Raw genomic sequence first — 115,343 nt, forward strand, 5'->3', positions numbered from 1 at the left:
ATTCTAGTTTACAAAATTAGATTATAGCAACTAGAATATCTATATTTTAAAAGGATTTAATCTTGATTTAAATCTTGTATTAAGCTATAATAAAAACGTAAACTAAAGAACACTGTAAATAAAGGAGTTTCATTTTATGAGTAATTTAATAGAAGGATTTAAAAATGAATTTATTTTGCAAATATTTGAAAATAGATTATACGAAATTAATAGAACTTGTTTCTTTATTTGGAAGGTAGGAGTAAATTTAGCTTTAAGAGTTTCAGATGTTCTAAAAATTACTGTGACTCAAGCTGAATATTTTGTACTTCATGGAGAATATATAAGTAAAGACAAAAAGACAGGAAAAGCTAATAGAGTTAAGTTAAATAAAAATACTATGAAAGCTTTTAAAGAAGCTTTAGAATTAAGAAAAGTTATTAATGTTACTGATAATCCTTATCTTTTTGTTGGCATAGGAAATAGAGCTAAGTCTAATAAATTTTTTATAACAAGGCAAGCTGTTGATAAATATTTTAAACTAGCTGTTTCTGATGAAAATATTAAAATTAATATCGGTACTCATACAATGAGAAAAACATGGGGAAATCTCGCATATTTAAAGGGATATAAGATAGAATTAATTATGAAAAGATTAAATCATTCAAACCAAGCAACTACTTTATTATATTTAGGAATTTCTGATGAAGATATGAATAATGCTGTAGCTGAATTAAATATTTAGAATGGTTTCATAAAATCGATTTGAAAACTATGAAAATAAAAAAATTTACAAATATTAAATTTTCTATATTTTATGTTATAGGTTATTTATATTTAAAAAGACATATGTTCCTCTTGTTTTTTATAAAAATTATAGAAAAGACTACAAGTTTAAAATACACAAAAATGGCTAACTTTAAGAATGAGATAAAACTTAACAAATTAAAAAATCACTTTTAAACTAATCTGAAAAATACTAACAATTTAAATTAAATAGTAATTATATAAATTCTAAACAAATATGCATTATAAAAAACACCCATAATCTACAAAAAGTTGATAAATCAATAAAAAATTGAAGCCATCTTACTAAATCCTTTAAAACTCAAAAATAGACCGTATTCATTCTTGATGAACATTCACTAGAGACTATATTTTAAAATCGATTATAATCGAAATGATGATGTCAAATTTTTAGTACCTTCTAAAAATTCTATATTATTATAAAAAATACTGGTAAAAAATAGATTAAAGATTTACACTAACATAATGCAAATCTTTAATCTATGAATTTTAATGTAAATATTCTCAATTTAAGAAAAAGTTTCTAACTTTGTTAAGAGCTTTTTTTGTATCTTAATTAGAAATCTTATTGTTAGAACAAATAACTTGTAGATTTTCATGATATTACACACTCAATCTAGAAAATCTACAATTACTATTTATACTTCTAAAACTTTATCTCTTTTTTTGATTTTTTCTATAACAGAATACAATCGTAATTTTTTAAAGAGAAATTAAAGTTCAAAACAATGATAATTTTTATATGCTAATATTTTATTATTGAAAATTAAATAAAAAATGATGTTTTCTATTTGGAAAAAATTATGGTATTCAATAAGTGTAAATTTACTAGATTGTTCAGGAAATCGATTCTCAAAATATAGAAGATCTATTTGTGAAGTAAATAAAATATAATCTATATTATTTAAAGTATCTATAAATATCTTATTTGAACGAGTATTTAATATTTCCACTGTCGATTTTTTAAGAATGTGTTTTAAAGACAATTTCAGATTTTTACCTATCCAGTTATTAAGAGAAAAATCAATTATTAAAATATGTTTTTTCAATAATGGAATTTTCTTTTGTAAAATTTGATGGTAAAAAAATAGTGAAATTTTAAAGTAATCATCCTCTAAAAAACTTAAGTTATATTTCAATAAAAAGATTTTAAAAAAAGAAACAATATTTATCGGAATATTAAAATCATTACCAGACGTAGTATAATTACTAAAATTATAAAGTTCAAAATTTTTTTAAAATTTGAACACTCAAGAATACTTATGAAAAGATATTTGTCTACAGAGGAAAATTCAATATCAAAATAAAGTTCTAGCTCATACACTACTTGACTATAATATAAATTTTTTTTAGAGTAAAACTCTTCATGTAAAGTTAAAATTGTAAAAATAATATAGGGAAGATTATCTTTTAATATTTGATGATTTTTCAAAATATTTGTACTATCAACTTTAATACAATAACGAGTATATAATTCTTTTGTTTTAAAAGAGAATTCACTAAGGAAACTTTCAATATTTATATCCTCATTTTCTATATACAAATATATAAGTGTTACTTCAATTGCTTTAAATCCATAAAAATCTAGTTCTAAATTAAGTAATTTTGTTAATTTTTTTGTTAATAAAAATAGCTCATTTTTAAGTTTTTTAGAAATCAAATTATCTAAATATATTTTTAGAATGGGATTTAGAAAATTTTTTGATTTTAAAATATTAATTTCAGACTCAATTATTATTTTAAGTAGTAGCTGAATAAAGAATTTTCGAATATCTTCATTAGATCCAACTAAAAATGTGCCCTTCCATTTAACTTTTGATAAAGATAAATCATATTTTGAAAGTAATGCTGTAATTATTTTAAGATATAGTGATAGGTAATCATTTGAAGTAATCTTTAGATTTTCCCCCACTCCACACCGTACGTGCGACTTTCACCGCATACGGCGTTCCATCAACATAAGAAGTTGACTAAGGCCCATTCCTCCCCCACTTATTATCACAGGTTCATTGGTACTATAACCTCGCTCTCATAGAATTAAAGAAATTTCATTAAAAAATTAATTTATATTCACCAATATAAATACTGTATTCTACTTTCCACGTTCCATATTTTCTATCATAAAATTTACTTAGGTGGTTACTATAAGCCTGTGAACTTTATATTGCTATAGCAATACAGAGATTTTCATAGCGCAGATTTTTACTCATCTCCATTCACCTTAACTAAAAGTTAAGTAAAACATTTCTATTTTAACGTTAATCTAGACTTTTTAATTCGTAACTTCGCCAGCTAAAAGCATCTCACCATATAAATTTGACCTCCGGTCTATCATCATCTCAATCATCTCTGATTCGCATTTCCTCACCATTACATGTTAGGGATAATTCTCAACCGACTTCACCGAGCTTTACACCATTAAATTTAGTTAAATTTAATCGCATATCGGAGTATTAAGGAAAGCATTTCTGGGAATTATTCCATCATTCTACTTTTCGAAAATATAGTTCTCTACTACTTTGATTAATTTTTAAAATCAATTTAGCATGTTATAGCTTTTCACTATAAAACGTGTCACACCTGCACTTAACGTTAGTTTTGTTATGTTTAACGAATTGATTAAATTTGTTGAATCAATTTTTTTTTCAACCATTAGAGTCAAAAGAATATAGGTTTGTCTACATTTTGCTGATAAGTTAAAGGTAGCAAAAATTAATTCAGGATTAAATTCTTTAGAAGTTATTGTTAAAGAAAGAGAAGCTTTGTGTTTACTAATAAATCCTAGATTATTAGTAAGTAAAAAAAGATCAATTCTTTGTAATCCATTTTTAACCTGAGAAGAAGTAAGATTAAGAAAAGTTGAAATTTCTTCAGAAGTTAGAATCTTTTGCCCTAGAAAAGTTTTTAGAATGTCGATATCATTTTTATTTAAGCATGTCATGAATACCTCCTTTAATATTCTACTATTATATACTTGTATAAGATATATATCCATATTCTTTTTTTAAAAATAATAAGGTATAAAAAATAAAAATAAAAAAAATAAAATTTATACATAGAAAAAAATATATCAAACTGATATATTTTAAGGAAGTATTTAATATAAAAATAAATAATAAGACTAATAAAGACTTGGATTTTTTAAACGAAAATTATAATAAACTTTCTTTATTTTTTATAAGAAGAACTTAATAGGTCTATAGCACCAATAAAATTGATAGAAGATCTTTCTTGAAAAAAAGATAATTCATAAAAATATAAAATTGTGTGTAATAAAGATGTATTTTTTCGAACTATAAAACGATAATAAGAGTCTGAATATCTTTCTTGGAGGAAAAATGAGATTATCTTTAGAAAGTAATTATGCTTTAAGAATAGTTCTATATGTATATAAAACTAATGAAATACATTTAACAAGTCATATAGTAGAAAAATGCCAAATTCCTAGAAGTTTAGGTTTTAAAATTATTACAAAACTAGTAAATCAAAAAATTTTCAAATCATTCCCTGGTAGAAATGGTGGAATATTGGCAATAAGAAATCCTGAAAATATCAGTATTTATGATGTGATTGGAGCTGTTGAAAATTTAAGTATAAAGGAATGTTTAGATAACCCAGAAAATTGTGAATGGCGAAATGGAAAGTGTTCGGTGTGCCAAGAAATAAAAAAGGTTAGAAGTATAATGACATTAGAACTAAAAAAAATTAACTTTAAATATTTATTAGAAAAGGGGGAAATTTTATGAAAAATGAAAAAATGATCAAAGGTTGTTTAAAGAAATATGTAACAATAACTCATGGTATATTAGTACTATTTTTAATAACTGGAAACATTAGTTATGGACAGGAATGGATTAATGATAAAATTATAGTAGATGAAAATAGCATTGAAATACCAGAGGAAAGTACTGATATAAAAAATGACGGAACTATTAAAATAAAACATTTAGAAGAAACTGATGTAAGAGTTACGAATAAAGGAAATGGAATGGTTTTAGGACAAAATATAACTGATTCTAAAATAATTAATTCGGGAATTATAGCAGGGAACATAATAACAAGTATAAAAATTGAGGATTTTATAGAACCATCTGCCTCAGGAAATGGAATTTTTATAAAGGGTGAAAATAATAGCCTTGAAAACAAAGGTATTATAACAGGTGAAGGTCAAAGAAATAAAATAAATTCACGGGCATCCCAATTTGAAAGATCTGGAAATGGAGTTTATGCAAAGGTATCTACTATTAACGAATTAAAAAACAGTGGAATAATACAAGGTGATGTAACTACTGGCTATATCGACTCAACTTTGGCAACCTCAGGAAATGGAATTTTTATTGGTTTTGATCCAGTTTATGAGGATCGGGATATGCCTGACGTTAATATCAATAGTATTTATAATGAAGGAATTATTCAAGGAAAAGCAATTACTGATAGTTCAAATACACCAAGCGGAAATGGAATAACAATATCAGGAAAAGTAACAAAGATAGAAACTCTTGAAAATAAAGGTGTCATTCAAGGAGAGGTAACAACAATTGATCCTCGTGATGACTATTTTGATAATTCGGGAAATGGTATACATATTAGTGGTCTTGATGTGACTATTAATAATTTTAATAACTATGGAATTATAACAGGAATAGCAAATAATTCGAAAGGGAGGTCTGTAAATGGATCTATTGATATTAGCGGACAAAATATTTCAATAATAGGTTCTAATTTTGGAACTATAAATTCAAGGGGCGATAACCAAAAATATGCAATTGCCTTCAAATGGCTAGATATGCGGGGAGTACATTTTCCTGATCCTAACGATTTTACTGTAGATACTACCTATAGAAATTTTGGAACTATGGCTGGAGAGAAAGGAATCATTTATTTAGATCGTTATGGGAGACCAGGGGCAATAGATATAAATTTTGAAAATAATGGATTAATTGCAGGAACTGAAGTTTCAAATGATGATGCAAGGACAAATTATACAAATAATGGTGTTGCTATAACATTAGATAATATAGGAAATATAACTAATATTGAAAATGGAAGTGCTGGACTTATCGATGGAAAAACTATTCTTAATGGAAATATTGTTGGAAATGATAGTTCTACTTCTACTCTAGTAACGGGTACAAATTATGATAACTATATAATCAATGGAGCTGGAGTAGATAAAGGTGCACTTGTTGTTGATAAAAATACGGAATTAACAAGTAGTATAATTAACGGATATAATACGGCTGTATATATAGAGTCTGAAAAAACTCTAACTGCAACTGATACTACTTTTAATGGTGGAGGACTAAAAAATGCTGTTGCAGTTATAAAAGGCGACGATGGAAATAATATATTAAATTTACTAGGGAACTCAATAATAAATGGAGCAGTAGATTTAGGGGATGGAACTGATACTTTAACTATAGCAAATACAGTTCAAATAAATGGTAATTTAGATGGTGGAAATGAGCTTGATATTTTAAACTTAGGAGAAATGACTACAACTAAAATAACACCAAATTTAAATATATTACATGATATAAATGGATTTGAAGAAATAAATACAAATGGAAATATAACGTTGTTTGAAACTTCTAAAATTAATTCTGATAATACAAAAGGAGATATTAGTTTAGAAAGTGGAAACTTAACTTTAAGAATAGACCCTACAAAAAAAGACAGCACTGATAAAATAATTGGGCATGCTCTATATAACGAAACGGGAGAGTTAACTGTTAATTCAACTGGTGGAAACTTAGTGCTCGGATTAAATGGAATAGGAGAAAATACTATTGTTGCTATGAATGGTACAATAATTCAAAATTCAATGGACACTCCACACTCTGAAACAGATAAAATAATAACAAATTCATTAGTTCTTGATGCTATTTTACAAGAAGATGGAGATATCAAAATAGGAATATTAGACCGTATTCCTTTACCTCCAAAACCACCGATTAATCCACCAGTAGAACCACCTATTACTCCTCCAACAGTAATAGATTCATTACTTTATGAAAAACTAAATAAAGTATATCAGTCTACAGTAACTGCTGGAGAAATAGGCGCTTTAGCTAACACTACTCTTTTAGAAGATAAAACATACGAAGAATCTCTAGGAGGGTTATTAACGATACTTGACCAAATTTACGCTAATAATCCTTATGCGTATACTTTAAAGTCTTCTAGAGATAGTTTAAAGCTATTTGAAGACAATATGTCTTATCTAACAATCAAACCAAAAGAAAATGAGTGGATAATTCAAGGAAAAGGAATCTATACTGGTGTTAAGAATGATAATGCTTCTTCAGGAAAAAATTACTATGGATTTGACACAGGTCATAGAAACTACAAAACTACGACTAGTACTTCTGGAGGATTAGCTACATTTGAATATGGACTATCAGATAAAACTTCAATAGGTGGAGTAATCGGAGGAAATAATCAAGATATTAACTTCAAGGGATCAAGTAAAATAAAAGGAAACTCCTTATATTTGGGAACGTTTGCAAAAACAGATATTAATAACTTTAAATTAATGGCAGGATTAGGATATCAATATACAGCAGCTGACGCGGATAGATCTGTATCAAATATGTATGACTCGTTTAAGACAAGCGATAAATATGATATCAACTCACTAAATGCTTTTGCTGAAGTAAAATACTCAATCGAAGGAAATGATAACTGGACACTAGAACCAAAGGCTAGATTAAGTTACTACTACATCGAGCAAGACAATGTAAATGAAGGATATACTCCAGGACAATTATCAATAGCGGTAGATAAAGCAAATAGTAATACAGCAGATTTAGAATTAGTAATTGACTTAATCAAAAATGTGTATTTACAACAAGGTAAATTAAAAAATATATTCTCATTTGGGATAATAAATACTATCGGAGACAAATCTAAAGAATTAAATGGATACGTTCTAGGAAATTCAAAAGATGGAAACAAATTTGATATTCAAGGAGTAGAACTACCAAGAACATCAGGAAAAGTAGCATATAACTTAGAATTAGAACAAACAAGTGGAATGATATATACAGCAGGTGTAAGTATGGAATTTGCAAAAGATTATAACAGAAACGCAAGTGCAACAATAGGATTAGGATATAAATTTTAAATATATTATTCAAAAAATAATTTAAATACAAATGCTTCCAAGTGATAAAAACTAAGCTTTCAACGAATAAAATTTATTGGAAGCTGGATTTTACTACTAAATAAACAATAACTGTTTAACTATTACTATTCTTTTAAAATTTCTAACCTTATAAAATGAAACTATCTAAAAAAAGTATTAAACTTAGGAATAATATTGAAGATTATGCTGTAAGAAAGCTTAACTTCTGAGACTATTGGAATAGGATATTGAGCTACTTATAAGGTTATTGTATTTAAAAATTAATTATTAATCTAAATTAACAAAACCAGAAAATCTACTATCGTAGTTTTTCTGGTTAAAAATAAATAACTATTGAACTCTATTAAAAATAATAGCTTCCTCTAATTGATATATAAAATGATAGTAATTTTCAGGATTGAAATTTAAAACAATTGAACTAGTATCAAAATTAGAATTTGTTATTATCAATAAATGTATTTTTTCTTTATGATAACGAATTAATTCTTCTTTGGTATCAAAAATAATTGAACATATTTTAAACTTATGGCGTATTTCCTTTTCTAAAAAATAAATTAACTCTTTATTTAAACTGTCAATATAAATTAAAATATGATTATTTCTGCTCTCTTCTATCTTTCGAATTAAAATAAAATTATGTATAAAAAAAAGAAAGCAATAATTTTCAAAAGGAACACTAACATTGTATATCTCTTTTAAATTTTTTTTAATAAATAAATAAGATTTATTTTGAATATTGTTTTCTGGGTTATTGATATCTAACATATTATTTTTTAGTATTAAAAAATTTAAATTTTTAAAAAAAATTTGTTTTTCTTTCTTATTTAATTTCAGATTTTGAAGTGAATATTCATTACATAATTTAGAAATAAATAATTTATATAAAGTTTCAGAATTATTTTCAAAAGAATTAATAGAAATAAGACTTAATTCTTTGTCACAATAAGTAATCTTATTTCTATCTTCAAAAAAAACAAAATGTTTAAAAAAGTCATTATTTTTACTCGAAAAATCAACTCTTTTAATTTTTTTTATAATTTTATGCGCTATTAAAAAACTAATAATATCCTCATTTATTGTTAAATAATATTTTTTTAATAATTTAATAATTTTAAAACGAGTTTTTTCAAGATTAAAATCTTTTAATAGATTACTAATAGATTCTCTATGAAAATTTGTTAAACATATTTTTGTAAAAAATAAATATAAATTTTTTAATAATAAAAAATATCTGGCTGATAGACTTGAATCCGTAATAAAATATTTATTTTTATTATATTCAAGATTCAAATTATATTTTTTGATATATTGTTTTATAAAAATAATATCAGATTTTATTGTTGTTCTAGAAACATCTAATTTTTTTCGTTCATGTTCCATATTGAAATCATTTTCAATGAGAAGCTGAAAAATTAGATATGAACGTCTTTCCTCTTGAGTTAAACTAGAGTGGCTATTAATTAAATTGATGATTGTTTCTGGAATATTTCCTTTTAAGTCTAAGTAATAATGTTTATTTGATTTTAGTATTTGTAAATAATCTTTAAAGTACTCGTTACAAAAAGTTATGTTTTTATGAACTAAGCGTTGACTAGAAAGAAGAATAAGGCTTAATTCCTGGACTGTATATTCTTTTTCAAGTAATGAAAACAACAATTTTTTTTGACTACTATTAACCATAAAATTCCCCCAATATAAAAACTGTACATAATAGTTCTGAAAAGTCTGAACTATTATGTACATTGATAAAAAGTACCATGTAGAGTATTATATCCTGAATATAGTAACATCTGCAAATAAATAAAAGAGGAAATGGTATATGAATGAAATTATGAAACTAATAAATAGATTTTCTTTATCTGAAACCGATAAAGAAATCTTAAGCCTGAAATTAACTAATAAAAAAATTAATAACATTATAATTCTTCAAAAAAAAGCATATATAAGCTTAGATCAAAGAGAAATGATAATAATACACAATGTATCTAAGGATGCATCAGTAATTTTAGATAAAATAAAAGAAAAATCAAATAAACAATTTATATCCTTTGATACTAAAAGAAGAATCAAAAAAAAAATTAGCTGGTCTAATGAAGACTTAGAATTTTTAAAAGAAAATTATAATAAACTCTCTTTAACCCAATTAAGCGAAATACTGGACAAAAGCTATTATCAGATTCAGCATAAAAAAATATCCTTAAATTTATATCAAGTCAAACCATGGAGTAATCACGAAGTTAGCTTTTTAAAAAAAAATATTAATAAATCTCTTTATTTTTTATCAGAAGAACTTAATAGATCGATAGCAGCAATAAAAGCTAAAAAAAGAACTCTCTTAAATAGTACAGAAAATTGACATTCAATATAAAATGCTATACAATAAAGATATATTTTTTTGAACTAAAAAACGATAGTAAGAGTCTGAATATCTTTGTTGGAGGAAAAATGAAATTATCTTTAGAAAGCGATTATGCTTTAAGAATAGTTTTATATGTATATAAAACTAATGAAATACATTTAACAAGTCATATAGTAGAAAAATGCCAAATTCCTAGAAGTTTAGGTTTTAAAATTATTACAAAACTAGTAAATCAAAAAATTTTAAAATCATTCCCTGGTAGAAATGGTGGAATATTACCAACAAGAGACCCTGCAAATATTAGCATTTATGATGTGATTGGAGTCATTGAAAATCTAACTATAAAGGAATGTTTAGATACCCCAGAAAGTTGTGAATGGCGAAATGGAAAGTGCTCAGTGTGCCAAGAAATAAGGAAGGTTCGAAATACAATGATATTAGAACTAAAGAAAATTAACTTTAAATATTTATTAGAAAGGGAGGAAGTTTTATGATTAATGAAAAAACAATTAAAGGTCGTCTGAAGAAATGTACAACAATAACTCAAGGTATATTAGTATTATTTTTAATAACTGGAGGACTGAATCCAAGCTTTGGAAATGGGATTTCAATAAATAACGATAAAACCATAATGCAACAAATAGAAATACGAACAGAGACAAATATATTCAATAACGGAATAATTAAACCCTCTGATTTATCTGAAGATAGAATTAATTCAGGAAATGGATTAAGTAGATTCCAGTTATCCTCTAATCCAGGAATCGCTGTAACTTTAAAACAAGTAATAAATAATGGGCTTATCGAAGGAGACAAGTCTTTTAAAAATGAAAAAGAAAAACAAATCTTAAATACTGGAAATGCTCTAAGTATATACAATCAAGATTCTGGAAATCAATTCCTTCAAAATATTTTAAAAGTAGAAAATAACGGACAAATGAATGGGAAAGTACATATAGAAGATTATTTAGTAGTCGATAATAAATCTTTATATGGTTCTGGTAATGGAATAAGTAATTATAACAACACAAGTAAAAAAGGGATATCATCAATTGGGGAAATAGTAAATGTAGGAGATATAACAGGTGATGGATCGATTCTTCAATTGGATAACACGACTTCGAATAAAGTTAGTGCTACGGCAGTAGGAAATGGAATTTCAAATTTATCTCACAAATCAACTATTGAAAAAATAAATAATAAAGGAAATATAATAGGAAATGCATTCATAGGAAATAATTCTGGAGAAATTAACTCAGCAATAACCTCATTTGGTATTGGAAATGGAATTTTAAATTATTCACTTGAAAATGGAGATGGGATAATTAATTCTCTTATAAACAATGGAATAATTAAAGGAATTGTAGAAACAAAAGGGAAACAACTAAAATTAATTGGAAGTGGAAACGGAGTTTCGAGCTTTTTCTCAAATTTAGGAAATGTTGAAAATAAAGGTCTTATTATAGGAGATATAAAAAACCAAATATCTCCTACCAAACTGGATATAAATAACTCTGGAAATGGAATAGCTTTCAACAAAAGTGGAACTATAGAAAACTCTGGAGTCATAAGAGGAAAAGAGTATTCTATTAATGGAAATTCAGGAGAAGTCAAAAATTACGGAACATTAATTGGAAAACAAATAGTTTCAAAATCTCTTCTAGAAGAAAATTTAGGAATTCATATTGAATTAGTAGAGCTTCCTAATGGAAATACAGCTATAAATAAAATAATTAATGGAAAAGGTGGAGAAGTTAGATTAAGTGATGGAACTATCAAAACTATATTGAATGGAACCACAAATGGAGACATCTCTACAATAGAAGGAACGTTAGATAAAAATGATAGTTTTATAAATGCTTCTAAATTAACTACAACAGAAAATTTAATAATAAATGGAGCAGGAATATCACATGGGAGTTTAACTGTTGATATTAATGACTTTGAGTTAAAAAATAGTATTATTAATGCTAGTCAAGCAGCTATTACTTTAGAAAAGGATGGGAAAACTACATTGACAGATGTAGTGATTAATAGCTCAAAAACAGATTTAAATGCAATATCTGGTTTTAATACTAATAATGAGTTGAATATAAAGAACAATTCTATTATAAATGGTAATATTAATTTAGGTGCTGGAACTGATACCTTGAGCATTTCTAATACAGTTCAAATAAATGGTAATTTAGATGGTGGAAATGATCTTGATATTTTAAATTTAGGTGAAAAAACTACTTCTAAAGTAGCTTCTAATCTAAACATATTCCATGAAATTAATAATTTTGAAAATATAAGTACAAATGGGGATATAACTTTATTTGAAGTAGCAAAAGTAACTGGTGCTGATGAGATTAATTTAGAAAGTGGTAACTTAATATTAAGAGTGGATCCTACAATAACTTTAGATGGAAAAGTAACAGGACATGCCTTATACGGAAATAATGGTACACTATCTAGTACTGGAGGAAATCTAGTAATAGGTTTAAATGGAATAGGAGCTAATACTACTGTTTCAATGGGTGGAACAACAATAACTTCTGGAACAAATGACTCTTGGTGGAAGGATACAGATCATATAAAAACTAACTCACTAGTGTTAGATGGTAAGTTATCAGATGATGGTAAAGATGTAAACATAACTATAAAAGAGTTTATACCACTAGAACCACCAAAACCAATTCCTCCTATAGATCCACCAATTGATCCGCCAGTGGATCCACCGGTTAATCCACCAGTAGAACCACCAACAGTAATAGATTCGTTACTTTATGAAAAACTAAATAAAGTATATCAGTCTACAGTAACTGCTGGAGAAATAGGCGCTTTAGCTAACACTACTCTTTTAGAAGATAAAACATACGAAGAATCTCTAGGAGGGTTATTAACGATACTTGACCAAATTTACGCTAATAATCCTTATGCGTATACTTTAAAGTCTTCTAGAGATAGTTTAAAGCTATTTGAAGACAATATGTCTTATCTAACAATCAAACCAAAAGAAAATGAGTGGATAATTCAAGGAAAAGGAATCTATACTGGCGTTAAGAATGATAATGCTTCTTCAGGAAAAAATTACTACGGATTTGATACAGGTCATAGAAACTACAAAACTACGACTAGTACTTCTGGAGGATTAGCTACATTTGAATATGGACTATCAGATAAAACTTCAATAGGTGGAGTAATCGGAGGAAATAATCAAGATATTAACTTCAAGGGATCAAGTAAAATAAAAGGAAACTCATTATATTTGGGAACGTTTGCAAAAACAGATATTAATAACTTTAAATTAATGGCAGGATTAGGATATCAATATACAGCAGCTGACGCGGATAGATCTGTATCAAATATGTATGACTCGTTTAAGACAAGCGATAAATATGATATCAACTCACTAAATGCTTTTGCTGAAGTAAAATACTCAATCGAAGGAAATGATAACTGGACACTAGAGCCAAAAGCTAGATTAAGTTACTACTACATCGAGCAAGACAATGTAAATGAAGGATATACTCCAGGACAATTATCAGTAGGAGTAGATAAAGCAAATAGTAATACAGCAGATTTAGAATTAGGAATTGACTTAATCAAAAATGTGTATTTACAACAAGGTAAATTAAAAAATATATTCTCATTTGGGATAATAAATACTATCGGAGACAAATCTAAAGAATTAAATGGATACGTTCTAGGAAATTCAAAAGATGGAAACAAATTTGATATTCAAGGAGTAGAACTACCAAGAACATCAGGAAAAGTAGCATACAACTTAGAATTAGAACAAACAAGTGGAATGATATATACAGCAGGTGTAAGTATGGAATTTGCAAAAGATTATAACAGAAATGCAAGTGCAACAATAGGATTGGGATATAAATTTTAATTAATGCAAAAGGGAGAATTTCAATTGATTAAAAGATTAAAATGTGACGTAACTTTTGGAGAAAGTTTATTATTTATACTAGGATGGACGCTGTTAATTATAATAACATTTGGTTTAGCTTCACCATTTTTTATATTTTCACTGATAAAATTTCTGATTAACAAAACAACTATTGAAGAAATCTACACAACAAATAAATGAAAAAATATCAATATTAATGGTAGTAATATTATTAATTTTACTATTAAAAAGAAGTTAATAATAAAATAATTTTATAACTATCTTGTAATAAAGTTCATTAAAAAATAGATTTCATCCAACAATATTATATATAATAAATAATGTTTTAAATTTGAAAGGAAATTGATGAAAACAAAAAAATATACTTATCCTGCTGTATTCAAAGAAGATAATGGTGATTTTTATATAACTTTCCCTGACTTTCCAGATGCACATATATATGGTAAAAATTTAGAAGAAGCTTTATTTTTAGCAGAAGATTGTTTAGGGTTATACCTTTATTCCTTAAAAATAAAAGGGCTCACTATTCCGAAAGAAAGTAATCCACAAAATATAAAAATTGAATCCACAGATTTTATTCAACTACTAGAAGTATCTATTCCATCTATTATAGGTACTTCTAATAATAGGAACATTAAAAAAAGTATATCCTTATCTAAATGGCTAAACGAATTTCATAAAAAAATTAAATTAATATTTTTATTATGGTTAATTTAAAAAATAATTAAAATTGCTAAAATAATTGTAAAAAGGTATAATAATTAACCGACGATTTTATTACTTTTAAATAAAAATCGTTGGTTTTTTATTTAAAAGTAATAAAATCAGCATGTTTCAAAGGGGTGGCATTTGTGAAAAATGAAAAAATAATTAAAGGTTGTTTAAAGAAATACATAACGATAACTCAAGGTATCTTAGTATTATTTCTAATGACTGGTGGAATCACGTATTCTCTAGATATAGTAAATAATTATGAAAATAGAGAAATTGTAAACTTTAATAATAATCAAAATCAAGATCAGAACATAACTGTAACTAAAGATAATGTTACTGTAAGTAATTTAGGAAGTATAAATACTCAATATCTTGGAGATGCCAAATATAATACTACAACTCAAAGTAATAAAAGTAATACAATTCAAATTAAAGCGGGAATATTAAATTCTAAAATAATTAATAGTGGAATAATTTCTACAGAAACAATATTAGATAAAGGAAAGTATAGCTCTAAAATTGCAGATGCGAAAATAAATACAGTTGGAAATAGTATTTATGGTGATGCTACAATTAATAATGAAGGATTTATTAGTAGTAATGGGACTTTAAATGCCGGAGATGTTGATTCTTCAGAAGTTTATGCTTCTGGTTGGGCTACAAATTCATTAAATGGAGTAAGAAATAGTGTTGAAAAAATAAATAAAGGTAAAATAATAGGAAATGGAAATATTAATGGTGGAAATGCCATAAGTAAGGGTGGTTCCGGTGCTACAGCTGCAGCTGTAGCACCGGAAGAAAGTGCAAACGGAATTTATGGTAATGGAAATATTATTAATGATGGAATTATTAGTGGAAAGATTTTTCTTGTTGGTGGAAATGCATTAAGTTATGGGTCACAAGCTGTGGCACAAGCATATGCAAGAAGAAGTGGAAATGGTATTGTTGGAAATGGTGAAATTATCAATCATGGGACTATCTCAGGATACTCTAATTTAGTAGCAGGAAAATTTGATGGGAGAAATGGAACAGAAAAAGGTACCGATTATTCAAAAGTAGATTTTTCAGGAAATGGTATCTCATTTAAAGGAGATATATCAAACAATATAACAAATAGCGGAGTTATAAAGGGATCAGAAAGTGCAATAGCTGCAAACTCAATAACTGGTACGGTTAATAATTATGGAATTTTATCAGGAAGAGAAATTTTTGGAGATGGACTAGAAACAATAAAAAATGATTCAACACAAACTCAAAAAGATTTAATGGCTATATCACCAACTATAGAAAATAATTACGGTGTCTATATTAAACTAAATAACGATGAGAACAGAACAATAGCATCAATAACAAATGGAATTGGTGGGATGCAAAATGTAAATGGAATTATTAAAACTATAGTTAATGGGCAGAAATATGATAATTTAGGAAATGAAACAGATGTAGATAATTTATCAGTAGATAGTTATACAATCGCTGATAAAAATGAGTATAACAATTATATATTCAACGGTGCTGGAATTAGTCATGGATCATTACATATAAACTCTGGAAATGATGTAGTTATCACTGATAGTGTTTTAAATGGAGCATCAGCTGCTCTTTCTGTGGATGCAAATAGCACTATAACTTTAACCAACACTATTTTAAATGGTGGAGGATTAAAAGGAAATAATAAAGTTATTTCAGGATTTAATGGGGATAAAACTATTAATATTAATGGAACTTCCGTAATAAATGGAAATATTTCAATGGGAGTAGGAAACGATGCACTATCAATATCTAATGATACTTTTATCAATGGTAATTTAGATGGTGGAGTAGGAACTGATATTTTAAATTTAGGTGAAAAAACTACCTCTAAAGTAGCTTCTAATCTAAACATATTCCATGAAATTAATAATTTTGAAAATATAAGTACAAATGGGGATATAACTTTATTTGAAGTAGCAAAAGTAACTGGTGCTGATGAGATTAATTTAGAAAGTGGTAACTTAATATTAAGAGTGGATCCTACAATAACTTTAGATGGAAAAGTAACAGGACATGCCTTATACGGAAATAATGGTACACTATCTAGTACTGGAGGAAATCTAGTAATAGGTTTAAATGGAATAGGAGCTAATACTACTGTTTCAATGGGTGGAACAACAATAACTTCTGGAACAAATGACTCTTGGTGGAAGGATACAGATCATATAAAAACTAACTCACTAGTGTTAGATGGTAAGTTATCAGATGATGGTAAAGATGTAAACATAACTATAAAAGAGTTTATACCACTAGAACCACCAAAACCAATTCCTCCTATAGATCCACCAATTGATCCGCCAGTGGATCCACCGGTTAATCCACCAGTAGAACCACCAACAGTAATAGATTCGTTACTTTATGAAAAACTAAATAAAGTATATCAGTCTACAGTAACTGCTGGAGAAATAGGCGCTTTAGCTAACACTACTCTTTTAGAAGATAAAACATACGAAGAATCTCTAGGAGGGTTATTAACGATACTTGACCAAATTTACGCTAATAATCCTTATGCGTATACTTTAAAGTCTTCTAGAGATAGTTTAAAGCTATTTGAAGACAATATGTCTTATCTAACAATCAAACCAAAAGAAAATGAGTGGATAATTCAAGGAAAAGGAATCTATACTGGCGTTAAGAATGATAATGCTTCTTCAGGAAAAAATTACTACGGATTTGATACAGGTCATAGAAACTACAAAACTACGACTAGTACTTCTGGAGGATTAGCTACATTTGAATATGGACTATCAGATAAAACTTCAATAGGTGGAGTAATCGGAGGAAATAATCAAGATATTAACTTCAAGGGATCAAGTAAAATAAAAGGAAACTCATTATATTTGGGAACGTTTGCAAAAACAGATATTAATAACTTTAAATTAATGGCAGGATTAGGATACCAATATACAGCAGCTGACGCGGATAGATCTGTATCAAATATGTATGACTCGTTTAAGACAAGCGATAAATATGATATCAACTCACTAAATGCTTTTGCTGAAGTAAAATACTCAATCGAAGGAAATGATAACTGGACACTAGAACCAAAGGCTAGATTAAGTTACTACTACATCGAGCAAGACAATGTAAATGAAGGATATACTCCAGGACAATTATCAATAGCGGTAGATAAAGCAAATAGTAATACAGCAGATTTAGAATTAGTAATTGACTTAATCAAAAATGTGTATTTACAACAAGGTAAATTAAAAAATATATTCTCATTTGGGATAATAAATACTATCGGAGACAAATCTAAAGAATTAAATGGATACGTTCTAGGAAATTCAAAAGATGGAAACAAATTTGATATTCAAGGAGTAGAACTACCAAGAACATCAGGAAAAGTAGCATATAACTTAGAATTAGAACAAACAAGTGGAATGATATATACAGCAGGTGTAAGTATGGAATTTGCAAAAGATTATAACAGAAACGCAAGTGCAACAATAGGATTAGGATATAAATTTAATTCAATATCAGACTTAATTCCTAGCCAAACTCAAAAGACAAAAATAGAGAAAATTAATATAATAAAAATTGATTCTAATGTAACTTTTGATTTTGATAGTTCAAATTTAAAAGTAAATCAAAGAGAAGAATTAAAAAAAATATCAGAAAATTTAAGTAAAGAGTCTGTAAAAGGACAAATAAAAATAGTAGGACATACAGATAATATAGGTTCTAAAGATTATAACCAAAAACTTTCAGAAAAAAGAGCTAAAGTAGTAGCAACAAAGCTTAAATCTAATATGAAGCTAGAAAATATCCAGTATGACATTAAAGGGGAAGGAGAAACTAAACCTTTAAATTCAAATTCAACTAAAAAAGAAAGATCAGAAAATAGAAGAGTGGAAGTAATATTTTCTAATGAAAACTAATTAATATTATAAAAATCATTTATAATATTAGGTAACAAATCTATAATAATGTAAAAGGAGGTTTGAGTATGATTAAAAGATTAAGATGTGATGTAACTTTTGGAGATAGTCTATTATTTATATTAGGATGGACACTACTAATTATAATAACATTTGGTTTAGCTTCACCATTTTTTATATTTTCACTAATAAAATTTATGATTAATAAAACAACTATTGAAGAACTATAGGAGAGAAAAATGAAAAAAATAATAATATTAATGTTAATGGCATCATCACTTTTGTTAGCTAAAGGAAGTAATGATATTCTTGAGGATAGAATTGAAAATGAATTAGTAACTAGAAAAATAATCCAACTATCTAATTACAAAATTGATTATGATGTTGATGCATCTACTAACCAAATAAATATAGAAGTTGAGTTTGAAGGAATGAAAGAACCTAAAGTAAATTTTGATGATATTACTTCAAAATTACTTAAAGTATCAGAAGAAATAGCCCCAGAAATAAATGATATCTACATTATAATAAAATATGATCCAATGATTGGAGAGGATAAAGTTTTGTTTTCAAAATCATATAGAAGATAGAAAGATAATATAGTAATAAAAAAGAGGATTAATTAATCCTCTTTTTTATTACTATATTATCTCTTATATATTTTGTTTTGGAACAAATGAACTATGTAACTCTTGTTCTAATCCTTCAGTTATTTTTTTAAAAATTCTAAACTTAGATTTAAAGTTCCTTTTTCCACTCCACTTATTCGTGACCGGTCAGATTCTATATTTTTAGCCAACTCAATTTGTGTTAGCCTCTTTTCTGTTCTAGCTTTAATCATAGCTGAAATTATCTCATACTCAGGGGTTAATTTACCATACTCTATCTTTATTTCTGGATTTTGTATTGTTCATTAAAAAAATCATTAAATTTCATTTAAAAACCTCCCAATACAATCTTCTTTATATTTTGTTGCCTTTTCCAGTTCACTTTTTGGAGTTCTTTGAGTTTTTTACAAATCTATTTGTTAACATTATATTTTCTTTTGTAAAAAATAAAAGATTCTAGAAATATTAATTTGGATTTTTTTTACTATACTCCATCTTTCATATACTTAACATGAGGTTCTTCCAAATGTTTGTATTAAATTGCTTTTAATGATTTAGCTCTCATTTTAACATCCAGATCTGTCAAAAAATCTTTAACTGGAATTTTTCCGTTGTCTTTTATATAAAAATCAACTTGAAACACAAAATCACTTTTTTACATAAAAAAAATATCATATATAACATATAACCAAATAAAATAATATCTTTTGAAAAATTCTTCACCATCTGTGTATAATATATATGTGAACTAGATATCTAGAAAGAAAGTTGTGGGGGAAAAATTTACTAAAAGAATTTTTAATAAAAATACTAAAATTTATAGATTCAAAATTAGAAAAATGCAATCTAAAACTTGAGTTAAGAGAATTTAAAGATCTATATAAATAAATTTAGCGTTTTAAAAATAAATAAAACGTTAAATAGATGAAATGATAAAATATTTCAATCAAAATATAAAGGGAGAAAAAATGATATTTGAAGTTAAATTAAATCAAAAAAAAAAGCTAGAATTTGAAACACTAAATTTTATGGATATAAAAAGATTTGGAGAAGTAATTGGATTGAGTCACAATAATCAAGCAAATGAAAAACATCTAGAGGAAATACTCTCTTCAATGATAGGAGAAAGTATATTTCAAGACTATTTAGTTTTTGGTAGAGAAAGAAGATACCAAAAGGAAGCTGATATATTTGCAATAAACGAAGACGGAGATTTAGTAATTTTTGAGTTAAAAGTCAACGGTCAATATGACAGAAGTAAGTTATTACAAATAATGGATTACGCTGCAATTTTTTCAAAGTGGGGATATAAAGAAATACATGAACATTATCAAAAGTCTAATAAAACAACTGATGAATTTTATCAAAAATTTAAAGATAAATTTCCAGATGGAATATCAAAAAATAAATTTAATAGAAGACAAAAGATGATTATTATTTCTAACTCTTCTGAAAAATCTATATCTTCAGCTGTTGAATATTGGAAAAGACAAGGTATAGAAATTGAAGAATATTTTTATAGATTTTATAAAATTGATAACCAATTTTTATTTGAAATAACCACAGACAACTTTGCACCTGAAGATTCTCAAAATGCTTGGATTAATACCAATTTAAAATATGACAAAGATGCCTATAAAGATATGATTAAAAATCATAAGGCCTCAGCTTATGGGGATAGAGCTAATACAATTACAGATAATATGAAAAATGGATATATTTTTTTATATCATAATGGATGTGGAATAATAGGAGCAGGGATTGGTACAAATCAAATTATAAATCAAGTTACCAACGGAGAAGAAGAAAAATATATTAAATTAAAAAATTTTATACATGGATGTAATGATGATGGAAAAATAATAAAATATATTAATCCAAAAGAATTAAAAAAATTATTAGATCAAGATTTTTATTTTGCTAATACTAAAATATCATTGGACAAATTAAAATCTGAAAAATTATATGAAAAATGTCTAAATATCTTTCAATAAATAAATTATGGATAATAGAAACATCGTTTTAATCTAACCATAGTGGGATATGTGTTTTTAAACCTTAAAAACATAAAAGGTTCCTCAAAATAAAATTGAGGAGCCTTTTTATTTTATGAAAAATTACAATTATTATTTATATTCTTCCGTTAATTCTGTAAATATAAAATAACCCTAAAGCTACTATAATAAAAATTATTCTACTTACCCATGTTTCAGCCATCAATATACCTGTAACATGTTGAAAATAATCTAGTAAAGCCCAAAATACAAATACACCCAATACAAAAAAGAAATAAAGTACTATATATGCTAAGTTAAATTTTGTAAGACTGTTATAATTATACAAAAGTGTTATAATTTCTAAAATAAAAGCTAATAAAAAATATTTATAAAATATTTTTTTAAAATCAATTTTCATTAAATCCCCCTTACTTTATATCTGTATTTTTCGGCATTATTATATTATTTATTGTAGGATAGATTTTTTCTCTTTTTTCTAATTCAGATTTGAATCCCTCTTTTGTTGCATATATATCAAGCCCCATATCTTTAGTAAATTGCACTGTTGATTTCAATGGTGTTAATCCTATATATTTTGTTGGTTGCAACTCTCTACCAAAACGACTAACTTTTACATTTTTAATTTTAATCGTAAATAAAATTCCTTCTCCTTTTATATTTTTTAACGCTTTATATCCGTTTATAACTTTTCCACCTAAATCAAAAGCAGAAAACGCAAGGTTTCCAATATTATATATATCTTCTCCTAAGGTCTCGCTAATTTTTACATCTTGAATAGTATTTTCTATTGTAGTCTTTAGAAGATTTCCTAAAGGCTTATAAAACCAATCTCTGGTCATGTTAAAACTTCCCATCTTATCTGGGGTGCCTTTAGCTACAAAATAAATATCTGCTACAAACTCAGTTATCATACCTGTCGTATGTGCTATCAATATAAACGATACTGATAAAGGATTATGTTTTATAGTTTGACTAATTCCAATTGTTGCCGCTAAGTTACTGGTACTCATTAGAGTTTTACTCCAGTCCATAGGTAAAATAATTAATTCGTTAGATACATCTTTAATTTCAATATTTCCAACATAAGAACTTAAACTATCGGCTCCTGTTTCTCCTCTGCCATCTAAAGGTTGTAATTTATATTGTCTTATAACTACATAGAACATATGTTTTCCCTTATTAAAAAACTCTATATAATCAGCTACAAATCCGTTAAATACATATTCTCTAATAACATGGCCACTTCTGACAATTTTTATATTAATTCTTTTTAACCATTCTATTTTATCCCCATTCGTTCTGCACCATTTATTTAATTTTAATATATTTTCACCGTTTATATCGTCCGCATGTCGAATATATCCCTTTATAGCAAAAATTCCATGCTTTAAAAATATCTTAATATCTTCTATGTCTATTTGTTCAAATGAAATTGTATCATTTTTAAAAAGTGAATTGATTGTTATTTGTGTTTTTGCGGTCTCATCTTCATAATTATAAATTTCAATAGTCTTATTTTTCATACCGAGACTCCTAAGTTTGTTTTTCTATATTTTATCTAAAAAAATATAGAATCGGCAATATAAATTTTAACTCATAATTTTGGAATCATAAAATCGTTTTTAAGGTCTTTGTAAAAATATTTACAACCAAATATATATATAATGAAAAAAGAGGATTATTAGTCCTCTTTTTTTATTCAGTTTTCTTAATTGTTATAGCCCCTATTTCTTCATCAAAAAAATATCAAGCTCCATTTCTTCTTTGGACAATCCCATCTTACGAATCCAAGATACAGGAAGAGTAACTCTTATTGTATCGCTTCCACCACTTTTTGACCATAAAATTTTAGCTTTTCTTTCATCCATATTAACCACCTACTGACTTTTTGATATATTTTAGTATAATTAATTTAATAACAAGGATTTATCAATTCTTACAAATTTAGAGGGAAGTGTATTTCTCTATTTTTTTGTGAAAAAATTTGACTAAAAATCCACCAAAATTATTCTCTAGTGGTTGATTAGATTTTAATTTTAAAATATTTCTAACAAAGGGGCTTATTACATTTACTATCAAACATAAAACTAAAAAAAGACAATTAATAAAATATAATTCATATTTATCAACCCCGATATTTTTATAACTATATTAATAAATTAAAGTTGCTTAAATAATTAAAGTGAGATACAATAAAAAACCAACGATTTTAGCATTGACGGCTAAAATCGTTGGTTTTTTATTTAGAGTTAATAGAATTGATATGTTTCAAAGGGGTGGTATTTGTGAAAAATGAAAAAATAATTAAAGGCTGTTTAAAGAAATACATAACGATAACTCAAAGTATATTAGTTTTATTTTTAATGACTGCAAACATTGGGTATGCAATAGTCCCTCTTCAAAATGAAGGACTAATTTCAAATGAAAAAATAATAGATTCCACATCAAAACCTATTTTAGGCCAAGCTACAGGAAGTGGTATTTCAGAACTAGAAATAAGTGAAAAGCCAAACTTAAACAAAATAATAGACTCTATCACTAACGGTGGAATAATAAAAGGAGAGGTAATTACAAAACAAGAAAACGATAACTATTTTTATGCAAATGGTAACGGAATAATCACCTATGTTTATAGTAAAATGGCACAAAATCTGACTGCTTCTATTAAAGAAGTAAATAATAAAGGATTAATTAAAGGAAATGCAAGCATAATGGGTGAAAATACAAAAGAATACAAAAATTCACTTAGTGGATATGGAACAGGAAGCACAACGGGAAATGGTAATGGAATTGGAGCTATTTCAGTAAATGATTCATATGATAAAAAAGTTAATGGAGATAATATTAAAAATCTATTATCTACTATAGGGAATATAAATAACAAAGGGTTAATTGTGGGGAAAAGTCAAGTAACTGGAATTGATAGTGGCAAGGGATTTGGACATTCTTTAGGAAATGGGAACGGAATTGTCTCTCTTAGCTCTATGTATAGTTCAAATCGGACACTTCATGTAAATAGTAATATAGGAAATATAAATAATGAGGGTGTGATAAAAGGAAGTGCAGTTGCTGAAGGAAACGCAATTATTTCAATTGGACATGCCTCTGCTAGTGCAGTTTTAGATGATAGTGGAAATGGAATATCAATAACATCTTCTTATAATGGTGGAAAAACTCAAAACTTAGGGAAAGATAGCACTGGATTAAATAGTGTAGGTAATATATTTAATAAAGGAATAATAAAAGGAGCTGCAGAAGTCAAAGGAGCTGGAGCTTACACTTTTTCTCATAGATCAGGAAATGGAATAAGTCTTGGAGTCGATGTTTATGGAAATAACCTAAGAGTATCATCTACAATAAACAATATTAACAATAAAGGAATTATTGTGGGGAAATTAAAAGCAGAAGGAGATAAACCATTTATTTATGGGGGTGGAAATGGAATAAATTTAGGAACTGATCCTAATACAGATTCATCAAAATATAATATTTTAAAAATAGAAAATAGTGGAATAGTTAAGGGAATAAAAGAAAGCGAAAAAGGAAATTATTATTCCTCGGGAAATGGGATAAGTTTTGGTGATAGTAATACTTATGGAAAAATACAAGAAATCGTGAATACTGGAATAATTGGTGGAAATAAAAATGCTATCAATATCAGATTAGTTGAAATATTACAAAATGAAGGAATTTTATATGGGGAAAAAACTACTTCCTATTCACCAACTATATTTAACAAAAAAGGAATCGAAATTCTGTTATCTTCAAATGGAAGTGGTGAAATAAATAATATTATAAACGGGAATGAAGGAACTTCGCTAGATGGAAAAATAATAATCAATGGCCAAAGATACGATGAAAATGGACATGCAACCGATACAGCCAATATAGCTAAAGATAGCTATATTATATCTAACGGAAATGTCTACAGCAATAATATCATAAATGGTGCTGGAATATCTAAAGGAGCCTTAATTGTACAAGGTGGAACACATGTATCAGATAGTATAGTTAATGGATTTAATACAGCAGTATATTTAGATGATCTTTCTCAATTAACAGCAACCAATACTATTTTTAATGGCGGTGGATTAAAAAATGATGTTGCAGTTATTAAAGGAAGCGATAATGACAATGTTGCGAGCATTTTAGGTAACTCTATAATAAATGGTAACGTTGATTTAGGTAACGGAGATGATACTTTAACAATTGCTAATACAGTTCAAATAAATGGTAATTTAGATGGTGGAAATGATCTTGATATTTTAAATTTAGGTGAAAAAACTACCTCTAAAGTAGCTTCTAATCTAAACATATTCCACGAAATTAATAATTTTGAAAATATAAGTACAAATGGGGATATAACTTTATTTGAAGTAGCAAAAGTAACTGGTGCTGATGAGATTAATTTAGAAAGTGGTAACTTAATATTAAGAGTGGATCCTACAATAACTTTAGATGGAAAAGTAACAGGACATGCCTTGTACGGGAATAATGGTACACTATCTAGTACTGGAGGAAATCTAGTAATAGGTTTAAATGGAATAGGAGCTAATACTACTGTTTCAATGGGTGGAACAACAATAACTTCTGGAACAAACGACTCTTGGTGGAAGGATACAGATCATATAAAAACTAACTCACTAGTGTTAGATGGTAAGTTATCAGATGATGGTAAAGATGTAAACATAACTATAAAAGAATTTATACCACTAGAACCATCAAAACCAATTCCTCCTATAGATCCACCAATTGATCCGCCAGTGGATCCACCAACAGTAATAGATTCATTACTTTATGAAAAACTAAATAAAGTATATCAGTCTACAGTAACTGCTGGAGAAATAGGCGCTTTAGCTAACACTACTCTTTTAGAAGATAAAACATACGAAGAATCTCTAGGAGGGTTATTAACGATACTTGACCAAATTTACGCTAATAATCCTTATGCATATACTTTAAAGTCTTCTAGAGATAGTTTAAAGTTATTTGAAGACAACATGTCTTATCTAACAATCAAACCAAAAGAAAATGAATGGATAATTCAAGGAAAAGGAATCTATACTGGTGTTAAGAATGATAATGCTTCTTCAGGAAAAAATTACTACGGATTTGATACAGGTCATAGAAACTACAAAACTACGACTAGTACTTCTGGAGGATTAGCTACATTTGAATATGGACTATCAGATAAAACTTCAATAGGTGGAGTAATCGGAGGAAATAATCAAGATATTAACTTCAAGGGATCAAGTAAAATAAAAGGAAACTCATTATACTTGGGAACGTTTGCAAAAACAGATATTAATAACTTTAAATTAATGGCAGGATTAGGATACCAATACACAGCAGCTGACGCGGATAGATCTGTATCAAATATGTATGACTCGTTTAAGACAAGCGATAAATATGATATCAACTCACTAAATGCTTTTGCTGAAGTAAAATACTCAATCGAAGGAAATGATAACTGGACACTAGAGCCAAAAGCTAGATTAAGTTACTACTACATCGAGCAAGACAGTGTAAATGAAGGATATACTCCAGGACAATTATCAATAGCGGTAGATAAAGCAAATAGTAATACAGCAGATTTAGAATTAGGAATTGACTTAATCAAAAACGTGTATTTACAACAAGGGAAATTAAAAAATATATTCTCATTTGGGATAATAAATACTATCGGAGATAAATCTAAAGAATTAAATGGATACGTTCTAGGAAATTCAAAAGATGGAAACAAATTTGATATTCAAGGAATAGAACTACCAAGAACATCAGGAAAAGTAGCATATAACTTAGAATTAGAACAAACAAGTGGAATGATATATACAGCAGGTGTAAGTATGGAATTTGCAAAAGATTATAACAGAAACGCAAGTGCAACAATAGGATTGGGATATAAATTTTAGAGGTTATTTTAAAGAATAGTAAATGAAAAAAGAGGATTATTAGTCCTCTTTTTTCATTCATTAAGCTATCTATTATGTATTTTGTTTTGGAACAAATAAAATACATAACTCTTGTCCTAATCCTTCAGATATTCTTTTTACAAATTCTAAATTTGGATGTGAACTACCCAACCACTTAGAACTTTCAGTTCTTGAAGTGGGGGCTTTGTAGGAAGTATCTAATTAATTGAAAAAATCATTAAATTTTTTTATAAATATCTCCTCTATTCCCTGCTAATAAAACCTCTATTATAATTAATTCCCCATCAACTACTTTATATATAATTCTATAATCCCTTATTCTCATTCTAAATAAATCTTTATATCCCTTTAACAACTTTACATCTATATTACAATTGCCTCTTTCAATAGATATTATATTTTCTACAAATATTTCTCGAATATTTTCATTTTTAGTAAAAAATTTATCTGATTTTTTAGAATAAGCAAACTCCAATTCTTTTTTTATAGCCATTAAATTTTTATCCTTTTTCTTTTAACTATCTTTAGATCATCATCACTTAATTTAGATAGTTCTTTAACTATATCATTTGTTTCATCACTAGAGGCTTCAGAAAAATTCGTTAATCTATAATAAGGATCTGCTTTCTTTTCTTCTAAAATTTTATTTACACCCTCTCTTATCAATTCACTTACATTACTACCGAATATTTTTGACAAATGTTTTAATTCTTCTATTATTTTATCATCTAATCTTATATTTATACTTTTCATATATTTACCTCCTATATTTCTATATAGTATATACTGTATATACAAATATATCAATATATTCCTTTTAACTTTTAAATAATATAATCATAATAGTGTAGTATGATTATAAATCTTACCAATATTTCTATAATATTAAAATATTTTTATTTTAATATTGATGAGTTTCTATTCATATTAGTCTAAATATATTTTGAAATTAAATTTCATCTCATTTGACATACACATAAATAATGTGTATAATAACAATGAGGTGAACGACATGTCATACAACTCAAAAGACCTCATTCAGTTATTAAAAAATAATAATTGGATTTTGGATAGGATTAATGGGTCTCATCATATTTTTGTCAAAGGGAGTCTAACTATTTCAGTTCCACACCCTAGAAAAGATATGAAAAAAGGAACATATTTTTCTATTCTTAAGGCTGCGGGATTGAAATAATCCCGCTTTAACCTTTGTATTTTAATTTATGCGAGGTGAAACAATGAAAAAAGACAAATATATCTATCCTGCAATATTTGAAGAAGAAGATGGTGGTTTTAATATATCTTTTCCAGATTTACCTGGTGCATTAACGTATGGTGATACTCTAGAAGAGGCCTTATTTATGGCAAAAGATTGTTTAGGATTGTATCTTTATTCTTTAGAATCTAGAAATATTGATATTCCTAACGAAAGTAAGCCACAAGATATTAAAGTTGAACCTACAAGTTTTGTTCAACTAATAGAAGTCTTTATGGCTCCAATTAGAGATGATGAAAATAATAAATCTGTTAGAAGAAATGTAACCTTGCCAAAATGGTTAAATGAATTAGCAAAAAAAAATAAGATTAATGTTTCCGCTATTCTTGAAGCTAGTTTAAAAATGAAATTAGGAATATAAAAAAATGAAGGGGATTCCCTTCATTTTTTTAAACTCAGCACTCGTCTTAATTTCCATTCATTGTTTATTTTTTCAAATACTTTTACTTCTCTATTTTTGTTTAATTTGTCTATTAACTCCTCTACTATTATATCTTCATCCTGTAAAGAATTTACTATTTTTTCAAATATTATCGTACCTTTATTTTCTAGTAACAAAATTCTATATTGAATCTCTTCCATATTAATCAACCTCTTTTTTTTGTAAGTTTAACCATTTGTCTAATGTTGGTCTTGAAATATTATAAAATTTTGCTACCTTTACTTTTTTAAATTCAAAATTTATCATTGTTTCTTTTAAATCTTTTGGTATCTCTTTTTTAGGTTTTTTATATTTACCTTTCTCTTTTGCTATAGCAATTCCTTCTCGCTGTCTCTCCAAAAGAATCTCTCTCTCAAATGTAGCTATCCCACCAATCACTGTCAACATAAGTTTGCCAGCAGGTGAAGATGTATCTATACTTTCTTTCAAACTTTTAAAAGTTGCTCCTTTAGCTGTTATAGATTCTGTTATTTCTAATAAATCTTTTGTATTCCTAGCCAGTCTAGAAAATTCAGATACAATTACGACATCTCCTTTTCTTATAAAATTAAGCATTTCTTTAAGTTTTGTTCTATCTGTATTTTTTCCAGATTTTTTATCTATAAAAATTTCTTCTGCTCCATTTTCTTGAAGCGATCTAATTTGTCTTTCTTCATTTTGATCTATTGTTGAAACTCTTGCATATCCAACTTTCACATTTTCCCCTTTTTATTTTTATTTTACATTTTTTGTAATAAATAGTCAATGACTTAAGTTACAAAGAGTAAATTTATACAAATTACAAAGTTAGTTTACATAACAACTATGTTTGTTTGATATGAGCAAAATAGGGTCTACCTTGTTTTACAGTTTTCAATAAATTTAAAATTCAAAAAATAAAAAGAAGTTCTTTAGCTACAGACTAAAAAACTTCTTTTTATTCTTATTTGTCTTCCACTTTTCTTACTACATACACTAAATGTTCTTCGTTTAATTCTCTATTATTTTTATATAAATTTCTTATATATCCCAATCTTAAATGACCCTCTAATAAATGATGCGGATTCCCTAACATTTCATTATTTTTAACTAAAATACTTTTTTTATTTTTTAAAATTATTATTGGAGAAGGCCAAGTCCCATTTTTATAAATATACTTTTGCAAAAATGAAGATGGTTTATCTAAAATTTGTAAGCCTAATGGATCAATGATATGTTCCATCTTATAAGAATTTATTTCATTTATAATTTTTTTGTTATTCCATTTTTCTAAAGAAAATTTAAATTTATCAAACTGGAGAAAAAAATAATCATCTATTTGATCATTATGCCTATATAACCATTCTTCCAGTACTTCTTTTGGCCAATTTGGCAAAATGTTATGTATTCGCTCAAAATATCCTTCAAAACTCTCATTTTCATTTTTATATAAATCCATTTCTTTCATAAACTTATACACTTCTATTTTTATCATAAAGAAAACAGGTCGTAAGATGATCATTTACCACTCCTATTGCTTGCATGAAAGCATACACTATTGTTGATCCTACAAACTTAAATCCTAGTCTTTACTAATCCTATCTGAAAGTAGAGTTGTCGCAGGTAAATCTTGTACACTTTTCCAGTGTCCAATGATAGGTGTATTGTTCACATAACTCCAAATAAAAGAATCGAAACTGCCATATTCATCTTTAATATCAAGAAACAGTCTGGCGTTATTAATAGCAGATTTAATTTTCAATCTATTTCTTATTATCCCTTCATTTTGCATTAGTTCTTCAATTTTTTCATCGTTATAAAGAATTATTTTTTTGGGATCAAAATTATCAAAAGATTTTCGATATGCTTCTCTTTTTTTTAGAACTGTTATCCATGAAAGTCCTGCCTGCATAGTTTCTAAAATCAACATCTCAAATAGTATGTTATCATCATGTACTGGTCGCCCCCATTGATTATCATGATAATCAATATATATTTGTGTGTCTCCAACCCATCCACACCTTGATTTGCTACTCATTTTATTATCTCCTTTTTTAAATTTCTAACCATAGTTTACTGAATTTTTTCATATTTTTTAATTTGTTCTCAAAATCTATAAATTGTTTGTTTTAATCGGTGGTAAGGCATATATTTTGTTCGTCTTTTAGATTTTCTTAATATTCTTAATTTACTATTTTTCCAACTATAACTTCATATATCTTTTTAGTAGCAATACAATATATAACCTCTATTATGAACTACCAAATATCTGACTTATTAAGTATTGAATCTTTAAGAATTTCCTGTAGTAATTTCATACTCTGAACTTGATATTCTGTGATGAAATCTTGAATAATTTTTTTCTAGATTCAGAAATTGTTCTTTTTCTTGTCATAGAAAACTCCTAGATTTTAATGATATTACACCATTAATCTAGAAGATTTGCAATTACTATTTATATAAAATTATTTGTTTTCAATGTGGCAGTTATTAGTTTGTTTTTATTAGGAACATATAAATTTTATTATAAAGAAACCAAAAAAATATAGAAATAGTTAGAGATATTATAAGAGAAGATGAAAAATATTTATGGAATAAAAAAGATAGGTAGTTTGTATAGCAGTGTTTCAGAAATTTCTATATTTTTGATAGGATAGATAGCAAAAATGGTATAATGAAAAAGAAAAGAGAGGATTGATACAACATAATCCTCTCTTTTCTTTTTCATTGTCATAATTCTTGTTTCTTCATTCTAACTTTAGACATTTTTAGATTATCTTTTCTCCACAATAATCTTCTATTGATTTTTGATATTTTTTAGTGTAATTAAATTAATAATAAGAGTTACTACTATACCGAAGTAACTTCTTTCAAATAAATTAGTGGAGATTCATCGTCTTCTAATATAGAGCAATATTCTTTAAATTCACATGTTTTGGGAATTTTATCTAACGCTATTGATGCTGACTCCATAGAATCCCACCAAATTAACTCTATCCATTTATTTCCTATACAATCTTTTGAAAGTGAACGTTTTATAAATCCATTAACTTCTCGTTTTAATGCCTCTTCAAAAGCTTTAGATAATTTTAGTATTTTTTCCTCGGTAACTTCCTTTTTAATTTTAAATGTAAGCATTTCAATAATATTGTTATTCATTAAGATTCTCCCTCTAAAAAATGATATTTTTATAATAATGTAAAATTTTATAAACTATTGCATTATTATAAATTGTCTACAATTTAATCTGCAATATTTTTTATTAGATTTGATAGAAAGTTTTAATTTAAATTGCAGATTCATTTTTTTAAACATATAATTATTACAAGCACTAGCCTCCCCCGGCTATTATTAGCTCTATATATTAATAAAGTCATCTATATATATAGATGACTTTATTAATATATAGAGCTCTTTTTCAAGGTTATAAATAATTTTATTTTTATTAAAAATTTCCAGATAGTTTTCTCTCACAATCAACTAATAAAATTTTCAAGAGGTTACAATATGAATATCAAATATAATGACGAAAATATTGAGGTTTTACTACTTAAATTTAAACCAATATTCTTATATTTTTCGAAAAAATTTTATATTAACGGATTTACTAAAGAAGATATTTTTCAAGAAGCTCAACTAGCCTTTCTTAAAGCTATAAAATATTACGATCCAACCAGAAATATTAATTTAAATACATTTATTTTTTTCTGTATTAACAGAAAACTTGTAGTTTTAATAACTAAACATAATAATAAAACAAATTTTATTAATTCTAATTTAAAATTTTCAAGTGATTATATTCAAAATTTTAGAAGTAAAAATTTAACTTGTGAACATCAGCTTATCATTAAGGAATTCATAAATAATATTATGTTATATGCCTCGTTAAATTTTACAGATTTAGAATTTAAAGTTTTTCAATTAATGGCAAAAGAATTTCATTATTTAGAAATTGCAAAAATGTTGAAACTCGAAGTAAAATCAATAGATAATGCAATTCAAAGAATTAGAAAAAAATTAAATAAAAATTTTAATTATAACAATATTTTTTAAAGTTCTTATAAAGGACTAGGAGGTGGTATAATGAAAAAAACGATATTAATAGGAGTGGTTATTTTATTTCAAGGATGCTCATCTTTTATACGAAAAGAAAGTAAGAAAGAAGAATTAAAAAAATTAAACCACAAAATAAATATTAGTGAAAAAATAAAAAATGAAAATTTAGAATTTATAATTTTATGTTAAACTTCAAAATAAATATTAATATAAAAATATATTGTAGATTAAAGAAATTAAAATTATACTAAATGAGTTTCATAAAATAAGGAGGGGTTATGTTAATTTTTGGATTATTGTTAATTATTATTGTTTTAATATGTTTAAATGTAAGAATAGTATCTCAATCTCAAGCCTATGTAATAGAAAGACTAGGTGCATTTAAAGCTACATGGGGTGTTGGAATTAATGTTTTGATTCCGTTTGTTGATAGAATAGCGAAAAAGGTATCTTTAAAGGAACAAATATTTGATTTCCCACCACAACCTGTAATTACAAAAGATAATGTTACTATGCAAATTGATACTGTTGTTTATTTTCAAATAGTTGATCCAAAACTTTATGCATATGGAATAGAGTATCCAACAAGTGCAATAGAAAACCTAACAGCGACAACTTTGAGAAATATAATAGGTGAAATGGAATTAGATGCAACTCTAACTTCAAGAGATGTTATTAACACAAAGATGAGAGCCGTATTAGACGAAGCAACTGATCCATGGGGAATAAAGATAAATAGAGTATAACTTAAAAATATTTTACCTCCAAAAGAGATACAAATAGCTATGGAAAGACAGATGAAAGCTGAAAGAGAAAGAAGAGAAGCAATATTGATAGCAGAGGGTCAAAAAAGATCAGCGATTTTAGTTGCAGAAGGACAAAAAGAATCTGAAATATTAAGAGCCGAAGCGGAAAAGTTAGCAACTATATTAAGAGCTGATGGTCAAAAAGAGGCTACGATTAAAGGTGCTGAAGCAGAATCAGAGGCTATAGTAGCTCTTCAAAGGGCTAAAGCAGAAGGAATAAAAGCTTTAAATGAAGCTATGATAACAAAGGAAGTACTAACTTTAAAAGGAATGGAAACTTTTGAAAAAGTTGCAGATGGGCAATCAACTAAGTTAATAATCCCTTCAGAAATTCAAAATTTAGTAAATTTTAGTTCGATATTTAAAGAAACTAAATAACGAAAGAGATTTATTAAAAATTAAAGTTTAATACCCACTCGTAAAAAAATTAAAAATGAAGAGGACTCTTAATATTAAGAGTCCTCTTCATTTTTTGATTAGAAAAATTCTGTTTATCTATTACTTTTTCTCTAGTAATAAATTATATAGAACAGCAGCTATTATCGCTCCTAAAATAGGAGCTACCCAAAATATATATAATTGCGAAAGAGCTTCACCACCAGCTACTATAGCAACTGCTGTACTTCTTGCAGGGTTTACTGATGTATTTGTAACAGGAATACTTATTAAATGAATTAAAGTTAATCCCAAACCAATAGCTATTGGAGCAAATCCTTTAGGGGCTTTTTCAGATGTTGATCCAAGAATTATAAATAAAAACATCATAGACATCACTATTTCACAAACAATTCCTGATACAAAAGAGTATTTATTTGGAGAAAGATTTCCAATTGTATTTAAAGCAAACCCATTATTCAAATCAAAACTAGGAAGTCCTGATGCTATCAAAAATAAGATATAAGCACCTACGATTCCACCAATGACTTGACTAATTATATAAGGAATAACTTCATTTTTATTAAATCTACCTGCTACAGTTAACCCAATAGTAACTGCAGGATTTAAGTGACATCCTGATATATGTCCAATTGCATATGCCATCGTCAAAACAGTTAATCCAAATGCTAACGCGACACCTACAAACCCTATTCCTAATTCAGGATAAGAAGCCGCTAAAACAGCACTTCCGCATCCTCCTAACACAAGCCAAAATGTCCCTAAAAATTCTGCAAATAATTTTTTCTTCATATTTATTGTTTCTCCTCTATGTAATTTATTTTTATAACTACCACTTATTAAATTAACTTTAATATATAACATGAAATTAATAATAACCTTTATTTTTAGCATCTGCAATTTGTTTTTTATCATAATAAGTCTTTTGATAATTTATTGGTTACAAAGAATTTAAAAAAAAAACAACTAAAACTCTTTATTCAAAAAGAGAATTAGCTGTTTAAAATTTTATTATATTCAAAATCTATAAAAAATTAAATATTTGTTCAGTTACAAGAGTGGGGTTTTCTAGGTTTGAAATATGGCCTGCTTTGGGTATGATAACAAGCTTTGATCCTTTTACTAAGTTATTCATTTCTTGACTTTCAGGTATTGGACGAGGAATATCTTCCTCGCCAACCATAAATAAAGTGGGGGCCTTTATTTTGTTCAGATCTCCTAAAAGATCCTCCCTTCCAAAAATAGCTTCACCGAGTGTGACAATAGTATTTATATTAGAAGTATTTTCATTCGTTAATTTTTGCTTGAAATACTGATATAGATGACCTTTATTTTTATTCTCCTCTTTGCTAAAAAACATAGGAGTAATGGTATCTATAAGATTTTCAGGAATATATCCTAATTTTTTTATCATTTTCAACATTTCAAAGTAACTATATTTAGTTTCAGGAGCTTCAGCTCCTGAATATCCATCTAAGAGAATCATTTTTTTGATTCTTTCACTATAATTTAATCCAAGATATGCTCCTAGCATAGCACCAACTGATAGACCGATGTAATGAAATTTATCTATGTTTAGTATATCTGCAATTTCTATAATATTATCTGTAATGGTAGATAGAGAACAGTATTCATCTTCGTTTAATGGATCAGATTCACCATGACCCCATAAGTCGATAGAAATACATTGGTATTTCTTAGATAACTCTTGAACTTGTGGATTCCACATATTTTTATCCCAAAGATACGAATGAATAAAAAATATTGGTTCTCCATCTCCCTTGATTTCAATATTCATATTTTTATTATTTTTTAAAGTTATAAACATGTGGCCTCCTAATATATAAATACTCCTGATGACTTACTTTTAGTTTTAGTTTTCTCTACAGTTCTAGAGTTTGTTTGTATATTAGAGTTGGTTATAGTTGAACTACTCATTCCGTTAGTTCCATAAGGTTGTATATAGCTTTCTTTTTTTGTATTTTCTACGGTATTAGATGTTGTTGAACTTGTCTTATGAGTTTTAGTTTGAGTATTAAAGTTATTATTAAAGCTATTGAAATTATTATTGTTATTGTTTTGATTGTATAAACTAGTAGCTAAAATAGTATTAGCTACTAGATTCATATCTAGTCCACTACTTCTATTATCATATGGAGCAGAGGTACATCCTGATAAAATTAAAAGAGATATAAACATCATATTTACTTTGTTCATCTTTATTGTTCCTCCCTATTTCTTAGAATATATTTGAAATAGCATTAACTAGTTCATGTTGTAGTACTGGAGTAGCTTCTTCGAATTTTAAATTAAATTTATTGGCAGTACTCACTATACGAGTCTGATATTTATTCATATTTGTAGTATCTTTAGAAGTTGCTGCTGCTACACCACGAGTTCCTTGTTTTATTAGATTTATATTATCATTAGAAACTATTTTATTTGTTCTTTCACTAACAACTAAATCAGTTATCATAACATAATAAGTATCTTCTATAAGAGCGTCTGCTGCAATTCCTGCAAGTCCACCAACTGCTCCTAATCCAATTGCAGAATTTAAAGAGCCAGTATTGTATCCACCTAAAGCAGCTCCTACTCCAGCACCCATAAGTCCAGACTCAGCTGGTTTACTTTCTTTTAAATCTTCTTTATTTAATTTCAATACATTCACTTGTAACCAATAATTAGTGTTATCAGGATTGTTTGTTATTTTATATCCTTTTGAAAGTAGAACTTGGGCTATATCCTTTTCGATACTTAAAGTTTTTGTTGTTGTATTTTTTATTTGTAAGAACACAGTTTTATTTTTAATCAATGATGGATTTAACCATATAGTTTCGGACATTTGAGTTTGTGTTTCTAGATTTCTTTTTTTTATAACTGTATTAACACTACTGCATCCTGTTAAAAAAAGTAATGAAACAACAGTTGCTATAAATAGTTTTTTCATAATTTTCTCCCCTTTGTATATCTGTATGTTAAATTTTATTTATTATATATTGAAATCTTTGTATAAGGATAAAATTTACACTAATTATACATATTTATTCATAAAATCTTAAATTTCTTACATTAATTATTTTTTATTATTCTCTTATCAGAATTTAGATTTTAAAGTATAATTAGAAAAATACTATTTTAAGATAGGAGCAATTTTGAAAAAGAAGATAATATTTGCAATTGGAATTATTACAATTATCTTAGGTATATTTCTATTAAGTTTTTCTAAGGAGAATAAAGATTTTATATATGTGATACCTAAAATAAAAAACTTTGAAGTACTGGAAAAAAATATTGGAAAATATCAACTGATATCTTTAGATAATCCAAGTAAAGAGATTGATATTGAACAAAAAAAGTTTTTAAATGGAAGCCTTTTCTATAATGTTCCTAATGGAAGTTATCTTTTAAAGGGAGAATATGCTGGAGAGACGGAAGCAATAAGCTTTGTTAAAAATAAAGATTGGGAAAAAATTCAAATAGGACTTGAGGGAATGAAGTTCTCAAAACACCAGAAGATTTTTTTAAATATCTTAACAATTTGTCTTATACTCTTAAATCTTCTAATATTTATGAGTGTCAAAGAAAGGTTTAGGCAAAATAAAGATTTAAAGATTATCTTTATATTATTAATAAGTAAAATGTTTTTTAGCTTTAGAGGTAGTTTTCAAACAGATTTTTTTACACTCATTGAGTATATACTGACTAGAGTATTGCTCTATCTACTTATTTTTTACTTCTTAAATAATATTATTAATAAAAAATATAAAAAGTTTAGAATCTTTATTTGGATTAGCTTGGCTATAATCTACATTTATAACTTTATCTTTGTATTAATGATATATTCACCTCAGTTCTATGTATATCTAATAGAAAGCCATAGTGATTTTTTAAATGGAATAAGATTAGTTAGGAAAACAATTGATTTAACTAGAGTTATATTTATAATATCTATATTTGAGTTCTTAATTAAAAAGAGAGAAATTCCTAAAAGGCATTACTTATATTGGTTTATTATTGGAATAAGTTATTTTGTCTTAGAATTTTTCCATGAGATTTTTCCAACACAAAGAAACCTATACTACTTTATTGAGTTAATGGAAATTGTCTTTATATTTTGGTGGTTAGTATTCAATACTCTAAAATCATATACAAAACAGACAATAAGAGTTATACGGTATATTTTAGGAGTGACATTAGCTTACATATCTCTTTTTTATTTTAAATCTTTAACAGAACCAACAGTGATTTTACTTACAATAATTATCTTAGATTTTTATACTATAACTATTAATCAAATTATGTCTGTAAAAAATGAAAAGATAGAAAAGATTTATAATAGAATGTGTTTGGCTCAAAATATAAAAACTTTTGAGGTACAACTTAGAAAAGAGATACTCAAGAATATAAGTACTATTGATGTCAAAGTTAAAATCTTTATTGATTTTGATGACTATAAAAAATATATTATAGATCAATCTGATAACAACATATTCATTTCGAAAGAGTATCTTTTAATAGATAATTATGATTTGGCATTTAGGGTAGAATTTAATGAAAATAGATACATCGGAGCTATCTTTGTTAAAGAAAACGATAATTCTTTATCTTTTGAAGAGTATAACTTCCTTTTAGAACTTGCAAATAAGATATCTAGTGCTATGAGCCAAGTTAGAATTAACTCTTTATATACGGAGTTGATTTAATATGATAAAGATAGGAATTGATGTAGATAACAACTTAAAAGTTTTACTTAGTGATGTTTTGAATTATGATTTTATTGATATTAGACAAAAAGATATTTTACCTGGAGAGATAGATCTATTAGTTATTGATATTAATAGTATTGATTTAGAAGAAAAAATATCAACTTATTTTAATTTGAATATATCTATAATTATTTTACTTGGAAAAGAAAATATTCGTGAGATGAGAGAGTTTTTTCTAAAAGGAATAGTTAAGGACTGTATTTTAAGACAAGATATTTTTGAACTGGAAGAAAGTATTCAAACACAAATTAATATAACATATGGGCATACATCTTTCTATTTATCTGATACTTACAAAAGAGCTCTTGTGGAGTTTTCTGATGTTAACTATATAACTTATTCTAGCACCACTAGAAAAACAGAGTTTCATTTGAAAAGAAATGAGATATTTTCTATAAAAAGAAATTTCTCTGAAGTAGAAGAAAGACTTATGTTAACTAAGACATTTTTTAAACTTGATCGTGGAACGATTATAAATATATCGCTTATAAAATTCCTAGATTATAAAGAGGAGCAAATTGTTTTTAAAACAGGAGAATTTATATATACTAGTAAGATGAAATTAAAAGAATTAGAAGATAAGTGTAATTTAAAAGAAAGAGCTATTATTTTTTAAAAGGAGATATATAGATTATCTCCTTTTTATTTTTTAAATATACATTTTTTTAAAATTTCTAAATTATAAAGTAAAAGAGGTAAGATATCAACTTCTTTCAAAAAATTAAATCCAGATTAGAAAATATAATAGTAATAATTTTATTTTTTTCCTCTATATCACAAATTCTTTTAACTTTCTTCAAGATTTCATTATATACAAATCATGGATTGAAGTTATTTAAATATCATAGATTAATTTGGATGACTTTCAATTTTTTTTAATGACTTGGATTTCTTCGTTGCACTCATTTATAATGTATTCTGGTATTAGTTCATATTTACGTGGATTTAATTGAAATAAATAATCATTTTCTATATGAAAGGTTTCATTTATAAATTTTCTCAATATTCTATATATTTGTAATTTTTCATAGTTATTTGAAGATAGTCGCATTTTGTTTAGCGTTTTATTCAAGATTTTATTGGTATGCTATAACATACGCACTAGTTATTTAGGGATTAATAACTTTTAAATACTATGGAAAAACATTCCCTATATTTCAAATTTTCAATACAATTTGGAAAAGTTATATTAAATTTTGGTGGTCTTTATAAAGGGGGAAGTTATGATTTTAGATTAAAAGGTTTAGTAATTAAAAAAATGCTTGCAAAAAAAGATTTCTTAGATAATTTCTCAAAATGGACTATAAAAGAATTAGAATATGGATCATACATAGGATTATATGAGTGTAAATATTTTAGTAATAAAAATATCCCAGATAATTTTATAGATCAATGCTATTTAAAAAAATATAAACTATTTAAGTTCAATAAAAGAAGAACTAAGATTATTATTTTTAAAGTAAATTAAAATTAGAGGCTGCCTAACTAAAGATAGCCTCTTTTCTTATTTTAGCATTTCCTATTCTATCATAATCTAAATAAATTTATTTAATAAGCTATATTAATATCCTCATAATAATATTTGTCAAAAGTTGGAATACATAGTACTTAACACCCTCTATAATAGCATCTAAAAGGTGCTGGTACCATATAAGCAGATTCCATATAACTAATTCACTTGAAAAGCCTTAAAACAGCTAATAACTAACCATTCTCTTATTCTAAGATTCTTGTCATCTAACTTACGACTATTATATTAATTGAATGTGCAACCCTGTATTTAACAATTATAAAAATATACACTCAACTAAAAAGTAAAGCATTGCATTAAATTAAGATATCTTTATATTAAATAATCTTAACTTATTCATTTGTTTTATTAATGATAGTAGTACATACAAACGTATATAAACAAACGATAAAAACGAGTTAATAGTATATTAAAAGGCTATTTTTATACAAATAACAGGTACATGGTTTATTAGATAAGTAATAACTGTAATGAGTATCTGTGAAGATTTCATATCTGAACGAATACTCATTTAAATATATAGCTTACTTTTAAAAAGAGTAGATAATATTTATCAAGATGAAGCAATTCAATTGGTAAATATTTTAAATATCGAAAAACAAAGAAGTGGATTTAATTATGAAGTTTATATATTACAAAATATATCGAAAATCTATTGAACAATTTTCAAATTTATTAGAATACTTGTTATCTTATTTTCTGATTATGTATATTTTTCAAGTTTTTTTATAGAAATAGTTGGTATGTAATGTATCAACTATTTTTTAGAATTGTATTTAAAGCTTAATTTTTAATACTATCCAATTCACAATTTTTTATTGTAGATTTAATAAAATATAGGATACTATAAAGTATAATCTAATTTTATATTCATTATACTAAAAGGGGTATTTATGGCAAAGAAAAAAAAGATTTTAATAGGAATAATTGGAACTGCTCTTTTTGGAATAGCTTTTTCATTTATTCAAAAACCACTCAATAATAGAAAAGTATTAAATGTGATACAACAAGAAATCCCAGATGATAAATTTTATTTTATTAGAGGATTAGATAGAGATAGAAGTTTAAGTACAAATATACGATATAGGGGTATTGTATATAGTGATAAATTGAAGGCTGCTGAGTCTTTTAGTGGTATCCAAGTAGCTTTGGAGAATTTAAATAAAGCTCATTTATATGGAAGTGAATTTAAAAGGCAATATGAAGGAGCATTAGCTTATCCTTTAGCAACAGCTCCAATGAAGGAAAATGCTAAAAAAATATTTGGTAATGATATTATAGTCTATGTGGATTTTCCTATGATTTGGGATTTAAAAGGTCAAACAGAATTTGTACAAAATAATATAGGAAAAGAAACAGATCAAATAGCAAATATGACAGGATATATAGATGTATTTGTTGATGATATTACAAAAGTGGATATTGATGAATATAAAAAGAAACTTTTTGATCTTCATCAAAAGTTATATAAAACTTATAATATTGATAGCATACTTCATCTTGATGTACAAGATAAAAAATATTTAACACATGAACAAATTGAATCTAATATATTTTATATTTTTAAAGATGAACCTAAAGTAAAAGAATTATTAAAAAAACATAAGGAGAATAGAAATTTAAATGCCGATGAACTTGGATATCTTACAAGTTACTTTGTTAAATATTTTGAAGATGAACAAGCTTCTAAAATTTCTTTTGAAGCTTACTCTTATTTTGTAAAAAAATATCAAGATATTAATGTTATATTACCAAAGGAGATGAGAAAAATTGATTAAAGATATTGAATATGCTTTTTTTTCACAATTATCATACTTAAATTGGAATAAATTAGATAAAAATGATTTTAAATTTTATAAATCTTATCAAGATAAAAAATTAATAGAATTTTTAAATTTAGAATCTCAAGTTTGGAATAAAATAAGAACACCATTTTATGATAAAGAAAAGAATTTAGAAAAAGTTTAAAATGGTGTTCTTATGTATCATGAGGAAGATAAAAGACTTTTTGGCGTTTATGGAATTGAAAAAAATAAGGACAATTCTAAATTAATGAATCCCTTGTATAATTTTGATGGTTGGCAATTTATTTACAGTGCCGATGGAAAGAAAATTCAAAAAGATTATTTAGATGTAAATAGTTTAAAAGAAACTGGTTTTTTTGCTACTGCTTTTATGAAAGATGATAATATTATAATTGCATATAGAGGAACAGATGAAGGAATAGATCACCTAGGGGTTAATCTATCAATTGGAATTAATAAAGTTCACAATCAGTTAATTGAAGCTGTTTGCTTCTATGAATATGTAAAGATAGAATTTGGAAAAAATAAAACTATATCTTTTACAGGGCATAGTTTAGGTGGAGCTTTAGCTCAATCAGCTTATCTATATAGCGGTAAAAACAATACTACCGTTACATGGAATGCTTTAGGTTTTGGAGATTTTGAAAACAAATTTAAACTTGATAATCAAAGTTTCAGTTCATTTCTTAGTAAAATATATGAACTTCGATTGCCTGAGTTCTCACCAGAATCAATGATACAAGTTGATACAAATAAAATCTTACTTGAGAAATGGAAAAATTATAAGATAGAAGATGTTACAGAGGGAAAAGTTTATGAAAGTATATATTCAACTTTATCAAAGCCAGATAGCACTCAAAATTATCGAGAACTACTAAAAAAAGATACCGCAATGTTAACAATGCTTCTAAGATTATCGCATAACTATAGTCAAAATAAAGTTATTATAAATAACGATATAAAAAACTATTATATCAAATATGACTTAGTTCCTAAAATAAAAACTAGAATTGGAAAAACCGTTATAATTCCACTTCAAAAAGAAGAAAACGATAAGAAAAAAATTCCAGAATTAACAGCCTATCATAGTGTCAATCTTTTCTTATTGTATATGTCACATGATGGAAATATAGATAATACTAGAATGAACTCAGTATTCCTAGACAATGCTGTTAAAACTAATTATTTAAATTTAAGATCAAAAGATAGGCTACAAAATATTTTGAAATCTGGTACAAAAAATATAACAGAAAAAGATTCAATTAAAAACGACTTGAAAAAATATTGTTTAAGATTAGATATAACAACTAAATCTAGTAATATAGAAAACCTTTTAGATTTATTTGGTGAAGATGTAAAAAAAGATTTAAGTGATGGATTCTTTTGTAAATGCGAATACAAAGAATATTCCAAGGATGAAAAAGCTCATAGAGGTAACTTTGATGGATGCTTTACTCTAGGTCAACTTAATAATACTTCTATTGGTGGTATTATTGGTGGACAACCTGAAACTATTGAAAAAGAAAGTAAACCTCAACCAAAAGAAGAGGAGCCTGTAGCTAAGACTAAACCAAAAGGAGAAGATAAATACAGAATTAAAGAGGGCAATGCAACAGTTACCGAATACAATTTATGTTCAAATGTAAGGAGATAATATATTATGAAAGCAAGATTATATATTCTTAATGGAGATATAGGAATAGAATTACAAAACTTAGCAGCAATAGAAAAAGAGGATATACTGATATCTAGTGATGAAATTTCTTCATATGCAATAAAATATAATCCTATAGACAGTGATGCGGAGTGTAATGTTTCAAAAAATGTATCATATATTATAAAAGGAAAAATTATATCAAAAGTAAAAGACACTCAAAAAAAGAATAGTGATTTTTTACTTGATAATACAGAATTTGATAGCTCTTGGAGTAAAATTCCACAAAGGTATTATGATGATGTAAGAAAGTTAGTAACTAACACATACTCTGGTTTAAACTTATCTACAGATAGTTTAAATGATAATGTAGCTAAATTAAATTCAAGAAATTTAATAAAATTAAAGTATTGGATGAACGCCTTCTTTAAAGTTCCGGAAAGAACAGCAATATTAGAACTTATTAAGAATGGTTATACTGAGCTCCATGTGTTAGAAAATGCCTATACTTATTTATTAGAAGAAAAAGGAACTACAGATGAGGGGAATGGAGAATTTAATTTAATAATCAAACAAAAGAAAAAAATTGATAAAAAATATATAGTGAGCATATCATAAGAGGAGTTGATTTAAATGGAAATAAAAGAAAATGAAAAAATACTAACAATAAAAGATTGGTTAAAAATTCAATTAATAATGATGATTCCAATAGTTAATCTAATAATGTGGATTAAATGGCTAGTATCAGATAAGACAAATATAAACTTAAAAAATTTCTTAATAGCTTCGTTAATAATGATGGTTATAGGTGGAATAGTTGTAGGAGTAATATGGTTTTTTGTTCTAGCAAGAATTTTAGCTACAAGTGGAGCATATTAGATTAAACTAAAAAGTGGTTTGTCCACTTTTTCTTTTTTTAGTAGATTGTTTTATGATATTATATAAAAATATATTAGAAGTAATTTCAGCCATTTTTTTTAGATGGGTAATTCAGAAAGATCTAAAAAATTTTCGAAGATAGATATACTTTAACTAAAAGCAAACTAAATATAGATAAATATATTGCAGATTATTTTAACAAAAAAGAATATTAGCTTTTACGGATATAAGGTGTTCTTTAAGGAATTATAGATTTTATAATTTAATTGAATTGGAAGAGTTATTAAATAAAAATCCAAATATAGTTGATTTTAATTTTGAATTATTACAATAAGAGGCAGCAATCATTACATATATCATTTAGATTAAATAAACATATAGAAGAGTTTAAAAGAGATGGAAATAGATATAGTTTGGTAGGAGGAAATTTATGAGAAAATTATCAGTTTTAATATTATCACTATTTACGATGGTGCTGTCATTTGCTACTACTATAAAAGGTAAGGTTATAAAAGTAGCTGATGGAGATACAATAACTATAATAGAAGAGAATGGAGATAAAACTAGGATACGGCTTTATGGAATAGATGCTCCAGAGAAAAAGCAAGATTACGGGATAAAGAGTTTAGATGTGTTAAAAAAGTTAATTGATAAAAAAGAAGTAGAGATAGATGTTAAAGACAAGGATAGATATGGAAGAGTAGTTGGAATTGTATATTATAATGGAATGAATATAAATTTATATATGCTAAAAACTGGTAATGCTTGGTGGTATAAGCAATACTCAAAACATAATGCAGAATTTAGAATTGCTGAGGAGAAAGCTAGATTAAAGAAGTTAGGACTATGGAAAGAAAGTAATCCAACTCCACCTTGGGTTTATAGAAAAGAGAAGAAAAAGTAAAAAAATATTAACAAATCAAAATTTGAACTAGGAGAAAAAATGATACCAAGTTATGAGGAACTTATGTTACCACTTTTAGAATCTATTAAAGATGGAAAAATACATTCAAATGAAAAAATAGAAAAAAGATTAGCAAAAGAATTTACACTTACAGCAGAAGAGGTTCAAGAGTTTGTATCTAGTAAAAATAAAAAAAGAAAATTTTATGATAGGATTAATTGGGCTAAAACTTATTTGAAAAAAGCTCAATTGATTGAAGGAACTGATAAACGTGGAGAGTTTAAAATTACTAAAAAAGGATTAGAGGTATTAGAAGAGGTTCCTCTAACTCTAGATGCAAAATATTTAAGAAAATATCCAGAGTTTTTAAATTTTCAAAAAATAGGAAAAAATGATATTTTAAAAAAGAATGAATCAAAGCGAGTAGATACACCAATAGAAGGATTGGAAAAAATCTATGAGTTGCTAAATAATGAATTAAAGGATGAAATGTTAGAAAGATTAAAAAAGATTAATTTTTATAAATTTGAATCTATAGTTATAGATTTAGTAGTGAAAATGGGGTACGGAGGTTCTAAATCAGAAATATCTCAAAGCTTGACAAAAAAGAGTAATGATGAAGGAATAGATGGTATTATAAATGAAGATAGGTTAGGTTTGGATAGAATCTATTTACAAGCTAAAAGATGGAATAATACAACTGTTGGAAGACCAGAAGTGCAAAAATTTGTTGGAGCATTAGCAGGAAAAGGCGCCATGAAAGGAATTTTTATAACTACTTCAACCTTTACAAAGGAAGCAATACATTATTGTGAAAATTTAACTTCACAGAAAATTGTATTAATCGACGGAAATAAACTAGTTGAGTTAATGGTAGAATTTAATATTGGACTATATACTGAGGAGATTTATGAAATAAAAAAAGTTGATTTAGATTACTTTTTAGACGAATAAATAATATTAAAAACCTACATCTTTAATCTGTAGGTTTTCTTTTGTTGTCATATACAAGTATAACTAAAAGTCTTATAAATTAGAATAGCTTGGTCTTTATTTGAATAGACACTAAATACAAAATTATATTTCACAGATTATACCTGCTTGATTACCTTAAATTTTTGATATATTGTTTTATTATTTCCATTAATATCCCACCTATAAAACTACGAGTCCCAAAATATCTTTTAATTAACATATAATAATGATCTTTGTTATGTTTCTACTCATGATTTATATGATAACTTCTACTGAATACCGAATATATATTATCATAAAGTTTCACAATAAAATAAGTTATCCATAATTTTTAACTGATTGTGAATCTTTACGAAATGAAAAAGAAAAGCAATTCATCCCAATATCTAAATAGAGCGAAATTAGACAAGGATAATACTTAATAAACTGTATATAGGATTAGAACATTACAACCTAAAAAAAAGGCTCTGATTTTAACCGGACCGTTTTAAATGGTGCTATACTAGAGGTTATACCTAAACAATTTTTTAGCCAATTAATGAATGTAGATGATCTAACTATAGCTACACTCAAAAATAAAGAAAATAATTCCCTCCGATATTTTGAAATTAGAAAACTGGGTTATGAATTTTTATAAGAGGTAACTAAAATATTAAAAGTTATGAATTTAGTGTTAAGAACTATAAATATAAAAGAAGTTTTATCCTTAAATTATTATAAAATCACCTAGTTAAAAACAAACTTTTTAAATATATCAATAAAAAAACTCCCTTCATAATAAACAGATTTTATTATTTTATCTGTCTACTATAAAGGGAGAATATCAAATACTAACTGTTTAAATAGTTAAAAGAATGTATTACTAAATTTTACTTTGCTACCTTTTCAGCCAATACTTTTCCTACTTTAAATTTAACTACTTTTTTCTCAGCAACTTCAATAGCTTCTCCTGTTTTTGGATTTCTACAAGTTCTTGCTGATTGAGTTACAACTTCAAATTTCCCAAATCCTATTATTGATAATTCTTCTCCTTTTGCTAGAACCTCTTCTAATGTTAAGAATAATCCATTAACTAACTTTTCAGATTCTTTCTTTGTTTCTATATCCATATTCTTTTGATATAAGTTAATAAATTCTTGTTTTGTCATTTTATCCCCCTCCCTTTTTTTAATACTATACCATAATTTCATTTTTTAGTAATTATTTTTTATTTGCTTTTATAATTTTTTGATAGATTTACCTAACTTTATTAGTTTAATAAAATATATATTGAACATTCCACTCCAAGAATTCATTTAAAATAATCTTTTGAGAGTTCAAATAATTTTTCCGATTAATAATTTCATTATCAGTATGCCAAATAATTTCCATTTTATTTGGATTAAAATTTAATTGATGCTTATTTTATGTATCTTCTAAAGTTGTATATATAAAAATGGTATACTCCTTGAATTTCCATTTTTATTCCTTCTTCATAGATGCCTAAATAATTTTTGTAGATAAAAGGAAATTAAAAATATTTAAAAACCTTGGATTTAACTAAAAATAAAAAAGGCCAAACTGCTCAGCCTTTTATCTAATTTATTTTTTTAATAATTTCTTTATTTCTAATAGCAACTTCTCAACTCTTTGTTTTTTCTTATTATCTAGTTGTTTAATTTCATCTTCTAAATTTTCAAAAACTTTAAAATTAAAATCAAAGCTAGTGTCTTTCTTTTCTTCTTTTTCAGATTTTTGGATTTTCTTATCAGCTAATTCTATTTTTAAATCTTCTGTCGTTATTCCTGAATTTATCAATTCGATGTATTCTTTGATATTTTCATTACTTATTTTTTCTATTAATTCGAAGCTCATTAAAGCTACATTACTTCTTTTTTCAGGATTAACACTTTGATATAATTCATATTTTTTTCTATATCTTAATGCAGTTCTTTTATGAAATCCATTAAATTCTAACCATCTTTCATAAGTTCCTGTCTTGTTATTCCCTAGCCTCTCTATAACCTCTTTGAATATTTTTCCTAATGCTAAACTTCCTTTTATTGTTATTAAAGCAACTTCATAAGATTTTTGTTTTAAATAATCCCCATCTTCTCCTAAAAACAATGAATTGTTTTTAAAATTTAAATTTTCTATTCCAATTATCTCTTTATTTTGAGGCTGTAATCGTTCTTGTAAAGCTGTTTTCAATTTTTCCATTTTATCCTCCATTATAAAGTGACAGGCCTGTCACTTTATTTTTTCTAAAATTCTAAACATACTACTTTTCCTAAAAACTTATATCAAACTCGTCTTTTATTTGTTCTTTTTTATAGTTTTTATTAATTATTGCTTCTCCAACTACTCTAAATATTTCTTTTGTCTCCCTCAATTTTATTGAATTTGATTCCCAGATAGTTTTTCCTTTATGCAATAATTCTTCAATTTCAGATAAACTTTTTATAGGATTAGGAAATAAAATATCAGTATCGTTTACAACTTCTTTTAATTCTGATAAAAGATTTTTCTGTATTTTTTTATTTTCATACTTGTTCATAATTATTGCTAAAACTTTATCACTTCCAGCCTCATTTACAACATTAATTACACCTTTTATTGTAACATTATCAGAGAAACAAGGTATGATTATTTTATCTGAACATTTTACAAAAACACTATCTATTTTCATTGTGGGAATACTGTCAATTAAGATATAGTCATACTTATTTTTCATTTCTAGCAAAAAATTTGGTAAATTCATTAAAAAATGACTCCCAAAAGTTGAACTTTCTGTTGGAATAAAATCTAGATTTTTTCTTAATCTTATTATTTCTCCTTCTCCTCCCTTTACAAATTCTTTTAATCCTTTTTCAAAAAATATTTCTTCTTTCAATGAATAATCTATTATATTATTTTGTGAATCTGATGTTAATATTAAAATCTTCTTATTTTTTTCTAAAGCGAGATATGATCCTATTTGCAATGTGATAAATGTTTTTCCAATTCCACCTTTATTTACTTTAATTGTTATTATCTCTCCCATTTTATTATCATCTCCCTCTACACTCTTTTTATTCTCTATTTTTTTTATAATTATTTTTTTATTCTGAAGAATCATTTTTATTTCATTATCTTTTTCTGTTAGATTCATATCAACAATTACAGAGAAAGGAATTCTTATTTTAAAAGTTTTATATGCTTTCGCTTTGTTTATTAAAATTTTTGAATTTTTTAATAATTTTATTAAGGTTCCATTTTTATATTCTTGAATTTCTGTTTCTAAATTTCCTTTTTTTATAATTATTTTTTTTTGTTGATATTCAAATTTGATTTCAGGTGAAACTAAATCTATCTCTAAATATTCAAGTTCTTTCTTACTTAAAGATATTTCAATTGAGCTCAATCTACCATCTTGTTTTTTTTTAAAAATTAATTTTTTAATCATAAATCCTCTTTTCTTAAAATCTCTATTCAATTAATAAATAACAATATAAAATTATTAATACTCTCTTCTTATATATTCTACTCTTTTTTTAAATTATGTCAACCCTAGATTTTATTTTTTTTAAAATATAAAATAAAAAAGACAATTAATCTCATCTATAAAGATTTGAAATATTGTCTTAGAATTTTTTAGTCTTTTAATTTATATTTTTTTTTATTTAAATATCCTAAAAGAGTAGCTTTAGGGTATTTTTTATTTGGATCTAATCCACCAGCAATGAGATATTTTTTATATTCATTTTCTATTTCTTCATAGGTCACTTCTTTTGCTTTTTTTCTATTTAAATCACTTTCTATTTTTATAGCAGTAATAACTCTACCCTGTTTTATACTAGTTAGTTTTAAAGTTATATTATAATTTTCATTTAAAATATTTTCTATCTTTTTTAAAACCATTGTAGCATATGTAGTAGTATACTTATCAAGAGTATCAGTTATTTTTTTAAAATCATCTATATTTATTTCTGGAATAGGATATCCTTCATAATCTTTTACAATTTCATAAATTACTTTTGCTGGATAAAATTTTATATTTTTATGTTCCTGATAACTCAATGATAAATAAGGTGAAATTTCCAATTCAGAATGGGGCATTCCAGGAAGATCTATTTTTTGTTTTTTGGCTATCATCATTCGGAGAGCGTTAATAGTTATAGGTTCTAATGTTATTTCTATTAAATTATTTTTATTTTGAACTATAGAGGGGATAAAACGTGATAATATAATTCCAGATTGTTTATCTTTTCCTAAAATATTAAATTCAAATTGTTTATCATATATTTCTTTTACCTCTTCGAATATTTTATTATATGAATTAAGTCTTGAACTACAATTTTCTTTTATTTCTTCAACAGAAAATTTAAAAATACCAACTAAAACATTTTTTTCAAGTTGTTCGTATGCTCCTTTAAGAAAATAGTTAAATAAATCTAGTTGTGAAGCAGTTAATGGAACATTATTAGTTATAATTATAGATGGTTTAAATAAATCTAGTTGTTTTTTCATTAACTTCTCCTTTTTATATTTTTTAACTTTTAATACTTTTATATGGCTAAATATTCAATAAAATCAAAGCTTATATGCATGAAACTCTAAATATTTGTCAGCTCCACTCTAAATATTTGTCAGCTCCACTCTAAATATTTGTCAGCTCCACTCTAAATATTTGTCAGGTTATAAAAATACTCTAAATATTTGTCAGCTCAGTTCTAAAGTATTGATTTTATTGGGTTTGTTTATATATATATATAATACTCTAAATATTTGTCAGCTTTTTTTTTAATACTCTAAATATTTGTCAGGTTCGACTAAATATTTGTCAGCTTACTCTATTTTTTTCTTTTTTTGGTTTAATTTCAATAATATTTTTTTCTTCATTAAAAGTAACTTCAAGTTCTCTATTTGAAATTTCTAAGCCCATTTTTTTAATCCATTTAATAGGTAATGTTACCCTTGAGGAAATACTTCCACTACCACCTTTTGAAAAAATAATTTTTAAATCCCTTTTTTCCATGAGACCTCCTAAAGACGTTACGTCAATAAGATGAGTATATTCTTTTTTTTTTAAATCGTCAACATACTTTTTTTTGATTATTTTAATAAAATATATTAAATCTAAAGTAGAAAAATTAATCTATAGTTTCAATCTGTTTTTAAAATTAAAAAACATGTAAAATAAATTATAAAATTACAAGAGTTATTAAAATAAATCTTAAAAATCTTATTTCAAAATTAAAATAAATTTTAAATTAAAGTGTTCTTTAATAATACAGTATATATTATGTATAGAATATATACTATGATTATAAAACACTTTTTATAAAAAGTCAATACTATAAACCTAGAAATTACTGGTATTTTCAATAAAAAAAACTGTTCTAAAATTATTGTATGAAATAAAAAATAGAACTTTAAAAGAACATTAGAAAACGTTGATTTTATAGGTGTTCTGTTATAGCTTTAAACTAATATCTTGTAATAATAAAATTATAAAGAAAAAATATAAATAGAAAAAAGAAAAAACATAAGATATAATAAAACCAAAACTCAAAGAGTTCACGATTAGCCGTTTCTCTATTCCATTTTTTTAAAATGGGAGAAACTCATATTTCGTGCTACTTTTAATCCTTCAATTTGAAGTTAAAGTAGAACTCTTGCGAGTGTTTAAATAGGGAGGTGAAAACATGGCAATATATAATTTAAAAGTTTCTTCTGCTGAAGGCAGAAGTCCTTTAAAAAAATTTGAATATATAGCAAGAATTGATAATTTTTCTTGGGAAAAGGAAGAAAAATATGACGATCTTTTATATTCTGAAAATTGTAATATGCCATGTTTTGCGAAGGAAAACCCTATTGAGTTTTGGAAAAATCTTGAGATATATGAAAGAGCTAATTCAAACCAATTTAGAGAAATAGAATTTTCTTTACCATGTGAGTTGGCAGATGAGGAAAATATAGAACTTGCGACTAGATTTGCAAAAAAAATATTTGAAGATAAATTTCCATATTCTTTGGCAGTACATTCAAAACCATCAAGTAAGGATGAAAAGAATAATATACATTGCCATATAATGTTTTCAGAAAGGGAACTTGATGGAATAGAGAGGGCAGCGGATAAATTTTTTAAAAGATCAAATCCTGTATATCCTAAACGTGGTGGTTGTAAAAAGAATAGGGAGTGGAAAAGTTTTTCTAAGTTATATGAAATAAGAGAAACTTGGGAGAAGATAGCAAATGATAAATTAAAAGAAAAAGAGATTGAACTAATTAGTTGTAAATCCTTAAAAAATCAGAGAATAGAGGCTTTACTAGAGGAAAATTTTATTAAAGCAGAAATGTTAGACAGAAATCCAATAGGTTACAATAGAAAGTTTGTAGAGTTTTCAACTAACCCTGAGCTAGTAGGAGAAATATTAGAGTTTAATGATTATGCTATAAAGATAAAAGAGATGAAAGAGAAAGAATTTAAGCTACGTTGTGAGAATTATGCGGAAGAAAATGAAAAAGCGAGAGAAAGATTTATAAAAAGTTGCTATGAAAAAGAAGGGAAAGAGTATGTTCCTTCTTCTTTTGACATTCAAGAAAAACAAGAACAGTTTAATTTTGAGAATGTATTTATAACTTCTGTTGAAAATAAGATACTTATTGATAGAAAAGAGGCGTCTCTTAGAAAAATACAAGCACTAACAGAGGAAGATTATAATAATAGGGCTTTGAATATATTAACAAGCAATGAATATTCAAAAAATATTAAAAAGCTAGAGGAATTAAATAATATTTATAAGAAGTTAGTCTGCAAAGAAGATTTTGGGTTTAAAGACGAAAAATTAGAATTAGAAAAATATTTTGAAAAACTAAAAAATGATGAAAAATTTAATATAAAATTAGGTGCAACAGTTGTCAAAATTAAACAAAAATATATAGATTCTAAAGAAATACTATTAAACGATTTAGAATTTTTAAGAAATAACACTTTTAAAGAAGTTTACTCTCATTATTCTCCTAAAAAGTATGAAATTTCTATACAATTTATGAATGAATCATTTGAATATCTTAAAAACTTAAGGGAAGAAAAAGAGCTCCTTGATAAAAAAGTAAAAGAATTTAAAGAAATATTAAACGCAGATTATAGAGTGGAAATATATTCTAACCTAAATCCTAAAGCTGCTGAGCAATATAAAGAGTTACAACAGTGGAAGATTGAATTGGAAAAAGAGAATAATATAGAAAAAATAAACAAATTAACTACTGCTATAAATTCAAGAGAAGCTGGATTTAATGTCTTTGATATTAAAAATGACATAAATAAAATTTTAGAAGAACAGACATCAAAATTAAGAAAAGAGTATAAAATATTACGACAAAAACAAGATGATATAAATGGTAAAATAACTTATAGTTCTTTAATGATAAAAGAATTGAAAAACATGAAAGAATATAAAATGATTGATAAAGTTAAATCCCTTAAAGAAACTTATGAAAATATAAATAAGGGACATAGTTTCATTGAAAAAATAAAGTATAACGTTGAATTAGAACAGCTTTTTAAAGAAGCAAAAGGAATTGATTTAAAAGAATTTAAACTAATTCACGCACCTGTTGAAAGCTTGACTCCTGATAAGAAAAAAGAATATTCTTTTGAGCTAAAGAACCAAATACTAGATTTTAAATTAGAAGCAGAGAAGTGTAGTAAAGAGTTATCAAAGTTAATTATAACAGATGAATTAATTAGAGATAGAATTTTAGATAAATTAACTAATGGATTATATTTAAAAGAAAAAAATAATATTAAGCATTACGAAACAGAAATCAACTGTAACAGATGTACTATGGAGAATAAAATAATGATGGGGTTATCAAAAGAAAAGATTTATGAATTTGAAAATGCTTATAAAATAACAGATGAACAAATAAAAATAGAAAAACAACTCATCAGAGAAGATAAAATAGATATTCAAACGAAGTTATCTGGAGCTAAAGAACAACTGAATGTTTGTTTTAAATCTTTACTTAAAATAAATAAAAGACCTAAAATAAAAAGGATACGAAGAGGATTCCCAATTCCAAATGCTTATAAGAGATTGAAAATCTTGGCAACGGGGCGAATAGATTTTGAAGATCGAGAGGAAAGAAAAAGAAGGAGAAGAGAATGGGAGAACTCACTTTAATAAGACGAAGAATAAAAGCAAAAGAGAAGGTAATTGTTGAATTAAAAAGAAATATAAAAAAATTATATTTAGGGAACCGTAAGAAAAGAAAGATAAAATTAATAGAACTAGGAACCTTATTCTCCATTTTAAGTTTATTGGATGAGGAACAGGAAGAAATGATAGGATTTTTAAACGAGTACAAGAAATTATCTTCTTTAAAAAAAGAAAAACTTTTCTTTGAGGGAGAAGAGATTCTCTTGGCAAAGAAAGAAACAAAATATTCATCAGATAAATTAGAGAAAAGAAATATGTTTTATAAAATGATAAGAAAAGGAGCTTTGTTAGAAAAACTAAAAATTCATTTAGAAAATCCAAGAATAATTTTAGGGTTTTTAAATAAATATACAACTCTCTCTTTGGAAGAAAAAATGAGATATAGAAAAAAAGGAGAAATGATACTAAAAAAAGAGGTTAGTACTATATCAAATGAAAATAAAATGGAATTGCTGAGAATTTCTATTGAAAATAGAATAGATTTAACCAGAATATTAAGAGAAAAGTATAATAAAAATATTCATACTTTAAAATTAAATGAATATAGTGAGGTTTTAAATATTTTAAAAATAAATAAATAAAGGGATATAAAAGAGATATTGATATATTAAAATACTCTCAAATCAATATGGAGGAAATTATTTTATGAAAAAAATATCAATATTTTTATTATTAGGAACTTTAAGTACATTGTCTTTAGCAGCTGGGAATTTAAATGTGAGAGTAGGGGGAGATGTTAAATCTAAAATAGGTTCTTTAGGGTCGTATTCAGATGGAGATACGGAAGACTATGGGTATGAAATAGGTTTAGAATATATGAAACCTATAACTGAAAGACTAGAATTAGGAATTGGATTAGCTTATCAAAAACACGCAAAAGTATCGGGGAACAAAATAGAACGTAGTGAATTAAATGGTTTAATTGAAAGCGAATTTTCTAAAGGTTATAATGATTTTCAAGGATATGATAGTATCCCAGTTTATTTAACTGGAAAATATACTTTAAATAATAATTGGCTAATAAAACCTTACTTAAAAGCAAGTTTAGGATATTCATTTAATTTTGGAAATGAAGATTTGGAATATTCTGATGATGTGCAACATGAAAATGAATTAACAGATACAGATTTAGGAGGAGAAGTATTTGAATCATACAAACTATCAACAAAAATAAAAAATGGATTATATTATTCAGCAGGATTAGGTCTAGAATATAGATCCCTATCTTTAGAAACTTTATATCAGGTAAATAATGGAAAATTAAGTGTGGGAAATAAGGACTACGATGCTGATTATGAAAAAATATCTTTAATATTAAATTATAAAATTTAATTAAATTAATAAAATATTAAATAAGGAAGTACTAATAAGATGAAAAAGTTAATAAGTATATTTTTTATTATGTCAACAATAATGTTTGGATTTTCTCGAGATCAAGAAATGGTCCTTAAAATGGTCAATAAAGAAAGAAGAGATAGAGGGTTGAAACCTATAAAGTTAAATAAAAAATTAAATAAAATAAGTAAAATTAAGTCAGATGATATGTATATAAATAATTATTTTAATCATAACTCTCCAAGTTATGGATCGCCTTTTGATTTAATGAAAAAGTATAATATAAAATATAGGACAGCGGCAGAGAATATAGCGAAAGGCCAAGATACACCTGAATATGTTGTAAAATGTTGGATGGATTCAAAGGGACATAGGCAGAATATATTAAATCCAAGATTCGAAGAGATGGGTATTTCAAGAGATGAGTATGGGGATAACATATGGACTCAAATGTTTATAGGAAGTTAATCTCTATAATCTTAAATATTTAGAGAAAGGAAAAATAATGATACTTTTAGTTGAGGATACAGAGAATATTAGAAAACTTGTAAGAGTTATTTTAGAAAAAGAGGGACTTAAAATAGAAGAGGCTTCAGATGGTATTGAAGGTTTAAAAAAAATAATCTCTGGAAATAGATATGACCTTATTTTACTTGATATAATGATGCCTAACATGGATGGATTAGAGTTTATAAAGGCCGTTAGACAGATTTCACAAATTCCAATTATATTTTTAACTGCATTATCAGATGAAAAAAATCAAATTCTTGCATATGAGAATGAAGCAGATGGATATATAGTTAAACCTTTTTCAAAAGATATATTAGTTTCAATTGTAAAAAGATTTTTAAGTAAAAAAAATTTACCTAAAAAATATGAAGGATTGTCCTTAGAAAAGTTTAGTAGAAGAATTAAAATTAATGAAATAGAAATACATTTAAGTACAAAAGAGAGAGAATTATTATTCTACTTAGAAGAAAATATAGGGGTAGTAAAAAGTAGGACTCAAATATTAGATGCTGTATGGGGGTATGATTATTTTGGACACGATAGAGTGGTTGATAAACATATAACTAAGCTTCGAGAAAAAATCGGAATGTATTCAAAATTTATAAAAACGGTCAAATTATTAGGTTATAAGTTTGAGGTATAAATATGAAATTAAAGAATAAACTTATTGCAATTCTTTTAGGAATTTTATTTTTTACTTTGGTTTTGGAGTTTTTTCTAGGAGATATATATTTCGAAAAATATTTTAGATATAGTAAAGTGAGAGAATTATCCAATATAAATTTTATCCAAGGTGATATTTTAGATATGAAACTTCTAAAGGAATACCAAAAAAATAATAAAGCATTTGTTATTGTTATGGAAAGAGATAAAATAATAAATATTAATAATTTTAATTACTTAACTATTGAAAATAATGAAAAAGAAGAAGTAATATTATTGGATGCATTTTTAGATAATCTTTACTCAATTGAAAAATTTAATTTAGAAAAAGATGATAAAGTAAAAATAAAAGCTATAAAAGTTTTGAATCAATATTACATTCCGATTGAAATAATAAAAGATGACCAAAAGTTTAAAGATTATAAGTTTAATTATTTGAAAGAAAATGTTATTGATTTGAAAGGAGTTATAACTAAATTAAGCCAATCTAACGAAAAATCAAGTCAAAGTGATGATTTTTTAGAGATGTTATTGGAAATAGATATAAATAAAGTCCAAAATAGAGATTATATGGACTCCAATAATGAAGATGAATTTAGAATTATAACTAAGAATATTAATGAATTTAAAGTAATTATATTTTATTCATATGAAACTATAAATGATATTTTTCCAACTATGAAATCATTTTTTTATCTAAAAGGATTATTAATAATTTTAATGGTTTTTTTAGTTGGAAAAATTTTAGATAATGAAATAATAAAACCTATCACAACACTTTCAAGAATAACTAAAAATATAGGGAATCTAAATTTTAATGAAAAAATAATTTATAATAAAAATGATGAGATAGGAAATTTATATAAAACATTATTTAAAATGAATGATAATTTAAAGGAAGTTATTCAACTTTATAAGGATGAATTAAAAAATAATAGGAATTCACAAGTTGTTTTAGAAGAAAGAATTAAACTTTTTATGCATGAAATAAAAACACCATTATCTGCAATTATTGGCTTTAGTGATATACTTTTATGTGAAAAAAATTCTGAAGAATTAGGAATTATAAATTCTGAAGGTAAAAGATTATTAACATTAGCTAACAACTTGATAAATAAGGAAAATAAAAATGAAAAAATAATTCTTATAAAATCTAAATTTAATATCAATTATGAAATTGAAACGGCTCTTAAAATATATGAAAAAGAATTAAAAAATATTAGAATTGATTTTATAAACCAAAAAGACATTTGGGTTAGAGGAGATCGTGAAAAATTAAAACAAGTTATATTAAATATACTTGGAAATTCTGTTGAATTTGCAAAACAGAATATCAGAATTAACTTTGATAAGAAAATGGATTTAATTATTTTGAGTATTGAAAATGATGGACCTCAAATTTCAGACGATACAATTACAAAAATTTGGAGTAAGTTTTATTCTACAAATGGAGAAGGTAGAGGTTTAGGACTTTTTATATCATCTGAAATTTTAAAGGCTCACAAGTTTGGTTTTAGTGTTGAAAATACAAAGATAGGTGTTAAATTTAATATTTATATAACAAAAGGAGAGTAAATTATGAAGAAAACATTATTATTATTTATATTGATTTTTAGTTTTGGAATGGGTGTAGAATCTCCAAATGAAGTTATGGAAGAGAGGATAGAAAGCGAATTAGAATATATTTTAAAAACAAAAACTAAAATAGAATATGATGTAAATATATCAGGAGAGTCTATAAATATAGAAGTTGAAATTGATAGTTTAAAAGCTCCAAATAAAGAAGAACTTGAAAATTTATCAAAGAAAATAATTTCTTATTTAAAAACAGAAACGAAATATAAAGATATAAATATTACTATAAAAAAAGATAGTGTTATTTTAGATGATGAGGTTATTTATATAAAAAGGGAAAAAATATAATAAGATTTTTAAAAGTGTACTGTTCAAATTTGACAGTACACTTTTTTGTTATAAAATATTTTAAAAAATTACATTTTTATAAATTTTACTTAGATCATCTTCGTCTATACCGATATATCGTAATGTCACAGCAGGATCGACATGATTTAGAGCTTTCATAACTAAAGCTAGGTCTTTGTTGAAGCTGTAGTAGACTTTCCTTCCCCATGCCTTTCTGAAGGAGTGAGTGTTCATGGGATAGTTGATATTTAATTCTTTTTTCATTTCTTTCATCCTAAAATTGACACCTTGATAAGTAATAGCTGATCTAGGTCGAATCATAGATTTAAAAACAAATCCAGAATCATAGTTTTTAAACCCCTTTTGTTTATAAAATTCTTTTAAGAGATCAAAACATTCTAAACATTTATAGTTAAATGTTAAATCTTTCATTTTTTTAGTTTTGATTTCCTTAAGGGAGGTATTCTCTAGATTGCTAAACTCTAAACCTAAAACATCCGAAACTCTAAGTCCGGTGTTTAAGCATACGGTAGAGATAGAATACATTACGATTAGATTTTTTTCTTTAAAATAATCCAATATTCTTTGTATATCTTCTTCGGGGACATATTTTACTAATTGTCCTTTTGCCATAAAAACTCCTTTTGTAGCTTTATTTTTTGTAATGTAAAAAAAACACCATCTTACAGTTTATTAGTTTTCCTAATAAAAGACAACCAAAAATTGAGTACTATATATAATTAAAATGGATTAAGTAAGTATATATTCTATACAGAATATATACTTACTTAATTTTAGGGAGGTTTTAGATGTTTTTTAAGAAAAAAAAAGCGAACACTCAAAAAGAATTTGAGTTTAAAAAAACAAAAATAAGAAGGGGGAAAGATTTAAAAACTATCTTTAAAAATAACACTGTATATGCAATATTTCTTATGGTATTTGTGTTATCTAATAACTTAAGTTTTGCAAGTGCGTCATTACCATTTTCCGATAAAATTGAATTTGGATTGATGATAACTAAAGTAATAGGAGGATCAATTGTTTTAGGAAGTTTAGTGACTGCTATGGTTTTTCATAAAAGTGGAAGAGGAGATGCAGTAGGAACAGCTTCATGGTTTGTAGTAGTTGGAATAGTTATTGCAAATTTAGATTGGTTTGCAGAAAAGTTTGGAGTAGTTACAAGTGGAGCTATATTTTAAAGGAGTAGTCATAAATGTTTAAATGGAAAGGAATGAAAAAAATTCCTAAGATAAATGGATCCGAAATAGAAAAAGATAAGTATTTCGAGTTATCTGTTAATGCAAATAATTGGAGAAAAACAAGTTTTTCATTAATAGTTATAATCGCATTATTGATAGGTGGTTTAATTAAAATTTCAGTAACTAATAAGGTTGAAACTTTTGTAATAGAGAAAAATGGTAATAACTATAGTATTGTTGGAAATGTTTCAGACGTTGCACAAACTCAAAAGAAAGCTTCTGAAGAACAAATTATTTACTTTCTTAATGAAGTTATATCAAATACGAAGAACTTAACAAGAAATACAGATATATATGAAAAGAACTATAAAAAAAGTTTGTCATACTTGTCACGAAATACTTCAATAAAAATTGATAATTACTTAAAATCTGAAAAGTATGCTGAAAAAGTAAAATTGGGAAAAACAGTAGAAGTAAAATTTAATACTGGAATAAAAATTAATGACTCTACTTATCAATTAAGATGGAGTCAAACAACATTCAAAAGAACGGGGGAAATAGAGAGCACAATTAATTACAACGGATTATTTTCAATAGCATTTAAAGATATAGAAAACTCTAAAGAATTACATTTAAATCCATTAGGTCTTATAATAACAGATTTTGTCCAAAAAAGTGAGATGTTATAGGTAAATTAGGAGGTGAATATTGCTAGTTATTAGCAATATAAAGAATGAAAAAAATAATAATTGGGTTATTTATAGCAGTTAGTTCTCTAGGATTTTCTGAAAATATTGTGTCTTTAAAACAAGAAGCAATGAAGAGAAAGTTTATAAAAGTAGTTTACAAATCTGATGTAGTATATGAAGTTTATGGAGAAGCTATGATGGGTACAGCAATTGTATTTGGAGATGGAGAAGAAGTAAAGAATTACTCTCTTTCTGACCCTGCGTGGTCTGGAATTATAAATTCTAACCAAATTTATTTAAAAGCACCAGAAGAGGAATATTCATCTGATGGAGCGAGAATTTATCCACCAGAGTCTACACTTTTTGTATCAACAACAAAGAGAAATTATTACTTTAAGTTAAAAATAATAAAATCGAGAGCATATAATCCTGTAATTAAGTTTGTTTATCCTCAAGAGGAGCAACAATTAATTCAAAATTATGAATTAATGAAAAGAGAAGAAGAGAAACAAAGAATTAGATTGGGAGTAGACAATATTCAAAATATTAATATGAACTATAAATGGGATAGAAAATATTCTTGGGCTCCTACAAATATTATTGATAATGGAAAACAAACAATGATTTTTTTATCAGTAGAAGATAAAGATATTCCAACGTTTTATATTAAAAGAGATAAAGAGTTAGAGATTGGATTATTTAGAATTTCAGAGAATAGAAATGGTCAAAAGGTAATAACAATAGATCAGATTTTTGAAGAGGGAGTTTTAACTCTTCATAAAAAGAAAATTAAAATAATTAATAAGTCAAGAAGGTAGAGGATGAATAAAAAGGATATATTAAATAAAATCCCAAAACCAGAGAATAAAAAAGGAATTAATTATAAAAATATAGCAATAGCAATTTTAATAATAACTCTGATTATACTGATTTCATTTCTTACTGTAGATAGAAAAAATAATAAAAATACTAATAAAAATATTCAAACAGCAGAAAAAATTGAAGAATCAGAAGTGGTTGCTGGAACAACTGAAGAATTGAAAGAAATAATAGGTTCAAATCCAGTTTTGCAAGAAGGTGGCAAGATTGCTGCGAGAGAAGAATCTGGAGAAGAAGAACTAAATAAAATTAGACTGCAACAAGAATATGAGCTAAAAAGATTATCTCTAGCTTTGGAGCAGGAAAGAATAGAAAGATTAAAAGTAAGAGAGAGAACACCTATAAATTTAGTAGAGCAGGATAGAGGAAAAGAATTAAGATATGAAAAAGAAAAAACTGGTTATGAAGGATTAGTTATTCCACCATTACCACCTTTTCCAAAAGAAGATCCAAATTTACAAGAAGCAAAAGAAAAGTTTTTTTTATCTTCAAATGTAGATGAATTTGTTTTAAAAAATCAGCTACAACATGCAATATCTAATTACGAGGTTAAGGGAGGAACAATAGTTCCCTTAACATTAGAAACTGCTATAAATACAGATATAGCAGGAGATATAACAGCGGTTGTAAAAAGGGATATTTACGATTCTAAAACTGGAAGTATATTACTTATACCTTCGGGAAGTAGAGTTATAGGAAAGTACAATTCAAATGTTAGTTTTGGACAAGAAAGAGCTCAGGTTGTATTCAATAGAATTACTTTACCAAATCAAAAATCTATCAATATTGGATCCATGAAAGGCGTTGATAAATTAGGTGCTAGTGGAGTTACTGATAAAGTAGATAGTAAGATAGCAAAAGTATTTAGTTCTGTTGTTATGTCAGCAATTTTAGGAATGGGAACAGGGGCTGTAAAAAATGATTCAGAAGATGGTGAAAATTGGAGAAATGATGCAATAGATGGCGGAGGAACACAAGCCCTAAATGTAGGGAATAGCTATGCCAATAAGTTGTTAAATGTACAACCAAGCTTGAAAATAAGGCAAGGATATTCAGTTGGATTGTTTATTGATAAGGACTTAATATTAGAGGCGTATAGTAACTAAAAATAGAGGGGTTATTTTTTTATCTGAGAATCATTAATAAAAAAATAATCCCAAACAGATTTTTTTTAGAAAATCGCTAGTGTTTAGAAGGAGTAAGAATTATGCTTACTTGGATGTAGGATTTTAATTGGTGCTCTCAAGCAATAGCCAAGTATCTAATGCTTGAGGGCAGCAGTTAATAAAAATGTGAGAAGTTTAGTAGTCTGTTTTTAAAGCTTAAAAGGAAAATTTATGCTTACTTGGATGTAGGATTTTAATTGGTGCTTTCAAGCGATAGCCAAGTATCTAACGCTTGAGAGTAGCAATTAATAAAATAAAATGGAGATACTTGGCGGTTCTCCAACAGGAGGAAAAAATGAGTTTTTTAAGTTTGAGAGGAATACCTTATTACCCAGAATTATCATTAGAACTGGGGAATGAAGTTACGGCATCTATTGTTATGACTCAGCTGGAATATTGGTTTGGAAGAATGGATTACAAACCTTTTTTTAAATTTTTAGAGCCTATTCCAAAGTTAGATAAGGATGGAAATGAAAAAAATACATTTGGATATAAAGATGGAGACTCTTGGATAGAAGAGTTAAAAATTTCATCAAAGTCTTTTAGAACTGCTTTTGCAAAAATAGGAGTAGCTTATACTTCAAAACATGAATTTGATAAAGCTATTTCAAAATTTAAAAAAGATGACACTGAATACTATTATTGTTGTTATTCAGATAGACAAACTAGAAAGACGTATTACTATAGAAATCATAAATTAGTAGATTCGCTAGCCCAAAAGTTAAATTCTAGAAAAATTGATTATGATGACGAACCAAAGTCTTTTTCTAGTAAAAAATCCCAGAACTTCCCATTGGGAAGTTCTAGAAACTCTGATACGGCAGTTCTGGAAACTCCTATTGGGAAGTTCTCTAATATACAAGAGATTACTTCAGAAGATTACCAAGAGAATACAACTACTACTAAGCAAGATAATATAAATTATATAGAGCCTGTTATTGATAAAATTAAAAATAGTGGTGGTTCTCTTAGTTTAAAAATTAAAGATATTAAAAAATACTTACATGAAGAAATTAAAGATATAGTAACTTGTAAAAATATTATGTTTTTAGTTGAGAATAGAGATTTGCATCTTGAAAAAATTAAAGAAGTTGTTAATTATGCTAACAAACATCAAAAAGGATCCGGATTTATATACAAAGCTTTAGAACAAAATTGGATTTTGACAAAAGAAGAAAAATCTTTAAAGAAGGGGGAAACAGTCAGGGGGGCAAGAATAAATTATGAGGCTTTGGAATTAAATTTTCAAGCAGAAAAGGAAAAAGAAGAAGCTTTGAGGCTTAGAGAAAAACTGGATAATTTATTTGATAAACTTTCTGAAAAGGAGAAAATAGATATAGAAAATAAAGCATATGAAATATCTTTAAGGGATTATGGACAGGCAACAGCAAAAGTTATGGCTAGAACTAAAACTAAGTATGAAATATTGAAACAATATTATTTACTTAAAAAAGGAGCTTAAAAAATAGAATAGGTGGGGATATAGATGAGATATACTCGTGATGAAATATCAAAAGGATCAAATAAATTTGTAGACAAAGTTGGTAAAGCGTTACTTTATAAAGAGCCAAAGTTGCTAGAGGTAATAACTAAGTTCTATAAACATTCATTGACGTATCAAGTTGTAAATGGACAACCTGTATTAATGTCGGTTACTTTAGATTTCAAACCAAATGATGTAAATATTTTACTTGAAACGGATTGTTTATAAATGTTGTAGATTCAATGTTATGCTTGATAGAATCTTGGTAGAAGAAAAAGAGAAATTTGGGAGGGGTTATGTTAAAGAAAATTAAAGGGTATATAAAAGGGAAAAAAAGTTATTCGTTAGCACTGTTAGTAACTTTTTTAATGACGGGGGGATTTGCATATTCTGAAGAAAACATTATTATAAAAAAAAGTGAAGATACAGAACTGATGATATTTGTAAATTCACTATTCTCTAAGCTAGAAAATAAAAGTATTAAAAATATATTAGATTTCAAATTAAATAATGAGAATATTAATCCACCAGTGGTTCCAGAACCACCAGTGAATCCTCCGTTACCACCAATAGTTCCAGAGCCTCCAATAGACCCACCATTACCCCCAGTTGTTCCACCATTACCACCGATAATAAATACGGGAAATATTGTTTTAGATTCTACAGGGACATTAGGGAATATGAGTGCTTTAACAATTGAAACTGGAAAAGAATTAGTGAATAATGGGGACTTAAATATAACTTCGGATATAATTCTTAATCCTGATAGAAGCTATAATAAAATTGTTTCAGGTGCTTTTGTTGATGGTGGAAAATTTATAAATAATGGAAACATAACAACAAATGGAGCTTTAAGTAAAAGTCTTTTAAAAGGTGAAGGTTTTGGAATATATCAAAAGTCAGGAGAAACAATAAATAATGGAAGAATTTTTATTCAAGGAACTGGTCATGATATAGAAAATGATGGAGAAGCTGACATTCCAGGAGGCGTAGCAATTTATGCTGAATCTGGAACAGTAGTAAATAGTGATTCTGGAATTATAGAGTCGAACAGTAATACGCCCCTACAGTCAGGAGTAGGAATGGCTACTGTGTCAGGAGCAACATTAATAAATAACGGAATAATAAAAAATATGTTTTCGAGTATGTGGGCTATCAATCGTAATTCTCTTGCTGTAAATAATGGAATGATTGAAACACAAAGAGTAGGAATGACAGCAGGAAATGGGGGAACAGTAATAAATAATGGAACTATAAAAGCATGGGTATATTCAGATAATCCGAGTGGATTATTAGAGGGACCCGCATATGCAATGAGTTCAATGTCTTATGATGGAGAAAAAACTCTTGCTAAAAATAGTGAGACTGGAGTTATTTATGGATTAGTTAGTGTTACTGGAAGAGCTGCTAAATTTGTAAATGAGGGAATAGTTAATGGAAGAGTAATTTCTGATTCAGGTGGAGTTATTGAGAATATAACAGGAACAATAACTGGAGTAGATGAAGCTCCATCAGAAGTAATTATCAATGATGGTGGAAAATTTATTCAGGGAATAAATGCAAAACTAGATGTGGATAAATTTGTAGGAGATTTATTCTTATCAGGTGATTATGCGAAGAATAATTTTGAAGATAGAATTATCTTGTCTGAAGAAAATATAAATATAAAAGATCATGATGGAGAAGTATTATCAAACTCTATTATGTATGATGTAAATAATTCTAAGACTGAGTTAAGTAGAAAAAATTTCAATGAGATTTTAGATAATTCAGAATTTGCAAGTTACTTAGAAAATAATTATGTTGATGGAAATATTTTAAGACAAGAGTTATACAACAATTTAAAATTAATAGATAATGAAAAAGAGTTTACAAGATCGGTTAATAATATTTTCGGAAATGACATTTATCCAAATGTTAAGAAACAAACATTAGAAATGCTTAGGTTTAACAGAAGTACATTGGTTAATAACATTTTTAATCAAAGCTCTGATAAAGAGTTGAGAGTGATAGGCGGAATTGACTACAAACATATAGAAGCTGATAGTTCAAACTTAAGCGGATACAAAGAAGATATTAGTTCAGTATTCTTAGGAGCCGACAAGCAAGTTAAAACTAATTTAAGATTAGGAGCAGTTGCAAACATTGGAACTCTCAATGCAAAGTTTGATATGGATAATGCAAAAAGAGAGGATACATTTGGACAATTAAATATTTACTCTATATACAAGAATAATAATGTTCAATTAGTAAATAACTTATTCTTTGGATTATCTTCTGGAGATATAAAAAGAGATTTAAACTTTGGTGATATATATGGACATCAAAAAGGAGATATGGATAATAAATGGATAGGATTAAATAATATTCTATCTAAAGAATATTTTATAAATTCACTATTTATCAAACCTAGACTTGAATTAAATACAACTTATTTAATGCAAGATTCTATTTCTGAAAATGGAAATTATGGATTAGATATTGAAAAACAAAATGTTTGGTCTGTAGAAGCAGGAGCCGGAATTGAAGTAGGAAAAGAATTTACTTTTAACTCTGTAAAAGGTACTTTAAAAGCATTTGGAAGTTATTTACATGAGTTAGGGAACCCATATGATTCTATGGATATTAAATTAAAAAATATAAGTTCTGATACAGTTGAAGTATCTAAATATGATAAAGATTCATATAAAGATTTAGGGGTTAAGTTAGAACTTGAAAAGAATGGACTAACTGGATATGTTGAATACAAATATTTATTTGATTCTGAGTATCTAGGAACAGCAGGAATGACGTATAAATTTTAAAAAAACTCAACAAAAAAGGATGATAGGTAAATATTATGTTTGAATGTGAACATTGTGGGAATACAGACTATGATTTAGTAAATTTTACAAAGAAGATCATAGTTTGTAGTAGTTGTAAAAAAAATAGCAGTATATAAAAGCTGTGTAAAGGAATCGTGTGGAAAGCCGTAATCTTTGTACAGTAAGTTTAGTTTTAAATTGAATATTTTAGTAGGGAATCGTGTGAAAAGCCGTAATCCTGCAAAAGTAAATACTTAAGAAGTTTTTAAGTGTCTATTTTTGTGGGATTTTTTTTATATAAAAATAAATTGGAGGAGAAAATGCAAAAAAAATACATATTACCGTTTTTTTTTACTTTTATGTTTTTTCTGAATGTCATTCCGAGTTATGCTCTAAAGTTTTATCCTTTAAATTATGACAAAAGAATAGATGACAATGGAGGATATGGAGAATTTACACTTGTTAATACTTCAAAAGAACCAATCAGATACAAGATCGAAGCTAAAAAAACTGGAAAAACTACTGATATTTCTGATTTAGTTACGATTTATCCAAAAATTTTAACAGTAGAACCTTTAGAAGAGAAATCCTTTAAAGTTTATGTTAATAGTGATTCAAGTTTAGTTGATGGAGAGTATTCTTTCTTACTTGGAGTGAAGCCTTTAAAATCACCTAGTTTAAAAGAAAATAAAATAGGAAAAACAAGTTCAACATTTGAAATAAAACAGGCATTGGAGCTTGAAATATTTGCATATGTAGGAGATTTGAATAAGAAGTTTGAACTTTCTAATCAAAAATTTTATGAAAAAGATGGACTTAGAAAATTTAAGTCAAATGTCAAAAATTCGACAGGGAGAGGATATGAACTAGCTGTAGGTTTTACAGATTCAAATAATGTTTTATTACCAGTTTTATATCCTGTTGGAAGGCTATTTAATGGAAACGAAACAGTTATAGATGTTGAAATACCACAACACGCAAAAAATATAATCTTTTATGATTACAACAATAATAAAGTTTTAAATCAAAACGTAAAAATATAGGAGAGTTAATATGAAGAAAATAATACTTTTAGCAATTTCAAACAAAGAAGCCAAAGTCAAAAAAGTTAAATAAAAATTGATATAGGAGGGTGAAAAATGTACGAATTATATTTTAAAAAATATGTGCATAATCCTAAAGAAATAGGGAAAAATCCATACGAAGAAAACTTTAAAAAAGGACAGTTAAGCTATATTAATGGATTGTTATTTCGTTCAGAAGAAATTGGATATGATGAGAATGGAGACGATCCTTTTTACTATAAAAAGTTTGTAGAAGTCTCAGGAGAAGAGCTTGCTAAAACAGAAGAAACAGCAAGAAAAGTAAAGGTAAGAAACATAAAGGGAATTATCAAGGAGTTATCTGAATTTAGTATAGAAGTTCATAAAATAATACCACTTTTTTCAGGAGATTATGACGATTTTCATCATATTTTAGAGCAAAAAGAATTTAAATATGTTCCTAACGAAACAGAAGAAATCTTCATAGATGAAGATGGTGAGTATGCACATGATTCTGGAGAAGAAATATTTAACTATGTTGTTGATATTACACGTTGGGATTATAAAATCAAACAGTCTGTAAAAGAAAGATATGTTGTAAAAGAATTAGACGATTTATTGAATCTTTTATAAAAATGTCAAAATCAAGCTATAAAAAAATAGCTTGTTAAAATAAAAAACGAAACAGGAGGATTTAAATTATGAAAAAATTATTATTACTAGCTTTATTAGCCGTTGGTGCAACATCTTCTTTTGCAGCTTCAAATCAACAAATGGTTGATTCAACACTTTCAGCAACAGTTGCAGGAGATAAAGTAGGAGCAGGAGTTCCATTTGAGGTTAGAGTTAATATTGTTCCAAAGGGAGCCGAACTAGTTATTGTTGATGAAAACGATAATGTTTACGACACTATGGTTTTTGATCATGGAACTAAAATGGCAGGAAAACTTAATAAGTCTACTGTAGAAAAAACAGCAATATTGAAAAGAACAGATAACCATCCGTTTTCAGCAGACCTTGCAGGAACTGTAGGAACAACTCAATATACAGGACAATTCGCTTTAGAAAGTAATGGAAATTACAATCCAACAACAAATGTATTGACTCTTGATAAGCTATCATCATCAGGAGATACAGCAGGAACAGTAATGGCAATGCCAACTGAATTTAACTTCATTAAACAAGAAAGAGATATAAGAGCAACAGACAATCAAATGAGAACATTAGTTCAGTCGACAATAAAAGCTGGAACTACAGCAGACGCGGGAACATACATAGGAACAGGAACATTTACAGCAAGCTTAATAGTTAAGTAGGAACTTTGCTTCAACTTGAAGCAAAGTAGAACCAATGAAAATATTAGTTCAGTCAACAATAAAAGCTAAATTAACAGTAGACTCAGCAACATTTATAGCAAGCTTAATAGTTAAGTAGGAACTTTGCTTCAACTTGAAGCAAAGTAGAACCAGAGAGAATATTAGTTCAATCAACAATAAAAGCTAGAACAACAATAGATTCAGGAACATTTATAGCAAGCTTAATAGTTAAATAGGAACTTTGCTTCAACTTGAAGCAAAGTAGAACCAGAGAGAATATTAGTTCAGACCAATAAAAGCTAGAACAACAATAGATTCAGGAACATTTATAGCAAGCTTAATAGTTAAGTAGGAACTTTGCTTCAACTTGAAGCAAAGTAAAGTTATTTAGATTTATTGAGTTAGGAGCAAGGATAATTTCTTGCTCTCTATTTAACAAATTTAATACGGAGGGATTAGATGAAGAAAGTAACTAAACTGTTAATATTTATAATTTTTGGATTAAAAGCTTTTGCATATATGCAAGTGGCTCCATTAATTTTTGATAAAAGAATTGATGAGGGGGCAACAGAAGAGTTCTATATAACAAATCAAACTGATCAAGAGGTTGGATATAGAATCTATAAAGAAAAAAGTGATAACGGCTTAGACATGACACCATATATGGATTTTTATCCAAAAAGTTTAAAGCTTAAATCTGGGCAAAGTGAAAAAGTAAAAGTATATATAGAGGCTCCCAAAGATTCTGAAATAGGTGAATATACGACAATAATGGGAATAAAAGAAATAAATATACCTGAAACTAAAAAATCAGGAGGAAGAGTTGTCCTATACACTGATTTAAAATTGGAACTGGCAGGGTATGTAGGTAATTTGAAACCAGAGATAGCAATAAGAGATATAGTACAAAACGGGGAATTAATATTTGAAATTTCAAATACTGGAAAGACTAGAATAAAAGTAGAAGCATATTTAGAAAGTGATAATGAAAAAGAAACAAAGTATATAGATAGTTTTAGACTTTTAAAAGGGTCTAAGAAAAGTTTAAATCAAAAGATAGATATTAAAAACTTAAAAAATCCAAAGCTAGTAATTAGAGACATGGAAGGAAATAAACTATTAGAAAAGGGGATAGGGAAACAATGAAAAAAAAGTATTTTGTCTTGGGGATAATAGTATTGGCATTTGTTTCATCAAACTACATTTTTCTTGAGGATAAAAATCTAAAAGAGAATAAAGAGTATAAAGAGATTAACCATATTGTTATAGAAGGGAGCTTTCCTATTATTTCAGAAATTCCTGAATCAGAAATAATACCATTTACGGCTCCAATACCTGAAGTTATATTAATTCAAGATGGAGAGATTGAAGAGATAAAAGAGGCAAAAGTTAATCAAAAACAAGTATCAGTGTTAAGTAAGAAGCCAACGGATAAAGAATTAGAAGAGCTTAAAAATAAAGGGTTAATAAGTGAAGATGAGTTTCTAATTTATTCAGGAAATGAAATAAGTGTGGACAGGATTCATCTTTATTCTATGTATATAAACGGAGAAAAAAAGAGTGAGTCCTATTCTTTATTTTTAGAAGATGAAAAAATATATTTCCCACTTATTTCGTTTTTTCAATTAATAAATTTTAAAAATTATGAACAAAATAACGATATTTTAATTGGAAAGCTTGGAGATCGTTTAGATGAGATTGTAATTGATATAAAAAATAATAGAATTTTAAAAAACAATGATGAAATTAAACTGGACGAGGGTGACATAAAAAAGCAAGCAGAAGAAATCTATTTAGAGAAAGATGTATTTAGAAAGTTATTTTTAACTAACTTAGCTCTTTCTAAAGAGAAAGAAAAAGTAAATATGACTTTAAACTTTGCAACACCTGAAGAAATTGGAATAAGACAAAATAACAACGAAAGACTTTTAAAAGAAGATAAAGAAGTGAATGACCTTCTTTTTACAAATGAGAAAAAACTATTTGAGCTTGGATATTTAAGAACAGAACTAAATCAAATATTTAAAAAAAGTGAATATGAAAAAAATGGAGATTGGCAGAGTGATTGGGAAGCTAATCTTGAATATCAAGGAGCTTTATTATATGGAGAAATAACAGCTAATTATGATGTTAAAAATCATATATTTGAAGATGTGAAGTTAAGATATGACAATCTATATAAAGAACATACATTTGAAGTTGGAAGCTATAAGTATATGGATGGTGGAGCAAGAGAATGGGAGTTATCACTAAAAAAAGATAAGGGGTATATAGTTACTGGTTCAAAGAATTACATTATTAAAGAAAACGTTCCTTTAGGGAGTAGAGTTGAACTTCTCTATTTAGGGGTAATTATAGATATAGAAAATTCTCAAAATGGTGTAATAGAGTTTAAAAATGATGAAATAAAAGAAGATAGAGAATACGAATTAAAGATTTATACTCCAGATGGAAAAATTCTAACAAGAATAATTAATACAACAAGTAATTACAATCAGCAAAATAAAGGCGAAGTTGAATATGATGTTAATATTCGTGAAAATCATGAGATAGAAAAACCTACAATTGATTCTAAAGTTTACTATGGTCTTACAGATAACTTAACAGTAGGAGTGGGTTATCTAAGAGATCCAGAGTTGATAAATGATAATTATGAATATCTGGATAAAGGGAGAATAGAAGCTGTTTATAGTGACTATATTTACTCCATGCCTTATACGATTAGAGCAGGTGGGGACAAGGTATTTAATGAGTTTGAATACAAGGTAAATGAAAAGAATACTAAAGATGACTATTCTTATGATCTATTAGGACAAATAGATATAAATAAAGTTAGATTAAGACTTGAACATGAGAGTAAAGGAGAGTTTTATGAAGATAAGTACAGAAGTAAATTCTATATGAGATATACTCCCATTAAATCTTTAGATTTAGAATACGAGCATGAGAGAAACACTAAAAGAGATGGAATCTATGGTATTGATTACAAAGAAAAATTAAACAAATATAGCATTGAATATTCAAAGTCATACAAAGATTTATTAATTACTGGAGAGTATGAATATGAGACAGATAATAAAGGGAAATATAGCCTGAATACTTATTATACTGGACTTAGAACAATGACTATGAAACTTGAAAATACACTATTAAATGAAGGGAAAGATTATGAAGTTGCCTTTAGCATCTTTTCAAACGGAAATCAAATGTTTGATTATAACTTAGAAGCCAGATATTCAGAAGAGGATAAAGATAAATTTACATTTAGATTCTCAACTAATTATAATAATTGGCTTGATTACGATATGTTTATGGATAAGAAAGGAAATCAAGAACATAAATTTGGAATTGATAAAATAACAGACTTAAGAAATATAAAGGCTAGTATAAAAAATATGGAGAGTTCGCCATTAAAGGTAATTACATTTATTGATAAAAACGATAATGATAAATTTGAAGAAGGAGAAGAAGTTATTAAAGGAGTTGAGGTTGAGATTGGTGACCAAAAGATTCTAACTGATAAAAATGGAGAAGCTATGTTTTATGGAGTCCCAAATCAAGTAATTTATGAGTTAGAACCTAAAATTAAAAAGCCTAACTTCTTATTAGGAAATAACAAGGTTCAAGTTCAAGGGAAAAATACTTCCACTATAGTAGCTCATATCCCAGTAAAACCTATGCTAACTTTAACAGGTTTTATCAATATAGATGATATTTTAGACTTGTCATCTATGGATAAAATAAGATTATATGATGAGCTGTTAATTACTGTTAAAGATAGCAATGGAAAAGTAATAGATAGAGCTATTCCAGATGAACAAGGAATATTTGAAATATCAGGACTTTTACCTAAAAATTATTTAATAGAAGTCACATATATGGGAATAGATCATCAGATACAAGGGATTAATGATGAGATAGTTAAATTAACTTATGTAGAGCAAAAAGAGAGTAATCGTTATGTTTTTAATATTAAAAACCATGGAATTACAATGGTCAAAGGAGAAAATAGAATATGAATAAAATATTTGTCTTATTTATATTAGTTAATATATTAAGTTTTTCAAATGCAACTCCAATTATCCCAGCAATTCCAAGCACTGGAAATACAGATATGGAAGTACCAAAATTACCAAATTCAGATAAAACTGAAAAGGATGGTAGTGTTAGAAAGTTACTCTCTAACACTACCGTAATGATTGAATCTAAGTTAAATGTTGTAGTTCCTTTAGAAATTATATCTGATATTGATATAAAAGCTATGGTTGTAGATGATGAAAGAGTAGAAGTTCCTTTTTCTTTTGAACTAAATAAAACTCCAGATATTCAAAATCACTATAAAGTTAAATACAGCGAAGATAAAATTGATATAGATAAAGATGGAAAAATAGATACTTATATCTACTCTCCAAAATTTCTTAACAAAAGAATTATAGACGACAATATGGTTGTTATTGAAGGGGAAAATATATCTAAAGATGGAGTACACGAAAAGAAAATTTATATGACTATAGAGGTGAAGCAATAATGATAAAAAGATTATTATTTTTATTAATACTTGTATTAAATATCATATCTTTTTCAGAAGTTCCTCATATATATATTTATGATAATCCATCAAAACAAGTTACAACAACAGAAACATTGAAGAAAAAACCTAATGGTTCTGAAATGAATATTTCAGTTGAGAAGATTAAGACTGAAGAAATTGAGGGAGTTTTGGATAAAGGAGCAAAGAAAATTTATTTAACGATAGATGATCTAGGAGTAACAGATAAATTAATCGTTACAGATACTTTGAAAAACATTCAAAACCCTCAAAGATTAATAAGTAAATATGACTTTGAATCCAAAAATTCAGATATTGATATATCAATAGAGAGAATGAACTTAAATTCAAAATTGTATTTAATAGTTCTCAATTCCTCGAATAACTTAAAATGTATTAAAAAAGTTACTTCAGTTAGAGAACAAAAGTTAGAACTTAAATCAATAGTAGACAATATTATGAAGTCTTTAACAAGAGCTAATGAGATATATTTTGAGTTTACAAGAGATTATCTTTGGAATACAAATCAAGTTATAACTGGAGAACATACAAGTGAACTAACTAAAGAAGTTGAAATTAGCTTTGCAGCTAATTCACAAACATACGCTTCACATAGAGGAAATAATAGAACTGCATATGGAAGAACATATGTTGATGTAACTGACGCAAATGGAGCTTTAATAGAAAGTAGAACTTTTACATGGTGGGATTTTTTAGGAGGAGACAATAAGGTAACAGTACCTTCAAGAGTGTATTATGCAAAGAACTTTACTAGACCTGTAACTGTAAAGCTAAGATGGTCATTAGATTTAGGAGGATATAAGGGGCACTATAATGGTGGAAGAGCTGATATGTCAGTTATTAGTAGAGTTGAACAAGTATTTAAATATGTTGTAAGTCCGCTTGAAGGAACTACTAACTTAACTTTTAATGATGATTATCAAAAGAATTATGCAAACTTTAGTTCAACTTCTTATGCGGATAGTAATCCATTAGTTTTAGAAAACACTGTTTCTGGAATGAACTTTTCAACTTTTGGATCAGGATTAATAACTATTGAAAATGGAGATATTTTAGATATTAATGGAGTTCGTACAACAGTAGGAACTTCAGGAAACTTAGCAGAAAGAGTAACAAATATTGGAACTCTAGGATTAAAATATAAGGTAGAAAATGGAAAATTAAGATTAGGATTAAATAGCTGGGGAGTTGCGGAACCTTCAAGAGCAGCTACAGTTAAGGTCATTAGAGGAACTAGAGAAGTAACAAACCATATATTCAATATTCAAGCACCAAAAAGGTTAGAAGGAACCTCAAGGCTTGTTTTAAAAGAATATTACCCTATTGATACATATATCGCATTTAGTTCAGCAAATCTTAATTCACCAGTACCTTTAGTACTTGAAAATTCTATAAGGGATGTTATTCTTGAAAGCTCAAGTCAACATGGAATTGTAACAATGCAACAAGGTGATATATTAGAGGTAAACGGGGTTCAGTCAACTATTGGAGCCTCAGGAAATTTAGGAGAAAAAAATCAAAATATAGATACACTAGACTTTAAATATAAGGTTGAAAATGGGAAATTAAGATTAGCCTTGACTGGGTGGGGAGTATTAGAACCTAGTAGAGATTTAACTATAAGGGTAATTAGAGGAGTAAATGAAATAAGCAAACATATTATTGATGTAAAATCACCTACAAAAGTTGACGGTGATACAGCTATAAAGTTTGATAATACTTATCAAATTAGAAGCTTTGCTAAGTTTAAAGGGATTGATCTATTAGCACCATTACCTGTAGTTTTAGAAAATCATCTAGGAGTAACTTTAGAAACTACAAGAGGATCAGGAATACCATTTATGAATCAAGGAGACATATTAATAATTAGTGATACTTTTAGAAGAAGTTCAAATTCTTTTGAAATTGGAGCTTCAGGAGTTTTAGAAAAGAAAAATATAAAACTTACTAATGGTGAAGTCGGTATTCAGGTAGAAGGTGGAAAATTAAGCCTAGCTTTAAACAATTGGATTGTAAACAAGAATGTGGATGTAAGAGTAAGAATTGTAAGAGGAACAAATGAAATTATGAATCACACATTCACTTTAAAAGCACCAGACGCACCGTTTAATGTAGTTCAGCAAGGAATATTAGACTTTGGAACTATAATCGCAGGAACGAAGAATAAGGCAGCGGAAACAGACATTAAAATTGAAATGATAAAAGATGTAACAGAGATTAAGTTTAACCTCAACACAGAGAGTCCTGAGTTATATAACAAAAATGGAAAAGTACTTAAGGCTAAAAATCTTAAGACTATTGTAAGAAAGCAATCAGATAAAAAATATTTAATAAAGATTCAAGGGAAGTTGGATGTACCACAAGATCAAGAACTTGGAGAATATTCAGGAACAGCAATACTTGAAATGAGAATAAAATAATGGAAATAAAAATAAAAGTATTTATGGGATCAAGAAATAACATTGAATTTCAAGTAAATAATTTTTTTAAAGATAAGAACTTTGAAATAGTTGACCAAACAAAACGGGAAAATACTCCACAGGAAGTAATTCTTCTTGTTTTGTATCGTGAGATTGAAGGTGATAAGAAATGAAATACACGGTTATTTTGAAACGTAGGAAGATTTTTAAAAGATTATTCTCTCTACCACAGGTTATCTACTGTAGAACATGGGATGAGGTAGAGAAGATTATAGGCGTGAATGGAACAAATTATATGAGCGAAATTGATTATATAGAAAGTACAGGGAGATAGCAATATGGAAAGATGTTATATTCTTAAAAAAGATAGCAAATTAAACAAAAGTTACGATTTTTATTATGAAAATTATGAAATAGTAAGCAAAATATTGGTTAAAAAAGTTGTAGAGTTATTCAAGATTGAAGAAAGTAGTTCAATTGCTTTAAATCAAGATTGGGATTTTTATCTAAATAACAATTTAGTAAGAGAACTTGGTTTAGAAAGATTTTTTTTAGAAATATCAAGTGCAGATATTAGAGATGAAAACGGGGAGTGGCTGGGAGTTTGGAGCGAGATTAAAAAAAATAATTCCTATTACAAAAAGTATAAAAAGTTCTTAAATGAATATCAAGAAATTGATATCCATAAAGTTAAAAAACCTCAATTAAAATATGATATAGGATTAAACTATACGATTAGAATAAAAGACAACATATATATATTGCTAGAAGGAAGAGAAGAACGAAAGAATGAGTTTTTAGAAAAGAATTTTGAAAAAATAAAAATGTCAGAATATTGGAAAATGATTGAAGAATTAGAAGAGAAAGGACAAAATTTATGAAAGAAATAGTTTTAAGTTTATTTTTAATTACCAATATATTGAGCTTTTCAAAAGTAGAAATTAAGATATTTGAGCCTTTAAGGTTTGAATATCTTTCCACTAAAAAACTTTCAAATGAAAAAATAGGAGCATACGGAACTATTGAGATTAGAGCAGAAAAGAGTGATATAGGGAAAAAGATTGTTTTTGACTTTCCAAAGAGTGGATTAATGACAAATAGAAAAAAATGGATAAAAGTAGAGAAGTATGGAATGGAACTTCCTGAAAAAGAAATGGTTATATCTCAAGAGGTAGAGCATATAAAGTTTTATGCTCTATTAGATAAAAGAGATATAGACAAAGGTGAAGAAGCTAAAATAATTGAAGGAGAATATACAGGATATGTTCCTATTGTTGTTTCTGAATATTCAAAATAATAGAGAAAAGGACATTGGCAAGAGAATAATAACTTACAGACAAGGCAATGAGGAGTATGATAATTGAGAAAAATATTAATTTTTACAGTTATTTTAGTGGTTACAACAATTACTTTTTCTTTAACAATACAAGGAAAAGTAATAAAAGTAGCAGATGGAGATACAATAACTATTTTAAAAAATGATGAAAAAATTAGAGTTCGATTGTGTGGAATAGATGCACCAGAAAAGAAACAGAAATATGGATTGAAATCTTTGGAGATGTAGATAAATTGAGGATAAAGACAGATATGGAAGAGTCGTAGGAACGGTATATTTAAATAGAGAAAATATAAATTTGTATATGATTGAAACTGGTAATGCGTGGTGGTATAGACAATATGCAAAGAATGAGTATGAGTTTAAAGCTGTTGAAAAAAAGGCAAAAGATCAAAAGTTAGGATTATGGAAAGAAAGTAACCCTGTGGCTCCTTAGACATTTAGGAAAAAATATTAAACATAGCAATATTAGTTATATTAATGTTGATGGAATGTGTTAAAAGTATATAATTATATTATAATTGATATATAAGGTGTATAATTAAGAAAATATACTAATGAGGTGACAAATGGGAAAAAAATTCCACAAACATAATATTCTATTTAGAGATGATGAATATATAGAAATTAAGGAATATTGCAAAAAAATAGGAGTTTCAATAAGTCGATTTATAAGAGAAGTTGCAACTGAAAAAATAAAGAAACTAGAGGAACAAAATTTACTAGATTTTGTAAGTGGAAATTGTAAATATCTAGCCAAAGAAGAGAAGAAGGAAGTTATAAATTTTATAGAAAGTAGCGATGTCACGAAAGAGGAGTTCGAAGAGATAATAATAGATGATATCTTGCAAAGATAAGCGTTTTGAATAAATAACTAAAAAACTATTAATTTTTATTTTAACTATTGGCTTTAGAGATAAAATATATAGGTAAAAGTCTGTAATGAGATGTTACAGACTTTTTTATTATAAAAATTTCTAAAGTGTATGATATATAAGTTTATTTACTTAGTTTCTTTAAAAATAATAGCAAAAATTAAAGTTCTATTTTGAAGGGTTGTTATTGTTTGAAAAAAATAAAAAAAGTTGAAAAAATAATAGTAATGAAAGAAGCTATAAAAGCAAAAAGTTGTGAATTTGGATCTCCAATATCTTGTGTTATTAGTTTACAAAAAAAGACAAAACATCTAAGAAAAGGAACAAAAAAAATTAGTGGAAAGATTTGGTTTTTGATACAAATAATGGAAATTAAAAAATAAGAAAAAAAATAAAAAACTTCTTTTAGAGGTTCAGAAAAATAAGAAAGTCTAAAAAATTCAAAAAAGGAATTGAAAATAAAGGTAAAGAACAAAATAGATTTAGGAATATTTTTTTTAAATTTTTTATTAGGAATGTATACTTCTGATTTATATTTATTGTGTTCCGTAAATATCTCTTTTATGAAAGAATTAATAATAGAAAAAATAGAAAAATAAATACCATAATAAGTAATAGTATTTATCATTATTTTTGTATAGTTATGATTTTGTTCGCCGAAAAAAGAATCAAAGATTTGTTTCACAAATACCTCCAGAAGTAAATTAAATAATTTATTATATTATGAGAAAGGTGAGAAATGCAAATAGAAATACCAGTTATTTTAACAGTTATAGTTAGTGTATTATTAATTATTTTAGGGTTATTGCCAAGAAGAAGATACCAATTAAAAATAAATATAAACAAAACGTTAGAGACTGAAATTGAAAAAATAATAAAAGGGGATGAAGAGATTGTAATAAAAATAAATAAAAAAAGATATTATATAAAAAAATGGAGAGATATATGATGGAGAAAATAATATCACATTTTAATTATATTATGAGTTTATTTATATTATTTATTTTAATGATTTTAATATTTGAAATAATATATTTAAAGGTAAAAATAAGAAAAAAGAGAGTAGAAAATATAACAGATGAATTAAAAGGATTTTTAAAGGAGAACATAAGAAGAAATGATACTAGATACATATTAAAGATAAATAATGCGGATTATAGTGTAATTTTAAGAGAGTTTGAATATTAAAAAATTTATTTAAATTAGAAAATCATTATAAAAAGGTATATTTCCAGAGGTTTATTGTTTTTTAGATGTCTTCTGGATGTTTTACTATATTAAAGTTAAATAAAGCCTGTGTAATTTCATTTATGGGATTTAGTTGCAGTCTTATTGTGAACTTTAGACTTGAATTGAATAATATCTTTTTTAGTATTGTTATTGATAAAGTCTATTTTTTTTAGAATAAAAAATACTACATAATGATAAAAAGATTAAAAAAAGCATTCCGATAAATGAAAGGAGAGAGAGGCTATGAAAAAATTACTGATATTAGTAACTTGTTTTAGTAAATTAGCATTAGGGCTAACAGTATACGATCCTGCGAATCATCAGCAAAATATGAGAAACTATCAAATGATGATTTTACAGAAGATAGAACAGGTTAAAACAGCATCAGAAAACGCTTTACAGACAAGACAGCAGCTAGAACAACTAAAGAATGATACAACAAATTTGGAAGGATGGACAGGGTTAATTTTAGGAGAGGAATCACAAAACTTAGTAAAAGGAATGGATGATTTAAATGCAATCAATAAAAATTCAAAATCTATATTAAGGGATCCTGGAAAGATAGATTTAAATTTTGATGATTTATATAAGGAAGTAAAAAACTTAAAAGGTATGAACAGTGAAGAATTATCGAGAGAAATATACAAGTTGTCAAGCAATAGAAAAAATAATTTAAAAGATAATTTAAAGACAGCAACAAAAGTAATAGAGCTAAATGAGCAAGATACTAGAAGTATGGCGAAGTTTATGAATCAAACGGATGGAGCAAGTGGAAATTTGCAGTCAGCTATGGCAACAAAAAAAGGAATAGATCAACTAAATGGGAAATTTGCAAGATTAACAGATTTACAAGCTAAAGCTATAATGATGGAAGCAGAAAAACAAGCTGAAGAGCAAGCTAAAGATGATATATTGAATGAAAAAGTTAGAAGAATGTTAGAAATGAGCCCAGAAACTAAAAAGTTAGCCGAAGAAATGAGAAGAAGCGGAAAAATGTGGTAAAATTTTAAAGAAAAGAATCGGTAAATATCTTCAAAATATTATTTTAAAATGGTATCATATAATATGAAAATAGTAATTTGGAGGGGAATTATGAAAAAATTAATTATAATGTCAATAATGTTAATTTTGGTTTTAACAGGATGTGGGGATAAGGTAGAATTTACAACAAAAGAATACAAAAAAGAACTTTTAGAAAAAGTACACAATAAAGAAGAGAGTGCTATTAAACAATACACAAAAATTACAGAAAGATTAGAAAAACAAATAAAAAAAGGAAAAGAAGAAGCTGTAAATGAAATAGATAGATGGAAAGAAGCAGAAGTAGATATAAAGGTAAAAAAAATGTTTGAGATGAGTCCAGAAACAAAAAAAATAGCTGAAGAAATGAGAAAATCTGGAAAATTGTGGTAAAAAATTAAAAGAAATTAATATTGAAGAAGTCTGTAAGGTTATTAAAACTTACAGGCTTTTTTTTTTACTAAAAAGGAGTTGGAAATTAAAATATGCCATTATTAACACAAATTTTAACAGGATTAAAACTAGATTTAGCAGGAACGATAGATTTGTTACAGCCAGTGGCAGTACAACTATTATTGTGGTTTTTCTTGCTTGAATTGGCAACAAATTTATTACTTTCAAAGGCAGGAGAGAATCCATTAATGATATTTAGAAATAAGTTCACAACTTGGTTATTTCTTTATGCAATAATTATATATTTTAAAAGAATAATAAGATTGATAGAAGAGATGTTTATATATTTTTCTAAAGTATCAATGCGTGGAGATACAATTCCTAATTTTGAGGAATTGCCTTACCGAGTTTTGGTAAATGCTTTTAATGCCTTAGAAACCATACTTGGATATATAGAAATTACAAAACCATCAACATGGATATTGTTATTTGGAGTATTGATAGGGTTATTTATTTTTGCAAAGGTTGCTTTAACTGTAGGAATGGTAATTATAGAATATTTAGTTATGAGCTCTTTAGTTATTGTATTAATTCCTTTTATGATGTTTGAAAAGCTTAGATTTGTTGGAGATAAGGTTGTAGGAACTTTAATAAATCTTAATATGAAAATATTTGTAATTCAGTATTTGATGTTTTATTTTTCAAGGTTTTTACTTAAACCGATAGATTTACCAGATCAAGCGACAGGAGTACAAGTTTTGGAGAATGGATTTTATTGGTTAGTAGCAATGAGTATATTAGGTCTTATGACAGCGAAAGGTAGCGAGATAGCACAAACACTAATAAGTGGGGCAACAACTTTTGGAGATAGTTCAGAGCTTATAGGAATGGCAAGGAAAGGAGCTGAAAATATGGGTAAAGGAGCGAGTAAAATGGCAGGAGCAGCTAGAGGTGCTGGGAAAATGGCAGGAGCTGCAAAAAATTCTGGAATAGGTTCAAAAGTAGGAACAATTTTAGGCGGAATAAAAGGTAAACTGGCTGGATTTAAAGAGAAATAAGGTTACAGAGGTGGATCTTGGTGGATGTAGAAAATCAAGAAGAGATTATTGAAAAAGTTTTTAATGACAATTCAAGAGAAAAGATAGAATATTTTGGAGAAAATAGAAGAAGAGTAACAAGATATGAAAACGAAGAAATAGTAGAAAGTTTAGAGTATCAGGGAGAATTTTTAGATGGTGAAAGGCTCATAATTTATGAAGATTATTTAAACCGAAATAAAGTAATAAAGATTGGAAAATATAAAAATGGTAAAAAAGAAGGGTTTTTTATCTGTAAAGATTTTCAAACAGGTAAAATTAAAAGTTTGGCAAGTTATAGAGAAGGTTATTTACAGTTAGAAAAATTCTATACTGATAATAAATTAAGTAGAGAGAGGATATATATGGGTTCAGATAATTATACCGAAAAAGAGTTTTATGATGATGGTAAAGTTAAATTTGAAAAACGTTGGATAGATGAAAATAATCATTCATTTGAAGAGATAACATACTATACAAACGGAATAAATCAAATTAGAAAAATATATAGAGATAATAACAAAGTAAGAGAAATAGAAAGTGTAGAACGTAGAATTAATGATTCAACAATTGAAAAATTATTGTATCAAAATAAAAATACAGAGAACTACACTCCTTTGAAAAGAGATATATATGAGAAAGGGAAATTAACAGAAAAAGTTGAATATCATGAAGATGGCGAGATTAATAAGAGAAGCAAGTCAAGTTCTATAGGAATGGAAGAGTGGGTATATGATAAAAATAGGAATTTGGAGTCATATAAGCATGAAACAGATAAAGAAAAGGTAGACAAAACCTATTATAAAAATGGAAATTTAAAAACAGAGCTTAAGATGGATAAAATAAGGGGTCAAGAAATATCTAAAGAAGAATTTAATGAAAAAGGATTGAGAGTAACTAAAACTTCAGAGAATGAAAAAACAGCTACTAAAAAAATCAAAAGTAAAGAAATGGAGAGATAGAATTGGATAATTGTATTTGTTTACGTTTGAAACATAATACAGAAACATTTAAGCAGTATAAGAAGTTTTTGAAAAATATAGACAAGTGTATAGAAATACTTAAGGTGGAGTTAGAGAAAGTTTTAGAAGTTAAAAATTTAGTTGGAATAGATAAAAATTCTTTAGAAATATATGTCCATGAAAAGGATAAGACTATATTTAGAGGGGTTTGTAAAAATAGAATATTATTTAAGTCTGGAGAAGAAGAAATACCACTTTACAGATTTCATAAAAAATCAAAAATTTCAAGAGAGTATAGAAAAATACTAAAGAAATATTACAGGTTAGTAGAGGAAAGCAAAAGACCAAGATTTTATTTAGATAATTGTAATGAAGAGAAAGAAATTAAATTTGTAAATAAAGAAGTGTATATATTGATTATGAATAAAAATTTTGTAAATAAAGATGATAATTATGAAGAATATCCATTGAAAAAATACGACAAGGAGTTTGGCATATGGAGCAATTAAGAAATGAAAAGAATGACAAAGAAAATAGAAAATTAAAGTATATAGAATTGAAAAAACTACTTTCTGAAAATAAGAAAATCTCAATGAAAGATAAGATATTTATGAGAGTTTTTGAATTGGAGAAACTAAAAATTGAGGAAAAGGAATTAGAAAAGAAAAATAGACTTAAAAGAATTAAGAATATAAATAAAGTAATAAATTTAGAAATAGAAAAAGAATTTAGTGAGAGTGGAGATGAGACATTGGACATAAAAATAGCTTCTTTGTTTCTGTACGCTCTTGACAATTCTGAGGAATTATATTCCAAAATAGATTTTAGTAAATATGTAGAGTATAGCAAAAGAGGTGTAATGAATAGAAAAGTTTTAGAGCAAAAGAATACAGCTCAAATAAGCGAGGATAAAGATAATGAATATAACTCACATTCATAATATCGCAGAGCAATTAATCACTCAAAATTTAAAAAATTTAGAAATATATGATGATATATATAATAAAAAAGAAGTAACTGAAGTATTGGTTAATACAAATCAGAATATTTTTACAAAAAATTTAGGGATAGGATTTTTAAAAAAAGAAAACAAAAGTACAAATATAGATGTGTTAAATTTACTTAAGGTTTTATCAAGTTTAGATAGCAAGCAACTAACATCAAATAATCCAAATTTATCAACTAAGTTACAGCTTAAAAATGGACAGATTGTAAGAGTGGAGGGGCTAATTCCCCCCGCTGTTACATATCCTACAATCAATATAAGAAAGCAAAGCTTATTTTTAAAAACGCTAGAAAGTTATTTAGAAGAGGAGTTTATAAACCAAGATATTTACGATTTTTTAATAAAATCTATTGAAGATCACAAAAATATTTTGGTGATTGGAGGAACTGACACTGGAAAGACAACATTTACTAATTCTATATTAAATATAATGGAAAGAAAAAATGAGAGATTGATTGTAATAGAAGAGGTTCCAGAACTTCAAGTAAGTTCAGATAATGTAAATAGAGTTCAGGTAATTCCTAACATATTCAGTTCTGCTGAAGCATTAAAATATTGTATGAGAGCAACTCCTGAAAGAATAATTTTTGGTGAGATTAGAGAAGGTCAAAGTGCTTATGAATTTATAAATGGTTTGAACTCGGGACATCCCGGAGGAGTATCAACAATTCATGCTGATGATGGTCTTGGTGGATTGAAAAAATTAGAAATGTATATAAATGCTTCTTTTGGAAAACCAATGAGCCAAGAAATAGGAATGACAATAGATATAATGGTTGTTTTAAAAATGAAAAATTATAAAAGATACTTAGCAAGTGTTGATATTTGTGACGGATACGATAGTATTTCAAATAAATATATTTTAAAGAATATCTATTCAGGAGAAAAACTACCTGAATTTGATAACTCATTAAAGAAAGAGCTTATTTCATATATTAGAAATTTAAATAAAATAGATGAATTTAAGCTAAAAATATTAGAAACAAAAAAAATTGAATACTTAGAAGAATTTATTTTAAAGGAGTGCTGATATGGAAATACAATCTAAAGAAAGAATGGACAGAAGCTCCACTGCGATTCCTTGTTTAACAGTTTTTACAAATCAATTAAATTTATGTGGACTTCCAAGAACGCTTTTTTATTTAATACTATTTGCTTTTTGTGGCTCTATATTTTTATTGAAAAATATAGTTTTGGGATTAATAGTTGGAATAATTTACCTAATTTTACATAGAATAAATAGGAAAGATCCAACAACTTTGGAAGGCTTTGTAAAAATGAATAGAAAAACTTATATTTCATATTAGAAGGAGTATTTATGGAAATTTTTATTTATTATTCTAAGATATTTTCGGGAATATGTGCATCATTAATAACAGTTATTTTAGTTACTAAATATAGAAAATATTATTTGTATAAAAAGAGGAGCAAAATAGTATCGAAAGATAAATAAGTTAGAAAGGAGAATACCTTAATGTTTTATATAGCCATTATCATTATGATTGTATTTTTATATATGTTAAAAACTGATATGGAATATGATCCTAAGCATAAAGATAGAATGACGGACTACTTACCCTGGGTAATACCCATGAAAGATGGAACAGTTATTAATAAGAATGGATCAATAACGAGAGTCTATAAATACATATGTGATGATATGAATCATCAAACGGATAGAATGTTATTTATGTATAGACATAAATTAAATGATATATTTAAAAGATTAGATGAAAGATTCGTTGTACAGGTTGATAGTATCAGAAAAAATGTAAAGGAATATCCAGATTCAAATTTTGAGGATGAAATTTTTAAAGAGTTAGATAAATCAAGAAAAAAGAATTATTTATCTGGGAAATATTATGAAAGTGAAAATTATATGTCTATAACATATTTTCCTCCAAAGGATAAAGAAAATAAATTAAAATCATTATTTATTAACTCTTCATCAACAACTCCTATTGATGATATTGTTGAGAAATATAATGAAGAACTAGAAGATATTATAAGACTTTTAAAAGAGAATTTTATAGAAATAAAGCAGCTTACAGCAGATGAAACAGTGACATTTCTATATTCGTGTATCACATCAGAAGATAAAAAAATAAAATATATAAAAGGGCAGTACTTAGATTCTTACATATCCAATGTAGATATAAAAAATGACTACTCTAATATGAAAATAGGAAATAAATATACAAGTGTTATTGGAGTACTAAGCCATATTCCAGAGCATGAATGTGGTGTATTTGATGAAATAAGTAGTCTTGGAATTGAATATAGATGGAATAGTAGATTTATTTATATATCAAATGAAAATGCAATAAAAATATCAGAAGCATATCAGAAAGCATATAACAGTGAAAGAAAAGATTTTAGAACAGGTATGATTGATAAAGCGTTAGAAGAAGAAGTTCTTGATGAATCTAGTTATGCTTTAGAAATGAAAGAAGAAGCTTCTAGTTTGGTTAATGATATAAGAAAGGGAATTTTTAAATCTGGGTATTATAGTTTTAATATTATTTTGATGGATGAAGATGAAAAAAAGTTAAAAGAAAATATAAAAACAATAATGAAGATAATCAATAATCTACAGTTTGTCGCAGTAGAAGAAACTGTGAACGCATTAGAAAGTTATTTTGGAACAATGCCCTCAAATGTAGAGCATGGGCTTAGAAAACCTTTAATGACAACATATAACTTATTATCGCTAATCCCAATAAATATGGACTGGGACGGAAATAAGGTAAATAAACATTTAAAAAAAGAAGCACTGCTATTTTGTGAAAGTGGTGGGAATACTTCATTTAAATTTAATATACATAATAACGATGTGGGTCATACGGCTATTTTAGGAACAACAGGTGGTGGAAAATCTGTTTTTCTAAATACATTAGCTTACCAATGTAAAAAGTATGGATCACGAGTAATTATTTTTGATAAAGGTGGATCGAGTAGAGTTACAACAAGAGCTTGTGGAGGAAATTTCTTTAATATAGGAAAAGATAAAATTAAATTTCAACCACTTAGATATATTCATATGGAATCTGAGAAAGAGTGGGCTTTAGAATGGGTTTTATCGCTTCTTATTTTAGAAAATCATCAAGTAACTCCAAGTGAAAAAGCTTTGATAATAGAAGCCTTAGGAAATTTAGCAAATGTAGAAGAAGACCGAAGAACTATCTCAGCCCTTCTATTACTTATTCAAAATTCACAATTACAAAACATCTTTATAAGTTATACAAAGGATGAAGAAGAAGGAATATATGGTCAATACTTTGATAATAATCAAGATGATATAAATGATAAAAATTTATGGCAAGTATTTGAAATGGAAAATATATTTGATTCTAAAATGTTAATTCCAATGCTTACATATCTATTTCATAGGCTTGAAACTCAATTATTTCCAAATGAAAATACAAATCCAAGTGAAGTTATCCCAACATTTTTATTTTTAGACGAGTGTTGGATAATGTTGGACAATCCTATATTTTCAAAAATGATGAAATCGTGGCTGAAAACCTTAAGAAAGAAAAATGTATCAGTTATTATGGCGACACAATCTATAACAGATATAGCAAAGTCAAGTATAAAGGATGTAATAGTAGAATCTTGTTTAACAAAAGTATTTTTACCCAATGATAAGATTATACCTGATTCTGAAATGGAAAAACTATACTATGATTTTGGATTAAATGAACGAGAGATTGGATTAATTATAACAGGAACAACCAAGAAAGATTATTTTATTAAAAATGAGGGTGGAAAAATGATTCAACTGGCATTGACTCCATTAGAATTAGCATATATTGCATCATCATCTCCAGAAGATCAATCAGAGTGTGAGACAATATATAAAACTTCTAAAAACTTAGAAGAATTTAATAGAAGATGGAAAGAATATAAAAATGTCTAAAAAAAAGAGTTTAAAACCAATAAAAATAATATTGTCTATTTTTCTCATATTGTTTTTAGGCTTTTCTTATTTTGAAGATAGATATGTAATAAATGTAACAAAATCTCTTCCCATAGGTTTATATAAACTTTCGGAAATAGATTCTATAAAAAGAGGAGATATAGTTTTTTTTAAAGCTAAAGAAGAAATCTTTAATTTTATGATTGAAAGAGGCTATATTTCTAAAGAAATATCAAGTTTTATAAAAAGAGTTGAAGGGGTAGAAGGAGATAGTGTTGCTGTTGGAGATTATTTAGAAATTAATGGAATTAAAGTTAAATCATTCCTACCTAATGAAGATTCTATAGGAAGATCTCTTTATAAAAAAACTGGAAATTATCACTTGAAAGAAGGAGAATATTTTTTAGTGGGAGATACAATGAATTCTTTTGATAGTTCTTATATGGGAATTATAAATAGAGGTCAAATTAAATATAAAGCTAATTTGATTTTTAAATTTTGTGGAGGAAGAAAATGAAAAAAATAGTGGGGATTTGTACATACTTTTTAGTAATAATATCGGCTTTAGGAAGTGAGGTTTTAGTTCCTCTTGATAATGGTCAATATAAGAAGATTGAATTAGAAGAGATTACTGAAATTCAAATAAAAGAAGAAGTTATTGAGGAGAAAGAATTTGTTAGAGAGATTAATTACATTCCTTTAGAAGAGAAAATATTTGAAGATTTATTGCTGATTTCTTTAGATTATAAGCATAATTCTTTTAATTTAAAAGATATTGAACAAAATAAAAATCTTTTTAAGAGAGGAATTGCTGCTTCATTTATTGAACAAAGCAAAATGCTAAAAAATATAGATGAAGATATGACAGTGTTTAATGTGAATATTTTTGGAGATAATACAAAATATAAAGGGATAGAAGATATAAAGACAAGGAATAATGGTTTGATACTTGGAGCTCAACATGGAATAACAGATGAAATTAATAGTAAATTAAGCGTTGGATATTCCAATAGTAAAATAGAAAATAGTAAAACGGATAATTTATATTTATCAGTTGATACAAGATATTTTTACAGTGGAGATATAGAGTATAGTTTAGGAGTAAAATTAGGATATTTGAATGGAGAGAACAGTTATTACAAAACGGAAGATATGCTTGTAGGGTTATTATACGGAGATGTAGAGGTTCCTTTAAATGAAACAATAAAGTTATCTACTAAGATTGAGTCGTCGTTAATATCTAATATGGTTAGTCTGGGAGTTGTCAGAGATATAGAGTTAGATGATTTAAATATAAAAGTATCTTTAACATCTGATTATGTCTTTAGGTATTCTGATAAAGATAAAAAAATCTATACTCATATAGCAAATAAAAATCCAACTGCTAAACTAGGAATAGATATTGAAAAAGAAGAGATATTAATAAAACCATTTTATGAGATTGTAAATAGAAATGTGGGGCTAGGGATAGAATATAAATTTTAAGGAGTAGTTATTTTGAAAAAAATAAAATTATTACTTATAGGGAATTTAGTATTATTGATGTTCTTGAATAACTTATTTGCATTAACTTTAGCAAATAAATATAAGAATTTAGATAAAGTCATAAATCCAGTGCTAGTTTTGAGAGAGAATAAGTATAAAAATAAAGAGGGGATTTATTTAAATCCTACTCTTATTTTTTCAGAAAGATTAAACATAAATCCTCAAGAAATATTTCAAAAAGTATATATATATTTATCACTAGGATTTATTTTAATTCTTATTTATAAGAAGAAAGAGCTAACAACACATGGAAGTTCTAAATTTGCAGAAAATGAAGAAATAAAAAGGTTTGGATTAATAGGAAATAATGATGGAGTTGTTCTAGGGATGTCTCCGAATAATGAGATGCTAACTCAAAATGGTTCGGAACATATTATGGTAATGGCACCAACAAGGAGTGGAAAGGGAGTTAATACAGTTCTTCCAACTTTATGGACTTGGGCACATTCTGTTGTTATAAATGATATAAAAGGAGAGTGTTGGGATTTAACATCCGGATACAGGAGAAGTGTCTTAAAACATAAATGTATATTCTTTAATCCAATAGACGATACAGGAGAAGGGATTTCGTACAATCCACTTGCTATGATTGGAATAGGTCAAAGTTCAGAAGCAGCTGACGTAGGAACAATATCTGTTACTCTTTTGGATGTAAATGACAAGGGTGAAGATAGTCATTGGATTACAAGTGCCATAAATCTTTTAACTGCTGTAATTCTTCATCTTATGTATGTAAATAAGGAATCTTCATTTATAGATGTAATAAATTTTATGGAAGATCCAAAAGAACCACTAATTGCTAAAATAGAAGCGATTATAGCAAAAACAATAGATGGAAATGGAAAAATTATAGATAAGTCAGATTGCAAGCCATTTAACCATTTTGTATCTCTTAGAAATCAAGGAGTAATGAATAGAGACTTTTCAGATTTGTATAGCGTTTCTGAGACAGAGAATACTGGATTACATCCGACTGTTGGGTCAACATTTTCAACAATGTTATCAACTCCAGATAAAGAAAGAGGGAGTATTATATCTACTTGTGTAAATAAGTTGAGCATCTTTAAAGACCCAAGAGTAAGAAAAAATATACAAAGATCAGATATAACACCTAGGGATATTATGGATGATAGGGTATCACTTTATTTAATAACTCCGCCAAAAGCTATAAAAATGACAAGACCTTTATTTAGACTTATCATAACACAAACAATATATGAATTAACAGATAAGATGAATTTTGATAATAGGAAGAAAATAGATAAAGAAATTGATAATGGATGGAAAATTATAAAAAAGGACATATTGAAATTTAATGAAAAAATAAGAGATTTTTTTAAGGAAAAATACAAAAAAGAAGAAGTTAAAAATAAAAGAGTTTTATTTTTAATAGATGAGTTTCCAGCACTTGGAAATCTAGCATTATTAGAAATAGCATTAGCTTATTTAGCAGGATTTGGACTTAAAGTACTCATGATAACACAATCTATAAATCAATTGAGAAAGATATATGGGAAAGATAACTCTATTATAGATAACTGTCATACTCAACTCTATTTTACACCCAATGATGAAACTACTCCTGATATGATTTGCAAAATGTTAGGAAAGAAGACCTTGAAAATTACCACAAGAAGTGGGAATGGTTTATCTATGAATAATAGGAGTGAATCTTATATATCAAGAGATTTAATGACTTCTAGTGAAATTAGAACAATGGCTTATGAAAAGATATTAGTTTTTGTATCAGGTAAAAACCCAATATTGGGTAAAAAAATATTTTGGTGGAAACACGATAGATTTAAAGATAATACAAATTATAATATTCCTTACAAATCATATTTAAATTTCATTAAAGAATTAGAAGTTAATGGTTTAGATGAATATACTGTAGAATATTTAATTTATTTGAAGAAGTCGTATAAGATATTAAGAAATTTAATTGATAAAATTGGAGAAAAAGAATTTATAAAAGAGTTATTAAGAAATAAAATTATTGAGGAAGAACTGAACAGAATAAACTCTTTGCCTGTTATTGAAGTAGAGAAGATTAAAAAAGATATTATAGACAAAGTTATTTTAAAAATAGACTACGAAACAGAAGAAGAGTTCAAAGAAGATAAGAAACTTTATTTTAAAGAATTTACTGATAGTAGTTTAGAGAAATATTTAAAAGTAAATTATTATAGAAATTTAGATAGAAATGAACTTGAACAGTTATTGGAAAATAATTTAGAGACAATAGAAAATAAATTAGAATATAGAGAACAGTTTAGAATGGAATTTATGTCTTTCTTATCAAACAAAGGAATAAGGGACTCATTAACACCTTTATTTCCTGAATATTTTATAATTGAAGTTCAAAAAATAAGGAAAAGCAACGAGAATATAGGAGACGAAATATTTAATTATATAGCTTTGAATCTTATAAAGGATAAAAAAGATATTGAAATAAATTTTGACTCAATATTAAAGAATTTAAATAGGAAATATAATAGTAACAATCTAGAACTAGAAAATATAGAAACAATAGGAGAATAATAAATGAAAAAACTAGAAGAAGATATAATTATTAAAGAAATAGATGAAATAACGAATAAATATGGCGTATTTGAGGAAAGTGCAGTCTCAGAAGATGACTGTGATTTAGAAAAGGAAATTAAAAATGACTAACTATGAAAAATTAGAGCTAAATAGAAAAGAATTGATGGATGAAATTATAAAAAAAATAGAATCCAAAGAACTCACATTTAGAGAACTTTGGGATAATGAAAATTCGAGACCTAAGAATCCATTATCTGGATCAAAATACAATGGTTCTAATAGATTAAGACTTGGTTATCAAGCTGTTAAAAATAACTATAAAGATCCAAGATGGGTTACTTATATTCAAGCCAAAAAAGAAGGGTGGAATTTAAAAAAAGAAAGTAAAGGAACTTATTGTGAAAAATGGATATTTACAAAGGAAGAAAAATTCAAAGATGAAGCTGGAAATGTTATAAAAAATATAATAAAAATAAAACCATTTCCAAATTCTTTTCATTTATTTAATGGAGAGCAATTTGAAAATATTCCTAAGTACATACCTGAAAGTATCAATTCAAATAGTTCAGATAAGAAAACAACAAAAATATTAAATAGTTTAATAAAATCAAGTGAGTGTGAAGTGAAAATAGTTGCCCATGATAGAGCTTACTATATGCCGTTTGAAGATATAATTGCACTTCCATTGTTAGAAAATTTTTATAATAACGATAATGCTATAGGAACCTTATTACATGAAATGGCTCATAGTACAGGGCATAAGGATAGATTAGACAGAGAAAATAACTTTTCTAAAGAAAACTACGCTAGGGAAGAGTTGGTTGCAGAAATAAGTGCTATATTTTTAGAACAAGATTTAGGATTAAATTTAAATACTGATAGATTAGATAATCATTCAGCTTATCTTAAATCATGGCTAAAGGTTTTTAAAGAAGACTATAATGAGTTATTCAAAGCTGTTATAGAAGCTGAGAAAAGTAGTAATAGGATATTAGAGCAATATAATATTCAATTGGAAAAAGAAAAGTTAGTTTTAAAAGAGATAATTGAAGAAGCCAAAATAAAATTAAATATATCAGAGATTTTATATGCTGAAAAACATGAGAATAATAATTTTAAATCAATTGTTTATGAAAAAGAAAGAAATGTAGGGGAAAAATTAATTTATAAAAATTTATACAGTGAAGATGGAATGTTGAAAGTCGAAGAAATATTTAAGAAACTAGAAATAGAAACAGAGATAGGGATTCTATTAGGAAAAAATTATTATTCAAAAGAAAATAAAGTAGAGAGAGAAGTAAAATATAAAGATGGAGAAATTACATCCGATAAAAACTATATAGAAAAAACAAAGAATAAAAAAATCTTATCAAATGAAAGATAATAGTTAAAGGAGCCATTATGAAATTAATCATAGCAGAAAAGCCTGATTTAGCAAGGGCTATTTCAGAAGCACTTCCGGGAGAGAAAAAGAGTAGAGGTAAATATATAGAGCAAGGAGAATACATAATAACATGGGCTATAGGGCATATATTAAAGTTAATGTATCCTGAAGAAATATTCCCTAAAATATATATTGAGAAACAATGGAAGTTGGATCAATTACCAATTAATATTGAAAATTGGGAAGATAAATTAAAACCTATTGAATCTACAAAAGAGCAACTAAATGTAATAAAAGAACTATTAAAAAAATGTAGTTCAATTATCCATGCAGGAGACCCCGATCCTGAAGGACAACTCCTTATTGATGAAATTTTATACTACTTCAAAAATGAAAAACCAGTTGAAAGAGTTTTGATAAATGATAACAACAAAGAAAATATATTAAAAGCTTTTGAAAAAATTGAAGATAATAAAAACTATGAATCTTTATATAAGTCTGCCAGAGCAAGAAGTGTAGCTGATTTGATGATTGGAATTAACTATTCAAGATATTTCTCTTTGAAATCTTGTTCAAGACTTGCTTTAGGAAGAGTACAAACTCCAACTTTAGGAATGATAGTAAATAGAGATTTATCAATAGAATCACATGAAAAAAGAAAATATTATGATTACTATTTAAATTTGGGAGCTATAAAATCTTCAAATAAAAGTGAAAAAATAGAATTAGAAAAATTATACAGTTTATATCAAAATGAATTTATAGATGAAACAAAAAAATCTGAATATCAAAGAAAATTATTGGATGAAATGTGTAATTTGAGAGAAGATGTACCTCTAAGATTAAAATACACATTATCACAAGATGACAACGAAGAAAAGTATAATAAAGAGTTTTATGAAGAATTAAAAAAGTATTCTAAGGGGAAGTCATTTGATATAGAAATAAAAAAAGAAAAAATAATTGAAAAAGCACCTTTACCCTTTAATTTGAATGAATTACAAATTTATTGCAATAAGAAATGGGGATATTCTCCTTCAGATACCTTGGCAATTACTCAAAAATTAAGAGATGAATACAAAGCGATAACCTATAATCGTTCTGACTCTCAGTATCTTAGTATAGAGCATTACAACGAATCTGATCTTGTTATGGATATTGTTCTAAAGAATCTAGATATAATTATTCCTGAACTAAATACTAAAAAGTTTCCTATTTCAGAATGTTTTAACGATGAATTTGTAACAGCACATCATGCAATAATTCCAACTAAAGCAAAAGTTACTATAAGTGAATTAGGAGATAAAGAAAGAAATGTATACAGGGCAATTTGTGATTATTATATAATTCAATTTTTACCTAATTGTATAAAAGAAAAAACAGAAGCTTATACAACACTAGTATTAGAAAATGATCTAAAATTAACTTCTACTAGAATTATCATTTCGGGATTTAAAAATTATCTAAATGATAAATTAGATTCTGATAATGAAGAAACTTTAAGCGATTTGTCTAAATTAGTTTCAGGGATATATACATCAAATTTTATAAGTGATTTAATTGAAGAAAAAGAAACTAAGCCACTAACACGATATACTGAAGCTAGCTTATTAAAAGATATGACCTCAATATCTAAATATGTTTCTGATCCTGAAATAAAAAAACTATTAAAAGAAAAAGACAAAGGAAAAAAAGGTGAATCTGGAGGAATCGGAACATCTGCAACAAGAGCTAATATTATTGAAAAGTTATTAGATTTAGAGTTTATAGAAAAAACTGGAAAAAATATTGTATCAACTCAAAAAGGGAGAGATTTAATAAGAATATCTCCCGTTGATTTAAAGAATCCAACTTTGACAGCTAAATGGTGGACAATCCAAGAGGATATAATTAATGGAAATAAAACTAAAGATGACCTGTATAACAGTGTTATTGAAAATTTTATTAAATTTAAAAACTCAAATCCTGAAATACCGATACTAACATCAAACAATAAAACTGAAAAAGAAATAATTGGAAAATGTCCTAAATGTGGTGGAAATATTTACGAAGGATTGACAAAAGAAAAGAAAAAGAATTATTATTGTGGAAATTATAAGGAAGGTTGTAAATTCAAGATGTATGAAGAAATGTCCCATTTTAAAGATAAGATAAAACTTAGCAAATCTAAAGTTAAGAATTTACTTTTAAATAAAGTTGTTGCTTTTAAATTAACAGGAAAAGAATCTGAAACAAATCTAAAATTAAAATTGAATGGTGATTATGTAAATTTTGAAGAAATAAAATCTGTATAAAGAAGTGATTTTAGTAAAAAAATCTAAAAATATCCCTAAATAATTGATAATTTAGTCTGAAATTGAACCGATCTTACTAGACTCTTTAAAATGAGAAATAAGACAAGTTCAAGTGTCAGAAAGGATTTGTAAGAGACTATATTTTAAAATCGGTTATAGTTTAAATAAGAAGGTCAAATTTTAATATTTCCTTAAAATTCCATAAAAAGTTATAAAATATTATTTTTTAAAAATAACTTGAAGATTCATATAATGATATTGTATAATTTTAATCTGTGGGTTTTAATTTATGGGAAAAGCTTCTAACTTTGTTAGGAGCTTTTTTTAGATGCTATACAAAAGATAAATTTAAAATTGAATAGTTTGTTATTTGTATTAATATTCTTAGTTTTTTAAATATTTTTTATTCCCACTCAATTTTTAAAAAAATGTTTATTTTTTAATGTGTTGATTTTATTAGGTTTTTAGCGGGATATTTTTTGAAAAAAAGGCTTTTTCTACTGTTTTTTTAAATAAATGGGTGCAGTTTGGGTGCAGTTACTTTCAATAATTTAATATGGACATAGATTATTTATTTTAAATGGAAACTATATTATTAGAATTAGAATTAGTTATGAAATCATCTAAATAGTTATCATATTCTAAACTAAGAAGAATAAGTCCAATAGTTTCAACAAAAGATAAAAGAGTATGTGTATAAAAATATCCTTTTTCTTCATCATTAGAAATATTATGAAAATCATATTGAGAATCAAATTGAGGCCCTTCGTGAACAATATTGTTTCGAATTTCTTTAAATTCACTAAGAAGATCTAAAATTTTTGAACAAAATTTTATATTAGAACTTGGATTTAATTTTTCAAAATCTTTAGCCATATTTTCAATTGAAATATTTGAATATTTTATTTTTTTACCAGTTTTAATTTCAATTTTATGAGTAATATCTTTTAAAACAATTTCAAAAGTACTATATTTATAAGTCCATATTAGATTTGTTAAAAGTTTAGAAAAAGTAACAAAATCTTCGTGGTCTTCTTCTGAGGGGTTAAGATAACCTAAAGAGTCCTTAAGAAATAAATTAATAGAGTCAGGATATCTAATATAAGAGTCAATATTTTCAATATTCCAAGATGTTTTAAAAGTTAATTCGTTGTGGTATTGATTAATAAAACGTTCTAATGAGTCAAATTTTTTAAAAATTTTATTTTTCTCTTCAGCAAGAGTAAAAACTAGTTCACTTAAAGTATAATTAAACGAATAATATATTTGATAATGTGAAAATAATTCATCAATTTTCTCTCGATAATTATAAAAAACGGAATATTGTGAATTTAAAAGATCATTTTTTAAAAAAATATTTATTTTTTTTATTCCAGATATATTATACGAAGAATTACAATAATTATAAATTGCCTCAAAAATAAGATCATGATACATAGTATTAGACACTGTAAATTTATTTAAAATTTTCATTTGTTTTTTAAAAAAGGGAATAGCTCTATTATAATTATATTGATGATAGTAGCAAAGTCCTATATAATTATAGATTTTTAGATCTGTTTTTTTTAATATAGGATTGTTTTGTAGAATAAAATCAAATAAATTTATAGAAAAATCAAATTTTTTATTATTATAAAGACGAACAGCTGTTTGAAAAGAATCATTTTTAGAAAAATCAGAATTACACATTTTTTATTAGCCTCCAGTATCAAATATAAATACTAATTGTACTTGATATATTATCATTTTAAAAATATATTTTTTGAATAAAAAAAACATAATAAATAAAAAAAATAGGTTGATTTATTAAAAAAAATATGGTATAAGTTAAATGTGTTAGTCAAGCTCTAAAATTTGAGATGGAGAAAATGGTTTCATACATCAAAAATAGTGGAGGTTTATCTAATGATAAATAGTATTATAGGAATGATTAACACATTATACTGGGGTATCGAAAAAGTGGTAATTATACACCAATTTATAGAACTTACTAAGGATTTTCTAGCAAACTTCAGTATATAGAAAAGCAACTCCCGTAAGGGAGTCTTTTTTATATATAGAGAATATAAGGGGATACAAATGAGAGAATTGACAGAAATTTCAAATATAGAAGCAAAAAACTATTTTTTAAAAACATCAAGCTATACACGTCTAGATTTCCCAAAATATATTGACTTTGATTCAACATTAAAAGAGATAGATATAGAAATGACAGGTAGAAATTATTTTAAATCAGTTAGAAATAGTTTAATGAGAGAAAAAGAAATTAACTATAAAATACTCCATACAAAAAATAGTAATTATGACTGGAGAGAGCAAACGTTAGTTAATCCAACTGTTTATGTAGCTTTAGTTAATATTATCACAGAAGAAAAAAATTGGAACGAAATAATAGAGCGACTAAAAAGAGATAGCAGAGTTGATTGTTATAGCATCCCGATTTATTTAGATGCTGATAAAGAAACAATAAAAATGAAACAAATATTATCTTGGTGGGAAAATATAGAACAAAAGTCTCTAGAATATTCTTTAGATTATTCATATATTGGGGTAACAGATATTGTAACATGTTATGATTCAATTTATACTCATTCTATTGCATGGGCATTACACGGTAAAGAGCTAATAAAAGAGAGAAGACTAAATAAAAAATCTAAAACTAAATTATTTGGAGAGCAACTAGATGATATGTTTATGGATATATCAAAAGGACAAACGAATGGAATACCACAAGGAAATATAATTTCAGATTTGATTGCAGAAATTATATTAAAGGAAATTGATGTTATACTATCAGAAAAAATAGAGTTATTAAATATAAATGATATAAAAATAATTAGATATAGAGATGACTATAAAATTTTGGGAAAAAATTATGAAAATGTAAATTTAGTTTTAAAGGAGCTATCGGAAGTTTTAAGAGAATTTGGAATGAGAATAAATAAAGAAAAAACTTACATAAGTGATGATATAATAGCTTCTGCAATAAAGAAAGATAAAATAGAATGGATAAAACTAAAAAATGAAGAATTAACTATTCAGAAAAAATTAATTTTGTTGTATAATTTTTCAAAAAAATATCCAAATTCAGGAACTCTAGAAAAAGAATTTAATGAATTATATAATGGTTTAATTGAGAAAAAAATAAAAATAAGAGACCAAGAGGCTTTAGTTTTAATAGGAATTGTGACTAATATGATTTGTGAAAATTCAAGGCTATATTCCAAAGGGTTTTCTATATTAAGCTTATTATTAAAAAGGTTTGAAAATCCGGATGAAATAATTGAAACTTTAAAAAAAATTCAAAAAAAATTAGAAAAAATATCAAATACAGAATATGTAGAAATATGGCTTCAAAGAATTTCAATGAAATATATCGAATTAGAGTATAAGAGCGAGCTCTGCAAAGCAATTGCTAGAAAAGAAAGTAACATTTGGAATAATGATTGGTCAAATTTAAAAAATTGTAAAGATATTTTAAATGAGAATAAGTTTATAGATCAGGAGAAGTTAGAGGAATCTGAGGAATGGATTGATGAAGAAGAATTTGAAGGCTTTAGCTTGAGCTTTAGATATTAAATTTTAAATAAAGATTCACTATTAGCAGTACTAGGTGATAGGTGAAAATATGTATTTATAAATAATAAACATGATATATTTCACTTTGAAAAATGATAAATAAAAAATATATATTAATGAAAAAATGATATGATCCAATTGGCAAACCTTAATCACTTTTTTCTTTTGAAGGTTGAGGAGAAGATTGAAGAATGGATAGAAAGATGGGGCTCATACAGTGAAGACTAGTTTTAGTCTCAACTAGTTGAAAATTCATGATTTAGTTTTCAAAATAATTTATGTCGAATAGTAATTAGATCAACAGGAGGTTATTTGATGGGAAATTATACATTCGATGACTAACATCTGTAAAGCTGTTAAGGGATCTAGACATGAAATATCTGAAAGGTAAAAGAGAGCTCCATAAATTTTGGAGCTCTGCTTAAAATCTAAAGCCGAAACAATAAAAATTGTCAACTAGGGGTAGCAGCTTAGTTCTAATGATGACAAACTTGAATCTAGCACTAATTACAAAAGAGGTGATGCCGATGCTAGAAATAGTTAGTTTAATATCTTCTTATTCAAAATCTCCTTGCTTCTAAGTTTAACTTACTGATGAGACTATGAAATTTAGTCGAAAAGCAATAAAAAAGATCTCTTAATAAGGAGATCTTTTTTATTAGTGTTAAGTAATTAAGCAAAATACATAAAATAATTTATTAGTTAAATTTTCATATATTTTTCAATAATCTCATCATCTCCTTATTGCTATTAGGAAATAAATGAGAATAAGTATTTAAGGTTGTTTCAACTTTTTCATGTCCTAATCTTCTAGCAATAGTTAGAGGATTAACACCTAAATGAATAAGCAAGGATGTATGTGAATGTCTAAGATCATGTATCCTTATTTTTTACTCCAGCAACTTTTGAATATTTTTTCATAGCATGTTCAAAAATATATTTAGTATGAGGAATTAGTCTTGTACCAGGTTTTGGTTTGTAAAGTGTCTCCAGGTAATATTTTAGTACAGGAATTAACTGAGAAGGCATTTCAATGATTCTTTTACTCTTAGGAGTCTTAGGCTCAGTAATTACATCTTCTTTATTTAATCTCTGATAAGATTTATTAATATTTAAAGTTTCATTTTCAAAATCAATATCTTTTATTTCAAGAGCTAGGAGTTCTCCAACTCAGAATAAAATATTAAACCCTGCATAAGCAGCAGGGTGATCTTTAAGAGTTTCAATAAATAATTTAAATTCTTCAGGTGTCCAGATATCCATTTCCTCAGCATGCTTCTTTCCAATACTTCCAGCCTTATGACAAGGGTTTTCTTGTAATTCTATTATTTTATCCTTTCGAGGTATTCGCGCCATCTTATATCCTCTACTCTTATAGTTTCTAATTCCACAGCATTATAAACTATATTTAAGTCCATGATAGTATTCTTTTTCTTTAGTTGTTTTAATCCATTTTTGATAATAATTGATTTAACTTTCTCTTCCTTTGCGTTTGTTATAATTATATCTTAAGTATATAGAAATTTCATGTCTTTGACAATGTAAAAAGGCTACAATACATAGCCTTTCCAATTCTTTATATATATTTTGCTACTTTTTCAGCCAATCCTTTTCCTACTTTAAACTTTACCACTTTCTTCTCTGCTATTTCTATTGCTTCTCCTGTTTTTGGATTTCTACAAGTTCTTGCTGCTTGAGTTATAACTTCAAATTTTCCAAATCCTACTATTGATAAGTCCTCTCCTTTTTCTAAAATTTCTTCTAGTGTTGAGAATAATCCACTCACTAATTTTTCAGATTCTTTCTTTGTTTCTATTCCCATCTTTTTTTGGTATAAGTTAATAAATTCTTGTTTTGTCATTTTCAATCCCTCCCATTTTTTAACACTATATCATAATTCTATTTTTTAGCAATTATTTTTTATTACTTTCTAAAGCTTTTTCAGGTCTTCCATTGATAGACCTGTCTTTTCTGAGATTATCTCATCTGAAAGCAGCCCTTTAAGTGATCTAGCTATCTCCATTTTGGCTTTTCTTTCTCCTTTTTCTTCAGCTGATAATAATGCGTTCATTCTATCATTTCTTGCATTTTCTCTCATCCTATAATTTTCAGCCTGTTGTGGATCCCTGCTTATTCTCGCCAGTTCTTCCTTAGCCTCTTGTAGTTCTTCAAATTTTTTCTCGATATGTATTACTTGTTCATTGTTTGGGTCTTCTAAGAAACCTACCCAAACACTCAACATATCTGTTTCATCTATATCTCTCATTTTAGGTATTTCTATGAAATGTAGTTCCAGTGTATCTGTCAATACATTATTATTTTTAGCATTTTGAATTAAGTACTTGTTGTGGAAATTTTCCTCTTCATATATCAAAACAAAATCTAACACATTTATACAAATAGTTCTAGGTAATTGACTATACTCTCTTTTTCCTTGATATTCACTTGCAAATGCTTTTGACCAGTAATACAGGCTTCTTTTTATCATATTTCTTTCATCTGCTCTTTGCATTTCAATATTTATGATTTCTCCTGTACTTGTCTTAGCTAGTATATCTAACCTTGAAAAACTATCTTCTATATATTCTTTTGATAATTCAGTATTTTTTAAACTTACTTCAACTATTGGTTCTTTTGGCTTTATACAAGCGTTTAAAAAAGAAATTAATATTCTTGGATGCTTTTCAGAACCAAATAGATTTTTAAAAACATAATCAACTTTTGGATCAAATAGTTGTGTACACATAGTCCTCACTCCCTTTAATTCTTTTTCTCTTTAATTATATACTTAATTTCAATATTTATCAATTTATACATTGAGTAGTTTACTCCAAGAAGCTGTTTCGAGTGTTCTTCTTGGAGTTAGAATATATTATATAATATTTTCCAACAATTCATCTATTAGATTATATTGAAGTAGTTCGGTTATTTGGTCATTTGTATAATTTTTTTGATTAATAATTTTGTTATCAATATAGTAAATCAAATTCATTTTATTTGAATCAAAATTTAATTGGTATTCATTTTCTCCATTTTCTGAAGTTGTATATGCAAGATGGTATACTCCTTCAGTTTTTATTATTGTTTCTTCTTCATAAGTTTTTAAGTAATTTTTTATTAATGCCTTTTCAAATTTTTTCTTATCAAACATTTAAAATTCTCCTAATTTAAATTTTTTTAAATTCAATGTTCTTAGCTTCGTCGTAAGGGGACGAAACCCCTTAAATCTTTTAGTTATTTTCAAAAAGTGTTTATAAAAAAGAAATAGATTATATGAAAGAGAAGAAAAATCAACTTTTTGAAATTATTTTGTTGTTAAGGTTCTAAAAAATTCATGTTCTTGAGCTAAGCTTTAAAAACTATTAATTTTAGGTAAGTCAAATTTGATGAAGGCATTTTTTTATATTTTTATAAAGAGAATCGAAAGAAAAATATTAAAAAACTTGAATTTGACTTAAAATAAAAAATTAATAGTAAAAGCAAGGTGCTCGAAGAACAAGTTTAGAACTTACAAAAAATAAAAAAAGACTATTAAATGAACCTTTTAAATGTCTTTAAACCAGTTCCGGATATAAAAAGTATATTATATATGATATAATCTCCAAAACTAAAAAATAACTAAATAAAGGGGGATTGAATATGGATAAAAAAATACTTAAAATTAAAGAAGAACAGCTTTTAACATTTAAAAGTGATTCAGAATATTTTGACAAATGTAAAAAAGGGTTGAAGTCAGAAACATTGAGAAATTTTGATTTGAATGATGATAGATTTAAAACTCTATTTTGTTGGAAGAAATGGGAAGAAAAGGATCAATTGTTTTTACAATTCATAAACAGAGGAAACCCTGAAGATAAATATATAGCTGAGGTTGTGGATATAGAATGGTATAAAACCTTATGTAAAATCAAATTTAAGCATATTTGTAACCAAATAGAAGTAATCTAAAGAATAAAGAGATAGGATAGCCTAGGCTATCCTATCTTTCTTAAGTAAATAAAAAGGGTAAAAATATAAAAAATGTCACGTGTATCATTTAGACTAAAGATTTAAGCTTACATAAATTTGATAAGGAAATAGTTTTAAATTGTTATCCTATAATTTACTCAGATTTTAGATTTGATGCAACAAATTCAGCAGTAAGTTTTGCTAAGAAAAAATTATTTGAAAATTATTTAGGTAAATTGAAATGTTCGAATAATCCAGTTGCTCTTAAAGATGACTTGCTTTTTATAAAAGCAAATATTTTTAAACACATTGATTGGCATCATGAGAAAGAATGGAGAATTTGGCTAAACTCTACAAATGTAAATCTAAATTTTATAAATATAGAACCAAAAGCCATTTATTTGGGGTGTAGAATATCTAACAAAAATAGAAGTGAAATTTTAAAAATAGCAAAACTTATTGAATGCAGAGAAGTTTATCAAATGTTAAAAGAGGATAACTCTCCTTTTTATAAAATGAATTATGAAAAAGTATATGAATTAAACTAGAGAATAAATACAAGAAAAATATAAAAATTAAAATATTATAGGAAAGAATGTGAGTGATAAGGCAGAGATAAAATTTGAAATTATTGAAAAGTTAGGAATCATTGGAGACGGAGCTAAAGGATGGAAGAAAGAAATTAACCTAATTTCTTGGAATTCTAGAAAGCCAAAAGTAGATATCCGTGATTGGGATGAAGACCATGAGAAAATTAGTAAAGGAATAACTCTATCTAAAGATGAAGTAATAGCTTTAAAAGAGATTTTAAATTCGATAGATGTAGATAGTTTAGATATGTGAGAAAATTTAATGAATTAGCACCTTAGGAGGGAATGAAGTAAATATTGAAGTTAAAAACTTTAAAAGTTATAAATATTCAAAAGAATAAGGATGTATATCATACAGTGTATATGAAAAATGAATTAGGAAAACATGAAATGGAAGTTTTGAAAAATGGAATCATATCTAAAGAAAGTATAAAATCGTTATTATTAAATTATTCTAATTTTTTGGAGTATAATATAGATAGTTCAAAAACTGCTTATCAAATATTTGATATTTTATATAAAAAAATCTATAGTTAACATACAAAGTACTTTATTACTTTTGGGGCTGTCGACAAAAATGACGATGGCTTTTTTTATCTCAAATTTTTGACATATTAGTACTATTAAATAATAAAATATAATAAGAATATCAAAGAAATAATTAAAGTGAAAAATAAGTTTAGATCTCCTTGTTTTAAAAGATAATTTATCTGAGAAAAATATTTAAGCTTTATATGATATAATAAGAGTCGATAAATTATAGAATGAAAAATAAGAAAAAGCTTAATTTTATAACTTATAAATTTCTTTGATATAATTAAATGGAGGATCAAAAATGACAAGTACTGCACAACGTGCCGAATTACAATCTCAAATATGGAAAATAGCCAATGATGTTCGTGGATCTATAGATGGATGGGATTTTAAACAATATGTTTTAGGAACGCTCTTTTATAGATTTATTAGTGAAAATTTTTCTAATTATATTGAAGGTGGAGACGAGAGTTTCAAATATGAAGATCTTAGTGATGATATTATAACTAAAGAGATTAAAGAGGATGCGATAAAAACAAAGGGTTATTTTATCTATCCAAGTCAACTATTTACTAATGTCGCAAAAAATGTAAATACAAATGAAAGTTTAAATACTGATTTAGCTACAATATTTTCTGCTATTGAAAGTTCTGCAAACGGATATCCATCTGAATTAGACATTAAAGGATTATTTGCTGATTTTGACACGACAAGCAATAGGTTGGGAAACACTGTAAAGGAAAAAAATAATCATTTAGCTGCTGTTATTAGAGGTGTTGAAGGACTTAACTTTGGAGAGTTTGAAGATAATCACATAGATCTATTTGGTGACGCATATGAGTTTTTAATTTCTAACTATGCTGCTAATGCTGGTAAATCTGGTGGAGAGTTTTTTACACCTCAAAGTGTATCTAAACTTATTGCAAAATTAGCAACACATAAACAAGAAACGATTAATAAGATTTATGACCCTGCTGCTGGATCAGGTTCACTATTACTACAAGCAAAGAAGCAGTTTGATGACCATGTTATTGAAGATGGTTTTTATGGACAAGAGATTAATCATACAACATATAATCTTGCTCGTATGAATATGTTTTTACACAATGTAAACTATGATAAGTTTGATATTGCATTAGGAAATACACTTTTAGACCCTCACTTTGGAGATGAGAAACCTTTTGATGCCATTGTATCAAATCCTCCATATTCAGTTAATTGGATTGGTAGTGATGACCCAACTCTTATTAATGATGAACGTTTTGCACCAGCGGGAGTATTAGCACCAAAATCTAAAGCTGACTTTGCTTTTGTACTTCACTGTTTAAATTATCTTTCAAGTAAAGGTCGTGCTGCTATAGTTTGTTTCCCTGGAATATTCTATCGTGGTGGAGCAGAGCAAAAGATTAGAAAGTACTTAATTGATAATAACTTTGTTGAAACTGTTATATCATTAGCACCTAATCTTTTCTTTGGAACTTCAATAGCTGTTAATATTTTAATTTTATCTAAGTCTAAAAAGGATTCAACAACTCAATTTATAGATGCTAGTGGAGAGAACTTCTTTAAGAAAGAGACTAATAACAACATCTTAACAGAGGAGCATACAGAGGAGATACTAAGAATATTTGATACTAAAGAGGATATTGATCATGTTTCAAAATGTGTAGATAATGAAAAGATCGCTGAAGAGAATTACAATCTTTCTGTTAATATTTATGTAGAAGCTAAAGATACAAGAGAGGTTATTGATATAAAGTCGCTAAATGCTAAGATAAAAGTAACAGTAAATAATATAGATAGACTTCGTATTGAAATAGATAAGATAGTTGCAGAGATTGGGGTGGACTAAGATGAGTAAGTTAGAGCAGTTAATTAACGAGCTTTGTCCTGATGGGGTGGAATATAAGACACTATCAGATGTTCTTAAAATAAAAAACGGAAAAGATTACAAACAATTTAAAGAAGGTAACATTCCAGTTTATGGTTCTGGAGGGATTATGACATATATAGATACTTTTGTTTTAGATAAACCGTCAGTATTAATTCCTAGAAAAGGATCTATAGATAAATTATATTATGTAGAAGACCCATTTTGGACAGTTGATACAATTTTTTATACAGAAATATATACAGATATTGTAATTCCAAAATTTGTTTTTTATTATCTACAAAAAGAACATCTTGAGCAACATAATACTGCTGGTGGAGTACCTAGTTTGACACAAGGAGTATTAAATAAAATTTCATTTCCCCTACCACCATTAGCAGTACAAGAGGAGATTGTGCGTATTTTAGATAGTTTTACAGAGCTTACAACAGAGCTTACAACAGAGCTTACAATGAGAAAACAGCAGTATGAATATTATAGAGATAGTTTGCTGACTTTCGGAGATGAGGTAGAGTGGAAACAAATTGGAAATATGGGAGAATTAGTAAGAGGCAATGGACTTCCTAAAACAGATTTTACAGAATCAGGAACTCCAGCAATTCATTATGGTCAAATTTATACTTATTACGGCACATCTACTGTGAAAACTAAATCTTTTGTTTCACGTGAAACAGCTCAAAAACTAAAAAAAGTTAATTGTGGGGATGTTGTAATTACAAATACAAGTGAAAATCTTAAGGATGTAGGAAAAGCTCTTCTTTATTTAGGAGAAGAACAAGCAGTTACAGGAGGGCATGCAACAATATTTAAACCATCAAATCAAATTTTAGGTAAATATTTTGTTTATTTTACTCAATCTTTAAGTTTTATAAATCAAAAGAGAAAATATGCTAAAGGAACAAAGGTTATCGATATTTCAGCAAATGATATGTCAAAAATTATAATTGCAATTCCATCTTTTGAAGAGCAACAACGTATCGTTGATATACTATATAGATTTGATACGTTGGTAAATGATATTAAAGAGGGATTACCAGCAGAGATAGAAGCAAGAAAGCAACAGTATGAATATTATAGAGATAAACTACTTACATTTAAAAAATTAACATAGGGGTAGAAGATGGGGAAAGCTTTAGAAAAGATTGCACAAGAATTAAGAGATTGCAAGAAAAGAGTTCAACTAATCTATGCTTTTAATGGAACAGGAAAAACAAGGCTTTCAAGAGAGTTTAAAAATCAAATTGATATTAAAATAGAAGAAGAAAGTGCTGAGAGTGATAGTAAGAAAGTTCTTTATTATAACGCTTTTACAGAAGACTTATTTTATTGGGATAATGATTTGAAGAATAACCTTGAACCAAAGTTAAAGATGCATGAAAATTCATTTACAAGTTGGATTTTTGAAAATCAAGGTCAAGATGGAAATGTTATTAAGAATTTTCAATATTATACAAGTGATAAACTGAATCCACACTTTAATAATACTTTTACAGAAGTAAAGTTTTCATTTGAACGTGGTAATGATGAAGATAAAAATTATATTAAAATTTCTAAAGGTGAGGAAAGTTGTTTTGTATGGAGTGTTTTTTATTCACTTCTTAAGCAGGTTATAGAAACATTGAATATTTCAGATCCGATTGATAGAGAAACACCACAATTTAATAACTTAGAATATATATTTATTGATGATCCTGTAAGTTCTTTAGATGATAGTCATTTAATAGAATTAGCAGTAGATTTATCAGAATTAATTAAATCAAGCGATCCTGACTTAAAATTTATAATAACAACGCATAATCCACTTTTTTATAATGTACTGCATAATGAATTTAAAAAAGGAACCTTTAAAAAATATTTTCTAAAAAAAGATGAAAACAATGAATATAATTTAGACTCTCAAAGTAGTGATTCGCCTTTTTCATATCATCTTTTTTTAAAAGCTGATATTGAGAAGGCTATAGAAGAAGGAGAATTAAAAAAATATCACTTTAATTATTTGAGAAATATCCTAGAGAAAACATCAACATTTTTAGGTTATGATAATTGGAGCGAGCTTTTACCGAAAATGGATAATGGTAAAGTTAATCCATATGAGACTAGAATTATTAATATTTCAAGTCATTCAAAGCATTCCGCTGATGAGATTACTGAGTTATCTGCTGATGATAAACGGATTTTAGCATACTTGTTAGGTGAAATAAAAAAAAATCATCAATTTAAATAATGGATATTATAAAAATATGAATTAGAGAGGAAATCTTATGACTGAGTACAAATCAATTACAGAAACTAATAATTTTATAGTTTTAGATAAGTATACTAAAATAAATCAACAGGGAGCTAGTTATCAAACAGAAGCTGATTTAGAAAGAGAACTTATACAGGATTTAGAAAATCAAGGTTATGAGCATCTGTTAAATTTGAATAGTACAGAGGAAATGCTTAAAAATATCAGAGTACAATTAGAAACTCTTAATAGTGTTAAATTTCTGGATTCTGAATGGAAAAGATTTTGTGAGGAGTATTTAGATAAGCCAAGTGATAACCATGTAGATAAAACTCGTAAAATTCATGACGATTACATTTATGATTTTGTGTTTAATGATGGACATATTCAAAATATTTATCTTTTAGATAAGAAAAATATTACAAGAAATAAGCTACAGGTTATTTCACAGTTTGAACAAAAAGGCACTCAGCTTAATCGTTATGATGTAACAATTCTAGTAAATGGATTACCTTTAATTCAAGTAGAACTAAAAAAACGTGGAATTGCTATTCGGAAAGCGTTTAATCAAATTAATAGATATAGCAAAGAGAGCTTTAACTCAGAGAACTCTTTATTTAAATATTTACAAATTTGTGTTATTTCAAATGGTACAGATACGAGATACTTTGCTAATACTACCCAAAGAGATAAAAATAGCTTTGATTTTACTATGAACTGGGCACAATCTAATAATACTCTTATTAGAGATTTAAAAGATTTTACAGCAACATTTTTTCAAAAAAATATACTGTTAAATATACTATTACATTATTCAGTTTTTGATTCAAATAATGTATTGCTAATTATGAGACCTTATCAAATAGCTGCAACAGAAAGAATTTTATGGAAAATAAAAAGTTCATATCTAGCTAAAACATGGAAAACTTTAGAAAGTGGAGGTTATATTTGGCATACTACAGGGTCAGGTAAAACTTTAACAAGTTTCAAAGCTGCACGTTTAGCTACAGAACTTGATTTTATAGATAAAGTATTTTTTGTAGTAGATAGAAAAGATTTAGATTATCAAACAATGAAAGAATACCAACGGTTTTCACCAGATAGTGTTAACGGTTCTGAAAATACTGCTGGACTTAAAAGAAACGTTGAAAAAGATGATAATAAAATTATCGTGACTACTATTCAAAAATTAAATAATCTAATAAAAAGTGAAGTAGATCTACCAATCTATAATAAACAAGTTGTTTTTATTTTTGATGAAGCTCACCGTTCACAATTTGGTGAAGCTCAAAAGAATATCAGTAAGAAGTTTAAAAAGTATTATCAGTTTGGGTTTTCTGGAACACCAATATTCCCTGAAAATGCTTTAGGTTCTGAAACTACTGCAAGTATATTTGGTACTGAGTTGCATTCATATGTTATTACTGATGCAATTAGAGATGAGAAAGTTCTTAAATTTAAAGTTGATTATAATGATGTTCGTCCTAAGTTTAAGTCTATTGAGATGGAAAAAGATGAAGAAAAAATAACTGGATCAGAAGCCAAAAGAGCATTTTTACATCCTGAAAGAATTAAGGAGATTTCACAATATATCCTTAATAATTTTAAAATAAAAACTCACCGTACATATAATGGAGAAAAAGGGTTTAATGCGATGTTTACTGTAAGTAGTGTTGAGGCAGCAAAACTTTATTATGAGACATTAACAAAATTACAAAAGAATAGTCAAAACCCTTTGAAAATTGCAACTATCTTTTCTTTTGCAGCTAATGAAGAACAAAGTTCTATCGGAGAGATTCTTGATGAAACTTTTGAACCTTCAGCAATGAATAGTAGTGCAAAGGAGTTTTTAACTTTAGCCATTAAAGATTATAATGCAATGTTTAAAACAAACTTTGGTATTGATAGCAAAGAATTTCAAAATTACTATCGTGATCTTGCTAACCGAGTAAGAAAGCAAGAGGTTGATTTATTAATTGTAGTTGGAATGTTTTTAACAGGATTTGATGCTCCAATGTTAAATACATTATTTGTTGATAAAAATCTGTGTTATCATGGACTGATACAAGCATTTTCAAGAACAAACCGTATCTATGATTCTACAAAAACCTTTGGAAATATTGTTACTTTTAGAGATTTAGAACAGGCAACAATAGAGGCTATAACTCTATTTGGGGATAAAAATACAAAAAATGTAGTTCTTGAAAAAAGTTACAAAGAGTATATGGAAGGATTCACTGATATTAGCACAGGAGAAGCATGTCGTGGTTACATAGAAGTAGTTAAAGAATTAAACTCATGTTTTCCTAATATTGATAATATTGTTACTGAAAAGGATAAAAAAGATTTCACTAAGCTATTTGGAGAGTTTTTAAGAGTTGAAAATATACTACAAAATTACGATGAGTTTACAAAACTAAAAGCTTTACAAACTCTTGATATGAATGATTCAAAATTAGTTGAAGAGTTTAAAATTAATTATTATATGAGTGATGAAGAGATGGTAGTTATGCAGAAAATCGAAGTACCTAAAGAAAGGGAAATTCAAGATTATCGTTCTATATACAATGATATTCGTGAGTGGCTCCGTCGTGAAAAGGCAGCAAAAGATAAAGAGGATTCAAAAATTGATTGGAACGATATTGTTTTTGAAGTAGATCTTTTAAAATCACAAGAGATAAATTTAAACTATATTCTTAAATTGATTTTTGAAAAATATAAAAATGTAAAGAGTAAAGAATTATTAATTGAAGATGTTCGTCGTTTAATTAGATCTAGTACAGGAAATCGTGCAAAAGAAAGTCTAGTAGTTGATTTTATCAATCAAACAGATTTAGACAAGTTTAATGATAAGACAAATATTATAGATGCATTTTTCTCATTTGCTCAGATTAAACAAAAGAAAGAGGCTGAAGAGTTAATAAAAGAGGAAAAACTTAATACTAATGCAGCTAAAAGATATATACTGGCATCATTAAAAAAAGAACAGGCCAGTGATAATGGAACGGAGCTCAATGAAATCTTGCCTAAAATGAGTCCTCTCAATCCTAGTTATTTAGCTAAAAAAAGCACTGTATTTAAAAAAATATCAGCTTTTGTGGATAAATTTAAGGGTGTTGGGGGGATAATATAAAATATTAAAAAGGGATTGTATTTACTTTTATCAGGATTTATAACATAGATTAATCAATAATAATATTACTAATATGGGGGAGATTTTGTGAATATGTCAGAAAATATTCATACTATAAAAGAAGTTATGGAAGTTATTCAGAAAATAAATAAATTACAGAATCAAATTGATAATCCTAATAGAACGAAAATCATTGAAGCTTTACGAGAGGCACAAGTTTTTGCGCCTTTCGAAATACGAATGCTTGAAATTTTTCAAGGAGATATTAAATTATTACCACCTGAAAATTTTTCAAACGATGATTTATATAGAAAATTATTCCAATATAAACAAGGTTTGATTAATTATTGTATTCAAAAAATTGGAAATGAAGCATATAAAAGTCTTTTTGAGAAAAATTTATAAATATATATATGCAAAAAGGATTCAGAAGAACACTAACTTTATGGTGTTCATTAAGAATCCTTTTTCAATTTAAATTTGATAATTTTGACTGTCATGGGAGTATAAATATTAATTGTAAATCTTCTAGATTAATGGGGTAGGATTATTAAAATCTAGAAGTTTTTTTTTGTAAGAAAATTTAACCAAAATTAGAAATAGATGAGATTTCTTAATAATATCAACTGATAATTTAAAAGGTTTTTTGAGGTGATACAAATAGTATGTCCCATACAGAAATTCAAAAATGTATTGTTCATCAAATTAAAAATTTACTTTCTAAAGTTTTTTCAACTCTTCTATTGATAAACCTGTCTTTTCTGAAATTATCTCATCTGAAAGCAGCCCTTTAAGTGATCTAGCTATCTCTACTTTAGCTTGCTTTTCCCCCTGCTCTAATCCTTGCTTAACACCTTGTTCTAACCCCTTTAATCCTCCCTTTAGTAATGCGTTCATTCTATCATTTCTTGTATTTTCTCTCATCCTATAATTTTCAGCCTGCTGTGGATTTCTGTTTATTCTCGCCAGTTCTTCCTTAGCCTCTTATAGTTCTTCAAATTTTTTCTTATCAAACATTTAAACTCCTCCAAATTTAAATTTTTTTAAATTTAATGTTCTTAGCTTCGTCGTAAGGGGACGAAACCCCTGAAATTTTTTAGTTATTTTCAAAAAGTGTTTATAGAAAAGAAATTGCTCAAAGAACAAGTTTAGAACTAAAAAATAAAAAAAGGCTATTAAATGAACCTTTTAAAAGTCTTTAAACCAGTTCCGGATATAAAAAGCATATTATATATGATATAATCTACAAAACTAAAAAACAAGCAAATAAAGGGGAAATGAGATGAATAAAAAAAGAGTTGTAATACCAATAAAAATACTTAAAATTAAAAAAGAACATATCTTAAGATTTAAAAGTGATACAGAATATTTTAATAGATGTAAAAAAGGTTTAAAGTCTGAAACATTAAGAGAATTTGACTTGAGTGATGATAGATTTACACTTTTATTTAGTTGGAAAAAATGGGAAGAAAAGGATCAATTATATTTGGAGTTCATAAACAAAGGAAAAACTGAAGAAATATATATAGTTGAGGTTGTAGATATAGATTGGTATAAAACCTTGTGTAAAATTAAATTCAAACATATTTGTGACCAGATAGAAATAGTCTAAAGAATAAAGAGATAGGATGGCCTGTTTAGTTTAAAGACAGATTATCCTATCTTCATTAAACAAATAAGAACCTCACTTTCAAAGGTTAGAAAAATGTTGGGACAATGCGTCGATAGAATCTTTTTTAGTTATTTCAAATCTGAATCAATTTATTTAATTTATCTACCTGAAAGGGGATAGACTAGTTTATATAATATATATGAGATTTTTCATTAATTTTTTATTCTTTCCTCAATTAGGTCTAAATATTCATCTCTTTTGAATTGAAGCGCTATTTTATGTTGTTCATTCTTTTTTTTTATAACATCTAATTCTATTGGGCAAATAGGAATCATTATTGGTCCAAAACAAAGTCCGATTCCTGATTTATTAATTTCTTTTATTTTTAAAATATCGATAGAAATTGTTTCATCCCATTCACCATAAAAAATAACTCTAAAATTTGTAATATAAACTTTTCCAGATAATTTATTTAAAAATGGAATTCCTAAAATTTTATCCATTTTATAATAATTTGCTTCTCTTTCTTCTTGTATAATTTCATTTTCTTGTAACGTGAAATTTAATTTAACCACCTCCTAAAATTTTATTTTATATCATAATACTATTTTGTAAAAATCTGCAAGCTGATTTTAAAGGAAACAATCGTATCAAGAGTTTAAAGGGGTTTTTTTAATATACAATTTAACTGGAATAACTTAGCGTTTTCTCTATCTTTAATTTAAGTATCCTTATGAGTACTAGCCTATTGGGGAAATATAAATGTCAAATTTTAATCTTAAAAGAATAGAGATGTTCTTAAATAAATTTTATTTGCAGATTATATTTTTTATGAGATATAATATAAGTCCCTGAGAAACGAAGATTTATTATATAACTTTGCATCTTTCTATTTTTTTAATAGAGAGAAGAAAAAGGCTGTCGACAAATTAAAATTTGTTATCAGCCTTTTTTTTATGAAACTTAAATTTATGCGTAATAGGATCCAATATTTTTTTCCTCTTGTTTATAACCTTTTTAAAATTGATTTGTTTTATTTGGTACTTTTAGAAGTTCGTGTATAATAGTTTTCGAACTCTATAGCTAAGTAGTTGAATTTACTCAGAATAACTAATTTTCTGTTATGATAACATCAATTTTTAAAATAACGAATTCTTCTTTGGTACCTTGCTTTAATTTTAAAACTATATCAACAGGATATTCTAAATATAGTTGTCTCCAGTAA

Annotated in this window: 116 protein-coding genes and 2 pseudogenes (1 of these 118 running past the window's edge); 84 read left to right on the forward strand and 34 right to left on the reverse strand. The window is 26.5% G+C overall.

The features are described 5' to 3' along the window. Window positions 1–136 precede the first annotated feature (136 nt). Window positions 137–724 carry a tyrosine-type recombinase/integrase gene (locus tag H3N56_RS10875; protein WP_185881219.1) on the forward strand — a complete coding sequence of 196 codons (588 nt, stop codon included), beginning with the start codon at window positions 137–139 and terminating at the stop codon, window positions 722–724. A gap of 775 nt (window positions 725–1,499) precedes the next feature. Here the strand turns inward: H3N56_RS10875 and H3N56_RS10880 are convergent. The 3 genes from H3N56_RS10880 to H3N56_RS10890 form a co-directional block, all read right to left on the reverse strand. Then, complete coding sequence (locus H3N56_RS10880; protein WP_185881220.1) at window positions 1,500–1,835, reverse strand: hypothetical protein; 336 nt, start codon at window positions 1,833–1,835, stop codon at window positions 1,500–1,502. Window positions 1,836–1,954: 119 nt separating this feature from the next. Beyond that, window positions 1,955–2,698 carry a hypothetical protein gene (locus H3N56_RS10885; RefSeq protein WP_185881362.1) on the reverse strand — a complete coding sequence of 248 codons (744 nt, stop codon included), beginning with the start codon at window positions 2,696–2,698 and terminating at the stop codon, window positions 1,955–1,957. Window positions 2,699–3,322: 624 nt separating this feature from the next. Further along, window positions 3,323–3,727, reverse strand: coding sequence for a hypothetical protein (locus H3N56_RS10890; RefSeq protein WP_185881221.1), 405 nt, complete (start codon window positions 3,725–3,727; stop codon window positions 3,323–3,325). A gap of 397 nt (window positions 3,728–4,124) precedes the next feature. Between H3N56_RS10890 and H3N56_RS10895 the strand changes: the two genes are divergently transcribed. Beyond that, complete coding sequence (locus tag H3N56_RS10895; RefSeq protein WP_185881222.1) at window positions 4,125–4,532, forward strand: Rrf2 family transcriptional regulator; 408 nt, start codon at window positions 4,125–4,127, stop codon at window positions 4,530–4,532. After that, entirely contained in the window at window positions 4,529–7,912 is a 3,384-nt protein-coding gene (locus H3N56_RS10900; RefSeq protein WP_185881223.1) for an autotransporter domain-containing protein, read from the forward strand. Before H3N56_RS10895 ends, H3N56_RS10900 begins: the two co-directional genes overlap by 4 nt. A gap of 351 nt (window positions 7,913–8,263) precedes the next feature. On the opposite strand, the gene H3N56_RS10905 is transcribed toward H3N56_RS10900, so the two are convergent. Continuing rightward, on the reverse strand, window positions 8,264–9,613 hold the full coding sequence (locus H3N56_RS10905) for a helix-turn-helix domain-containing protein (RefSeq protein WP_185881224.1): 1,350 nt from the start codon (window positions 9,611–9,613) through the stop codon (window positions 8,264–8,266). A 139-nt stretch (window positions 9,614–9,752) separates the two neighbouring features. Between H3N56_RS10905 and H3N56_RS10910 the strand changes: the two genes are divergently transcribed. The 8 genes from H3N56_RS10910 (at window position 9,753) to H3N56_RS10945 (ending at window position 19,414) form a co-directional block, all read left to right on the forward strand. Beyond that, window positions 9,753–10,289, forward strand: coding sequence for a hypothetical protein (locus tag H3N56_RS10910; protein ID WP_185881225.1), 537 nt, complete (start codon window positions 9,753–9,755; stop codon window positions 10,287–10,289). Window positions 10,290–10,378: 89 nt separating this feature from the next. Beyond that, on the forward strand, window positions 10,379–10,786 hold the full coding sequence (locus tag H3N56_RS10915; protein ID WP_185881226.1) for an Rrf2 family transcriptional regulator: 408 nt from the start codon (window positions 10,379–10,381) through the stop codon (window positions 10,784–10,786). After that, a complete protein-coding gene (locus H3N56_RS10920; protein ID WP_185881227.1) occupies window positions 10,783–14,175 on the forward strand; it encodes an autotransporter outer membrane beta-barrel domain-containing protein in 3,393 nt (1,130 codons plus the stop codon). The genes H3N56_RS10915 and H3N56_RS10920 overlap by 4 nt, the downstream gene beginning before the upstream one ends. A gap of 24 nt (window positions 14,176–14,199) precedes the next feature. Beyond that, window positions 14,200–14,376: a hypothetical protein gene (locus H3N56_RS10925; protein ID WP_185881228.1), complete on the forward strand. Its 177-nt coding sequence runs from the start codon at window positions 14,200–14,202 to the stop codon at window positions 14,374–14,376. Window positions 14,377–14,541: 165 nt separating this feature from the next. After that, the gene (locus tag H3N56_RS10930) at window positions 14,542–14,913 is read left to right on the forward strand and encodes a type II toxin-antitoxin system HicB family antitoxin (protein ID WP_185881229.1); all 372 of its coding nucleotides are present in this window, start codon (window positions 14,542–14,544) and stop codon (window positions 14,911–14,913) included. A 134-nt stretch (window positions 14,914–15,047) separates the two neighbouring features. After that, complete coding sequence (locus H3N56_RS13540) at window positions 15,048–18,824, forward strand: autotransporter domain-containing protein (protein ID WP_185881230.1); 3,777 nt, start codon at window positions 15,048–15,050, stop codon at window positions 18,822–18,824. A 68-nt stretch (window positions 18,825–18,892) separates the two neighbouring features. Next, entirely contained in the window at window positions 18,893–19,054 is a 162-nt protein-coding gene (locus H3N56_RS10940; protein WP_185881231.1) for a DUF898 family protein, read from the forward strand. Between the two features lie 9 nt (window positions 19,055–19,063). Beyond that, the gene (locus H3N56_RS10945; protein WP_185881232.1) at window positions 19,064–19,414 is read left to right on the forward strand and encodes a hypothetical protein; all 351 of its coding nucleotides are present in this window, start codon (window positions 19,064–19,066) and stop codon (window positions 19,412–19,414) included. 119 nt (window positions 19,415–19,533) lie between these two features. On the opposite strand, the gene H3N56_RS13545 is transcribed toward H3N56_RS10945, so the two are convergent. After that, a complete protein-coding gene (locus H3N56_RS13545) occupies window positions 19,534–19,665 on the reverse strand; it encodes a helix-turn-helix transcriptional regulator (RefSeq protein ID WP_185881233.1) in 132 nt (43 codons plus the stop codon). Window positions 19,666–20,400: 735 nt separating this feature from the next. Here H3N56_RS13545 and H3N56_RS10955 point away from each other — a divergent pair. Further along, the gene (locus H3N56_RS10955) at window positions 20,401–21,426 is read left to right on the forward strand and encodes a hypothetical protein (protein ID WP_185881234.1); all 1,026 of its coding nucleotides are present in this window, start codon (window positions 20,401–20,403) and stop codon (window positions 21,424–21,426) included. Window positions 21,427–21,562: 136 nt separating this feature from the next. Here H3N56_RS10955 and H3N56_RS10960 read toward each other — a convergent pair whose 3' ends face one another. The 3 genes from H3N56_RS10960 to H3N56_RS10970 form a co-directional block, all read right to left on the reverse strand. Beyond that, the gene (locus H3N56_RS10960; RefSeq protein WP_185881235.1) at window positions 21,563–21,847 is read right to left on the reverse strand and encodes a hypothetical protein; all 285 of its coding nucleotides are present in this window, start codon (window positions 21,845–21,847) and stop codon (window positions 21,563–21,565) included. Window positions 21,848–21,857: 10 nt separating this feature from the next. Further along, the gene (locus tag H3N56_RS10965; RefSeq protein ID WP_185881236.1) at window positions 21,858–22,973 is read right to left on the reverse strand and encodes a hypothetical protein; all 1,116 of its coding nucleotides are present in this window, start codon (window positions 22,971–22,973) and stop codon (window positions 21,858–21,860) included. A 201-nt stretch (window positions 22,974–23,174) separates the two neighbouring features. Further along, window positions 23,175–23,318: an AbrB/MazE/SpoVT family DNA-binding domain-containing protein gene (locus H3N56_RS10970; protein WP_185881237.1), complete on the reverse strand. Its 144-nt coding sequence runs from the start codon at window positions 23,316–23,318 to the stop codon at window positions 23,175–23,177. A 417-nt stretch (window positions 23,319–23,735) separates the two neighbouring features. Here H3N56_RS10970 and H3N56_RS13550 point away from each other — a divergent pair, with 417 nt between their 5' ends. Continuing rightward, a complete protein-coding gene (locus H3N56_RS13550) occupies window positions 23,736–27,362 on the forward strand; it encodes an autotransporter outer membrane beta-barrel domain-containing protein (protein WP_185881238.1) in 3,627 nt (1,208 codons plus the stop codon). Between the two features lie 238 nt (window positions 27,363–27,600). On the opposite strand, the gene H3N56_RS10980 is transcribed toward H3N56_RS13550, so the two are convergent. Together H3N56_RS10980 and H3N56_RS10985 are read right to left on the reverse strand one after the other, a co-directional pair. Further along, window positions 27,601–27,876 (reverse strand): type II toxin-antitoxin system RelE/ParE family toxin, encoded by a 276-nt coding sequence (locus H3N56_RS10980; protein ID WP_221893484.1) that lies wholly within the window; start codon window positions 27,874–27,876, stop codon window positions 27,601–27,603. Continuing rightward, window positions 27,876–28,136 carry a ribbon-helix-helix domain-containing protein gene (locus tag H3N56_RS10985; protein ID WP_185881239.1) on the reverse strand — a complete coding sequence of 87 codons (261 nt, stop codon included), beginning with the start codon at window positions 28,134–28,136 and terminating at the stop codon, window positions 27,876–27,878. The genes H3N56_RS10980 and H3N56_RS10985 overlap by 1 nt, the downstream gene beginning before the upstream one ends. Before the next feature lie 259 nt (window positions 28,137–28,395). Between H3N56_RS10985 and H3N56_RS10990 the strand changes: the two genes are divergently transcribed. Both H3N56_RS10990 and H3N56_RS10995 read left to right on the forward strand, forming a co-directional pair. Beyond that, window positions 28,396–28,578 carry a type II toxin-antitoxin system HicA family toxin gene (locus H3N56_RS10990; protein WP_185881240.1) on the forward strand — a complete coding sequence of 61 codons (183 nt, stop codon included), beginning with the start codon at window positions 28,396–28,398 and terminating at the stop codon, window positions 28,576–28,578. Between the two features lie 43 nt (window positions 28,579–28,621). Beyond that, the gene (locus tag H3N56_RS10995) at window positions 28,622–29,020 is read left to right on the forward strand and encodes a type II toxin-antitoxin system HicB family antitoxin (protein WP_185881241.1); all 399 of its coding nucleotides are present in this window, start codon (window positions 28,622–28,624) and stop codon (window positions 29,018–29,020) included. 20 nt (window positions 29,021–29,040) lie between these two features. Here the strand turns inward: H3N56_RS10995 and H3N56_RS11000 are convergent, their stop codons facing one another. The 5 genes and pseudogenes from H3N56_RS11000 to H3N56_RS11020 form a co-directional block, all read right to left on the reverse strand. Beyond that, window positions 29,041–29,241, reverse strand: a complete 201-nt coding sequence (locus tag H3N56_RS11000; protein WP_185879715.1) for a hypothetical protein — start codon at window positions 29,239–29,241, stop codon at window positions 29,041–29,043. A 1-nt stretch (window position 29,242) separates the two neighbouring features. Next, the gene (locus tag H3N56_RS11005) at window positions 29,243–29,797 is read right to left on the reverse strand and encodes a recombinase family protein (RefSeq protein WP_185881242.1); all 555 of its coding nucleotides are present in this window, start codon (window positions 29,795–29,797) and stop codon (window positions 29,243–29,245) included. Window positions 29,798–30,023: 226 nt separating this feature from the next. Then, window positions 30,024–30,527 (reverse strand): hypothetical protein, encoded by a 504-nt coding sequence (locus H3N56_RS11010; RefSeq protein WP_185881243.1) that lies wholly within the window; start codon window positions 30,525–30,527, stop codon window positions 30,024–30,026. A gap of 4 nt (window positions 30,528–30,531) precedes the next feature. Continuing rightward, window positions 30,532–31,097: pseudogene (locus tag H3N56_RS11015) on the reverse strand (DNA-3-methyladenine glycosylase I). 812 nt (window positions 31,098–31,909) lie between these two features. Next, window positions 31,910–32,218 carry a hypothetical protein gene (locus tag H3N56_RS11020; protein ID WP_185881244.1) on the reverse strand — a complete coding sequence of 103 codons (309 nt, stop codon included), beginning with the start codon at window positions 32,216–32,218 and terminating at the stop codon, window positions 31,910–31,912. A gap of 348 nt (window positions 32,219–32,566) precedes the next feature. Here H3N56_RS11020 and H3N56_RS11025 point away from each other — a divergent pair, with 348 nt between their 5' ends. From H3N56_RS11025 to H3N56_RS11035, 3 genes and pseudogenes are all read left to right on the forward strand, one after another. Then, on the forward strand, window positions 32,567–33,112 hold the full coding sequence (locus tag H3N56_RS11025; protein ID WP_185881245.1) for a sigma-70 family RNA polymerase sigma factor: 546 nt from the start codon (window positions 32,567–32,569) through the stop codon (window positions 33,110–33,112). A gap of 30 nt (window positions 33,113–33,142) precedes the next feature. Next, entirely contained in the window at window positions 33,143–33,304 is a 162-nt protein-coding gene (locus tag H3N56_RS11030; protein ID WP_185881246.1) for a hypothetical protein, read from the forward strand. An 89-nt stretch (window positions 33,305–33,393) separates the two neighbouring features. Continuing rightward, window positions 33,394–34,299: pseudogene (locus tag H3N56_RS11035) on the forward strand (SPFH domain-containing protein). Between the two features lie 120 nt (window positions 34,300–34,419). Here the strand turns inward: H3N56_RS11035 and aqpZ are convergent. The 4 genes from aqpZ to traT form a co-directional block, all read right to left on the reverse strand. Next, complete coding sequence (aqpZ, locus tag H3N56_RS11040; RefSeq protein ID WP_185881247.1) at window positions 34,420–35,109, reverse strand: aquaporin Z; 690 nt, start codon at window positions 35,107–35,109, stop codon at window positions 34,420–34,422. A 232-nt stretch (window positions 35,110–35,341) separates the two neighbouring features. Further along, window positions 35,342–36,145: an alpha/beta fold hydrolase gene (locus H3N56_RS11045; RefSeq protein WP_185881248.1), complete on the reverse strand. Its 804-nt coding sequence runs from the start codon at window positions 36,143–36,145 to the stop codon at window positions 35,342–35,344. Window positions 36,146–36,153: 8 nt separating this feature from the next. Next, the gene (locus H3N56_RS11050; RefSeq protein WP_185881249.1) at window positions 36,154–36,534 is read right to left on the reverse strand and encodes a hypothetical protein; all 381 of its coding nucleotides are present in this window, start codon (window positions 36,532–36,534) and stop codon (window positions 36,154–36,156) included. A 22-nt stretch (window positions 36,535–36,556) separates the two neighbouring features. After that, a complete protein-coding gene (gene traT / locus H3N56_RS11055; RefSeq protein ID WP_185881250.1) occupies window positions 36,557–37,267 on the reverse strand; it encodes a complement resistance protein TraT in 711 nt (236 codons plus the stop codon). A 205-nt stretch (window positions 37,268–37,472) separates the two neighbouring features. On the opposite strand from traT, the gene H3N56_RS11060 reads away from it, so the two are divergent. The 10 genes from H3N56_RS11060 to H3N56_RS11105 all read left to right on the forward strand — a co-directional run bounded on the left by H3N56_RS11060 (window position 37,473) and on the right by H3N56_RS11105 (window position 46,813). Next, on the forward strand, window positions 37,473–39,023 hold the full coding sequence (locus H3N56_RS11060; RefSeq protein WP_185881251.1) for a hypothetical protein: 1,551 nt from the start codon (window positions 37,473–37,475) through the stop codon (window positions 39,021–39,023). Between the two features lies 1 nt (window position 39,024). Further along, a complete protein-coding gene (locus H3N56_RS11065; protein WP_185881252.1) occupies window positions 39,025–39,702 on the forward strand; it encodes a LytTR family transcriptional regulator DNA-binding domain-containing protein in 678 nt (225 codons plus the stop codon). Between the two features lie 519 nt (window positions 39,703–40,221). Further along, window positions 40,222–40,554, forward strand: a complete 333-nt coding sequence (locus H3N56_RS11070) for a hypothetical protein (protein ID WP_185881253.1) — start codon at window positions 40,222–40,224, stop codon at window positions 40,552–40,554. A 956-nt stretch (window positions 40,555–41,510) separates the two neighbouring features. Next, the gene (locus H3N56_RS11075; RefSeq protein ID WP_185881254.1) at window positions 41,511–42,395 is read left to right on the forward strand and encodes a hypothetical protein; all 885 of its coding nucleotides are present in this window, start codon (window positions 41,511–41,513) and stop codon (window positions 42,393–42,395) included. After that, window positions 42,388–42,585: a hypothetical protein gene (locus H3N56_RS11080; protein WP_185881255.1), complete on the forward strand. Its 198-nt coding sequence runs from the start codon at window positions 42,388–42,390 to the stop codon at window positions 42,583–42,585. Before H3N56_RS11075 ends, H3N56_RS11080 begins: the two co-directional genes overlap by 8 nt. 12 nt (window positions 42,586–42,597) lie before the next feature. After that, a complete protein-coding gene (locus H3N56_RS11085; protein ID WP_185881256.1) occupies window positions 42,598–44,076 on the forward strand; it encodes an Mbeg1-like protein in 1,479 nt (492 codons plus the stop codon). A gap of 6 nt (window positions 44,077–44,082) precedes the next feature. Then, on the forward strand, window positions 44,083–44,694 hold the full coding sequence (locus tag H3N56_RS11090) for a hypothetical protein (protein WP_185881257.1): 612 nt from the start codon (window positions 44,083–44,085) through the stop codon (window positions 44,692–44,694). Window positions 44,695–44,709: 15 nt separating this feature from the next. Then, window positions 44,710–44,955, forward strand: a complete 246-nt coding sequence (locus H3N56_RS11095) for a hypothetical protein (RefSeq protein WP_185881258.1) — start codon at window positions 44,710–44,712, stop codon at window positions 44,953–44,955. 430 nt (window positions 44,956–45,385) lie between these two features. Further along, window positions 45,386–45,859 carry a thermonuclease family protein gene (locus tag H3N56_RS11100; protein ID WP_185881259.1) on the forward strand — a complete coding sequence of 158 codons (474 nt, stop codon included), beginning with the start codon at window positions 45,386–45,388 and terminating at the stop codon, window positions 45,857–45,859. A 39-nt stretch (window positions 45,860–45,898) separates the two neighbouring features. After that, complete coding sequence (locus H3N56_RS11105) at window positions 45,899–46,813, forward strand: restriction endonuclease (RefSeq protein WP_185881260.1); 915 nt, start codon at window positions 45,899–45,901, stop codon at window positions 46,811–46,813. A gap of 890 nt (window positions 46,814–47,703) precedes the next feature. Here H3N56_RS11105 and H3N56_RS11110 read toward each other — a convergent pair. The 5 genes from H3N56_RS11110 to H3N56_RS11130 form a co-directional block, all read right to left on the reverse strand. After that, window positions 47,704–47,982, reverse strand: coding sequence for an HU family DNA-binding protein (locus H3N56_RS11110; RefSeq protein ID WP_185881261.1), 279 nt, complete (start codon window positions 47,980–47,982; stop codon window positions 47,704–47,706). 433 nt (window positions 47,983–48,415) lie between these two features. Next, complete coding sequence (locus tag H3N56_RS11115) at window positions 48,416–49,033, reverse strand: hypothetical protein (protein ID WP_185881262.1); 618 nt, start codon at window positions 49,031–49,033, stop codon at window positions 48,416–48,418. 70 nt (window positions 49,034–49,103) lie between these two features. Next, window positions 49,104–50,258, reverse strand: coding sequence for a ParA family protein (locus H3N56_RS11120; protein ID WP_185881263.1), 1,155 nt, complete (start codon window positions 50,256–50,258; stop codon window positions 49,104–49,106). A 188-nt stretch (window positions 50,259–50,446) separates the two neighbouring features. Then, entirely contained in the window at window positions 50,447–51,322 is an 876-nt protein-coding gene (locus tag H3N56_RS11125) for a replication initiation protein (protein WP_185881264.1), read from the reverse strand. Window positions 51,323–51,635: 313 nt separating this feature from the next. Further along, a complete protein-coding gene (locus H3N56_RS11130) occupies window positions 51,636–51,830 on the reverse strand; it encodes an AbrB/MazE/SpoVT family DNA-binding domain-containing protein (RefSeq protein ID WP_185881265.1) in 195 nt (64 codons plus the stop codon). A gap of 670 nt (window positions 51,831–52,500) precedes the next feature. Here H3N56_RS11130 and H3N56_RS11135 point away from each other — a divergent pair. The 7 genes from H3N56_RS11135 (at window position 52,501) to H3N56_RS11165 (ending at window position 59,451) form a co-directional block, all read left to right on the forward strand. Continuing rightward, window positions 52,501–54,984 (forward strand): MobA/MobL family protein, encoded by a 2,484-nt coding sequence (locus H3N56_RS11135; protein WP_185881266.1) that lies wholly within the window; start codon window positions 52,501–52,503, stop codon window positions 54,982–54,984. Next, complete coding sequence (locus H3N56_RS11140) at window positions 54,966–55,601, forward strand: hypothetical protein (RefSeq protein WP_185881267.1); 636 nt, start codon at window positions 54,966–54,968, stop codon at window positions 55,599–55,601. Before H3N56_RS11135 ends, H3N56_RS11140 begins: the two co-directional genes overlap by 19 nt. Before the next feature lie 64 nt (window positions 55,602–55,665). Beyond that, on the forward strand, window positions 55,666–56,352 hold the full coding sequence (locus H3N56_RS11145) for an outer membrane beta-barrel protein (RefSeq protein ID WP_185881268.1): 687 nt from the start codon (window positions 55,666–55,668) through the stop codon (window positions 56,350–56,352). Window positions 56,353–56,391: 39 nt separating this feature from the next. After that, complete coding sequence (locus H3N56_RS11150; protein WP_185881269.1) at window positions 56,392–56,823, forward strand: CAP domain-containing protein; 432 nt, start codon at window positions 56,392–56,394, stop codon at window positions 56,821–56,823. 37 nt (window positions 56,824–56,860) lie between these two features. Next, a complete protein-coding gene (locus H3N56_RS11155) occupies window positions 56,861–57,508 on the forward strand; it encodes a response regulator transcription factor (RefSeq protein ID WP_185881270.1) in 648 nt (215 codons plus the stop codon). A 2-nt stretch (window positions 57,509–57,510) separates the two neighbouring features. Beyond that, a complete protein-coding gene (locus tag H3N56_RS11160) occupies window positions 57,511–59,103 on the forward strand; it encodes a HAMP domain-containing sensor histidine kinase (protein WP_185881271.1) in 1,593 nt (530 codons plus the stop codon). A gap of 3 nt (window positions 59,104–59,106) precedes the next feature. Beyond that, on the forward strand, window positions 59,107–59,451 hold the full coding sequence (locus H3N56_RS11165; protein ID WP_185881272.1) for a hypothetical protein: 345 nt from the start codon (window positions 59,107–59,109) through the stop codon (window positions 59,449–59,451). A 60-nt stretch (window positions 59,452–59,511) separates the two neighbouring features. Here the strand turns inward: H3N56_RS11165 and H3N56_RS11170 are convergent, their stop codons facing one another. Further along, window positions 59,512–60,084: a tyrosine-type recombinase/integrase gene (locus H3N56_RS11170; RefSeq protein ID WP_185881273.1), complete on the reverse strand. Its 573-nt coding sequence runs from the start codon at window positions 60,082–60,084 to the stop codon at window positions 59,512–59,514. 176 nt (window positions 60,085–60,260) lie between these two features. Between H3N56_RS11170 and H3N56_RS11175 the strand changes: the two genes are divergently transcribed. The 38 genes from H3N56_RS11175 (at window position 60,261) to H3N56_RS11350 (ending at window position 96,604) form a co-directional block, all read left to right on the forward strand. Further along, window positions 60,261–60,650 (forward strand): hypothetical protein, encoded by a 390-nt coding sequence (locus H3N56_RS11175; RefSeq protein ID WP_185881274.1) that lies wholly within the window; start codon window positions 60,261–60,263, stop codon window positions 60,648–60,650. A 14-nt stretch (window positions 60,651–60,664) separates the two neighbouring features. Next, window positions 60,665–61,339 (forward strand): type IV secretion system protein, encoded by a 675-nt coding sequence (locus H3N56_RS11180; RefSeq protein ID WP_185881275.1) that lies wholly within the window; start codon window positions 60,665–60,667, stop codon window positions 61,337–61,339. Window positions 61,340–61,383: 44 nt separating this feature from the next. After that, window positions 61,384–62,157 carry a TrbG/VirB9 family P-type conjugative transfer protein gene (locus tag H3N56_RS11185; RefSeq protein ID WP_185881276.1) on the forward strand — a complete coding sequence of 258 codons (774 nt, stop codon included), beginning with the start codon at window positions 61,384–61,386 and terminating at the stop codon, window positions 62,155–62,157. Between the two features lie 3 nt (window positions 62,158–62,160). Beyond that, window positions 62,161–63,324 (forward strand): TrbI/VirB10 family protein, encoded by a 1,164-nt coding sequence (locus tag H3N56_RS11190; protein ID WP_185881277.1) that lies wholly within the window; start codon window positions 62,161–62,163, stop codon window positions 63,322–63,324. A 355-nt stretch (window positions 63,325–63,679) separates the two neighbouring features. Further along, the gene (locus H3N56_RS11195; protein ID WP_185881278.1) at window positions 63,680–64,846 is read left to right on the forward strand and encodes a hypothetical protein; all 1,167 of its coding nucleotides are present in this window, start codon (window positions 63,680–63,682) and stop codon (window positions 64,844–64,846) included. A 24-nt stretch (window positions 64,847–64,870) separates the two neighbouring features. Continuing rightward, window positions 64,871–65,095: a hypothetical protein gene (locus tag H3N56_RS11200; protein ID WP_185881279.1), complete on the forward strand. Its 225-nt coding sequence runs from the start codon at window positions 64,871–64,873 to the stop codon at window positions 65,093–65,095. A gap of 68 nt (window positions 65,096–65,163) precedes the next feature. Beyond that, the gene (locus tag H3N56_RS11205; RefSeq protein WP_185881280.1) at window positions 65,164–67,671 is read left to right on the forward strand and encodes an autotransporter domain-containing protein; all 2,508 of its coding nucleotides are present in this window, start codon (window positions 65,164–65,166) and stop codon (window positions 67,669–67,671) included. 320 nt (window positions 67,672–67,991) lie between these two features. Further along, a complete protein-coding gene (locus tag H3N56_RS11210) occupies window positions 67,992–68,714 on the forward strand; it encodes a hypothetical protein (RefSeq protein WP_185881281.1) in 723 nt (240 codons plus the stop codon). Window positions 68,715–68,810: 96 nt separating this feature from the next. Beyond that, complete coding sequence (locus H3N56_RS11215) at window positions 68,811–69,347, forward strand: hypothetical protein (protein WP_185881282.1); 537 nt, start codon at window positions 68,811–68,813, stop codon at window positions 69,345–69,347. A gap of 68 nt (window positions 69,348–69,415) precedes the next feature. Beyond that, window positions 69,416–70,030 (forward strand): hypothetical protein, encoded by a 615-nt coding sequence (locus H3N56_RS11220; protein ID WP_185881283.1) that lies wholly within the window; start codon window positions 69,416–69,418, stop codon window positions 70,028–70,030. Between the two features lie 459 nt (window positions 70,031–70,489). Continuing rightward, window positions 70,490–71,176, forward strand: a complete 687-nt coding sequence (locus tag H3N56_RS11225; protein ID WP_185881284.1) for a hypothetical protein — start codon at window positions 70,490–70,492, stop codon at window positions 71,174–71,176. Next, window positions 71,173–74,049 carry a carboxypeptidase regulatory-like domain-containing protein gene (locus tag H3N56_RS11230; RefSeq protein WP_185881285.1) on the forward strand — a complete coding sequence of 959 codons (2,877 nt, stop codon included), beginning with the start codon at window positions 71,173–71,175 and terminating at the stop codon, window positions 74,047–74,049. Before H3N56_RS11225 ends, H3N56_RS11230 begins: the two co-directional genes overlap by 4 nt. Next, window positions 74,046–74,558: a hypothetical protein gene (locus tag H3N56_RS11235; protein ID WP_185881286.1), complete on the forward strand. Its 513-nt coding sequence runs from the start codon at window positions 74,046–74,048 to the stop codon at window positions 74,556–74,558. Before H3N56_RS11230 ends, H3N56_RS11235 begins: the two co-directional genes overlap by 4 nt. Continuing rightward, window positions 74,558–77,020: a hypothetical protein gene (locus H3N56_RS11240; protein WP_185881287.1), complete on the forward strand. Its 2,463-nt coding sequence runs from the start codon at window positions 74,558–74,560 to the stop codon at window positions 77,018–77,020. The genes H3N56_RS11235 and H3N56_RS11240 overlap by 1 nt, the downstream gene beginning before the upstream one ends. Further along, entirely contained in the window at window positions 77,020–77,193 is a 174-nt protein-coding gene (locus H3N56_RS11245) for a hypothetical protein (protein WP_185881288.1), read from the forward strand. Before H3N56_RS11240 ends, H3N56_RS11245 begins: the two co-directional genes overlap by 1 nt. A gap of 165 nt (window positions 77,194–77,358) precedes the next feature. Then, a complete protein-coding gene (locus H3N56_RS11250) occupies window positions 77,359–77,901 on the forward strand; it encodes a hypothetical protein (protein WP_185881289.1) in 543 nt (180 codons plus the stop codon). Further along, window positions 77,898–78,317, forward strand: coding sequence for a hypothetical protein (locus tag H3N56_RS11255; protein WP_185881290.1), 420 nt, complete (start codon window positions 77,898–77,900; stop codon window positions 78,315–78,317). Before H3N56_RS11250 ends, H3N56_RS11255 begins: the two co-directional genes overlap by 4 nt. A gap of 63 nt (window positions 78,318–78,380) precedes the next feature. After that, window positions 78,381–78,584, forward strand: coding sequence for a thermonuclease family protein (locus H3N56_RS13440; protein WP_255492192.1), 204 nt, complete (start codon window positions 78,381–78,383; stop codon window positions 78,582–78,584). Window positions 78,585–78,648: 64 nt separating this feature from the next. Further along, on the forward strand, window positions 78,649–78,792 hold the full coding sequence (locus H3N56_RS13445; RefSeq protein WP_370521082.1) for a thermonuclease family protein: 144 nt from the start codon (window positions 78,649–78,651) through the stop codon (window positions 78,790–78,792). Window positions 78,793–78,925: 133 nt separating this feature from the next. Then, a complete protein-coding gene (locus H3N56_RS11265; RefSeq protein WP_185881291.1) occupies window positions 78,926–79,213 on the forward strand; it encodes a hypothetical protein in 288 nt (95 codons plus the stop codon). Window positions 79,214–79,422: 209 nt separating this feature from the next. Next, window positions 79,423–79,614 carry a hypothetical protein gene (locus tag H3N56_RS11270; protein WP_185881292.1) on the forward strand — a complete coding sequence of 64 codons (192 nt, stop codon included), beginning with the start codon at window positions 79,423–79,425 and terminating at the stop codon, window positions 79,612–79,614. A 356-nt stretch (window positions 79,615–79,970) separates the two neighbouring features. Further along, window positions 79,971–80,180, forward strand: coding sequence for a hypothetical protein (locus H3N56_RS11275; RefSeq protein WP_185881293.1), 210 nt, complete (start codon window positions 79,971–79,973; stop codon window positions 80,178–80,180). After that, window positions 80,180–80,419: a hypothetical protein gene (locus tag H3N56_RS11280; RefSeq protein ID WP_185881294.1), complete on the forward strand. Its 240-nt coding sequence runs from the start codon at window positions 80,180–80,182 to the stop codon at window positions 80,417–80,419. Before H3N56_RS11275 ends, H3N56_RS11280 begins: the two co-directional genes overlap by 1 nt. Before the next feature lie 285 nt (window positions 80,420–80,704). Further along, the gene (locus tag H3N56_RS11285) at window positions 80,705–81,463 is read left to right on the forward strand and encodes a hypothetical protein (protein WP_185881295.1); all 759 of its coding nucleotides are present in this window, start codon (window positions 80,705–80,707) and stop codon (window positions 81,461–81,463) included. A 90-nt stretch (window positions 81,464–81,553) separates the two neighbouring features. Further along, window positions 81,554–81,874 (forward strand): hypothetical protein, encoded by a 321-nt coding sequence (locus H3N56_RS11290; RefSeq protein WP_185881296.1) that lies wholly within the window; start codon window positions 81,554–81,556, stop codon window positions 81,872–81,874. A 92-nt stretch (window positions 81,875–81,966) separates the two neighbouring features. After that, window positions 81,967–82,932 carry a hypothetical protein gene (locus tag H3N56_RS11295; protein WP_185881297.1) on the forward strand — a complete coding sequence of 322 codons (966 nt, stop codon included), beginning with the start codon at window positions 81,967–81,969 and terminating at the stop codon, window positions 82,930–82,932. A 20-nt stretch (window positions 82,933–82,952) separates the two neighbouring features. Beyond that, entirely contained in the window at window positions 82,953–83,912 is a 960-nt protein-coding gene (locus H3N56_RS11300; RefSeq protein ID WP_185881298.1) for a hypothetical protein, read from the forward strand. A 2-nt stretch (window positions 83,913–83,914) separates the two neighbouring features. Beyond that, window positions 83,915–84,421 (forward strand): hypothetical protein, encoded by a 507-nt coding sequence (locus H3N56_RS11305; protein ID WP_185881299.1) that lies wholly within the window; start codon window positions 83,915–83,917, stop codon window positions 84,419–84,421. Then, window positions 84,409–84,852 carry a hypothetical protein gene (locus H3N56_RS11310; RefSeq protein WP_185881300.1) on the forward strand — a complete coding sequence of 148 codons (444 nt, stop codon included), beginning with the start codon at window positions 84,409–84,411 and terminating at the stop codon, window positions 84,850–84,852. Before H3N56_RS11305 ends, H3N56_RS11310 begins: the two co-directional genes overlap by 13 nt. Beyond that, complete coding sequence (locus H3N56_RS11315) at window positions 84,830–85,948, forward strand: ATPase, T2SS/T4P/T4SS family (RefSeq protein WP_185881301.1); 1,119 nt, start codon at window positions 84,830–84,832, stop codon at window positions 85,946–85,948. Before H3N56_RS11310 ends, H3N56_RS11315 begins: the two co-directional genes overlap by 23 nt. A gap of 1 nt (window position 85,949) precedes the next feature. Continuing rightward, window positions 85,950–86,225: a VirB3 family type IV secretion system protein gene (locus H3N56_RS11320; protein WP_185881302.1), complete on the forward strand. Its 276-nt coding sequence runs from the start codon at window positions 85,950–85,952 to the stop codon at window positions 86,223–86,225. Window positions 86,226–86,392: 167 nt separating this feature from the next. Then, window positions 86,393–88,837, forward strand: coding sequence for a type IV secretion system DNA-binding domain-containing protein (locus H3N56_RS11325; protein ID WP_185881303.1), 2,445 nt, complete (start codon window positions 86,393–86,395; stop codon window positions 88,835–88,837). Beyond that, the gene (lepB, locus tag H3N56_RS11330; protein ID WP_185881304.1) at window positions 88,830–89,354 is read left to right on the forward strand and encodes a signal peptidase I; all 525 of its coding nucleotides are present in this window, start codon (window positions 88,830–88,832) and stop codon (window positions 89,352–89,354) included. The genes H3N56_RS11325 and lepB overlap by 8 nt, the downstream gene beginning before the upstream one ends. Beyond that, the gene (locus H3N56_RS11335; protein WP_185881305.1) at window positions 89,351–90,322 is read left to right on the forward strand and encodes a hypothetical protein; all 972 of its coding nucleotides are present in this window, start codon (window positions 89,351–89,353) and stop codon (window positions 90,320–90,322) included. Before lepB ends, H3N56_RS11335 begins: the two co-directional genes overlap by 4 nt. A gap of 12 nt (window positions 90,323–90,334) precedes the next feature. Then, a complete protein-coding gene (locus H3N56_RS11340) occupies window positions 90,335–92,923 on the forward strand; it encodes a type IV secretory system conjugative DNA transfer family protein (protein WP_185881306.1) in 2,589 nt (862 codons plus the stop codon). A 3-nt stretch (window positions 92,924–92,926) separates the two neighbouring features. After that, on the forward strand, window positions 92,927–93,055 hold the full coding sequence (locus H3N56_RS13450; RefSeq protein WP_255492194.1) for a hypothetical protein: 129 nt from the start codon (window positions 92,927–92,929) through the stop codon (window positions 93,053–93,055). Next, the gene (locus tag H3N56_RS11345) at window positions 93,048–94,310 is read left to right on the forward strand and encodes an ArdC family protein (protein WP_185881307.1); all 1,263 of its coding nucleotides are present in this window, start codon (window positions 93,048–93,050) and stop codon (window positions 94,308–94,310) included. The genes H3N56_RS13450 and H3N56_RS11345 overlap by 8 nt, the downstream gene beginning before the upstream one ends. A 17-nt stretch (window positions 94,311–94,327) precedes the next feature. Next, on the forward strand, window positions 94,328–96,604 hold the full coding sequence (locus H3N56_RS11350; RefSeq protein WP_185881308.1) for a DNA topoisomerase: 2,277 nt from the start codon (window positions 94,328–94,330) through the stop codon (window positions 96,602–96,604). 576 nt (window positions 96,605–97,180) lie between these two features. Here the strand turns inward: H3N56_RS11350 and H3N56_RS11355 are convergent. Further along, the gene (locus H3N56_RS11355) at window positions 97,181–98,293 is read right to left on the reverse strand and encodes a hypothetical protein (protein ID WP_185881309.1); all 1,113 of its coding nucleotides are present in this window, start codon (window positions 98,291–98,293) and stop codon (window positions 97,181–97,183) included. Window positions 98,294–98,683: 390 nt separating this feature from the next. On the opposite strand from H3N56_RS11355, the gene H3N56_RS11360 reads away from it, so the two are divergent. Next, a complete protein-coding gene (locus tag H3N56_RS11360; protein WP_185881310.1) occupies window positions 98,684–100,183 on the forward strand; it encodes an RNA-directed DNA polymerase in 1,500 nt (499 codons plus the stop codon). 710 nt (window positions 100,184–100,893) lie between these two features. On the opposite strand, the gene H3N56_RS13555 is transcribed toward H3N56_RS11360, so the two are convergent. The 5 genes from H3N56_RS13555 to H3N56_RS11380 all read right to left on the reverse strand — a co-directional run bounded on the left by H3N56_RS13555 (window position 100,894) and on the right by H3N56_RS11380 (window position 103,334). Continuing rightward, the gene (locus tag H3N56_RS13555; RefSeq protein WP_221893485.1) at window positions 100,894–101,034 is read right to left on the reverse strand and encodes a hypothetical protein; all 141 of its coding nucleotides are present in this window, start codon (window positions 101,032–101,034) and stop codon (window positions 100,894–100,896) included. Between the two features lie 319 nt (window positions 101,035–101,353). Beyond that, the gene (locus H3N56_RS13245) at window positions 101,354–101,539 is read right to left on the reverse strand and encodes a hypothetical protein (protein WP_221893486.1); all 186 of its coding nucleotides are present in this window, start codon (window positions 101,537–101,539) and stop codon (window positions 101,354–101,356) included. A 220-nt stretch (window positions 101,540–101,759) separates the two neighbouring features. Further along, a complete protein-coding gene (locus tag H3N56_RS11370) occupies window positions 101,760–102,044 on the reverse strand; it encodes an HU family DNA-binding protein (RefSeq protein WP_185881311.1) in 285 nt (94 codons plus the stop codon). 69 nt (window positions 102,045–102,113) lie between these two features. Next, a complete protein-coding gene (locus H3N56_RS11375) occupies window positions 102,114–102,929 on the reverse strand; it encodes an Rpn family recombination-promoting nuclease/putative transposase (RefSeq protein WP_185881312.1) in 816 nt (271 codons plus the stop codon). A gap of 126 nt (window positions 102,930–103,055) precedes the next feature. Continuing rightward, entirely contained in the window at window positions 103,056–103,334 is a 279-nt protein-coding gene (locus H3N56_RS11380) for a hypothetical protein (RefSeq protein ID WP_185881313.1), read from the reverse strand. A gap of 488 nt (window positions 103,335–103,822) precedes the next feature. Between H3N56_RS11380 and H3N56_RS11385 the strand changes: the two genes are divergently transcribed. The 9 genes from H3N56_RS11385 to H3N56_RS11425 all read left to right on the forward strand — a co-directional run bounded on the left by H3N56_RS11385 (window position 103,823) and on the right by H3N56_RS11425 (window position 112,911). Continuing rightward, complete coding sequence (locus H3N56_RS11385; protein ID WP_185881314.1) at window positions 103,823–104,131, forward strand: hypothetical protein; 309 nt, start codon at window positions 103,823–103,825, stop codon at window positions 104,129–104,131. Between the two features lie 236 nt (window positions 104,132–104,367). Then, entirely contained in the window at window positions 104,368–104,679 is a 312-nt protein-coding gene (locus H3N56_RS11390; RefSeq protein WP_370521078.1) for a hypothetical protein, read from the forward strand. A 49-nt stretch (window positions 104,680–104,728) separates the two neighbouring features. Next, complete coding sequence (locus H3N56_RS11395) at window positions 104,729–104,974, forward strand: PC4/YdbC family ssDNA-binding protein (RefSeq protein WP_185881315.1); 246 nt, start codon at window positions 104,729–104,731, stop codon at window positions 104,972–104,974. Window positions 104,975–105,018: 44 nt separating this feature from the next. Then, window positions 105,019–105,258, forward strand: a complete 240-nt coding sequence (locus H3N56_RS11400) for a hypothetical protein (RefSeq protein ID WP_185881316.1) — start codon at window positions 105,019–105,021, stop codon at window positions 105,256–105,258. Between the two features lie 298 nt (window positions 105,259–105,556). Further along, window positions 105,557–107,107: a type I restriction-modification system subunit M gene (locus tag H3N56_RS11405; protein WP_185881317.1), complete on the forward strand. Its 1,551-nt coding sequence runs from the start codon at window positions 105,557–105,559 to the stop codon at window positions 107,105–107,107. Between the two features lies 1 nt (window position 107,108). Then, entirely contained in the window at window positions 107,109–108,257 is a 1,149-nt protein-coding gene (locus H3N56_RS11410) for a restriction endonuclease subunit S (RefSeq protein WP_185881318.1), read from the forward strand. A 9-nt stretch (window positions 108,258–108,266) separates the two neighbouring features. Then, window positions 108,267–109,370 (forward strand): AAA family ATPase, encoded by a 1,104-nt coding sequence (locus tag H3N56_RS11415; protein ID WP_185881319.1) that lies wholly within the window; start codon window positions 108,267–108,269, stop codon window positions 109,368–109,370. A gap of 37 nt (window positions 109,371–109,407) precedes the next feature. Then, window positions 109,408–112,506: a type I restriction endonuclease subunit R gene (locus tag H3N56_RS11420; protein WP_185881320.1), complete on the forward strand. Its 3,099-nt coding sequence runs from the start codon at window positions 109,408–109,410 to the stop codon at window positions 112,504–112,506. Window positions 112,507–112,593: 87 nt separating this feature from the next. Next, complete coding sequence (locus H3N56_RS11425; RefSeq protein ID WP_185881321.1) at window positions 112,594–112,911, forward strand: hypothetical protein; 318 nt, start codon at window positions 112,594–112,596, stop codon at window positions 112,909–112,911. A 315-nt stretch (window positions 112,912–113,226) separates the two neighbouring features. On the opposite strand, the gene H3N56_RS11430 is transcribed toward H3N56_RS11425, so the two are convergent. Beyond that, window positions 113,227–113,430 (reverse strand): hypothetical protein, encoded by a 204-nt coding sequence (locus H3N56_RS11430; RefSeq protein ID WP_185881322.1) that lies wholly within the window; start codon window positions 113,428–113,430, stop codon window positions 113,227–113,229. Between the two features lie 358 nt (window positions 113,431–113,788). Between H3N56_RS11430 and H3N56_RS11435 the strand changes: the two genes are divergently transcribed. Then, entirely contained in the window at window positions 113,789–114,118 is a 330-nt protein-coding gene (locus H3N56_RS11435; protein WP_185881323.1) for a hypothetical protein, read from the forward strand. A gap of 212 nt (window positions 114,119–114,330) precedes the next feature. On the opposite strand, the gene H3N56_RS11440 is transcribed toward H3N56_RS11435, so the two are convergent. Then, entirely contained in the window at window positions 114,331–114,693 is a 363-nt protein-coding gene (locus H3N56_RS11440; protein WP_185881324.1) for a GRAM domain-containing protein, read from the reverse strand. 535 nt (window positions 114,694–115,228) lie between these two features. Continuing rightward, window positions 115,229–115,343: the end of a hypothetical protein gene (locus H3N56_RS11445; protein WP_185881325.1), read on the reverse strand. The gene runs 353 nt beyond the window's last position; the window shows 115 of its 468 coding nt (coding positions 354–468); its start codon lies off the right edge, out of view; the stop codon is at window positions 115,229–115,231.

Origin of the sequence: Cetobacterium sp. 2A, assembly GCF_014250685.1 — a bacterium.
GTDB lineage: Bacteria > Fusobacteriota > Fusobacteriia > Fusobacteriales > Fusobacteriaceae > Cetobacterium.

Coding starts and splice junctions, on each gene's coding strand:
- H3N56_RS11170 (WP_185881273.1), bottom strand. CDS start 60,084: ATGGCAAAAGGACAATTAGTAAAATATGTCCCCGAAGAAGATATACAA.
- H3N56_RS11245 (WP_185881288.1), top strand. CDS start 77,020: ATGGAAATAAAAATAAAAGTATTTATGGGATCAAGAAATAACATTGAA.
- H3N56_RS11360 (WP_185881310.1), top strand. CDS start 98,684: ATGAGAGAATTGACAGAAATTTCAAATATAGAAGCAAAAAACTATTTT.
- H3N56_RS10930 (WP_185881229.1), top strand. CDS start 14,542: ATGAAAACAAAAAAATATACTTATCCTGCTGTATTCAAAGAAGATAAT.
- H3N56_RS11165 (WP_185881272.1), top strand. CDS start 59,107: ATGAAGAAAACATTATTATTATTTATATTGATTTTTAGTTTTGGAATG.
- H3N56_RS10970 (WP_185881237.1), bottom strand. CDS start 23,318: ATGGATGAAAGAAAAGCTAAAATTTTATGGTCAAAAAGTGGTGGAAGC.
- H3N56_RS11255 (WP_185881290.1), top strand. CDS start 77,898: ATGAAAGAAATAGTTTTAAGTTTATTTTTAATTACCAATATATTGAGC.
- H3N56_RS10920 (WP_185881227.1), top strand. CDS start 10,783: ATGATTAATGAAAAAACAATTAAAGGTCGTCTGAAGAAATGTACAACA.
- H3N56_RS11295 (WP_185881297.1), top strand. CDS start 81,967: ATGCCATTATTAACACAAATTTTAACAGGATTAAAACTAGATTTAGCA.
- H3N56_RS10985 (WP_185881239.1), bottom strand. CDS start 28,136: ATGAAAAGTATAAATATAAGATTAGATGATAAAATAATAGAAGAATTA.
- H3N56_RS11130 (WP_185881265.1), bottom strand. CDS start 51,830: ATGGAAAAAAGGGATTTAAAAATTATTTTTTCAAAAGGTGGTAGTGGA.
- H3N56_RS11420 (WP_185881320.1), top strand. CDS start 109,408: ATGACTGAGTACAAATCAATTACAGAAACTAATAATTTTATAGTTTTA.
- H3N56_RS11285 (WP_185881295.1), top strand. CDS start 80,705: ATGAAAAAATTACTGATATTAGTAACTTGTTTTAGTAAATTAGCATTA.
- H3N56_RS11120 (WP_185881263.1), bottom strand. CDS start 50,258: ATGATTAAAAAATTAATTTTTAAAAAAAAACAAGATGGTAGATTGAGC.
- H3N56_RS11375 (WP_185881312.1), bottom strand. CDS start 102,929: ATGTGTACACAACTATTTGATCCAAAAGTTGATTATGTTTTTAAAAAT.
- H3N56_RS11175 (WP_185881274.1), top strand. CDS start 60,261: ATGTTTTTTAAGAAAAAAAAAGCGAACACTCAAAAAGAATTTGAGTTT.
- H3N56_RS11200 (WP_185881279.1), top strand. CDS start 64,871: ATGAGATATACTCGTGATGAAATATCAAAAGGATCAAATAAATTTGTA.
- H3N56_RS10990 (WP_185881240.1), top strand. CDS start 28,396: ATGTCATACAACTCAAAAGACCTCATTCAGTTATTAAAAAATAATAAT.
- H3N56_RS10955 (WP_185881234.1), top strand. CDS start 20,401: ATGATATTTGAAGTTAAATTAAATCAAAAAAAAAAGCTAGAATTTGAA.
- H3N56_RS11125 (WP_185881264.1), bottom strand. CDS start 51,322: ATGAAAAAACAACTAGATTTATTTAAACCATCTATAATTATAACTAAT.
- H3N56_RS11105 (WP_185881260.1), top strand. CDS start 45,899: ATGATACCAAGTTATGAGGAACTTATGTTACCACTTTTAGAATCTATT.
- H3N56_RS11430 (WP_185881322.1), bottom strand. CDS start 113,430: ATGAGAGAAAATACAAGAAATGATAGAATGAACGCATTACTAAAGGGA.
- H3N56_RS11370 (WP_185881311.1), bottom strand. CDS start 102,044: ATGACAAAACAAGAATTTATTAACTTATACCAAAAAAAGATGGGAATA.
- H3N56_RS11310 (WP_185881300.1), top strand. CDS start 84,409: ATGGAGCAATTAAGAAATGAAAAGAATGACAAAGAAAATAGAAAATTA.
- H3N56_RS11215 (WP_185881282.1), top strand. CDS start 68,811: ATGTACGAATTATATTTTAAAAAATATGTGCATAATCCTAAAGAAATA.
- H3N56_RS11320 (WP_185881302.1), top strand. CDS start 85,950: ATGGAAATACAATCTAAAGAAAGAATGGACAGAAGCTCCACTGCGATT.
- H3N56_RS11335 (WP_185881305.1), top strand. CDS start 89,351: ATGAAAAAAATAGTGGGGATTTGTACATACTTTTTAGTAATAATATCG.
- H3N56_RS11350 (WP_185881308.1), top strand. CDS start 94,328: ATGAAATTAATCATAGCAGAAAAGCCTGATTTAGCAAGGGCTATTTCA.
- H3N56_RS11115 (WP_185881262.1), bottom strand. CDS start 49,033: ATGGAAAAATTGAAAACAGCTTTACAAGAACGATTACAGCCTCAAAAT.
- H3N56_RS10895 (WP_185881222.1), top strand. CDS start 4,125: ATGAGATTATCTTTAGAAAGTAATTATGCTTTAAGAATAGTTCTATAT.
- H3N56_RS10905 (WP_185881224.1), bottom strand. CDS start 9,613: ATGGTTAATAGTAGTCAAAAAAAATTGTTGTTTTCATTACTTGAAAAA.
- H3N56_RS11050 (WP_185881249.1), bottom strand. CDS start 36,534: ATGAACAAAGTAAATATGATGTTTATATCTCTTTTAATTTTATCAGGA.
- H3N56_RS11405 (WP_185881317.1), top strand. CDS start 105,557: ATGACAAGTACTGCACAACGTGCCGAATTACAATCTCAAATATGGAAA.
- H3N56_RS11065 (WP_185881252.1), top strand. CDS start 39,025: ATGATAAAGATAGGAATTGATGTAGATAACAACTTAAAAGTTTTACTT.
- H3N56_RS10965 (WP_185881236.1), bottom strand. CDS start 22,973: ATGAAAAATAAGACTATTGAAATTTATAATTATGAAGATGAGACCGCA.
- H3N56_RS11410 (WP_185881318.1), top strand. CDS start 107,109: ATGAGTAAGTTAGAGCAGTTAATTAACGAGCTTTGTCCTGATGGGGTG.
- H3N56_RS11160 (WP_185881271.1), top strand. CDS start 57,511: ATGAAATTAAAGAATAAACTTATTGCAATTCTTTTAGGAATTTTATTT.
- H3N56_RS11225 (WP_185881284.1), top strand. CDS start 70,490: ATGAAGAAAGTAACTAAACTGTTAATATTTATAATTTTTGGATTAAAA.
- H3N56_RS11140 (WP_185881267.1), top strand. CDS start 54,966: ATGGGAGAACTCACTTTAATAAGACGAAGAATAAAAGCAAAAGAGAAG.
- H3N56_RS11110 (WP_185881261.1), bottom strand. CDS start 47,982: ATGACAAAACAAGAATTTATTAACTTATATCAAAAGAATATGGATATA.
- H3N56_RS11220 (WP_185881283.1), top strand. CDS start 69,416: ATGAAAAAATTATTATTACTAGCTTTATTAGCCGTTGGTGCAACATCT.
- H3N56_RS10980 (WP_221893484.1), bottom strand. CDS start 27,876: ATGGCTATAAAAAAAGAATTGGAGTTTGCTTATTCTAAAAAATCAGAT.
- H3N56_RS11235 (WP_185881286.1), top strand. CDS start 74,046: ATGAATAAAATATTTGTCTTATTTATATTAGTTAATATATTAAGTTTT.
- H3N56_RS11380 (WP_185881313.1), bottom strand. CDS start 103,334: ATGTTTGATAAGAAAAAATTTGAAAAGGCATTAATAAAAAATTACTTA.
- traT (WP_185881250.1), bottom strand. CDS start 37,267: ATGAAAAAACTATTTATAGCAACTGTTGTTTCATTACTTTTTTTAACA.
- H3N56_RS10945 (WP_185881232.1), top strand. CDS start 19,064: ATGAAAAAAATAATAATATTAATGTTAATGGCATCATCACTTTTGTTA.
- H3N56_RS11075 (WP_185881254.1), top strand. CDS start 41,511: ATGGCAAAGAAAAAAAAGATTTTAATAGGAATAATTGGAACTGCTCTT.
- H3N56_RS11265 (WP_185881291.1), top strand. CDS start 78,926: ATGGGAAAAAAATTCCACAAACATAATATTCTATTTAGAGATGATGAA.
- H3N56_RS11280 (WP_185881294.1), top strand. CDS start 80,180: ATGGAGAAAATAATATCACATTTTAATTATATTATGAGTTTATTTATA.
- H3N56_RS11090 (WP_185881257.1), top strand. CDS start 44,083: ATGAAAGCAAGATTATATATTCTTAATGGAGATATAGGAATAGAATTA.
- H3N56_RS10995 (WP_185881241.1), top strand. CDS start 28,622: ATGAAAAAAGACAAATATATCTATCCTGCAATATTTGAAGAAGAAGAT.
- H3N56_RS11250 (WP_185881289.1), top strand. CDS start 77,359: ATGGAAAGATGTTATATTCTTAAAAAAGATAGCAAATTAAACAAAAGT.
- H3N56_RS11145 (WP_185881268.1), top strand. CDS start 55,666: ATGAAAAAAATATCAATATTTTTATTATTAGGAACTTTAAGTACATTG.
- H3N56_RS11185 (WP_185881276.1), top strand. CDS start 61,384: ATGAAAAAAATAATAATTGGGTTATTTATAGCAGTTAGTTCTCTAGGA.
- H3N56_RS11025 (WP_185881245.1), top strand. CDS start 32,567: ATGAATATCAAATATAATGACGAAAATATTGAGGTTTTACTACTTAAA.
- H3N56_RS10875 (WP_185881219.1), top strand. CDS start 137: ATGAGTAATTTAATAGAAGGATTTAAAAATGAATTTATTTTGCAAATA.
- aqpZ (WP_185881247.1), bottom strand. CDS start 35,109: ATGAAGAAAAAATTATTTGCAGAATTTTTAGGGACATTTTGGCTTGTG.
- H3N56_RS11180 (WP_185881275.1), top strand. CDS start 60,665: ATGTTTAAATGGAAAGGAATGAAAAAAATTCCTAAGATAAATGGATCC.
- H3N56_RS11150 (WP_185881269.1), top strand. CDS start 56,392: ATGAAAAAGTTAATAAGTATATTTTTTATTATGTCAACAATAATGTTT.
- H3N56_RS10915 (WP_185881226.1), top strand. CDS start 10,379: ATGAAATTATCTTTAGAAAGCGATTATGCTTTAAGAATAGTTTTATAT.
- H3N56_RS11385 (WP_185881314.1), top strand. CDS start 103,823: ATGGATAAAAAAATACTTAAAATTAAAGAAGAACAGCTTTTAACATTT.
- lepB (WP_185881304.1), top strand. CDS start 88,830: ATGTCTAAAAAAAAGAGTTTAAAACCAATAAAAATAATATTGTCTATT.
- H3N56_RS11275 (WP_185881293.1), top strand. CDS start 79,971: ATGCAAATAGAAATACCAGTTATTTTAACAGTTATAGTTAGTGTATTA.
- H3N56_RS11155 (WP_185881270.1), top strand. CDS start 56,861: ATGATACTTTTAGTTGAGGATACAGAGAATATTAGAAAACTTGTAAGA.
- H3N56_RS11355 (WP_185881309.1), bottom strand. CDS start 98,293: ATGTGTAATTCTGATTTTTCTAAAAATGATTCTTTTCAAACAGCTGTT.
- H3N56_RS11030 (WP_185881246.1), top strand. CDS start 33,143: ATGAAAAAAACGATATTAATAGGAGTGGTTATTTTATTTCAAGGATGC.
- H3N56_RS11020 (WP_185881244.1), bottom strand. CDS start 32,218: ATGAATAACAATATTATTGAAATGCTTACATTTAAAATTAAAAAGGAA.
- H3N56_RS11315 (WP_185881301.1), top strand. CDS start 84,830: ATGAATATAACTCACATTCATAATATCGCAGAGCAATTAATCACTCAA.
- H3N56_RS11290 (WP_185881296.1), top strand. CDS start 81,554: ATGAAAAAATTAATTATAATGTCAATAATGTTAATTTTGGTTTTAACA.
- H3N56_RS11095 (WP_185881258.1), top strand. CDS start 44,710: ATGGAAATAAAAGAAAATGAAAAAATACTAACAATAAAAGATTGGTTA.
- H3N56_RS13245 (WP_221893486.1), bottom strand. CDS start 101,539: ATGGCGCGAATACCTCGAAAGGATAAAATAATAGAATTACAAGAAAAC.
- H3N56_RS11345 (WP_185881307.1), top strand. CDS start 93,048: ATGACTAACTATGAAAAATTAGAGCTAAATAGAAAAGAATTGATGGAT.
- H3N56_RS11195 (WP_185881278.1), top strand. CDS start 63,680: ATGAGTTTTTTAAGTTTGAGAGGAATACCTTATTACCCAGAATTATCA.
- H3N56_RS13545 (WP_185881233.1), bottom strand. CDS start 19,665: ATGATTAAAGCTAGAACAGAAAAGAGGCTAACACAAATTGAGTTGGCT.
- H3N56_RS11190 (WP_185881277.1), top strand. CDS start 62,161: ATGAATAAAAAGGATATATTAAATAAAATCCCAAAACCAGAGAATAAA.
- H3N56_RS11240 (WP_185881287.1), top strand. CDS start 74,558: ATGATAAAAAGATTATTATTTTTATTAATACTTGTATTAAATATCATA.
- H3N56_RS11230 (WP_185881285.1), top strand. CDS start 71,173: ATGAAAAAAAAGTATTTTGTCTTGGGGATAATAGTATTGGCATTTGTT.
- H3N56_RS11000 (WP_185879715.1), bottom strand. CDS start 29,241: ATGGAAGAGATTCAATATAGAATTTTGTTACTAGAAAATAAAGGTACG.
- H3N56_RS11435 (WP_185881323.1), top strand. CDS start 113,789: ATGAATAAAAAAAGAGTTGTAATACCAATAAAAATACTTAAAATTAAA.
- H3N56_RS10900 (WP_185881223.1), top strand. CDS start 4,529: ATGAAAAATGAAAAAATGATCAAAGGTTGTTTAAAGAAATATGTAACA.
- H3N56_RS10960 (WP_185881235.1), bottom strand. CDS start 21,847: ATGAAAATTGATTTTAAAAAAATATTTTATAAATATTTTTTATTAGCT.
- H3N56_RS11010 (WP_185881243.1), bottom strand. CDS start 30,527: ATGAAAGAAATGGATTTATATAAAAATGAAAATGAGAGTTTTGAAGGA.
- H3N56_RS11325 (WP_185881303.1), top strand. CDS start 86,393: ATGTTTTATATAGCCATTATCATTATGATTGTATTTTTATATATGTTA.
- H3N56_RS10940 (WP_185881231.1), top strand. CDS start 18,893: ATGATTAAAAGATTAAGATGTGATGTAACTTTTGGAGATAGTCTATTA.
- H3N56_RS11210 (WP_185881281.1), top strand. CDS start 67,992: ATGCAAAAAAAATACATATTACCGTTTTTTTTTACTTTTATGTTTTTT.
- H3N56_RS11045 (WP_185881248.1), bottom strand. CDS start 36,145: ATGTTTATAACTTTAAAAAATAATAAAAATATGAATATTGAAATCAAG.
- H3N56_RS11085 (WP_185881256.1), top strand. CDS start 42,598: ATGTATCATGAGGAAGATAAAAGACTTTTTGGCGTTTATGGAATTGAA.
- H3N56_RS13450 (WP_255492194.1), top strand. CDS start 92,927: ATGAAAAAACTAGAAGAAGATATAATTATTAAAGAAATAGATGAAATA.
- H3N56_RS11205 (WP_185881280.1), top strand. CDS start 65,164: ATGTTAAAGAAAATTAAAGGGTATATAAAAGGGAAAAAAAGTTATTCG.
- H3N56_RS11100 (WP_185881259.1), top strand. CDS start 45,386: ATGAGAAAATTATCAGTTTTAATATTATCACTATTTACGATGGTGCTG.
- H3N56_RS10910 (WP_185881225.1), top strand. CDS start 9,753: ATGAATGAAATTATGAAACTAATAAATAGATTTTCTTTATCTGAAACC.
- H3N56_RS11070 (WP_185881253.1), top strand. CDS start 40,222: ATGGAAAAACATTCCCTATATTTCAAATTTTCAATACAATTTGGAAAA.
- H3N56_RS11415 (WP_185881319.1), top strand. CDS start 108,267: ATGGGGAAAGCTTTAGAAAAGATTGCACAAGAATTAAGAGATTGCAAG.
- H3N56_RS10890 (WP_185881221.1), bottom strand. CDS start 3,727: ATGACATGCTTAAATAAAAATGATATCGACATTCTAAAAACTTTTCTA.
- H3N56_RS11135 (WP_185881266.1), top strand. CDS start 52,501: ATGGCAATATATAATTTAAAAGTTTCTTCTGCTGAAGGCAGAAGTCCT.